We start from the raw sequence: 115343 nt of genomic DNA on the forward strand, positions 1-115343 counted from the left end.
CGAGCGGCCGCCATCGCAACCGGCGAGATACCGGGCGGAGATCGTCGTCTCCTCGCCGCTGTCGATGTTGCGGGCACTGATCTGCACGCCGTCGGCGGTCTCAGTGTGCGAGAGGTATTCGGTACGGTTCAGCACGGTAAGCCCCGGCATCGCCGCCGCGTGCTCGAACAGTATCGGTTCGAGGAACAGCTGGTTGATCCGGTGCGGTGGCTCGGCCGTCGGCCAGTCGGTATCAGGACCACCGGTTGCCGTGAAGCGATCGCGCCGGCAGGGGATGGGGATGCGGGTGATCGCCTTGCCGGTCATCGAGGTGCGGTAGGCGATGTCGTTGGCGTAGTCCTCGGGCAGGCCGGCATTGCGTGCGGCGCTGGCAACGCCCAGGCGCCGCAGGATCTCCATCGAGCGCGCCGAGACGTGATTGCATTTCACGTTCGGCGGCTCGCCATGATGGCGGGTCTCGAGGATCGTCACGGCCACGCCGCGCTGCGCCAGGATCATGCCCAGCGTCAGCCCGACCGGCCCCGCACCGACGATGAGGACGTCGGTCTCCACCGTTGCCGTCATGCTCGTGGGCCCCCGACGGTGACCACGACCTCGCCGTTGGTCACCTGCACCGGAATGGGGGTCAGGCCGACACTCGGGTCGATCGGGTGACGTCCCGTCAGCATGTCAAACTCGAAGCCGTGCCAGGGGCAGACGATATGCAGCTGCTCCTTGGAGAAGCCGAGGCCCAGGCTCTTGCCGTTGTCGGCGACCTGTTCCAGCGTGCGCGGCATGATCTTGCCCTGACACACCGGACCGCCCATGTGCGGGCAGATGTTGAGATAGGCACGAACCTCGTCGCCGACGAAGTAGATACCAATGCCGACACCGTCGACATCGATGACCATGCGCTGGCGCTTCTTGAGTTCGTCGTGACGGCCAAGCACGATCTGTTGCGACGCTGTCGTCGCCATTTCAGGGGCGCTCACGATGCCCTCCGGAACCACATGGCGAGGTCGAAGACATTGAGGTCGGCGGCGCGCAGCAATTCGCTGACCAGCACTGCCGTCTCGGTGGCGGTCAGCGCATCTTGGGCGACAGGCGGGAAGAGCTTGTCCGTCTTGTCGACCTTGGCCGAGTAAAGCCGTCCAAGGGCGGTGAGCGCGACGGCAATGTCTGCCTCTTTCACGTTGTCGAGGCACCTCGACGCCAGGGCCTCGTCTGCTGCCGCTGCGATCGCTGCTGCTGCCGCGCTGAAACCAGCGCCATGTTCTGATGTCGTCATGATCTGTGCCACTACGATGCGGTTTTCGGGCGACTGGAGAGCACGTCTTCGGCCAGCGGCTTGCGGCGTGTCGTGTCGAGCTTGAACAGTCTCGCGGCGTTGAGCCCGAGGATGTTGCGCTTGGCCTGCTCGGTGAGGAACGGCAGCGAGCTGATGGTCGCTGGCGAGTCCCAGTCCCAGTGCGGCCAATCCGAGGAGTAGAGCAGCTGGGTCTCGGCGTTCATGGCCTCCATTGTCGCTTCAAGAAGCTTCATGTTGGTGCGCTCGAGTGGCTGGCTGGTGTAGTACATCTCGCGCATGTACTCGCTCGGCAGCCGCTTCAGGCCCGGAGCCTCGCTCGGCCGCATCAGCACCTCGTGGTCGAGGCGCTGCATAAGGAACGGGATCCAGGCGAGGCCGCTTTCCACCCAAAGCATGTTCAGCTTGGGGAAGCGCTCGGGCATCGCGTTGACGATCCAGTTGGTGAGGTGGATCTGGTTGTAGTGCGTGAACGACAGCGCATGCATCGACAGGAAGCGGTTGAGCTGCGCGAATGACGGGTCGCCCCAATGATAGCCGGAGTGGAAGGCCAGCGGCTTGTCCAGTTCCTGGATCATCGAATAGAGGCGCATGTAGCAGTCATGGTGGACCGGCTTGTTGCGAGTCGAGCAGACAGTGAAGCCGATGATGCCTTCGGTGGCGCCATACTGAGCGACCAGTTCCTCGCACGCCTCGGGCGTGTTGAACGGCAGGTAGAGCAGGCCCTTCATGCGGGTATCGATCGGCAGGATGCGCTCGATCATCCAGCGGTTGAACGCCTTGGCCAGCGCCACCTCGATCTCGTCCTGCGGATGCATGCCGAGCAAGAGCATGGCGCTGGGAAACACCACCTGGTAGTCGAGGCCCATCGCATCCATGCTACGGCGCGCGGTCGAAATGAAGCGGTGAACGCTGTCGTCCGTCACCGGCTCGCGGCGGCCTTGGTGGCCGATGCGGCCACCGACGCTTTGCAGCGACAGGCCCGGCGAGATGTTGAGCAGGGCGTTCTGGCCGCCAAAGCCCTTGACCTGGTGCTGGCCGATCTGGCGCAGAACATCATTGTCGATGAGGTCGATGATCTCGGACCAGAAATGGTCTTCCGAAACGTGGGCGTCGACGTCGACGATGAGATAGTCGTCGAAATTCCTCGCTGCCTGGCGCGTCGCGTGCGCGAGTACGTCTCGGGAGTCGGTCGAGCCGGTTATTTCACCGATCTCGCGGAAGTTGGGAATGGAATTCTCGGTCATTACGCTACGCTTCAACCCTGTGTCACGAATTTGGTCACGAGATAGCTATCGAGGCCTTCCGACCCGCCTTCGGAGCCGTAGCCGCTTTCCTTGACGCCACCGAACGGGGTCTCGGGCGTCGTCAGCACCATGTTGTTGATGCCGACCATGCCGGACTCCAGCTCGTCCCCGATGCGCGTGGCAGTGGTCGTGTCCCTGGTGAAGGCATAGGCGGAGAGGCCGAAAGGCAGCCTGTTGGCTTCGGCAACGACCTCGTCGAAATCCTTAAACCGGCGCGTAACGGCAACCGGACCAAATGGCTCTTCATTCATGATGCGCGCCTCGTTGGGCACGTCGGTCAGTACAGTCGGCTGCCAGAAATAGCCGCGTTCGCCATGGCGTTCGCCGCCCAGCTCAATGCGCGCACCACAGCGCTGCGCATCCGAAACCAGGGTTTCCATGGCGCCGACACGGCGAGCATTGGCCAGCGGTCCCATTTGGGTCGTTGGGTCAAGACCGTCGCCCAGCTTGAGCGACGCGGCCACGTCGCGGAATTTTGCGACGAATCGGTCGTGAATGGATTCGTGGAGGTAAAAACGCGTCGGCGTGATGCAGATCTGACCCGCGTTGCGGTACTTCGACCGCGCCGTCATTTCCGCCGCCTTCTCAATGTCGGCGTCGGCAAAGACGATCGTCGGCGCATGGCCGCCGAGTTCGAGCGTTGCCGGTTTGACGCCCTCGGCTGCCAGCTTGGCGAGATGCTTGCCGACGCGTGTGGATCCGGTGAAGGAAATCTTCTTGATTACCGGCGAGGCGATCAAATGCGTGGAAATCTGGTCCGGCACGCCGAAGACGATGTTTAGAACGCCATGTGGAAGGCCGGCATCAGCGAGTGCTTGCGCTATCGCCAGCGTCGGAGTCGGAGTTTCCTCAGCCGGTTTGGCAATGCACGAGCATCCGGCGGCAAGTGCCGCGGCGATTTTGCGTGCCGGAATGGTAACGGGGAAATTCCACGGCGTGAACGCTGCAACCGGGCCGATCGGCTCGCGGAACACTAGGCTTCGGACACCTGACGTGCGCGAAGGGATGATACGTCCGTAGGCGCGGCGGCCTTCCTCGGCGTACCAGTCGAAGATGTCGGCCGCGCCGTTCACCTCGGCCATCGAGTCGCCGACCGGCTTACCCTGTTCCAGCGTCATGAAGTGCGCAATGCTGGCGGCACGCTCGCGCAGCAGGGCTGCCGCGCGGCGCAGGATGCCGTAGCGCTCGAAAGCCGAAACCTTGCGCCAGGACCGATAAGCCGTGCTTGCTGCGTCAAGTGCATTGTCAAGATCGGCGGCCGTAGCAACGGGGATTTCGCCGACTGTATCGCCACTGGCGGGATTGATAATGGGCAGGATCTCGCGATCGCCCGCTCTGACCCTCTCGGATCCGATCCGCATCAAGCGATCTATCTGACCTTCTATGATCATGTCCCACTCAACTTGTTGAAATTGTTGAATGCGGGAGCTCGTCACCGCAATTCTTAAAAGATATGATAGTTTAAAAAAAATGGTCGCGCAATCGCCATTTTTCGCTTGATATTCGACTCGAAATGCTCTTTTTTGTCCTAAATATCGTATCAAAGGGATGGGTATGCAAAAAGCGCCTGACGCTGAAGGTGGCGGTCTGACCCAGATGGTCGGGCCGGCCGAGCGCCTATGGTCCTCGGGTAAGCAGTCCACGCTTTCTGCGAACGTGATCGACCAGATTCGCACCGTCCTCTTTGCGGGCCGGCTCGCTCCTGGCGATCGACTTGGCTCGGAAGCGTCGCTGGCTTTGCAGTTCGGCGTCAGCCGCATGACCATGCGGGATGCCCTGCGCTCGCTTCAGGCGTCAGGCGTGATCGAGGTCAAGGTCGGCATCAAGGGCGGCATCTTTGTCGCGGAAGGCAATTCGGAGCGCCTGGCGGAGACCATTGCCATCCAGCTGAAGCTTATCGGCATCGGCACTGAAGAGTTGCTCGACACGCAGACCGCCATTGAGGTCATGGCTGCTGGGCTTGCGGCAACGAACGCCGACAGCGCCGATATCAAGGCGTTGCATGACGCGCTGGCCGAGGCCGAGCGCCTGATCGACGACGCCGAGGAGTTCACCTGGGCGGCGATCAACTTCCATGGCTGCGTCGTTGCGGCCTCTCACAATCGGGTGCTCTCGGCGCAATTCAGGGCGCTAAGCCATGTCCTGATGCCGCTATATGTTCGCGGGTCGTCGCCTGATGTGGCCCGTCGCGCGGTGGCGTTTCAGCGTGCGCTGATTGCCTGTATCGAAGCGCGCGAGCCCGATGCGGCCAGAAATCTCGTTTACGGACGTCTGCAGTTCGTCAAGTCGCGCCAGTTGGGCGACCTGGCGAAGGGAGAGCCTGGCGAATAACCACGGAGGAGCAGCAAGGCTCGTGCCTTGCTGCTTTGGTTCAAGCCGGGTGCAGAGGGGGAATGCCTGCCGAACGCCGCAAAAGGAGCTGGCGTTGCGGGTCAATTTGGAAAAATGGGAGTGAGGAAGATGTTTACGATTTCGCGCCGAAGCCTGCTCAAGATTTCAGCAGCCTCAGGCCTGATGGCGGTTCTGCCCGGCGGCGGCGCATGGGCGGCTGAGCCCAAGCGCGGCGGCCACCTTGTCGTGGCCAGCGGCGGCGCATCGACGGCGGACTCGCTTGACCCCAGGACGTTCGGCTCGCCTTACACGGCGGTCATGTCCGGGATCACCTACAACTCGCTAATCGAGGTGCACGGCCTCGACATGGAACTCCGTCCAGGTCTCGCCAAGAGCTGGGAGCCGTCCAATGGCGGCAAGACCTGGATCTTCGACCTTGTCGAAGGCGCTACCTTCCACAATGGCAAGGCCTTCACCAGCGAGGACGTCGTGTTCTCGCTCAAGCGCCATGCCGAGGAGGCGTCGCGTTCCAACATGCGCAGCATCATCAAGAGCGTCGCCGACATTCGCGCTGACGGCCCCAACCGCGTCATCATCGACCTGCCTGAAGCGAACTACATGTTCCCGGCCATGCTGACGGCGTTCTCGCTCGGAATCGTTCCGGCGGGCACGACGACCTTCGATGGCGTTGGAACCGGCCCTTACAAGCTGAAGCGGTTCTCGCCGGGCGAAGTGCTCGAAGCCGAACGCAACGAGAACTACTTCAAGTCGGATGCAGCTTTCGTCGACACCCTCGAATTCCTGGCCATCAACGATGCGTCGGCATTGGGTAGCGCATTCCAGAGCGGCCAGATCCATCTCACCACGCTGCTTGACGCGCGCACCGCGCCGCTTATGCGCCAGATGCCGAACCTCAAGATCTACAACACCGAGGGACGCGGCTTCATCTGCTTCAACATGCGCACCGACATGGCGCCGTTCGACAACCCCGACATGCGCATGGCACTCAAGCTTGCCGTCAACCGCCCCGATATGCTCGAACGCGTTTCGGTGGGCGTCGGCCGCATTGCCAATGACACACCGGTCGCACCCAGTGATCCGGTCTACGCTGCCGACCTGCCGCAGACGGAATACGATCCAGTGCGCGCCAAGGAACTGTTTGACAAGACAGGCTTCAAGGGCCCGATCGTTTTGCAGACGTCGGAAGCCATCTCGTCACGTGCCGTCGACATGGCTGTGATTTTCCAGGAGCACGCAGCCAAGGCCGGCATCCCGATCGAGGTCAAGCGCGAGCCGTCGGACGGTTACTGGGAGACCATCGTCGGCCAAACGCCGTTCCACGTCTCGGCCCGCTCGGACCGGCCGACCGCCGACGCGATCTTCTCGGTCGCCTTCCTCAGCACTTCGGGCAACAACGAGTGCAAATGGGTGAACAAGGACTTCGACGCTGCCGTGATCGCGGCCCGCGCCGAACCCGACCTCGAAAAGCGAAAGGCTTTCTACGCAACAGCGCAGAAAATCTGCCGCGAAGATGGCGGAACCATCATTCCGTTCTTCTCGAGCACGGTAGAAGGGACGACCAGCGACCTCGACGGTTTTGTTCCTTCGGCACTGCAGATGGCCGGCTACCGCGCCATCGAGCAGGTCTGGTTCGCCTGATACCAAGGACTGGACGGCATGGTTCTCTTCGCCAATTCCCCGGTGAAATCGTTCGTAGTAGCCAGGGTTGCGTCTGGACTCGTGTCGATCTTCTTCATCTCGTTCCTGGTTTTTGTGGGAACCTCGATGTTGCCGGGCGACGCTGCAAATGCGTTGCTCGGCCAGAATGCCACTCCTGAAACGGTCTTGGCCCTGCGCACGGAGCTCGGCCTCGACCAACCCTTGCCGGTGCGCTACTTCCATTGGCTTGGCAATGCGCTGCACGGCGATTTCGGAACCTCGCTTTCCAACTCCCAACCAGTGATCAACCTCCTGGTGCCGCGGCTGATCAATTCGTTGATCCTCGCCTTTTCTGCGGCGGCGATCGTCCTGCCGCTGGCCGTCGGCATCGGGCTGCTCGCCGCGATCAACCGTGGCAAGGCGATCGATACCGTCACCGGTTCGATCTCGGCGATCTTCCTGTCGATGCCGTCGTTCCTGATCGGCTACCTCCTGGTCTTCATCTTCGCGGTCAAGCTCGGGCTGTTTCCGCCGTTGTCGATGGTCCGTTCCAGTGCCAGCCTGCCGACCTGGATTTCGGCGCTGACATTGCCCGTGCTCACCTTGGTGCTTGTTGCGCAGGCCCATGTGATGAAGCTCACTCGGGCCGCCGTGCTCGGGGTGATGAGCTCCGACTACATACTGATGGCGGAGACCAAGGGCATTCCACGCAACAGGATCATTCTCAAGCACGCGCTGCCCAACGCGCTGTCGCCGATCGTCTCAATCTGCATGATCACCATGGCCTACCTGATCGTCGACGTGGTGGTGATCGAGGCGGTGTTCAACTATCCGGGAATGGGCAAGCTGATGGTCGATGCCGTCGCCTACCGCGACATACCGATGGTGCTCGCTTGCGGCGTGCTTTTTTCGACCATCTTCATCTCGCTCAATTTAGCCGCCGACCTTTTGGCCATGCTGGTCAATCCGCGCCAGCGGCTGCCCAGGAAGGGAAACTGAACCGTGTCAAACAAAGTGACGCTGGGCGTTTCCGTGGCAGTTCTCGCAACGATGGCTGCCGCCGCCATCTTTGCACCGGTGCTGGCGCCATTCCCACCGAACGAGATGGTTCACACCCCGTTCGACGCGCCCGGCGTGGGTGGCGTACTGGGCGCAGACGGCCTCGGCCGCGACATGCTATCCCGTATCCTCTACGCGACGCGATACACTTTCGTGGCTACGCTGATCGCAACCACATTGGCCTGCATGCTGGGCGTCTCGCTCGCCATCATCGCCGGCCTGAGCAAGGGCTGGATCGACATCGTCATAGGACGCGCTGTCGATATCCTGATGTCGATCCCGCAGATCATTTTAGCGCTGATCATCCTCGCCATCGCCGGCGTGTCGTTGACCACGCTGATCTTGACCATGGCGGTGCTGCAGTCGAGCACGTACTACCGCGTGACGCGGCCGATCGCCGGCGACCTGGCGGCGATGGAGTATGTCGAGGTCGGGCGCCTGCGCGGCGAAAGGCTGCACTGGTATTTGTTCAAGGAAATACTGCCCAACATGGTGCCGTCGCTTTTGGCGCAGTTCGGACTGGGGCTTTCCTCTGCGGCACTTTTCATCAGTTCGCTCAGTTTCCTCGGCATCGGCATTCAGCCGCCCGCGGCCGATCTGGGCGGCCTGGTCCGCGAGAATGCGCTTGCCCTTTCAACCGGCCGTCTGACGCCCCTGATACCGGCTTTCTGCATCGCGCTCTTCTGCCTGAGCGTGAACGGAATCGTCGATTGGCTCGTCGGCCGCTTTTCAGACAAACCGGACGTGAAATGAGCGGAAATCGTATCCTGAGCATCGACAATCTGCGCGTCGAAACACGGACAGGCGTCCTGCTCGACGACGTTTCGATCCATGTCGACCGCGGCGAGGTTCTTGGCATCATCGGTGAGTCGGGGGCTGGCAAGAGCACGTTGGCATTGAGTTCGATCATGCTGTTCAAGGCCGGATGCAGGCCGACGGCAGGATCGATCACGCTGGGTGGCCAGTCGCTGATGGGCCTCGGGACCGCCGAGCTTGAGACCATCCGGCGCACCAAGGCATCCTATGTCGCGCAGAGTGCGGCGGCGTCGTTCAATCCGTTCTACAGGCTTGAAGACCAGGTCACCGAAATTCCCGCCATGGCGCAGAAGCTGACTGCGACCCAGCGGCGGCGCATGGCGATCGAGCTGTTCGAAGAGCTCCAGCTTCCCGATCCCGAGAATTTCGGGCGACGCTATCCGCACCAGGTCTCGGGCGGCCAATTGCAACGGGCGATGATCGCCATGGCGCTGATCAACCAGCCCGACCTGATCATCTTCGACGAGCCGACGACGGCGCTCGACGTGACGACGCAGATCGAGGTGCTCAGGCTGATCAAGAAAGTGGCGAGCACGCACAATTGCGGCGCACTCTACATCTCGCATGATCTGGCCGTTGTTTCGCAGATGGCCGACCGCATCGTGGTGATGCGCAATGGCAAGATGGTGGAGCAGGGTCCAACCCGCCAGCTCGTGGACAATCCGCAGACCGACTATGCCAGGCGCCTCGTTGCCCATCAGGGCGACGGTAGCTACGCAACTGCCAATGGCAGCGACAAAACCTTGCTCGACGTGCGCAACGTTGACGTCGGCTATGGCGGCGTAGCGGCAGTCAAGGACGCGTCGATCAAGCTCGGCTCAGGCTCGGTGCTGGCGCTGGTCGGCGAATCCGGCAGCGGCAAGACCACGCTGGCACGCAGCATTGCCGGTCTGCAACCTGCCCGACAGGGCGAGATCCGCATGCGGGACAATCTGCTTACGCCCCTGGTCGAGCGCCGCAGCTTCGACCAGCGTCGGCTGGTCCAGTACATCCACCAGCTTCCCGACCTGGCGCTCAATCCGCGCCAGACCATCCGCGACGTCATCGGCCGGCCGCTCAGCTATTTTCACCGGCTGCGCGGGGCCAGCGCTGAACAGCGGTTGCGCGAACTGATGGAGGCGATCGAGCTTCCGGCGGCCTATCTCGACCGCTACCCGGCGTCGCTCTCCGGCGGGCAGAAGCAGCGTGTCTGCATCGCCCGCTCGCTGGCCGCGAAACCCGACATCCTGATCTGCGACGAGATCACCTCTGCGCTCGATCCGCTGGTCGAGGAAAGCATCATCAAGCTGCTCACCCGCCTGATCAAGGACGAGGGACTCAGCATCCTGTTCATCACCCACAATCTGGGGCTCGCGTTGCGCTTTTCGCACACAACGGCGGTGATGCAGGCGGGGAGGATCGTCGAGCATGGCGACACGCGCGCCGTGTTCGAACAGCCGCAATCCGACTACACGCGCAGCCTGATCCAGGCCGTACCGCAGCTGCGCGAGGGCTGGCTGGACGGCTTTTCCGCCAACGCCGCCTGAATGAAGAGAGCACGCGCCCATGCGCGCGGGCACGGCCGCCAGTCCAGGCGTTCAAATTCGAGGGAGACAACCATGACGCAGTCGCATGCGATGATCATCAATGGCGAAAGGGTCGAGGCCGCGGGCACGTTCGGCGTCATCGACCCGGCGCGGGCTGTAGTCTTCGCCCAGTGTCCAGCCGCCAGTCCCGAGCATCTCGACGCCGCGGTCGCGGCGGCGCGTCAGGCATTCCCCGCGTGGCGTGACACGTCGATCGAGGACAGGGCGCGACTGCTCAACGAGATTGCCAACGCGGTCGAGGCCAACAAGGAAGCCCTGGCCGTCATATTGTCGACGGAACAGGGAAAGCCGCGCGCCAGCGCCCATGGCGAGATCGGCGCGGCCATTCACTGGATGCGCGAAACGGCGAAGCTCACCCCACCGGTCGAAGTCATCCGCGACGACGAAAAGATCAGGATCGAGGTCCACCGCAAGCCGCTTGGTGTCGTAGGTTCGATAACGCCCTGGAACCATCCCGTGCTGATCGCTGCCTGGCATATCATGCCGGCGCTGATGGCTGGCAACTGCGTCGTGATCAAGCCCTCGTCCTACACGCCGCTGAGCACGCTTCGGCTGGTCGAACTTGCCAATGTGCATCTGCCGCGCGGCGTGCTCAATTCGGTCACCGGCGAAGGTGGCATCGGCCGCGCCATCGCCAGCCATCCCGGCATCGACAAGATCGTCTTCACCGGCTCGACTCCGACCGGCCGCAACATCATGTCGAATGCCGCCAACACACTGAAGCGACTGACGCTTGAGCTTGGCGGCAACGACGCGGCGATCGTTTTGGCCGACGCAGATGTCGATGCGATTGCGCCGGTGATCTTTGCAAAATCCTTCGGAAACAGCGGTCAGACCTGTGCCGCGCTCAAGCGCCTCTACGTGCATGAGAGCCTGCACGACGCCCTTGCGGAAAAGATCGCCGGCCTGGCGCGCGCCGCCAAGGTCGGTCCAGCGAGCGACCCCGCCAGCCAGTTCGGTCCGTTGCAGAACAAGGCGCAGTTCGACCTGGTGCGCGCGCTTGCCGACGATGCCAAGGCCAATGGTGGCCGCTTCCTGGCGGGCGGCGAAGCCTCGGGCGAGGCGGGTTACTTCTTCCCGCTCACCGTCGTCACCGAAGTAACTGACGGCATGCGCATCGTCGACGAGGAGCAATTCGGTCCGATACTGCCGATCGTGCGCTACAGCGATGTCGACGAAGCGATTGCACGCGCCAATGCCAGCGATAACGGCCTGGGTGGCTCGATCTGGTCGACCGACATCAAGAAGGCGGAAGCGCTGGCGCGTCGTCTCGAATGCGGAACCGCCTGGGTCAACGATCACAGCTCGATCTCGCCGGCGGCACCCTTTGGCGGTGCCAAGCAATCGGGCATCGGCGTGGAGTTCGGCCACTGGGGGCTGGAAGAGTACATGCAGATGCAGACGGTCCACGTTACGCGCTGAATGTGGAGCGGTGGGTTGAGCTGAACAGAAGCAGTCGTCCGGCTGGCGCCGGCAGACTCACGTCAGCATCGAGAGGGCGGCTCCAGGGCCGCCCTTTTTGCATTCCGAATATGGGGTTGGCTCAGTAGCCGGAGCCGAGTGTTCGCGGCTCGTCGCCACGGGCAGACTTGAACTTTGCCGCTAGCGTGCTCGTCGCCTGCGCCAGCAGGCCTACATCGTTGCCGACGGCCACGAAAGTGGCGCCGAGTTCAACGTAGCGCTGCGCCAGACCGGCGTCGGAGGTCAGGATGCCGGCAGCCTTGCCGGATTTGCCGATACGCTGGATCGCATCCTCCACGGCTGCCTGCACCTCCAGTGCGCCGGGCTTGCCGAGAAAGCCCATGTCGGCGGCAAGGTCAGCCGGCCCGATAAAGATGCCGTCGACGCCGTCGACGGCAGCAATGGCTTCCAGTTGGGCAAGGCCGGCCCGGCTCTCCAGCTGTACAAGCAGGCAGGTCTGGTCATTGGCCGTGGCCAGATAGTCGGGAATGCGGTTGAAGGCCGAGGCGCGGGCAAGTGCAGCACCCACGCCGCGCACGCCATGCGGCGGATAACGCATCGCCTTGACCAGTTCCTGTGCCTGGTCGGCAGTTTCGACCATTGGCACCAGGATCGTCTGGGCGCCGATGTCGAGCAGTTGCTTGATGATCCAGGTTTCGCCGATAGGCGGGCGCACGACGGCATGGGAGCCAGAGGCGGCGATCGCCTGCAACTGCGCCGTCATGCCGGGGATGTCGTTCGGCGCATGTTCGCCGTCGATGACCAGCCAGTCGAATCCGGCGCCGGCGCAGATCTCGGCTGTGTAGGCGTTGGCCAGGGCGAGCCAAAGGCCGATCTGCGCTTCGCCGTCCAGCAGCGCGGCTTTGAAGGTATTGCGTGGTGCGGGCATTGCGATGTCCTCAGGCGAAGTAGGCGCTGACCGTGCCGAAGGGACCGAAGTCGGCCATGATCGTATCGCCATGGCGTGCCTCGACAGGGCGGATGAATGAGCCTGCGAGCACGATGTCGCCGGCGGTGATCGAGCCGCCGAACATGGCAAGCCGGTTCGCCAGCCAGGCGATGCCGGCGGCAGGGTGGTTGAGCACGCCGGCACCGAGGCCGGTTTCCTCGACCTCGCCATTGCGCGAAACGATGGCGCCGATCCAGCGCATGTCGGCCTCGGTCGGGCGCATCGGTCGGCCGCCGGTGATGATGCCGGCATTGGCGGCATTGTCGGAGATGGTGTCGACTATGGTGCGGGTGCGGCCGGTGGCCGGGTCGCTGCGCATAATGCGCGTGTCCAGGATTTCGATGGCCGGCGCAATAAAATCGGTGGCGTTGAGCACGTCGAAAACGGTCGTGTTCGGCCCTTGCAGCGGTGCCTTCATGACAAAGGCGATCTCGGCCTCGATACGCGGCTGGATGAAGCGGCCGGCCGGGATTGTTGCCGCATCGGCAAACATCATGTCGTCGAGCAGAACGCCTGAATCGGGGATGTCGATGTTGAGCGCATATTGCATCGCCTTCGACGTCAGGCCGATCTTCCAGCCTATCCTGCGCCGCCCCTGCGCGAGCTTGCGCAGGACCCACGCGGCTTGCACTGCATAGGCGTCCTCCATGTCCATCTCAGGATGGTCGAGCGAAAGCAGGCCGATCTGCTTGCGTAGCTTTTCGGCCTGGTCGAGACTCTGCGCAGCCGCCACGTGCTGTTGTTGCGAAAGCTTCATGCCTGTTCGTCCATGACCGTGTTGCGCAAGGTGCCGATGCCCTCGGCTTCGACTTCAACGATATCGCCCGGGACCAGCCAGCGAGGCGGGTCGAAGCGCGCACCGGCCCCGGTTGGCGTGCCGGTGACGATCACGTCGCCAGGCACAAGCGTTGTGAAGGTCGAGATGTAACTGATCAGCTTGCGGAAGCCGAAGGTCATGCGGCTGGTCCGGTCGTCTTGCCGCAACTCGCCATTGACCTTGGTTGTCAGGCGAATGTCGGCAAGCTGGGCCTCGTCGGTATAGGGCACAAGCCAGGGGCCGATGGCTCCGGTGGCATCGAAATTCTTGCCCTGGGTTACGTTGAACTTGGCGTGCCGCACCCAGTCACGGATCGTGCCTTCGTTGCACAACGAGAGTGCGACAACATGGTCGAGCGCATCGCGCTCGGCGATGCGGCGTCCGCCCTTGCCGATGACGATGACGACTTCGCCCTCATAGTCGAGCTGCGGCGACTCTGGTGGCCGAACGATAGCCGCGCCATGGCCGACGAAGGAGCGTGGAAAACGGATGAACAGCGACGGATTGGCGGGCGCGGCCTGGCCGTCCTTGTATTCCTCGTTGCGGTCAGGGAAATTCACGCCGACACAGATCAGCTTTTCCGGCGCGGGGATCGGGATCTGATAAGCGATCTCGGCTTCCGCAATGTCGGCTGCGCGTTTGGCTGCCGCTTCGGCCAGCAGGTTGAAACCGTTGTCCGCGATGACCTCGCGCAGCGTCGGCCATTGCGGAAACAATGGCGCCAGGTCGATGACGCTATTGGCTTTCACCGCGCCGTAGCTCGTCTTGCCGGCGTGTGTGTAGGTAGCGAAACAAGGGCGCTCGGTCATGTCATAGCTCACGGTGCGATGATTGGCGACGCCGCGAGCGCCGATGGCCGCGGCTCCGTGCCGGCAAAGATGCTGCCTTCCTCGAACCACGAACGCGGGGCGGGGGCACCCCACAGCGTCTGGCGTTGCGGATCCTTGAGGTCCCATTTGATCGGCTCGAGGTCGGGATCGACCGTCTGGTAGTCGGAGCAGTAGATCTCGATGCGGTGGCCGTCGGGATCGCGGATGTAGAGGAAAAAGGCATTCGAAATGCCGTGGCGGCCGGGGCCGCGCTCGATGTTGGCGACATAGCCGGTCGTTGCCATCAGGTCGAGAAGATCGATGATGTTGAGCGGCGTCGGCACCCAGAAGGCAACGTGGTGCAGGCGCGGTCCGAGTCCATTGGTGAAGGCGATGTCGTGGACGCCGCCCTTGCGGTGCGTCCATGCCGCCCACAGGCGGCCGGTCTCGTTGTCCTCGGTGAACTCGGTAACGCGGAAGCCGAGCTCGTTGTAGAACGCCACCGATTGGTCGACGTCGGGCGAGAAGCAGTTGAAGTGATCGATGCGCAGCGGCTTCACGCCCTTGTAGAGCGCGTATTTCTGGTGGATCGGTGCCAGCCGGTCCATCTTTGAGTAGAACTCGAGCGGAATGCCATGTGGGTCGCGGGTGCGTAGCGTGCGCGACTGGTAGGGCCGCTCGACCCACTCGACCGGCAGTTCCTTTGCCTTGAAGAAGTGCTCGGCCTTGTCGAGGTCGTCTTCGGAAAAAACCTTGAAGCCGAGGTCACGGGCTTCGGCGCGGTCGCCCTGCTTCAGCACGATGCAATGATGGCCGCGCTCTTCCATGGCGCGCAGGTAGATAGTGTCCGCCGTCTCGTCGGTGACCTGCAGGCCGAGCGTGTCGACATAGAACGCGCGGGACTTCGCCAGGTCAGTCACGGCCAACTCGACATGGCTGAGCCGCACGATGTTGAAGGCGGGATAGAGGATGGGTGTGGGCAATGGCATGATGTCTGTCCCCGCTCAGCCGCCGAGCTTCTGGATGTTGTGGGCCGTCGTGGCGAAGGCGATGTTCTTGGTTTCCATGTAGAAATCGAAAGACCAGTCGCCTCCGTCGCGGCCGATGCCGGAATTCTTGACGCCACCGAATGGTGCCGGCAGATGGCGGACGTTTTCCGAATTGACCCAGATCATTCCCGCCGCGAGCGCTTCGGTGAAGCGCAGCGCGCGCGTCACGTCAGATGTCCACAGATATCCGGCCAGACCGTATTGGGTGTCGTTGGCGATCGAAAGCGCTTCGGCCTCGGTTTCGAACGGGATCGCGGTCAGCACCGGCCCGAATATCTCTTCCTGGGCAATGCGCATGTCGTTGCGCGCGCCGGTGAACAGCGTCGGTGCGACGTAGCAGCCGCCTCCCGGGCCGTCGACCTTGTTGCCGCCCACGGCAATCGTTGCACCTTCCGAACGCGCGAGTTCGATGTAGGACAGCACCTTCTTCTCATGTACCGGGTGGATCAGTGGGCCGACGACAGTCTTCGGGTCGAGCGGGTGGCCGACCTGGATGCGCTTGGCCTTTTCCGCCACCATGGCCACGAACTTGTCGTGGATCGAGGCTTCCACCAAAAGGCGCGACGACGACGTGCAGCGCTCGCCATTGAGCGAGTAGATCATGAACACTGCGGCATCCGCGGCGCGCTCAAGGTCGGCATCGGCAAACACGATCACCGGGTTCTTGCCGCCGAGTTCGAAATGCACGCGCTTCAGCGTGTCAGCGCCCTGGCGCATGATCATCGAACCAGTGCGGCTTTCGCCGACGAAGCCGATCGCCTTGATGTCGGGGTGTTCGGTCAGCGCCTTGCCGGCATCCTCGCCCAGGCCGTTGACCAGGTTCCACACACCCTTGGGCAGGCCTGCCTCTTCGGCGATCTCGACCAGCAGCCGCGCAGTCAGCGGTGAAAACTCGGCCGGCTTGTGGACGATGGTGCAGCCAGCGGCGAGCGCCGGCGCGATCTTCCAAGTCGACAGCATGAACGGCGTATTCCACGGCGTGATGACGCCGACCGGTCCGATCGGCACGCGCGTAGTGATGTTAAGCTGGCCCGGCGCCTGCAGCGTGCGACCGTCGCGCGCCTCGGGTGCCCTGTCAGCGTAGTAACGGAAGTTCTCGGCGCCGCGCAGGGCTGCCTTGGCCATGAACTTCAGCGACTGGCCGGTGTCCATGCATTCGACGAACGCGATTTCCTCGGCCCGCTTGACGATGGCATCAGCAATTGCGTGCAGCACCTTCTTGCGCGCGTCGCCCGACTGCGCCGCCCAGGCCGGATAGGCTGCCTTGGCCGCCCTGGCCGCCAAGTCGATATCAGCGGCCTTGCCGTGCGCCACCTTGGCGAGCGGCTTCAGGTCGACCGGCGAGATGGTCTCGAAGGTCGTGCCGTCGAGCGCCGGGAGCGCCTCGCCGTTGATGTGGTTGCTGACTCCGCCGGACTTGAAGCGTTCGAGATAGGCTTCGGCCTTGCGCAAGTTGTTTTCGAAGTCTGACATAAGTGTTTCCGTCACTTGTTCCGCAGGCGCGGGTGGATGGCGTTGTTTTTCCAGCTCAGCTCGGAGTCGATCTCGCGAATCTCGAGTGAAAGCGCGAAATGAGGCGTGGCCAAAAGTGGCGCGAGGAATGCGTTCGCGGCGGCGAAGATCGCCGTGCCGGCCTGCTTCTTGTCCTCGGCGGTGCGGCCTGAGCCGATCCTGAAGCTCATGTCGATGAAACCATTTTCCGGCAGGCGGTCGGCAACCGCATAGGCGTCGGCGCGCAGTGCCCGCACCCTGACGGCACCGCGTTCGAACAGACCGGTGTTGAGGATTGCCTGCGACAGCTCCCCGCACAGTGCCGACATGTCGACGCAACCGTCGAGATTGGCTGAATATTCGAGCGTGAGGTGAGGCAAGGCGTGTCTTCCCGCACATGTGGCGTTTCGATATTTAACATGTTAAATAATTTTGGCTACCGCTGTCAAGGACGCTCGTGTCCATCGGATTCGGCTGGTTGACGCGGCGTGGCGTTGATCGATCAGAGCGCGAGTATTATCGGGAGTGGATTGGAATGCCGGCCAAGCCGTCGCCTGCCATCAGGAGTTCGCCCTTGCTGCAAAGCACCCGACGCTCATTGCCAATGTCACTGCTGCGCGCGCGCGAAGTGGTGATGGCTCAGTTCCGTCCGATACTCGCACAGCACGGCGTCTCGGAGCAGCAATGGCGCGTCATCCGCGTTTTGGGCGAACAGAGTCCGCTCGACGCCACAGAGCTTGCAGAAAGAGCCTCGATCCTGGCGCCGAGCCTAACGCGGATCATCAAGGCTCTGGAAGAGCGCAAGCTCATCACGCGTGGCAAAGTTGAAGGCGATGGCCGGCGCGTGATGCTCTCCATCGCGCCGAAAGGGCAGGTGCTGATATCAAAAGTCTCGCCCGAGAGCAGCGCTATCTATGACGAAGTTCAAAGGCGCATCGGGCCCGAGCGCTACGAACAGCTGCTCGACCTTCTCGAGACGTTGATCGACCTGGAAAAATAACAAAAGCCGAGGCTGCGCCTTCTAAGCGAAGGGTTAGATGCAAAAAAAGCCGCGCAATGGTTGCGCGGCTTGGATGCTTCAATGTTGGCTTGCGGCGTCAGGCGTTCAGGGTGGACCTTTCGTCGCCATTTCCCGATACCTGGACGAATTCAACGCGATTGCGGCCGCGCGCCTTGGCCTCGGAAAGGCGGCCATCGGCCTTGCGGAACATTTCGTCGAATTCCAGCTGATCTTCGAATAGAACGGCTCCGACGCTGACCGTCAGCGGGCAGTTGCGCCCGCCCGGCTCGAGAATGGTATCCGAGATTGAGCCGCGGATACGTTCGGCGACCCGTTCGGCATTTTCCTTGCTGGCGCCCGGCAGGAACACACCGAATTCCTCACCGCCGATGCGGCCCACGAGATCGCCGGTACGTACGGAAGACTTGATGGCGCCTGCAACGATCTTTAGCACCTCGTCGCCCCAGGCATGGCCGAACCTGGCATTGATCGCCCGGAAATCGTCGATGTCGACGACCAGCAGAGCTCCCTGCCGGCGCGACGACCCAGCTGAGCTGCTGCGGAACGCATCGATCAAGCTCGCGAAGACACCGCCATTGAGAACCGAGGTCAGCGCATCGACCGAGGACAGACGGCTGATTTCGGATTTCAGCGCGCCAAACTTGCGCCGTTCATTGGCAATGAGTGCCAGCAGCGGCGCTGCCACCACGCCAGCAACAACGCCCGCGCCGATCACCGCGCGCCAGAATATGCCGTCGGCCTGGCCGTGAAACAGGATTGCCGCAGCTCCCGCCGCGACCGCCACGCAAGCGGTCGTCCCCAGGAGCGCATAGCGGGCGACCGGTGCCCAGCTACGTCCCGCATTTCCTGTGCCAAAATTATCCACGCCAGATCCCTCCGCTCTCGTAGTCGAACCGATCTACCTGTGGAGAATGAAACATTTCTTGTGCGAATTCGAACAGTTTGACGGATTCCAATGAAATTCTCTGGCTACCCCGATATTCTCACGATATCGGGCCTTTTGGCGAGCCCACAATTGCGCCTTCTCATCCCGGGGGCCCGAACACACCCATCTTGGCTTTCCGCGCGACCTCTTCGGCCCTTTCGTAACCGCCACCGGGTTTCGCATGCGCCCAGCCGTTGGAAACGAGCCATGCGCCGATATCCTGCTTGCCGAGCCTGCAGACGGCGGCCACGGGTTGCCTGTCGGCGGGCGGAAACACTTGGCATAGGGGCGCTCGGCCTCGTAGCCAGTATCTAAAGGCGAGCATCGCCCGCTCGCCGCATCGCCACATGATGCCTTCGAATTCGCATGAATGATGCAGGCCGATCGCCTCGGTGCCGGCTATGAGTACCTTATAGCCCATTGCTTCGAACGAAGCGGAGGATTTCACCGAAGGACGGTAGAGGAGCGTCCCCTCCCAATCGTCTGGTGCCATCGGCTTGGGTGGCGGGGCAAGCCCGAGGTTGCCGAGGGGCGGCCTTGCCTCGATGCGTTCCAGTGTCTGGGTGGCGGCTTCGGGGGGTACCACGACTTCGGGGGCAATCGCGCGCGCGGGGCCGATTACCGCTAGGTCTTCAGGGGCGGCATGAGGCTTGTTCGGTGAGGCCCAAGGTATCGTCCCTGACCGATCGGCCTCGAAATTGGGCTTTAGTGGTGTATGATGGTTGCCGTTGGCCATGACAGCCAGCGCTACCGCGCCAATCGCGGTGAGCGCAGCCATGTGAACAAGTATCGTACGTCGCGAGATCACGTCGCTTTTGCTCTCAACCAGCGCCGCACAACGTCCTGAAGCCGTACGGCATAGCATTTCACCATCGGACAGAAGGACATGGATCGCGCGGCAGTGCCAGCCTTGGAAGAGATGCCGTTGGAGCATCGAAAATTTGCATAAAATTTTCTGAAAAGTATATCTCGAAGATTATACTGTGGTTACCTTTGTTTGTTTGCGATAATTTGAGACGATGTTGTTAGCCTCCATCAAAATAGGTGGGCGCAATGAAAGCAACAGTGAGCAACGTTTCGAAATTTGGACTGAAGACCTTTGCGGCGGCGCTGACTCTCTTTGCGGTACTTGATGGAGCCACTGCAAGCGAGCGGATTGAGACGGCGGCCACCCATGCTTCGCAGGCTCCCGCACCCCAGTTGCTTGGCGGGCTGATGCTTGTCGAAGCGAAGACAGCCACCGCAGAACTGAAGCCATTCCAGTTCGGTGGGGACTTCGACGGCTACGCGCTTGCCTTGCGCAGCACTTCCGAAGACCTGGCCACAGCCACCCCCGGTATCGACACGATGAAAACGGCAGCCATCATTCCTGGCGTGTTCGGCTCGGTTGCCATTCCAATGCGCAACTTCCCGGTCGCGGGGCGCTGGGCCAAAGTCTATAGCCAGATCAGCGACTGCGCCGATGCTGACGCTTGCGGCAAGAATGGCGCGATCTTGTCAGGTCTGGCCGTGAGCAGCCGCGACGGCAAGTTCCTCGACAAACTCGTCTCCGTAAATCGCGCGGTCAACACCATGATCGCCTATCGCAAGGACGAGGTGGTCTACGGCAATCTCGATTACTGGGCCAAGCCGGCAGAAATACTTTCGCGGGGCGCCGGTGACTGCGAAGACTTTGCAATCCTCAAGATGGCCGCGCTGATCGAAGCCGGCGTGCCGGCCCAGAGCATGTCGCTTGTCGTGCTGCAGGACAGAAGTCGCGGCGTCTTCCATGCCGTTCTGTCGGTTGCCACCCAGAGTGGAACCTTCATTCTCGATAACTTGAGCAACGGCGTTCTGCGCGATGGTGACTTGAAGAGCTATATCCCGTTGTATTCCTTCAGCACCGATCGTGCCTGGATCCACGGCGCGAAGTCGGGTTCGGAGCAGATCGCCACCGCATCCGGTGGCTTCTCCGCGATCGCACCAGGCGAAGGCCCGCTGCCCCAATAAGCTCAACGCGAAGCGGCCCAATGTCTGCGGCAGGGGCGAAGAATCGGGTGATGCCACGGCCTGTCCGGCAATTGCAGGTTGACCCCGCAGCCTCTGTGCAAAACCTGGGTGTCGAGCGCATGACGCTCGCTTTAGTGGCCGGAAATGTAGCATTTTTGCATCAGTACTTTGGCCAAATAGCTTAATCCTGTCGGAATCAGTACTTGGACCATCAATTTGCTGTCGATTTTCCAGCAGGGCTAGATAATTGGTCCTAAGTGGATGTGGGATTGGGATTTCGGCTGCTGCGGGGCGCCGGGTGAAGGTGGGAGATTTATAATGCCGATGCGTCTCGGACGACTAGCGATGCCGCTTGGGGTGTTGCTGGCTGCAACCATGCTATCGGGCAACGGCGCCAGCGCGTTGACTCTGAGGGAGGCGATGGCGGTGGCCGTCGAATCCAACCCTGAGATCGGCCAGGCCATCGAAAATCGCGAAGCGATCGAATTTGAACTTCGGCAGGCGAAGGGCCTTTATCTCCCTAGCGTGGACTTCGAAGCTTCGACCGGCGCGCGCCGGCTCGACAATTCGTCGCGACGTGCGCTTTCGATCGAGGACGACGCTTTGTACCCTTCGGAAGCGGGTGTGGTCGTCACCCAGAAGCTGTTCGACAACGGTGCCCGCCGTGCCGAACTGACGCGCCAGGCCTCGCGCGTCGATGGCGCATCCTTCCGCGTGCTCGAGCGCTCGGAATTCATCGGGCTTTCAGTGGTCCAGGACTATCTCGAGTATCTTCTCCAGGCGCAGATCGTTGCCGACGCGAAGAAAAATCTTGGCTTCCATCAGTCGATCCTTGGCGACATCCGCGAAGGCATCCAGGGCGGTGCCTTGACCGATGCCGATCGACAGCAGGCCGAGGAGCGGCTCTACGCTGCGCAGGCTCGCCTGCAGGAAGCGACCGAAGAGCTGGAAACAGCAAAGATCAGATTCTACAAGACTGTCGGCAAGCCGCTGACAAGTCCGTCCAAGCCTGGCTCCGTGGCCAAATCGCTGCCCCGCTCGCTTGACGACGCGATCGGGCTTGCTCGCCGCAACAATCCACGTGTTCACATGGCCAACACCGATATTGATGCGGCTGCGTCGCTCGTCGATGCGGCAAGGGCGAAGTACGGACCCGAGGTTGTCGCCGAGGGCCGCGCCCGCGTCGGTACCGATATCGACGGCGACGCCGACGACACCAACGACCTGCAGGCACGGCTGGTGCTACGTTGGAACCTCTACCGTGGTGGCATCGACAAGGCCAACGAGCAAGAGCAGATCCGGCGCGTGAGCGAGTCGCGGCTGGCACTCAATCAGGTCCAGCGTGAGGTCGATGAGGCCGTGCGTGTATCCTGGGAGCGCCGCTTCCGTCAGGCGGAACTGGCCAAGACACTTCGCCTCCAGACAGCCACCAATGATCGGCTGGTCGTGTCTTACCGCGAACAATTTAAGGTCGGCCAGCGCTCGCTGCTCGACGTGCTCGATGCCCAGAATACGCGCTTCAACTCCGAGACACTTGCGAACACCGCGGCTTTTGCGTCATTGTTTGCGGAGTATCGCCTCCTGGCCGCGACCGGGCAGCTGTTGACGACGATGAACCTGACCCCGGCAAAACAGTCCACGGCCTATGCTCGCGACGAGTTCAATGTGCCAGCGACGGCCGACACTGACACCTATGCGCGGACGCCTTCGGAGCAGGTGAACAATGTGCCGTTCGATCTCCTGGCCCCGGTCAGAAAGAAATAGGGTGTCTGCCTGACGGCAGCCCCGCCCGTCATGAACCAGCAGATTCACATCCAGACTCCGGTCGAAGCGTTCAAGTCCTGCTTTTCAGCGGTGGCGGCTTATCTTGGCCGCCCCAGCGCTGAAACTGTGCTTTTTTCCGGCGTGCCGATCTCGGCAACGCGGATCGAGGTGCAGGAGATCAGGCATCTTGCCGAGCGCATCGGCCTTGAGACGACGGAATTCGAGCATCGCGATTTCGTTCGCGGCCGCTTTGACCTGCCGGCGATCATATTTCGACCCAACCGGTTGCCAATTGCCATCTTGGCGGAGCAGCGGGACGGTGCGGAATTCCTGACCGGACCGCAGGAAGACGGGCGCACGTCAATCTCGCGCGCCGAACTGATGGCAGCGCCGATTGCCGGAGGCGTCGGCTTCTCGATCACCTACGCCAATACCGCCGAGGACATGAATGTCGGCAATGCCGCCAAGATCGAGCGGCCCCATTGGCTGTACGGCACGCTGGGAGCCTTCTGGCGATCCTACTCACGCGTAGCTCTGGCGGCGATCTTTATCAATCTGCTGGCGATCGCCTCGCCTATCTTCACGATGAACGTCTACGACCGAATCCTGCCCAACAAGTCGATCTCGTCGCTTTGGGTTCTAGCAATCGGTGTGTCGACGGCGATCCTGTTCGACCTGCTACTCAAGACGGCGCGTGCGGCACTGATCGACCATGCCGGTCGCAAGGCTGATCTGCGCATCTCTTACATGCTGTTTGAGAAGGTGCTGAACACCTCGCTGAGCGCTCGCCCCGCGTCGACCGGCGAATATGCCAACCGCGTCTCGCAATATGAGTTCGTCCGCGAATTCTTCACTTCCAACACCGTCAGCACCTTCATCGACACGGCGTTCGTCTTTGTCTTCCTTCTGGTGATCTACGCGATCGCCGGCTGGCTGGTGATCGTTCCGGTGATCGCCTTCATTGCCGCCGTCATCATAGGACTCGTCGCACAGCACCGTATCGGCAAGCGCGTCGCTGCGTCGATGAACGAGGCCTCTCAACGACAGGCGCTGTTGGTCGAGTCGATTTCGACGGTCGAGACAATCAAGTCGCTGCGTGCCGAGGCCTACCTGCTGCGGAAATGGCGCGAGCATTCCAAGAATGCCGCCAATACCTCCGAGAAGATCAAGGAACTGTCGTCGGCTGCCGCGAACATGACGCAGTTCGTACAGCAGCTCGTGACTGTGGGGCTGGTGGTGGCAGGTGCCTATGCCTTCGACAACGGTGCGGTCTCGACCGGCGCCATTATCGCAGCGGTGATGCTTTCTGGGCGCGCGGTCGCGCCCCTTGGCCAGCTTGCGATGACCATTTCGCGCTTCCGGCAGGCGATGCTGTCGCTGAGGGTCATCAACTCCATCATGGAGCAGCCGGAGGATCGCCCCGACACTGTAGGCTTCGTCAATCGCCCGATCCGCGCTGGCGCGCTGACCTTCCGCAATGTTGGCTTCGCCTACCCGGGCACCGAAACCGAAGTGCTGACCGGCGTCAATTTGTCGATCAATCCAGGCGAGCGTGTCGGCATCATTGGCCGCATAGGCTCGGGTAAGACGACATTCGGACGGCTGGTCGGGCGGCTGTTTTTGCCAACCACCGGCGAGTTGCTGCTCGATGGCATCGATGTGCGTCAATATCACCCTTCGGAAGTTCGTGCCGCCGTCGGCATTGTTGCCCAGGCAGGCGACCTGTTTTCGGGCACGATCAAGGAAAACCTCCTGATGGCGCGGCCGGAGGCGACCGACGAAGAAATCATCGCCGCGGCGAAGGCGGCGGGCGTCGATGAGTTCGTTTCGCGTCATCCGCGCGGTTACGACATGAATGTCGGCGAACGAGGCACCAACCTCTCGGGCGGGCAAAGGCAGGCAGTGGCGATTGCCCGGCTGTTGATGACGAAACCCAAGGTCGTATTCCTCGACGAGCCGTCGGGTTCGATGGATCTGGCATCCGAGCGCCAGCTCATCAAGCAGCTGAGGACGGCCTTCGACGACAAGACTACGCTGATCATATCGACCCATCGCTACAGTATGCTCGAAATTGTCGATCGCCTTATAGTGGTCGAACAGGGGCGTATCGTTGCCGACGGGCCAAAGGAAAAAGTCATTCAGGCATTGCAGAAGCCAAACGGCTGAAAGCGGATGCGTGGCGGCATGATTATATTGAACTCGTTCAATATAATGGGGCACTTATGATAACCAGAGAAGACAGACCGCCATTTTTTGCGTCGGCCGCGGTGTGGATCATCGGCGGGCTGTTCGCGGCCTTCGTCGTTTGGGCATCGCTGGCCGAAGTCGATGAGATTGCGCGTGGCGAGGGCAAGGTCATCCCCGCATCCAAGACCCAGATCGTCCAGGCCAGCGAGGCCGGGATCGTCGAGGAGATCGCCGTCAAGATCGGCCAGGTGGTCAAGAAGAACGACCTCATCATCCGGCTGGATGATACGCTCAATGAATCGAGCCTGGGCGAACAGCAGGCCAAGGCACGCACGCTCAGCGCCCGCATCGCCCGGCTCAAGCAGGAACAGGAAGGCCGCATCGGGGAGCCGCTTGCATGTCCCGACGACCTTATGCGCACGGCGCCTGAGATCTGCGAAAACGAGCAGAAGCTGCTCGTGGCCCGGCGCCAGAACTTCGACACCAAGCTCAATGTTTTGAAGTCGCGGCTTGACCAGCGTGAGAAAGAACTGAACGAAGCAAAGGTCAATGTGCAGCGGCTGACGGAAAGCCTCGCGGTCAGCGACAAGGAGACTGAGCTCGTCACCTCCATGGTCAAGCGCAAGCTGATGGCCCAGACCGAGCAGATACGCGTCGATCGCGAACAGGCTGAACTCAGGGGTCAGCTTAATCTCGCGCAAGAGACCATCAAGCGGACCGAAGGCGCGATCGTCGAGGCCAGGCTCCAGGTCGACGAGTTCGGCCTGCAGCTCCAGCAGGAAGCGCTCGACGAATTGACCCAGGCGCTGGCCGAGCTTTCGGTGGTCGATGAGACCATCCGCGGCGCCAGCGACCGGGTCGCACGCACCGACATCCGCTCGCCCGTCGACGGCATCGTCAACACGCTCGACGTCAACACGCTGGGCGCTTTCGTGCAGCCGGGCGCGGTCGTCGCCGGCATTGTGCCGACCTCCGAGACGTTGCTTGTCGAGGCGCGGGTTTCGCCACGCGACGTTGCCTTCATCCGCCCCGATCAAAAAGCGCTGATCAAGGTTTCGGCCTATGATTTCTCGATCTTTGGCGGCCTCAACGGCAAGGTCGAGACAATCACCGCCGACAGCCTGGTCGACCAGAACACGGGTGAACCTTATTATCAGGTGCGCGTGTCGACAGACCGTTCGGCCCTGGAAAGGGATGGCAAGTCTTACTCTATCATTCCCGGCATGATCAGTACGGTGGAGATTATCACCGGGCGCAAGACGATCCTTGCCTATCTGCTCAAGCCCATCAACAAGGCGCGCAACGAGGCGCTTCGTGAGCGATAGCGCCACCGTTCCAGATGGCCTTGGGGTCAACGTCTTTTCGGTAGACGATCTGACGACCGATTTTCGCGTCGTGGTCCGTCAGGGTTCGCGACGCGGTATCAGGCTTGAACGCCTGTTCTGGACGACGCTGAAACAACTGGCCGAACACAACCGCCTGACCATTGGCGAAATGGTTGAGGAGATCGCGCGGGCTAACGGCGATACGAGCAATCTCGCATCGGCGATCCGCGTCGCGTGCCTGCGCTGGAAGGCCGACCAGAGTGCCGAGCTTGCCAAGCTGGCCTCATTGCGCACCATCAATGCCATCCTGGGCGCTTGTCCGGCGCCGGCTTTTGCATTGTCGTCGACAAAGAAGATCCTGTCGCTCAATTCGGCTTTCCAGATCCTGGTCAAGCGACAGCTGCCCGCCGGCTTCGGTGACGAGACAAATCGCGACCTCAGGCTTTCGCTGGATCTCAACGTCGCAGACATCTTTGCCAGACTCGATGCCAATGGCGGCGTGCCGATCGCCAGCGGCTTTGTCATTGGGGCCGGTGAACGGCGCTACCGCGGCCAGCTCAACGTCGTTCGTGCGCCGATCAGGACACCGGAACTACTGCTTTCGTTCGTGGTCAGCTGAAAGATCGAGGCCAGCAGACGCTGCCAGGCCTTTTCCTGATCTTCGCTCCACTTGGCTCAGAACACTCAACAGGCTCTCTCCGGAAGACCTGACTCATTAAGAATTTGCATCGGATTACTTGCAAAATGCATCTGCGATTTCTCTGGCAATTAACCAATCGAAAACTTTTCGAGGGAGTGACATATCGGGATATGCATTCCGGTTCTCGTCACGGTTGTGTTTGCCCGCTGGCCATTGTTTCAGTGCCGCTAAATTAAGATTTGGGGATGGGCTATGGCGACCTCTGTTGAGTTTGAAAATCTGTCTGCTTCCGCGGCTGAGAACGCAGCCCTGCCAGAGGGCGCGGCGCAACCCGCGGTTCAGGACCAGATTATGGCGCAGGCAGCCGACCCGGTTCCCGTCGATGCGGGTTCTGGCCAGCCGGTGCAAGCAGTACAACCCGCTGCTGTTGCGCCTTTGCAGGCCACGCCTTCGGAATTTGTCGCGGACGCTTCAAATGTCGTGCATCTGCCGGCCAACATCTCCATCGACAACATCAAGGTCGACGGCAACAACCTGGTGCTCGAGCAGGCCGACGGCACGCTCATCGTCATCAAGGACGCTGCTGCCAATGTACCGACCTTCCTGCTTGGCGATGTCGAGGTGCCGCGCGTTGCCCTGATCGCAGCCCTTGAAGCCGGCGGCATCAACGTCGCGTTCGGTGCCGACGGCTCCATCGCGGCCGGCGGTGGCTCTGCGCAAGGTTCTGGCGGTAATTTCGAGATCCAGGCGGGCGGCATCGGCAACGGGTTCGACCTGTCCGATCTGCTGCCGCCAACGGCACTGATGTTCCCTCAGTATGAGGGACGCGAGCTTGTTGCAGGTCTCAATGCCGATCCCGAATTCACGGGCTTTTCGATCCGCCTGTCCGAAGAGGGGCTGAGCGGAGGCAATCGCGACAATGGTCCGAATCCCTTCGACACCACCAATGAGCGCGTGTTCACCGGCAATTTCGGCGCGACCGACAGCAATGGCGATCCGCTTACCTATAGCCTTGGTCTGCCTGACCCTGTGGCCAATGCAGGCATTACATCGCATGGCGCTGCCGTCGTGTGGACTCTAGTCAGCCCCAACCTGCTCGAGGGCAGGGTGGGAGACGAGGTCGTGGTTCGCTTCACCATAGCCGACGCGAAGGCAGGCAGTTTCCAGGTCGAGATCCTGGGGCCGATCGACCACCCGAGTTCTGGTATCGAAGATGTCGTCGGGATTGTCGTACCGGTTACGGTCAAGGATCCGTTCGGCGGTTCGGCGACAGCGAATGTGACGCTTCAGGTTGAGGACGACAGCCCTGAAATTTCGGGCGTCCGTCTCGGCGCAACCGCTATTCTCGACGAAACGATCGCAGGAACCCCAAGCGGTTTCCCGATCAATGTCACCAGCGCCGGCTCGATTCTCTCTTTCAGTTCGACCTTCGGCGCCGACGGTGCAGCGGCTGGCGGCGGCGTTGTCTACGCCCTTACGCTTTCGGGCAATACCAATTCGGGCCTGAAGACGGCGATTGGCGACTTCCCCATCACGCTCGTGCAGACCAACTCGACCACGATCACCGGTACTTTTGAAAATGGTGGCACGCAAACCGCCTTTACCGTCAAGATCAACGCGGACGGGTCGTTGACTGTCACACAGAACGTTCCGCTCGAGCACAACACCGATGGTTCCACGCCAGCGTCGCACAATGACCAGTTGAATCTTGCCGGGCTCGTCAATGCATCGGTGACAATCACCGATTTCGACAATGACAGCGTCTCGGGCGGTGCACAGATTGGCGGCGCGATCATATTCGAGGATGACGGCCCGAAGGTTTCGGAAAACAAAGTCGTCCTTCTCGACGACGACGCCCTGGGCGGCAACGTCGGTGGCGTGAACGACGATGTCGACAACTCCAACGTCTCGGGCACGCTTGGTCACAATTTCGGCGCTGACGGCGGCTCGATCGCCTGGCTGACCAATGGTGCGCCGGCCGGTTTCGAATACAAGCCCGGCGCCAATGGCTCGCTGGAAGTCTTCCAGAACGGGACCAAGGTCCTCACCATCACGCTCGATAGCGCCACCGGCGCCTACACCGTGACGCAGAACGCGCCGATCATGCATGCGGCGGGTGACAACGAGAACAACCAGAACTTCACGCTGACCTACCAGGTCACCGACAATGACGGCGACACTGCCAACGGCACGTTGCAGATCAACGTCGACGACGACACCCCGACGATCGCAGGCAACGGCGAAGGCCCCACGCTGACGGTCGACGAGACTGTTCTCGGCACCAATGCCACGGCTTCCTTCGCCGGCAGCTTCATCAGTTCTGCAGGCGCAGACGGCCTGCAGTCCATCACCTATGCGCTGAGCGTCGTCGCCGGCAATGCCGGCCTCGTCGACACCGCGACCGGCCAGCAGGTCGTGCTCAGCATGAACGGCACCACCGTCGAGGGCAAGACCACCGGCGGGGTGCTCGTCTTCACTGTCAAGGTCGACGCCAACGGTGACGTCACGCTCGACCAGATCCGTGCCGTCAAGCACGCGGACGTCAACAATCACGATGAGTCCGTCAGCATCGCGCAGAGCCTCATCAAGCTGACCGCGACGATCACCGATAAGGACGGCGACAGCAATTCGGCGACGCTGAACATCGGCGACAACCTTGTATTCAAGGACGACGGTCCGTCGATCAAGGACGGCAACGCGGCCATCATGGTCGACGAGGACGACATCGCGAACCTGCAGTCGCAGGGGTCTTCGCCGAACGACGGCACCGGCGACGGTTCGAGCACGGATTCGATCTTCCTGGGCGGCGGCGCGTCGGCCACCGGTTCTCTTTCGGCAGTCGTCAATTTCGGCGCCGACGGCCCGGCGGCAAGCGGCGCCTATGGCTTCACGTCGACCGCGCTTACCGACATGGCTGCGATTGGCCTGCAGTCGAAGGGCGTTACCCTGAGCTACGCCTACTTCGGCGGCAACCTGATCGCCTACGCCGACAACGGCAACGGCAGCTACAATCCGCTTCAGGATCGGACGGTCTTCTCGCTGTCGGTCAACTCCAACAGCGGCAACTTCACTTTCAAGCTGTTCGACCAGCTCGACCACGTCGCGCCGCCCGCCGGCACCGCCGATGAAAACACCGCACTTAAGGCCGGCAACGGCTCGGTGCCTTCCATCGACTTCGGTTCGGTCATCAAGGCGACTGACGGCGATGGCGACAGCGTCGTCCTCGGCGGCAAGGTCAATGTCACCGTCACCGACGACATCCCGCAGATTTTCCTGACCTCGCTTGGCGGTTCGGTCGTCCACGATGAGACGGCTGGTCTCCAAGGCGATGACACCACCAGCCTGTTCGTCGCTGGCCAGTTTGGCTCGTTGGAAGGCAGTGAAGGCATTTCGGCGATGGGCTATGCCCGCGAAGGCCTCATGTTCGCCTACGGTACCGTTCCGCTCTCGCAGGGCGCAGACGAGCCTATCGTTCTGGACATCACGCTTCGCGTTGTCGGCGGCCAGGGCCAGGATTCCGGCCTCAAGACCACTGCTGGCGCCAGCATCTTCCTCTACGTCGAAGACGGTCTGATCGTTGGCCGCGTCGGCGGCGAAAACGGCGCAGTGGCATTCGCGGTCGCGGTTGACGACCTCGGCGGCGTTAGCATTGCCCAGTATATGTCGCTACAGCACCCGACGGCAGGCGACGGCTCGAACGGTTCGCACGACGAGCCGATCAACCTGAACAACCTCGTCGAGGTTGTGCTGACCGCCAAGGACAATGACGGCGACACGGTCGAAAAGTCGATCAATATCGGCAACAAGATCTCCTTCGAGGACGATGGTCCGAAGCTGACCGGCGGTACCGAGATCAAGATTGTCAACGAAGACGATATCGACAGCTCGTGGTCGCAGGGCACAAGCCCGCATGGCCAGGGCCAGGCCGATCCGGAGAACGACGGCGACAATTCCTATACGAACAACCAGCCTGGCCCGAACGATCCGGCCTACACCAGCGGTTCGCTGGCTGCCCTGGTCAACGCCGGCGCCGACAACCCGCTGACCTTCGAATTCAAGGCTGGCATGGTGGAGTACTTCACCCAGCTGGGCCTCTATTCCAAGGAATCGGCAAACGGCGATGGCCCGAACGGCCTCAAGCTGACCTACGCCACCTCCACGTCTGGCGATTGGGTCACGTTCAGGGCGACCGAGCCGGACTCGCCGAATTCCTTCGGTAACTCCTCCAATCCTGTGTTCGAGCTGCGCCTCAACACCAAGACCGGCCAGTACGAATTCCGTCTCTATGACGAACTGATCCACAAGGCCGGCGACGGTGAGAACTTCGACATCCGTACCGGCGATGGCACGACCAGCATCGACCATCTGCCGTTCGGCGACTGGATCATCGCCAAGGACGGCGATGGCGACTGGGTTTCGCTCGGTTCGAACTTCCAGATCAAGGTCCTGGACGACGTTCCGGAGCCCGAAATCCGTCTGAACAACGGCGAGTATGTCGTTCACGACGAAACCGCCGGCACGCAAAACAGCAATGGCGCCGACGATACCAATTCGCTCTTCCTGCCGTCCTCGGTGCGTGCGCTGTTTGCGGCGCTCGAGAATTCGGGCCAGACCGGCGACGATCCTGACGTCGATGGTGTCAGCGGTCTGAGCGGCAAGCCGGTCATCGGCTATGCCCGTGACGGTTCGCCCATCGTGTCGACGAATGGTTCGGAAGTCGGTGCGGATTCGCCTGCTGCCTCGGCCTCTTTGACGCTCAAGGTGACAGACGGCACGTCGTCCGGCCTGTTCACGACCGAAGGCCAGGAAATCCTGCTGTACAAGACCGCCAGCGGTCTGGTTGTCGGCCGCATCGGCGGTGCAAACGGCACCATTGCGTTCGCGATCGCCATCGAGCAGGGCGGCGAGATCAGCGTCGCGCAGTACCTGTCGATCAGGCACGATGACCGCGGCGACTCCAACGAGCACAACGACAACGGCCTGCCCGGCAACGACGCCAGCCCGACGGAAGGTGCTGCGCCGATCCAGGAATCGATTGCCACCGGCGCAATTAAGGCCGTTTATACGATTACCGATTCCGACGGTGACACCCGTTCGGCCGAAGTCGATATCGGCGGTCACATCCGCTTCCTCGACGACGGCCCGACCGTTGACGTGAAGGCCGACAGCCGCAACGACTACAGCGACATCCGCCTGACGCTCGACGAAACCACTCCCGGCGGCAACCCGGACGACAACACCGCCAACACCGAATGGTCGCTGACGACCAATCCGGCCGCCGCTGTCGGCATCGGCCAGGCATCGACCCCGACCTCGGCCGGCGGCACCTCCGTTGCCGAACTGTTCAACGTCAATGTCGACGCCGGCTCCGATGGCCTTCAGTCACTGACCAAGACCTTTGCGCTTGTTCTCAACGACAACAGGGGCAATCCGCTCGCCAATGGCTCTGCCACGGGCGTCGAGACGAACATGGTTGTTACCGCCGCTGGCGGAACGCCGCTTGGCTCCATGTCATCCGACAACCGCACGATCTGGCTCTACAAGGTCTCGGACACCGTCATCATCGGCAAGATCGGCCACGACACGCCGGGCACCGGCGACGACTATGTCGCGATCCGCATTGAGCTGACCGGTTCGGCTGCCGATCCGCAGTTCACCGTCACCCAGTACCTGCCCGTCAACCACACCGGCACCAGCGATCCGGACGACGTCCGCTCGATGCTGCTCGAAGATGACGACGCCAGCCTCGGCATCTCGCTGACGGTCACCGCGACCGACAAGGACGGCGACAGCCACACCGACACGCACACCGTCACCGTCGTCGACGACGGCAAGTCGATCGTCCGCGTCGAGGACGACGGCCCGCAGATCCTGTCGACCGCGTTCGGCGGCGGCGTCGTGCACGACGAAACGTCGGGCAATGACGGCGGCAACGACACCAATACCAACTACGCCAGCCTGTTTTCAGCGGTCACGTTCAAGGGCAACGATCCGGACGTCAACAATGCCTTCGATCCGGCGATCGGCTATGCCCGGTCGCAGGGCGCGATTGTCACGGCTGTTGTCGACTACGGAACCGACGGCAAGGCTGTGGCCAACGATCTGACCTACAAGATCCAGATCGGTTCGGCTCTCACCAACCTGCAGACGACGGACGGCCGCAACATCGAGCTGTTCCAGCAGGGCAACCTGATTGTCGGCCGCTACGAAGTCGGTGGCAACAACAACCCTGACGGCAGCGGTTCCGACGAACCGGCAGCCTTTGCGATCCACATCGATCCGGCGACCGGCGAAGTCACGCTGGTCCAGTATGTCTCGTTGAAGCACCCGACCGGCGGCTCGAGCCATGACGAGTCGATTTCGCTTTCGGCGGACAATATCCAGGTTGTCCTGACCGCCAAGGACGGCGACGGCGATACTGTCAGCGCCACGGTCAATGTCGGCAACCTGATCAAGTTCGAGGATGACGGCCCGACCTTGACCGTCACCTCGCCGCAGTCGGTGGCCAACGGTCTGTTCTTCTCCGGCTTCCAGGACAACAACGGCGCCTGGGGCACGGGCAGCGGCATCAACACCTCCGGCACCGCTGGCGCATGGAGCATTACCGCTTCGCCGGTTCAGGGCGCGGGTACCGTGGTTCTGGAGAAGGTAGGCGACGGCTATCGCGGTTCCGACAGCCCGACCAACTCGGTCATGGTCGACATGGAAGCGACGCCTGGAAATATCCAGCTGTCGCAAACGATTAGCGGCCTGACTGCTGGCGAAAGCTATGGCCTGTCCTTCGAGATCGGCGCGGCCAACGACGCTGCTGCTGGCAGCGCCAAGCTGGAAGTTATCTGGAACGGCCAGGTCGTCGGCACCTACACGCCGACGTCGGGCGTGATGCAGACCATCATGATCAACGTGCCTGCGCTCGGCGGCAACAACACTCTTGAATTCCGTGAAATCGGCGCAGCAGGCGACAACACCGGCACCTTCCTCGGCAACGTCAAGCTCAACGACGTCATCGTCATCGACGAGACCAAGGGCATAGATCCGGCTTCTAATGAAGTGGTGGCGGGCGGCGTGTCTAACCTGTTCAGCAGCGTCAATGGTGGCTCGGACGCGGATATGCCCCAGGTGCAGTTTGCCCAGGGTACCAGCTCGATCGTCGGCGCAGTTGCCGCTTTCGGCGCCGACGGCGCGGCAGCGACGAACTCGCTGGTCTATGCCCTCGAGCTCGCCAACGACAACGGCGTCGCTTCCGGCCTGAAGACCACCGAGGGCCAGAACATTGTCCTCTACAAGAATGCCGCCGGTCTGATCGTTGGCGTCTATGACGCGGACAACAACGGCATCAGCAAGGACGACAAGGTCGCCTTTGCCCTGCATGTCAACGCCGCCACTGGCATCCTCACGATCGCTCAGTATGTGTCGCTTTATCACCCCGATACGAACAGCCAAGATGAAGGCGTCACACTTGCCGCCAACACCATTTCGGTGAAGGTCACCGCGACCGATGGCGACGGCGACACTGCATCCGGCAGCGCCGATGTTTCCGGCCGCGTGCTGTTCGAGGACGACGGCCCGAAGGTGACGTCTGTCGTTCCGTCTGCTCCGACGCTCGGCAATGAACTGGTCGTCAACGGCAGCTTCGAGGACGGCCACGGGCTGACCGGCTCCAACTGGGAAATCTATTCGCAGATTTCCGGATGGACCATGGGCGCAAACAATGTTCCGTTTGAGATCCAGACCGGGGGTGCTGGCGGCCTTGGCGCCGACGGCCAGGGCAACGCATTGGTCGAGCTTGATGGCGACACCCAGAGCAACGGCAATGCCGAGGTCGTTCCCGTCCAGAATACCAACGCTACTGTTCAACAGACGATTGCAGGCACCGAAGCCGGCCAGACCTACCAACTGAGCTTTGCCTATTCGCCGCGTGGCGGTGAGGGTGCAGGCTCCAGCGGCATGCAGGTCTGGTTCGATGGCAAGCTCGTCTTCGAGATCCCCGCAAACAACAGCTATCCCGCCAACACCTGGCAGCATTTCACCATCAACGTCACGGCGAGCGGACCTGGCGCGGTGCTGCAGTTCGTTGGCACCGGTAGCCAAAACGAGCTTGGCGCCCTGCTCGACAGCGTCAGCCTCAAGGCTGTCTACAGCGCCAATCTTGACGACGAGGATGCGCTTGGCCAGGTTGTTGGCAACCAGGGCGGCCCCGGCGATGACGGCTCTGGCAGCGTCGCGAAGGGCAAGATATTCTTCGATGCTGGCAGCGATGGTCTCAAGTCGATCGACGCGACGGGTATTGCAGGCCTGAAGGCCATCTATGTCGACCCGACAACTCATGTCGGCACCCAGTATGCGGTTACCGGCCAGACATGGGTGGCCAATGGCGCAGGCGGAACGCTGACCGGCACTATCGACGTGCCTGGCGTTGGCTTGGTCAAGGTCTACACTTTGACCATTGATGCTTCCGGCAACTACACCTTGACCATGCTGCAGCCGTTGGTACACGAGGCGCCCGCACAGGGAACCTCGTTTGAAAACAACCTGTCGCTGAACTTCGGCTTCACCATCACCGATGGCGACGGCGACAAGGAGACGGGCGCGATCAACGTCAATGTCGATGATGATACGCCGGAGGCAGTCACCTCGGTGCCGGCCGCGACGGTCATGGAAGAGCCGGGGTCGGGTGCGGTTTCGGTTCAGGTACAGACCTATGGGTTCGGCCTCGCCGAGCTCAACCAAGCACCCAACATTCCCAATCTCACCACGAACGCCGGCACGATCGTCGTCATCGCAGGCAACGGATTCACTTTGCAGACAGCCGGGGCCGGCCAATCGATGATCTTCACGGCAGCTGCCGGCAAGACATTTACCATCGAAAGCGCTGCAATCGGTCTGGATGGCTCCAATGCCGGCCTGTCGCAGGTCACGTTGATTGGATTTGATGCGAATGGCAATGCGCTGGCCCCTGTCACTTTGACGGTTCAGTCCAACGCGACACCAGGCGTAACGCCAACGAGCGTGTTCGACGCAACCGGCACTGTCCTGGATGGCGTCATATTATCCAAGCTTGAGATCGTTCCGCCGAATCCGGCGGGCTTCCAGGGCCGTATCATTCTCGACAATCTGGAGCTGGGTCAGGTCAGTGTAACACCATCTCAGCTGACGACCGCCAATATCGACCTGTCGCCGCTGGTCAATTTCGGCGAGGATGGCGCGCATGCCGGTGGTGCTTTCCAGCTCAAGTCCTTCGCGGCTCAGGACTTCGGTTCGATCAACTCCGGTGGCAAGGAAGTCCAGATTAAGTCGGACGGCAGCAAGCTTACCGGCTACACCTCGGACAACGCCAAAGTCTTTGAACTGGAGATCGTCCACGGCAAGGCCGTGCTCACGCTCTTTGCACCGCTCGACCATGGCGGCGCGAGCCAGCTCAACCTCGATTTCAGCCAGTTCATCACCGCTCGCGATGGCGATGGCGACACCATCGGCCTTGCACAGAACGCGGTTGTCTTCGCGGTCAAGGAAAGCGATCTTGTTCCGACGGCAGGAACCGCTTTTGCTGCGGTCGATGACGATGGCTTGCTCGGCGCCAACTCCGCAGCCGGGACCGGCGACGTCGTTGTCTCGCCCGATACCGACAACAATGAAGCTACCTTTACCGGCACGCTGCCGGGTGGCGGCGGCAACGGTGCGTTGGCCTACAGCTTTGCCGGGATGGCCGGGCAGAGCGGCCAGGTTGGCTCGGAGACTGTCACCTATAGCTGGAATGCCGGCAGCAACACTCTCACGGCTAGGACCGTAGGCGGGAGCCGCCCGGGAACGGAGCTTTTCAACGTACAGATCACCAATCCGTCAACCGGCGCATACAAGGTAACGCTCGTCGACAACGTGCTGCACGCGGCCGCAGATAACACCGAAGCCAGTAACAGCGTCGTGCCGGGTCTCAACTACACGGTTGGCGACTCCGACGCAGACACATCTGCAGCCGATATAGCGACTGGTACGTTGAATATCGAGTTTAATGACGACGTTCCAACGGCGAATGCCAACACCAACTCGGTCATCGAAGGTGGCGTTGTCACTGGCAATGTGCTGACCGATGGCACGGCTGACGTGTTTGGCGCCGATGGTGCGGCGGCTGGCGGCGGTGTTGTTGGTGTTCGCGCCTCGGGTGGCGACACCACGACGGCGGTGACCTCAGGCATCAACACCACGATCACCGGCTCCTTCGGCACGCTGACGCTGCAGGCGAACGGCACCTATTCGTATGACGGCAATCCGAACGTGGTAGCACCTGCCGGTGCGACGGACGTGTTTGTCTACACGATCAAGGATGGCGACGGCGACCTGTCAACGACAACACTGACGATCAATCTGTCGGACAGCGGCATTGCAGCCCCGGCGGATTCGGATGTGACGGTCTATGAGAACGCGCTTGATCTGGGCAAGGACGGTTCGGATCTGGCTTCGGGCACGGTGACGGGTTCGTTGCCGGGTTCGACCAATGAGACCGACGCCACCAACCAGCTCAATGCAACGAGCACGGCTGGCGGCCTGGTCTACACGGCGCAGACGATCGTCGGCACCTACGGCACGATCAAGATCAATGCCGACGGCAGCTACATCTACACCCTGACGTCGCCGGTCACCGGCACAAACGCCAACAATGGTGCCAACACGGTCTCGGGCCTGGAGAACTTCACCTACACGGTGACGGATGCCAACGGTAATACCAAGACCGGGTCGATCACGGTCAGTGTTGTCGACGACGTTCCAACGGCGAATGCCAACACCAACTCGGTCATCGAAGGTGGCGTTGTCACTGGCAATGTGCTGACCGATGGCACGGCTGACGTGTTTGGCGCCGATGGTGCGGCGGCTGGCGGCGGTGTTGTTGGTGTTCGCGCCTCGGGTGGCGACACCACGACGGCGGTGACCTCAGGCATCAACACCACGATCACCGGCTCCTTCGGCACGCTGACGCTGCAGGCGAACGGCACCTATTCGTATGACGGCAATCCGAACGTGGTAGCACCTGCCGGTGCGACGGACGTGTTTGTCTACACGATCAAGGATGGCGACGGCGACCTGTCAACGACAACACTGACGATCAATCTGTCGGACAGCGGCATTGCAGCCCCGGCGGATTCGGATGTGACGGTCTATGAGAACGCGCTTGATCTGGGCAAGGACGGTTCGGATCTGGCTTCGGGCACGGTGACGGGTTCGTTGCCGGGTTCGACCAATGAGACCGACGCCACCAACCAGCTCAATGCAACGAGCACGGCTGGCGGCCTGGTCTACACGGCGCAGACGATCGTCGGCACCTACGGCACGATCAAGATCAATGCCGACGGCAGCTACATCTACACCCTGACGTCGCCGGTCACCGGCACAAACGCCAACAATGGTGCCAACACGGTCTCGGGCCTGGAGAACTTCACCTACACGGTGACGGATGCCAACGGTAATACCAAGACCGGGTCGATCACGGTCAGTGTTGTCGACGACGTTCCAACGGCGAATGCCGGCGCGGCGATGACCGTTCTTGAAACCGCAGGTTCAACGACAGGCGAGAATCTGTTGCTGAACGACGTCCGAGGTGCCGATGGTGCTTCTGTGACGCACGTTTCCTTCGATGGCGGTACAACGTGGCAGACCGTTGCCGCTGGTGGTTCAACATTCACGCCGCTTGGCGGACAAGGCACCTATTCGATCGCAGGCGACGGAGCTTGGTCATTCGACCCCAATATCAACGCCAGCAACTCGGATCAGAACGTTAGCTTCATCTATCGCATTACCGACGGCGATGGTGACATATCGGAAGCAACACAGACCATAACGGTCACCAACGTTGCTAGCCCGCTGTTGCTGGTTGGCTCGAACGACGGTGACAACACTGGTCAGCCTACAGACCACACCGTGCCGAGCCCGCAAGGTCCTGCGGATGGCGTACTCCAGGGCGGGTCTGCCGATGACACGATTATCGGCGATCCCGGTGCTGTGAACATCACCCAGGGGCAAAGCGCAAGCATTGCTTTAGTGCTCGACTCCTCGGGAAGTATGACGGACCAGATTGCCTTCGGTGGCAGCACCATTTCCCGCATGCAGGCTCTCAAGGATGGCACCAAGGCGCTCATCGACAATCTTGCGGCTTCGGGCGCGCAGAACATTCGCATTACAGTCATTGACTTCGACACCAATGCGACCAACCGCGGGACCTTCAACCTCGTCGTCAATGGCGTGGTGCAGACAGCAGCGGTCACAGCTGCCAAGGCAGCCGTTGATGCAATGACGGCTGGCGGCGGCACCAACTATGAAGCCGGCTTGCAGTCCGCCTACAACTGGATCGATGGCGGCAGCGGGCTAACCACTGCCGACCTCAAGAAGGTTGTATTCGTTTCCGATGGCAATCCTACTTATTGGTATGACTCAGATGGCGACCTTGACGGCGATGGTGGCGAGGGGGCCAGCAACGTTGCGGATGCCCAGAGCCAAGTTTTGGGCTCGGACGGAACCAATGAACCTCAGCGGATCATCTCGAAGGGCTACAGCATCGAGGCCATCGGTATCTCGGTCAACGGCACTCTGCTCGGGCGTCTGAGCGACATCGAGGATGGCAACGCAAGTGGCGGCACGGGCGCTGCAACCAATGCGACTTCCGCAGCACAACTTGCGGCTGCCCTCACTGTTCTCGGCGGTTCCACCGAACTCGCGGCAGCGGGCAATGACACGATCAATGGCGGTGACGGCAACGATCTGATCTTTGGCGATGTGCCGAACACTGACGGCTTGGCGATCCAGCTTGGTGTCAATCTTCCAGCAGGTTCCGGTTGGGCGGTGTTCCAGGCACTGGAGAACCGGTCGAACAACGAGACGCTCGACCCTGCTGGCAATGGAGCGGATTGGACCCGTGCCGACACGCTAGCTTACCTCGCAGCGAACCATGAAGCGCTGTCGAAAGAGAGCGGTCGGTCAGGTGGCAACGACACGATTACCGGTGGCAATGGGCTGGACATCATCTACGGCCAGGAAGGCAATGACGTTATTGACGGCGGTGCCGGCAACGACATCATCACCGGTGGAACCGGCAAGGACACCATGACAGGTGGCACCGGCGCCGATACGTTCCGCCTTGCCAATGGCGAGTTCGTTTCCGGCGAATCTATCGATGGCGGCGCCGACGGCGACACGATCGTCCTGACCAACGCGACCACGGTGGATTTCACCGCTGGCACGGTGACCAATGTCGAAGCGCTGACCGGCAGCAGCGGGGCCGATGTCGTTACGATGTCTGCGCTGCAATGGGCGGCGTTCCACAGTGTGGATCTCGCAGGTGGGACCGACACTCTGAACGTGCAGGTAAATGGGGCTGTCGACATTTCGGGAGCGACATCGACCAGCATTGCAGGCGTGGAAACTCGTAACATCGTTGGCACCGCTGGAGCAGACAGTCTTACTCTAACCGGCGCGCAACTGATGGCGCTGGTTGGCTCGGGCACCACCAAGTCGATGAATCTTGGCGGTGGCGCGGACACGATCACGGTCACGGATGCGACTGCGATCGACCTGACCGGCGTGACGATCAACGGCGTGGAAAACTTCAAGGCTGTCGGCAACAACGCCAACAGCGTTACGATGACTGCGCTGCAGTTCGCTGCGTTCTCAAGCATCGATCTTGGGGCTGGCACGGACACCCTGAACATTCAGGTAAGCGGTTCGGTGAATTTCGCCGCGATACCAACATTGGCCGGTGTGGAAACGATCAACTTCATCGGCACCAGCGGCAATGAAACGCTTACGTTGACCGGCGCGCAATTCAATACGCTGGTTGCAAGCGGGGCCACTAAAATTGACCTTGGTGCCGGTTCTGCGGACGTCCTGGTTCTGAGCTCGACCTCAACAGGGTTGAATAGCCTTGGAGATGGAGGGCTGATGGGTGTTGAGACGGTCTCGGCCGCTGGCGCGGCTGCGGGTGTTACAATCAACCTCGCAAATCAGTCCGAGGTTCTCAAGATCATCGGCTCGACGAATGCTGATACAATTACGGGCGGTTCTGCTGCCGATATCATTAGCGGCGGCGGCGGTGACGACACCTTGACCGGCGGTAGTGGAGCCGATCAGTTCCGCTTGGCGACCAATACCGGTAAAGATACGATCGCAGACTTTGCTGCTGGAACGGATAAGATTGGTTTCCTTGATACCGGGTCGACAGGCAGCGGGAGTGTCAATTTTGCTGGAACTTCCGGAAGTCAGGCCGGAAATGCGCTGAATGTCACTGATTTCCAGATACGTGCCGATATTTCCGGTATCCAAGGGGCAGACGACAATCACGTCATATTGCTGAATACGGCGCAGACGACTGCTCAAATAACTGCCGGCATTGGTGCCAATAATTCGCAGAACGCTTATGTCGTTGTGTTCAATTCGGACACCGGTAGAGGAGAAATCTGGTTCGATACGGACTGGGACAACGCGAGCAACCGCGTCCAAGTGGCAACGCTTAACAACATTACGTCGCTTGCGGGTCTGAACGCGCTTACGGCCTCTGACTTTGTCGTTTACTCCAGCGCTACCGACCCGATCATGCTCGACCTCGACAAGAACGGCATGTCGTTCTCCAATGTCGACGGTGGCATCCGCTTCGACATCAACGCCGACGGTGTTGCCGACCAGGTGGCCTGGAACACCAGCGGCGATGGTATCCTGGCTTATGATGTCAACGGCGATGGCAAGATCGACAGCGGTGCCGAGATCTTCACGCCGGACTTCGCCGGCGGCCATTTCGCCAGCGGTGCCGAGGCACTGGCTTCGCTCGACAGCAACGGCGATGGCATCGTCGACGTCAATGACGAGGCCTTTTCCAAGCTGATGATCTGGCAGGATGCCAATAGCGATGGTGTTGGCGAGATGGGTGAACTGACCCATCTCAGCGACCATGGCATCACCGGTCTCAGCACCACCACGACGGCGTCATCTGACTTCATCGATGGTCAGGCTGTGGTGGGCGAGGGCACGGTTCACTATGCCGATGGTTCGTCGGGAACCTATGTCGAGGTCATGCTCGACGGCGTGCTCGGCGAAGCGAACCAGGCTCAGCCGACCGGCGAGACCTTCGTCATCGACGGGCTGAATGTCACCGACATCATCCCCGATTATGACGGCGGCAAGGGTGACCAGCTCGATCTCAGCGCGCTGCTGAGCGGGCTTGCGCCTGACACCGACCTTGCCGCGCAAGGTTATGTCAGCGTTGTCCAGAACGGCGCCGATGCGGAAGTGAAGGTCGATGTCGATGGCGGCGGCGACAGCTTCCAGACCGTTGCCGTGCTCGAGAACTACACGGCGGTAAACGAAGCGGTGAAGGTGTTGTTCGAAGATAATTCAGGCACCAAGCACTCGGATAATGTATGAGTATTGGCAGACGGCGCCTGATTAAGGACAGACGGGATTTTCGATGACGGATGACAGGCCGGATGCAAGCAACGAAGGGGCCGGCGCTTTGGCGCTGGCCCCTGCCGTTAACATGAGTTCGTGGAGCTCAGAACCCGAGTTCGACCTGCCGATGCTTGCGCCTGGGCCGGTACCAATGGCCGACCAGGCGGCACTCGGCGAGATCCTCGCCGACGCTCTGTTCGGCGAGGTCATCGAGTTGTCGGACCTGATACCGCAGCTGCTGGCTCCTGACACCGAGACTGCCTATGGGGATGTGACGATGGCCGAGGTTACCTCGCATGACAGCGGGGCGGACGTGTTAGCTGCCATGGCTCCCCTAGCAATCCTCTTCGAGGAGGATGGATCGTCGGGGCAAGGCACATTGTGAGTTTTTGAAATGCACCCGAGGTTTTCCGGGTGAGGGCGTGAATGGGTGCATCTGGCAACGAGATGCTGGGGCAGGAGAGGGAATATCGAATGGCTTTGAACTGGAAGATGCGGTCGGCTCTTGCCGGCTTTTGCGTATTCGCCTTCGCCGGCCAGGCGGTGGCGGCCGATCTGATCGACATGCCGACAGCGAGCTACTGCAGAGTGGCGAGCACATCGGACCTGGCACTGAATGACAACCTCGGCGAAGTCAGAACCGAGGTCGTCCGGCTGATGGACGAGTCCGTTGCTGCCGCCAACAGTTCGCAGTGGATCGACTCGAAGCGCCCGGTCTTCGTCTGGGCTTCGGAGGCCAAGGTCGCCTGCGGCATCGCCTATGGCTACCTCAGGACCAACTATCGCGACGCGGACTCCATCAACAAATGCGAGTGCTTCCATAGCCGCATGGTGGAATACATGAACTAGCCGGGTGGAGGGCCGCGGTTCAGTAGCCCGCACGCCAGTCGCTCGATGGCTCCAGGGCACCGGGCGGTGAAGCAATTCCGGCCAAGATAAATCTCGCCTGGCTCGCTCATTAGCGACGGCCAGGCCGTTGCCGTTTCTGAACCGGGATGGCCGCAGGCTGGTCGCTTTCGGCGCAGATTTATGCTCTATGCCTGTCACTGGTTGCCTGCATGCTTGGCGATGAGACCAAAGACGATGCGCAAGCTCCCAGCAACGGAGGCATGATGACAGGATCTGGACAGCGCTTGTTGCGGCATGCCGCATTGCTGGCCGCCGTATTGGCGCTGCCGCTCGGTCTGACCGCTTGTCAGTCAGGCGCTGAAGGCCAGGACGTGCTTGGCACCGCCACCGAAAGCACAACCGCAACTGCCGGAACAGCGAGATCGGGCCCGACACGATCTGGCGAAACGCTCGGCAAGGGGCCGGTGAAAGTATCGATGCTGCTGCCTCTGTCGGCAGGCGGAACGGCAGGGGACCGCGGCCGCAAGATGCGTGATGCGGCCGCACTTGCGATGAGCGACATGGGCGATAATCTGCTGACTTTGACGGTAGAAGACACCGGTGGCGACGAAGGACGAGCGCGCAAGCTGACGACAGGCGCGCTGGCATCGGGCGCCAAGCTCGTCATCGGACCGTCGGAGCCCGGCGCGGTGCGCCAACTGGCAACGATCTCCGGCGCCAACCGGCCACTAGTCATGGCCTTGGCCGACAACTATGCCGGGGCGCCGGGCGTCTATTCTGTCAGGCTCAACGAAGCCGATAGCGCCGCGGCCGGTGCTGCGGCCATCGCTGCCAAGGGCGCGCGCAAGTTCGTGCTGTTCATGGCGGAAGGCGAGGCCGGCAAGACCATCGAAAAACGCGTTGCAAACAGCCTCAGCATCTACGGTGCAACGCTTGCGGTGGCGGTGCCATTCGGCCCATCCACCGGAGGGTCCGAGAAAGCGGTGGCCGACATGATGGCGCTGGTCAATGATCCGCAGGCGATCGTCATCGCCAGCGGCAGCGCCAATCCGGCACCCCTGGTCTCGGCCTTAAGGGCCAAGGGGATGCTCGGCAAGAACGTTGCGCTCGTCGGCTCGAACCGCTGGATCGAGCACGGCATCGATGATCCGGTCTTGCAAGGCGCCCACATTGCCACGCTCGACAGTGCCGAAATCGGGCCCATCGCCGATCGTTTCCGCAAAACCTATAGCTATGAACCCGACGTCAATGTAGCTTATGGCTACGATACGGTCGCTCTTGCCGCCGGCATCGCCAGCGCGCTAGGGCCAAAGGGCTTCACCAAACAGGTGATCGAGAACCCGACGGGCTTTCGTGGGTCGACCGGGGTCTTCCGCTTTCGGGACGACGGGGCTGGCGAACGTGCCATGCCGTTTTTTCGCATCGACAAGGGCAAACTCAAGCAAGTCGAAAAGTCGACGTCAGGGTTCTGACGTCTAAGTCACCGACGCGTGATGCCGGAGTTGGTTGGCAGGGGTAGATGAATCGATGTCGCCCGCCGCAGAGATGCGGTTCAAGGCAGCCAGCAAACAAGCAGCCAATTGACCACGAGTGCACAGGAGAGCCTGACGTCCGGGGCGCGCGTTCGTCCGCGCACATCAGCTTCAAATGAGCTGCGAATTCGTCCTCGCTACCTGCCTTTTGTAGCCGGGCACCGTCAATCGCCCAGTACCTGCCGGTCGTCGCCGTCTCGCCGTCGCACCAGCTCTTCCTTGATGCCACGGAGCGTTCTGGCGGCCTTGTTGCGGTCCGCATAGGCAACCAGGTTGGCCAGGATGTCGATCACTGCCAGATAGGCAAATCGCGTCGAGGTCGGCCGAAAGATGTTTTTCCCCTCTGGCAGGTCGATAGTGATCACTACGTCGGCTGCGGCGGCGACAGGCGAATTGCTTTGCGTGATGACAACGGTCGGAACGGCGCGCTTGCGCAAAAGCTCGAGGCTTTGAACCAGACCAGGGTCGCGGCCGCTGAAGGACGAACCAAACACAACGGTGCCAGGCTGGGCCGCAGCGGCGAGCATGATGTTCAGACTGTGATCGTTGGATGAATTGATGCGGCATCCCAGGCGAAACAGCCTGTTGTGCAATTCGTTGACGACCATCGAAGAGTTGCCGCTGGCACCGAAGGCATAGATGAAGTCGGCACCGCGCAGAAGACGGGCGGCCTTGTCCAGAGCCTGGAGATCGAGCTGGCGATGTAGCTGGAACAGGGCGTTTTGCGCCTTGGCGATGATGTCCTCGGCGACCTCCTCGGCGGTAGCGGTCTGGGCCTCGGGCATCAGGTAGCGCAGCCCAACATAGGGCATTTTCGCCAGCTGTACCTTGAAGTCCGCATAGCCCTGACAGCCCAGACGGCGGCAAAAACGCGTAACAGTGGGCGGCGACACCTCGGCCCTGGCGGCCAGTTCACCGATAGACGAGTTGACGACGAAATCGACATCCTCCAGCACGAGGCGGGCAAGCTTCTTTTCAAGGCCCGAAAGCTTGCCGTCCTCGTCGGACAGGGCATGGAAGATGTCCATCAAAGCTCTCCAATGCGAACGCGGGTACGCCGGTTCAACACGACTCAATCGTGAAAAGGAATTTCTTTCGACCCTGCTCATATAGCATAGGAGGCTTGCGCATCAACGCCACCCGATTTCGTCTGTGGCCGTCGGCGTGGCCATGCCGAAGAAAGCATCCAATTGAAATCAAAGTACAAAACGTTCAATCCCTATTGGGTTGGTCATTCCTTCTCGCCGTCGATCGGTAGTTGAGCGGTTCAAGGCGATGTTTCTCATTTACGTAAGTGAATTACATATTCTGGGAAAAATGGCCAGATTTTCGTTGACGCGGGCGCGAAAGTCGCCGTACTAAGAAAATTAATTACACTGCATGGCGGTGCAGGGAGGAAAAGCACCAAAATCGCACTCGCATGAGCGCAGGTGACATGCTGCAAGGCCGCGATGCCCCCAGTGGGTCGAGTGGCGCTGTGGCGTCCTGCGGCGGTGACGTGCGCGCAAAGATCAAACCATTCATGGCTGCCGGTATGGCCTCCCTGGGGAGCTGTCCGATATCGCCTCGTCGAAAGCACTCGGATCGTCGGTTAATGCGCATCTTCACAGCCTCGCTGGCAACGGAAACCAACACGTTTTCGCCCGTTCCGACGGACATCCACGCTTTCAAGGCGGCATTCTATGCCGAGCCAGGCGAGCATCCCGATACGCCGACACTCTGCTCCTCCGTCGTGCCAATCCTGCGTCGGCGCGGTCGCGAGGAGGGATTCGAAGTCGTCGAGGGAACATCTTGCTGGGCCGAACCGGCCGGCCTGATCCAGCGCCAGACCTACGAGATGCTGCGCGACCAGATCCTGGATGAGTTGAAGGCAGCCATGCCTGTCGATGCCGTGGTACTTGGCCTGCATGGTGCCATGGTCGCCCAGGGTTATGACGATCCCGAGGGCGATTTCTTGTTGCGGATACGCGCGCTTGTCGGGCCAGATGTTGTGGTCGCGGCCGAGTTCGACCCGCACAGCCATCTGACCGCGCTCCGTGTCGCCAATCTTGACCTGATGGCCGCTTTCCTCGAATTCCCGCACACCGATTTCGAGCAGCGCGGCGAGCATGTCGTCGAATTGGCGCTGCGAGCCCTGCGCGGCGAAATCAGGCCGGTGATCTCCACTTTCGACTGCCGCATGATCACCATCTATCCAACAAGCCGTGAGCCGATGCGCTCCTTCATCGACCGTCTGACGACGCTCGAGGGCAAGGGTGGTGTGCTGTCGATTTCGGTCATTCACGGGTTCATGGCCGGCGACGTACCCGACATGGGAACACGCATCGTGGTGGTGACCGACAATGACAGGGCACATGGCGACGCGCTGGCGAAGTCGCTCGGTCACGAGCTCTACGGCCTGCGCAAGCGCACGTCGATGCCGATGCTCGACACTGAGGCCGGTCTCGACCGGGCTATCCAGCTTCGCAAGAGCCATCCTGACCTGCCCGCAGTCATTGCCGATGTCTGGGACAATCCCGGCGGCGGCGTCGCCGGCGACGCGACCTACATCTTGCGTCAGATCCTGGCCCGCGGTCTCGAAGACGTCGCGGTTGCGACGATCTGGGATCCGATAGCCGTATCCTTCTGCCATGCCGCAGGCGAGGGCGCGGTCCTCGACCTGCGGATAGGCGGCAAGTCTGGTCCGCATGGCGGCGATCCGCTCGACCTTCGAGTCAAGGTCATGGCCATCGCCGAGGCCGGCTGGCAGAGTTTTCGCAACAGCCGGGTGACGCTTGGAAATGCGGCCGTGGTGCGCCCGCTTGGTACGACCATCGACATCCTATTGATCACCAGCCGCACGCAGACCTACGAGCCCGACATCTTCTCCAACCAGGGGATCGATTTCACCGGAAAGGCCTTCCTGCTGGTCAAGTCGACCAATCATTTCCACGCTGGCTTCCAGCCGATCGCCTCCGAGATCGTCTATGTCGCGGCACCCACGTCCTACCCGACAGATCCGGCAACGACGCCTTATCGCAAGGCGAGCCTGGACATCTGGCCGCGCGTAGCCGACCCGCTGGGACTCGATAAGGCCCAAGAATGCCCACAGCAACTCCCGGCCTTTTGACGGCCAGGGCAAAACGATCATTCGAAAACGAGACTGAGATGACTGCGCTTAGCAAACCGGGACATTCCCTTCTCTTCGAAACCTTTTGGACACCAGCAGGCGAGGGCAAGGCCCCCATCTACAAGCTACGCCTGACAAATCTGGGCCACGGGCCGCTTGCAGATTTCATCCTGTGCTTCAGCGGGCCGGCACGGCTCGAGGCAAATGCGGCGATAGAGAACGGCCGCCTGATCCGCCGTTTTTCCAACCACAGTGAAGTAGCCCCCCCTCCTGGTTTTGTGCTCGAACCGGGCGCGGTTTGGGAATGCACCGCCCAACAGCTGTCTTATCCGCTGCGCCACTGGAGCGACGGCGCGACCAGTGCCTATGTCGTGAAATCAGACGGCTCGATCGAGGTTGCCGCAACCTTGCGCACGGTTTCGACCGTCGTTGAGAATGCGCCGAAGCGTGGCAGTGCGATCCTAGCTGAAGCTGCGACGTCGCCGGTTCCCATCTCCGTCATCCCGTGGCCGGGCAGCGTTGAGGCGATTGCGTCGGGGCAGACGCCCGACGGCCTTGCGCTGATGGCAGAAACGCAGACGCAGCTCGCGGCCTGCCAGGCGTTCGCCGAACTGACCCAGCGGCTCTTCCCCGGTGAAGGGCTGGTGCGCGAGGCTCATCAGGGCGGCCGGCCGGTGCGCCTGGTCGAGCGCGCGGGCGCTGCCGAGGCCTACCGCATCGACTTCAGCGAGCGCGAGGTCGTTGTGGCCGCCGCCAGTGCCACAGGCTATCTCTACGGCCTGATCACGCTCGGCCAGATCCTGCGCGGCGCCAAGCGCCATCGCCAATCGTTTTGCTTTCCTGCATCCGGCAGCATCGAAGATGCGCCGCGTATGGGGTTCCGCGGCTGTCATCTCGATGTCGTGCGCCAGTTCTACGCGAGCGGCGAGGTCCAGCGTTTCCTGGCCATCATGGCATGGAACAAGCTCAACCGGTTCCATTGGCACCTCACCGACGATGAGGCATGGCGGATCGAAATCACCGCCTATCCGCAGCTGTGCGAGCGTGCCGCATGGCGTGGCCATGGGTTGCCAGTGCCGCCGATGCTCGGATCGGGGCCGCAGCCGACTGGTGGGTACTATACCCAGGCAGAGGTGCGCGAGATCGTCGCTCTCGCCGGCACCTATGGCATAGAGGTGATCCCGGAGATCGACATTCCCGGACATAGCTACGCGCTGCTCGAGGCGCTGCCCGAACTGCGCGATCCCGATGAAACCGGCGAATATGCTTCGGTGCAGGGCGTGCCCAACAATTGCATCAATCCTGCACAGCCGAATGCAGTGGCATTCATCAAGGAGGTGTTCCGCGAGCTCGCGGAGCTGTTCCCGTCCAAGGTGCTGCATATCGGCGCCGACGAGGTGCCGCTGGGCGCCTGGTCGGGCTCGCCGATGGCGCTCGACATGCTGCGCAAGCTTGCCGGCGACAATGCCGCGCGCTCGCATGCCGGCCTCACCAACACGCTGACCAACCATGACGGCGCCGACGACATCGAAGGCGCGACAACCTCGATCCTGCAGGGCGCGTTCGTGCGTGAGATCCACGAACTGATCAAGTCGCTTGGCTGCGAGACTGGCGGCTGGCAGGAGGCGGCGCATGGCGGGGCGCTCGACAAGGACGCATCCTATCTGGTCGGCTGGCGCGATGTACCGGTCTGCGGCCGCCTGGCCGGAGAGGGCTACGACATGGTCGTTTCTCCAGGGCAGGCCTACTACCTAGACATGGCCCAATCCGCCGACTGGAACGAGCCTGGTGCTGGCTGGGCGGGTTCGCCCTCGCCTCGTCACACCTACGATTTCAATCCCGTCGAGGGCTGGACGTCAAAACAGCTGCAGCACTTCAAGGGCATCCAGGGTTGCATCTGGAGCGAGTCGATGACCGACCGCGGCGTCTTCGACCGCCTGGTATTCCCCAGGCTGTCGGCAATCGCCGAGACGGCTTGGACGCCATGGGCGAGCAAATCATGGGAGAGGTTCGCGGCAGCCTCGAGCCTGATGCCCAATCTCTACGGGCATTGGGAATAGAGAGAGCCGGCTTTCGATCGCCGACATAGTCGGTGGTGGCGGGCCGAGATCAACAAGGGGAAGAACAAAGTGCCCGACCTGCTTGTCAGTCTCCATTCGGCAAAGTTCGAGGAGCTTCGTTCGCGTCGTCACGTGGCGGGCGTTTCGATACGCCCTGCGCTAGCTCCGGAAATGGCTCTCGTCGTCGATTGGGTACGCGAGCATTTCAGCGACAACTGGGCGAGCGAAGTGACGGTAGCGTTCTCGCGGCACCCAGTCGCCTGCATCGTCGCCGTCGAGAACGGCAAGCTACTGGGCTTTGCCTGCTACGACATCGTAGCGCGCGGATTTTTCGGACCGACCGGCGTCAGTCTCGACGCGCGGGGCAGGGGTGTTGGCGTTGCACTGCTGGCCGCAGCACTCGAGGCGCTAAAAGCCGATGGGTACGCCTACGCCATCATCGGCGATGCCGGTCCCGCCGATTTCTACGCCAATGCCGCAGGTGCCATCCCGGTACCGGCACCAGACAAGGGTATCTACCAAGGCATGCTTCGCCGTCCCAAACCGGCGTCGGATCACTAACGACAAACACGACTTGAAAGGGGAATTGACGTGAAATTGCATACTTTGACCGCCATCTCAGCGCTTCTTTTCGGCATCGCGCCTGCCGCAGCCGAAAACATCCTGACAGTCAATATTGAACCGGCGACGACCTGGGTCCGCAACTTCAACCCGTTCAACCAGGCTTCGGCACGCCAGAGCACGCTGGACTTCATCTACGAGCCGATGGTCGTCTTCAACCGCTTCGACAGCAACAAGCCGGTTTTCCGCCTGGCCGAGAGCTTCAAGCTGGCCGACGACCTCAAGAGCATCGACTTCAAGCTGCGTTCGGGCCTGAAGTGGTCGGACGGCCAGCCGCTGACATCGGAGGACGTCAAGTTCACCTATGACCTCCTCAAGAAGTTCCCCGCGCTCGACTTCGTCAGCATCTGGTCGCAGATCGGCAGCGTCGAAGCCGTCGATGGACAGACCGTGCGCTTCACCCTGAACAACCCGAGCTCGCTCGCGGCCGAAACGCTGTCGCAGATCCCGATCGTTCCGCAGCATGTCTGGAAGGACATCGCCGATCCGGTCACCTATGCCAACGAAAAGCCCGTCGGCAGCGGCCCGATGACTGAGGTGCCACGCTTCACCGGCCAGACCTACGACCAGTGCCGCAACCCGCATTACTGGGACGCCGAGACCCTCAAGGTCGACTGCATGCGCTTCCCGCAGCTGGCCGACAACAACCAGATCCTGACCGCGACCGTCAGCGGCACGCTGGACTGGGGCGTTTCCTTCATCCCCGACATAGAGAAGGTCTACGTCGCGAAAAACCCCGAGCACTTCAATTACTGGTACTCGCCCAGCAGCATGGTGGCCTTTATCTTCAACCAGGAGACGGCCAACGAGAACAACAAGAAAGCGTTCACCGACGTCAATTTCCGTCGCGCGGTCTCCATGGCGCTCGACCGCAAGGGCATGATCGACATCGCCGGCTACGGCTATCCGACGCTGAACGAGGATCCGGGCCTGATGGGCGAGCTCTACAAGAGCTGGTCGGATGCATCGATCAAGGCCGATTTCGGCAAGTATGCGACCTATGACGAGGCTGCGGCCAAGGCCATGCTCGACGAGGCCGGCTACGCCGACAAAGACGGCGACGGCATGCGCGAGAATCCCGATGGCACCAAGATCGCCTTCTCGATCATCGTGCCGGCGAGCTGGACCGACTGGATCGACACGGTCAACATCGCCGTCGACAACATGAAGGCCGTGGGCATCGACGCCAAGATCGAGACGCCGGAAGAGGCCGTGTGGACCCAGAGCCTGATCGAAGGCAAGTTCGACGGCGCCATCAACAGCCTGCCGGCGTCGGCCTCGCCCTATTACCCCTACAAGCGCGCCTTCACGGCCGCAGACAAGGGCAAGACCCGCTTCACGGCCCAGCGCTGGTTCAATCCTGAGGTCGAGAACCTGGTGAAGGAATTCACCCAGACGGCTGATCTGGAAAAGCAGAAGGAAGCCATGAACAAGGCGCAGCGCATCGTCGCCGAAAACATGCCGATGGCGCCAGTGTTCAACAATCCGAACTGGTATCAGTACAACACCACGCGCTTCACCGGCTGGTCGACGAAGGACAACGCCTTTGCCAATCCGTCGATCACCAGGAACAATCCTGCACGTCTGCTGAACCTTCTGGCTCTGCGGCCGGTGAACTGAGTTTTCTATAGGGAGTTGGCGGTGGCCGGAGACGGCCCCGCCAATGCGCGCCGATGCCTTTTCTTCTTCGCCGGACGTTGTTCTACCTTGCCGCATTCATTGCGGCGGCGACGATCAATTTCTTCTTGCCGCGCATGATGCCGGGCGATCCGGTGGCCTTGATGTTTTCCAGTGCTGCAAGCGAATTGCCACCAGAGAGCCTTGCGGCGCTGAAGCTTACCTTCGGCTTTGTCGATGGTCCCATCTGGAAGCAGTACCTGACCTACCTCGCCAGCATCTTCACAGGCGATCTGGGCATGTCGGTGAAATATTTCCCGCTGCCGGTGACCGAGCTTCTCGGCCGGGCGCTGGTCTGGACCGTGGGTTTGGTCGGCACTGCGACGATCATCAGCTTCTTCCTGGGCAGCTTCCTTGGCATGCTGGCGGCCTGGCGGCGCGGCACACGGCTCGATGTCATTATCTCCGTCTGTTCGATCTTCGCCACCTCGATCCCGGCCGTCGTCACGTCGCTGGTCGCGCTCTATTTTTTCGGCTTCACCTTTGGCTGGTTTCCGACCGGCTATGCGCACGATCCGGCGCTCGACCCCGCATTCAGCCTGCAATTCGTGGGTAGCGTTCTCCACCATGCGCTCCTGCCGATGATCACGCTGTGCTTCGTTTTGACCGGCGGTTTCACCGTGACGATGCGCAACAACATGATCAACCTTCTTGGCCAGGACTATGTCGTCATGGCGCGGGCGAAGGGCTTGTCCGATCGGCGTGTGATGGTGTTGTACGCCGCGCGCAACGCGCTGCTGCCGGCTGTCTCGAGCCTCGCCATCGCGTTGGGCACGGTACTCGGCGGTTCGCTGGTGACAGAAGTCGTCTTCAACTATCCGGGGCTGGGCAACACGCTCTATCAGGCGATCCTTGCCCGCGATTACCCCGTTATCCAGGGGCAATTGCTTGTCATGACGGCCGCGATGCTTGTCGCCAATTTCATCGTCGACGTGACCTACGTCCTGCTCGATCCACGCCTGAAGGGGAGTGGCTGACATGGTTCAACTTCTCACTGGCCTGAGGCACAACCGGAAAGCGCTGATAGGCCTGACGATCGTGCTGATTATCGTCCTGATCGCGATCTTTGCGCCGCTCCTGACTGAGTACAATCCGGCCGCCCGCACCGGCCGTCCGCACCAGCCGCCGTCGGCCGACCACATTCTCGGGACGACCCGCCTCGGACAGGACGTCTGGGCCAGGCTGATCTACGGTGCGCGCACCTCGTTGGCCGTGGGTTTCGCCGCCGGCTTGCTGATTACCGTCGTTGGCACCGCACTTGGCATCATCGCCGGCTATCGCGGCGGCAAGACCGACGAGGTCATCAGCTTCTTCACCAACATGGTCCTAGTGGTGCCCAACCTGCCCCTGCTACTGGTCATCGCCGCCTTCGTCGGCCAGGCCGGGCCGATGGTGATTGCCTTCATCCTCGGCATCACCTCGTGGGCCTGGGGCGCGCGTGTCACGCGGGCTGAAACACTTTCGGTCAAGCAGCGCGATTTCGTGAAGGCGGCCGAGATGATGGGCGAGCCGCAATGGCGCATCATGGCGTTCGAGATTTTCCCAAACGTTCTCTCCATCGTCGGCATCAACTTCATTGGCAGCGTGATCTTCGCCGTCATCACCGAGGCGACGCTTGAGTTCCTCGGTCTCGGCGACCCCAACGTCATTTCGTGGGGCACCATGCTCTACAATGCGCAGAAAGCGTCTGCACTGTCGGTCGGCGCTTGGTGGGACATCCTCGCGCCCTGTATCGCGCTTGCGCTGCTCGGCATCGGCCTGTCGCTACTCAATTTCGCCGTCGACGAAATCGCCAATCCGCGGTTGCGGACAGGCAGCAACCTCGGTCGCTGGGCAAGCCTCGTCAAGGCAGGGGAGGGACGGCTTTGAGCGATTCATTGCTCTCGGTGAAGGACCTTACGATCGACTACATCGGCGCGGAGAAGAACTTCCGCGCCGTCGACCAGGTGTCGTTCGACGTTGCCCCTGGCGAAGTGTTTGGACTGGCGGGTGAATCCGGCTGCGGCAAGAGCACGGTCGCATTCGCCGTCAGCCGCTTGCACATACCGCCCGCACTGATCCGCAAGGGCAGCGAGATCCGGCTGGCTGGCCGCGACGTTCTTGCCCTCGACAACAAGGCCCTGCGTGATTTCCGATGGCGCGAGGTGGCGATGGTGTTTCAGAGCGCCATGAATTCACTCAACCCGGTACTGCGCATCGAAGACCAGTTTCATGACGTGCTCGCCACCCACAATCGCTGTTCGCGCAAGGAAGCGCGCGAGCGCACCGCCGAGATGTTGAAGCTGGTGGACATCAAGCCGGAGCGTATGCGTGATTACCCGCATCAGTTCTCCGGCGGTATGCGTCAACGCATCGTCATTGCCATTTGCATGGCATTGAATCCGAAGCTGGTGATCATGGACGAGCCGACCACGGCACTCGACGTTGTGGTTCAGCGCGAGATCCTGCAGCGCATCGACGAGTTGCGGCGCCAGATGGGTTTCTCTGTCCTGTTCATTACCCATGATCTCGGCCTGATGGTGCAATTCTGCGACCGCATCGGCGTCATGCTCTCCGGCAAGCTTGTCGAGCAGGGCCGGTCGGACGAGATATTCCGCAGGCCGCAGCACGACTACACCAGGAAACTCTGGGCCTCGTTCCCATCGCTCAAGGGAGGCTTGTTGGGATGAGCGAACTGCTTCTGCGTTTTGACAATGTCAGCAAATCCTTTGGCAGCGGGACCTATGCCGTTCACGCCGCGCGATCGGTCAGTTTCTCGCTCGACAGCGGCCGGGCGCTGGCTATCGTCGGCGAGTCGGGTAGCGGCAAGACGACCTGTGCGCGCATGGCGATGCTGGAATATCTGCCGAGCGCCGGAAAGGTGCTGTTCAAGGGAGAACCGACGGAAGGGCGCCGCGGGCGCGACCTCGCCGCCTACCGGCGTGCGGTCCAGATGATCTTTCAGGACCCGTTCGCTTCGCTCAACCCCGTGCACACCATCGCCTACCATCTCAAGCGTACGCTCAGCCTGCATCGTCCTGACGTCACCGCCAAGGATCTCGATGCAGAGGTGGAAAAGCAACTGGCGACAGTGAAGCTCGATCCAGCACTCGTTGCGCCGAAATATCCCCACGAGCTTTCAGGCGGGCAGCGCCAGCGCGTCAATATCGCGCGTGCGCTATCGGCCCAGCCGCAGGTGCTGGTAGCCGACGAGCCGACATCGATGCTCGACGTCTCGGTGCGCCTCGGTGTCCTCAACCTGCTCAACGAGATGAAAACGACCCGCAATCTGGGCATGCTTTATATCACCCACGACATCGCAACCGCGCGATACGTGGCTGAGGACATCGCCGTCATGTATAGCGGCCAGATCGTCGAATGGGGCGATTGCGGTTCGGTGATCGACAACCCCCAGCATCCTTATACCAGGCTTTTGCTGTCTGCCGTGCCCGATCCGGAGCGCCGGTTCTCGGACGCATCCTCGCGGCTAGATCCAAAGGAGGCCGATGCCGTACGTCGTGCCGCCGCGATGGACGGGCGCAAGGTCTTAACGGTTGGCGAGAGGCACTTTGCCTTGGCAAGTGTGGGGTAGGGTCGTCGAACCTTCGATAGCCGGCTCCCCCCTTGCAAACGTCCGTTGACTGGAAATCATAGCCCGCACTGGGGCCGATCGTCCGCGGCGATTTCACAACCGACCAACCTCGATCGATTCAGCGCGTTGACACGCTGGATAGTTCAGGCCGCCTGCCCCACCGAGGCGCTTTGCGAAAAGGTCGCGAGCAGTTCCGCCTTGCGCTTTTCGAAACGCGCGATAGACGCAAGTTTCACATGGCCATAACCGCGAACTTCTTCTGGAAGGCGGGCGAGTTCAGAGGCGGCTGAGAGGTTGTCACGCGTAAGCTGGGCAACCAGCGCTTCGATGAGCCCGAAATAATCCACGATCAGGCGCCGCTCCATCTTGCGCTCGGCGGTGCGGCCGAACGGATCAAAACGCGTGCCGCGCAAGCCTTTGAGGCGCGCGAGCACGGCGAAGGCCGGCTCGATCCAACGGCTGGCGATCGCGATCTTGGCCGGATGGCCAGTTCGTGGATCGTTGCGGGTCAGCATCGGCGGGGCCAGATTGTACTGCAGCTTGAAGCCGCCTTCGAACTGCTCGGCGAGCTTCTGCCTGAACGCCGGATCGCGATGCAGCCGCGCCACCTCGTATTCATCCTTGTAGGCCATCAGTTTGAAAGCGGATTTGGCAACGGCACTAGCGAAGACCTCCTGGCCGGGCACGGCAGTCGCCTCGGCATGCCGCGCCTTGTCGACCAGCGCGCGATAGCGCTGGGCATAGGCAGGGTTCTGGTAGCCGGTGAGAAATGCTGCGCGTCGTGCAACGACCTCATCCAGCGTAGCCTCCGATGCCGGGGCAGGAACGACACCCGCCTGACGGCGCACATGATCCATATCCTCGGCGGAGCGCCGGCCCCAGGCGAAGGCGGCGCGGTTCATGGCGACACCAGCACCGTTAAGGTCTATGGCCTTTTCGATCGCCTCGCGGCTGATAGGCACAAGCCCCTTCTGCCAGGCATGGCCAAGCAGGAACATGTTGGCGGCTATCGCATCGCCAAAGAGCGCTGTTGCAAGCTTCATGGCTGGCAAGGTGGTGAGCGCGTCCTCGCCGCTGGCATTGCGCAACCGGCGCAAGGTGGCGCCTTCGCGGAAGTCGATGGTGGTGTCCTTGACGAAGGAAGCGGTCGGCGCGAAGTGGTCGTCAACCACCGCCTTGGTCCGGCCTTTGCCGAACGTGGCAATGGCGTTCTGGGATGCTGCGACCACAAGATCAAAGCCGAGCACCAGATCGGCTTCGCCGGGCCCGATGCGCGCGGCATTCAGCATCTCTGGTTGCCGGGCGAGCCGGATGTGCGAGACCACCGCGCCGTTTTTCTGGGCGAGGCCGGTCTGGTCGAGCGTCACCAGCGACAGGCCGTCGAGATGAGCTGCCTGTGACAGGATGGCGCTTACGGTGATGACACCTGTGCCGCCGATGCCGGTGAGCAGCACGCTGTAGGGCTCATTATCAAGGGCAGCGCGGTGGGGCTCGGCAAGGCCGGCATCGACGCCGCCGGCGGCCTTGGCGCGCGGCTTGCGCAGGCGTCCGCCTTCGATGGTAACGAAGCTCGGGCAAAAACCCTTGGTGCAGGACAGGTCGGTGTTGCAGCTCGACTGGTTGATGGCGCGCTTGCGGCCGAACTCGGTCTCGCGCGGCTCGATGGAGATGCAGTTCGACACCGCCGAGCAGTCGCCGCAGCCCTCGCACACCAGTTCGTTGATGAAGGCGCGCTTGGGCGAGACGGGGTAGGTGCCACGCTTTCGGCGGCGGCGCTTTTCGGCGGCGCAGACCTGGTCGTAGACGAGCACGGTAACGCCCTCGACCTCGCGCAGCTCACGCTGGACCTGGTCGAGCTCGTCGCGGTGACGCACATTGACCGAGCGCGGCAACTGGCCGGCCAAAAGCTGAGGGCGCTCGGAAACGACAACCACCTGCTTGGCACCTTCGGCCAGGACCTGGCCGACAATGGATGGCACCGACAGCTCGCCATCATGGCGCTGGCCGCCGGTCATGGCGACGGCGTCGTTGTAGAGGATCTTGTAGGTGGCGTTGACCTTGGCGGCGATGCCGGCGCGGATGGCAAGGAGGCCTGAATGGAAATAGGTGCCGTCGCCCATGTTGACGAAGATGTGCTTCTCGTCGGTGAAAGGCGACAGCCCGATCCAAGAGCCGCCTTCGCCGCCCATCTGGGTAAAGGTCGAGGTGTCGCGCTCCATGCCGATCACCATCATATGGCAGCCGATGCCGGTGGAGGCGCGGCTGCCCTTGGGCACGACGGTCGAAGTGGAGTGCGGGCAGCCCGAGCAGAAATAGGGTTCGCGACTGAGCAGGCCAGGCTCGGCGGGCGAAGGCAGCCCGACTGTTGGCAGCTGCGCTGCGCGCGCGGCGAGGCCTGCATCGTTCGTGCCGAGCCATTGCACAATGGCGCGGGCCACCGACAGCGCGCCGATCTCGCCGATCGAGGACAGGAGAGGCGCCCCGTCCGGTCCGGATTTGCCGAACACTAGCGGGCGGCGGTCTCCGGGCAGGTTGAACAGCTGAGATTTGATCTGCTCCTCGATGACGGGACGCTTTTCCTCGACGACGAGGATCTGATCCAAGCCGTCAGCGAATTCGCGCAGGCCTTGCGGCTCCAGCGGCCAGACCATGCCAACCTTGTAAAGCTTGATGCCGAGTTCGGCGGCGCGGGCCTCATCGATCCCGAGCAACGAGAGGGCGCCCTTGAGGTCGAGCCAGGACTTGCCGGTCGAGACGATGCCGAACCTGGCCTTGGAGGAGGACCAGAGCTGGCGGTCGAGACGGTTTGCCCGGGCGAAGGCCAGCACGGCGGCGAGCTTGGTTTCGAGACGGCGCTCCATCGCCTGTTGCCCATCAGGCCAACGCATCGAAAGACCATCTGCCGGAAGCGGCAGGTCAGGCGCGATGATTTCGAGCCGCGTCGGGTCGAGATCGACCGTCGCCGAGCATTCGACGATCTCAGTCTGGCACTTGAAGCCGACCCAGGCGCCGGAATATCGACTCATAGCCCAGCCGAGCAGGCCGTAGTCGATGTATTCGCCGACGCCGGCCGGCGACAGCAGCGGCACCATGGCCGAAATCAGATTGTGCTCGCTCTGGTGGGGAAGGGTGGAAGACACCGCGCCGTGATCGTCGCCGACGAGCAAAAGCACGCCCCCATGCTGGCTGGTGCCGACCGCATTGGCGTGGCGGATGACATCCATGGTGCGGTCGACGCCCGGACCCTTGCCATACCACATGGAAAAAACGCCGTCGTAACGCGCGCCGGGGAACATGCCGGTCTGCTGCGTACCCCACACGGCGGTCGCCGCCATGTCCTCGTTGAGGCCGGGCTGGAAGACGATGTGGCTGGCCTTCAGGTATTTTTTGGCACTGCCCATCTCGCGATCGAAGCCGGCTAAGGGTGAGCCGCGATAGCCCGAGACATAACCTGCCGTGTTGAGCCCGGCCGCAAAGTCGCGCTGGCGCTGCACCATCGGCAAGCGCACCAAAGCCTGCGTGCCCGAGACAAGGATCCGGCCGCGCTCGAGCGTGTAACGCTCGTCGAGCGCCGAGGGCATGTCGACCGGCCGGGCGCCATTTTCAAAGGACTTCGCTACGGTCATGCTGGTATCTCAGATGTTGAGCGGGGCAGGGGCATATCGAAAATGCGTCCCGGATTGAGGATGTTGTTGGGGTCGAGTGCTGCCTTGAGACGCCGCATCGCGGCCAGTTCGGCCGGGTCACGCGTCAGATGCAGATAGGCCTTCTTGTCGAGGCCGATGCCATGTTCGGCCGAGATCGAGCCGCCTGTTAGCGCAACGGAGCCGAACACCGCTTTTGCAACCTCGTTGGGCCGGTCGGTACGGACGACATAATGCAGATTGCCGTCGCCGAGATGGCCGAAGACATAGTCCCGAGCTGCTGGATCGGCGCGGCCTTGGGCGGCCTTTGCCAGATCGAGGAATTCGCCCATGCGCGGCAGCGGCAGGCTGACGTCGAGGCTGAGCATCGCGCCCTCGGCGAAGAGGAAACGGTTGCAGTCGTCGCGCAACATCCACAGCGCCTGGAACTCGCGCTCCGACTGCGACAGCACGACGTCCTCGACCAGCCCGTCCTCGATCGCCTGCGACAGCGCCACGGTGAAGGCTTCCTCGTCGGCGCCCGGCGTCATGCCCTGAATGTCAGTCAGCACATAGACGGGCGACGACAGTGCAACAGGAGCGGTGAGCCCGAGGGCCGCGACCATGTCGCCCATCAGTGGCGCCAGGATGACCTCGAAACCCGAAAGCAGATTGCCGAGCCGGCCACGCAGGAATTTTAGCAAGCCGAAAGCGGCATCGAGCGAGGGCAGCGAACAGAAGGCGGCGGACTGGGTGATCGGCTTGGGATGCAGCTTCAAGCAGGCGCGGGTGACGACGCCGAGCGTGCCTTCGCTGCCGATGAAAAGCTGACTAAGATCGTAGCCGGAATTGTCCTTGGCGAGGCCCTTGAGCGAGGAGAGCACGGTGCCGTCGGCAAGTACGGCTTCCAATCCCAGAACCTGGGCGCGAAAATTGCCGTAGCGCAGCACGCGGATGCCGCCGGCATTGGTGGCAATGTTGCCGCCGATGGTGGCGGTGCCGCGGGCGCCGATATCTACGCCGAAGACCAGCCCCGCGGCGTCGGCCTTTTCCTGAACGACCTGCAAGGGCACGCCAGCCTCGGCGATGATGGTACCGGCGGTCGGTTCGACGTCTTCCAATGCGGTCATGCGTTCGAGCGAAAGAACCGCCTCACCCGCAAGCACCCTCGCCCCGCCCGACAGGCCGGTGCGGCCGCCCTGGACGACCAAAGGCAAGCGGGCGGCGTTGCAGGCGTTGATGATCTCGGCGACTTCGCGGGTATTGCGCGGGCGCAGCACTAGTTCGGGCCGGGCGCCCGGTTCGCCGGAAAGGTCGTCGCTGTAGCGCGGATCGACGGCATCGCCTGCCAGAATCGCCGCCTTTTCGAGCCGCGCCTTGAGAATGGAGAGAACCTGATCGCTCGGTCGTGCCATGATGCCTGGATGGCCCGGAGGAAGCCATTTCCGGGCGCTGTCTCGGGTCAGCTTATTTCGCTTGCAATATTTGTCAAACCTATATTGTTTATTCGCATGTCGAGACGGGCGCGGCCGTTACAGGTGGCGCCGACGGAGGACGAATGCCGATCGAATATCAGGACGTGGTGCGCACAGGCGTTGCCCGGCAGGTCGCCGACAAGATCCGCGCGGCCATTCTCGACGGTCGCCTGCAGATCGACGAACGCCTGCCGACCGAAGAAGACCTGGCGAAGAGCTTTGGCATCTCCCGTCCCACAGTGCGCGAGGCGCTGAAGCGGCTCGCAGCCCAAAACCTCATTCGTTCGCAGCGTGGCCCGACCGGCGGCACCTTTGTCAGCCGCCCCGATCCAGAAGGGCTGTCGTCGGCGATTACGGGGGCGGCAACGCTCCTGGTCGGCGTCGGCGCCTTCGACATCGACGAGATCATCAGCGCGCGGCTGGAAACCGAGGCGATCTGCTGCCGGCTCGCCTGCGAACGCCGCAGCGACACAGACCTTGCTGCGATGCGCACCGAGATCGCGCTGCAGCGTTCAAAATCGCTCAGCGACGAAGATTTCTGTGCCTCCGACGTTCGTTTCCATCGCGCGGTGGTCAAAGCGGCGGGCAACGGCCCGCTCAGCCTGATGATGTACACCGTGGTCGAGGCCTTCATGCCGATCACCAACATGATCGTTTCGCATGTGCGCGAGCGCAGCACTGTGGCCAATTTCCACGAGCGGCTCGTGGCGGCACTGGAAGCGCGAGATGCCGCAACTGCGACCTCTGTGCTTTCCGAACTCCTGACCTATGTTCGCGACAGCTATGCGATCAGCCTGGCGCGGCGCGCCGAACGCGAAGCCATATCAGGCTGACGCGCAAGATTTACCCCAATGACTTCCTGGAGACTTTCATGAGCGAGACTTTCACAGCTTTGATGCTGGAAGATGTCGACGGCAAGCCGCGCGCCGGCTTCCGCGAGATCACCAAGGCCGACCTGCCGGACCATGACGTGCTCGTCGAGGTCGCCTATTCGAGCCTCAACTACAAGGATGGCCTCGCCGTTTCCGGCAAGGGCCGCATCGCGCGCCGCCTGCCAATGGTTGCCGGCATCGACATCGCCGGTACCGTGGTCGAGTCGCGCTCGCCGGCATGGAAGGTCGGCGACAAGGTCGTGGCCAATGGCTGGGGCATGTCGGAAACCGAGTGGGGCGGCTATACGCGTTTCCAGCGGCTGAAGCCCGAATGGCTGATCCGCCTGCCCGACACGTTTTCCATGGAACACGCCATGGCGATCGGCACGGCCGGCTACACGGCAGCCCTTTGCGTCGACGCGCTTGAGAATTGGGGCACTATCCAGCCCGGCAAAGGCGAGGTGCTGGTAACTGGTGCCGCCGGCGGCGTCGGCTCGACGGCGGTCAGCCTGCTGTCCTCAAAAGGCTACACGGTCGTTGCCTCGACCGGCCGCGCTGAGACGCACGACTATCTCAGTTCGCTGGGGGCCACCTCTTTCCTCGACCGTGCTGAACTCGCCGGTGAGGTCAAGCCGCTGCAGAGGGAACGCTGGAGCGGCGCCGTGGATTCAGTCGGTTCGACAACGCTCGCCAATGCGTTGGCCCAGACCGTCTATGGCGGTGCCGTCGCAGCCTGCGGTCTAGCGGGCGGCCACAACCTGCCTGGAACCGTGATGCCGCACATCCTGCGCAGCGTGACGCTGATCGGCGTCGATTCGGTCTACGCGCCGCTGCCCAAGCGCCAGAAGGCCTGGCAGACGCTGGCCGATCATCTCGACCGCGCCAAGCTTTCGGCGATGACCGAAACCCACAAGATGTCCGAGCTGCCCGAGCTCGCCAACCGCATCCTGGCGGGTGCCGTGCGCGGCCGCGTCGTCATCGAAATCGCGTAAGGGGAGGCGAGACCATGACCAGCGAAGTCGTACTTTGGCAAAAGGACGCCGAGGACGCGTTCGTCACCTTGACGCTCAACCGTCCCGACAAGATGAACGCCATGAACCAGGAGCTTGGTGACGCCCTCGAGGCGGCCATCGCCCGCGCGGTCAAGGATCCTGAAATCCGCGCGGTGATCATCACCGGTGCGGGCCGGGCGTTCACCGCGGGCTTCGACCTCGGCGGCGAAGACTTCGAGATGGATACCGAGGCCTGGCGCGAGGACATTGGCGCCAACATGCGCCGCATGAAGTTCATCCGCGAAGCGCCGATCCCGATCATCGCCGCAGTCAATGGTTATGCCTTGGCCGGCGGATTGGAGCTGATGATGTGCTGCGACATGACGATCGCCGCCGAAGACGCCATGCTTGGCGAGCCCGAAGTGCGCCACGTTTCGGCGCCTCCGACGCTGATGCTGCCCTGGACGGTGCCGATGATCCACGCGCGCCACCTGATGTACACCGGCGACCTGATCGACGGCCGCGAGGCCGCGCGCATCCACCTCGTCAACAAGGCGGTGCCGCGCGACCAGCTGAAGGCCGAAGCCGAGAAACTGGCGCGCAAATGCGCCCGCATGCCCGGTGCGGCGATCAAGTTCGCTAAGGCAGCGCTGAACCACCAGCAGCAAACCGCCGGCCTGGAAAGCTCTTGGACCTACAATCGCGAGACCACCGCGATCCTGCACGGCTCCGAAGAGGGGCGCTATTGGATGCGTCTGCTCAAGGAGTATTCGCTGAAGGAATTCCTCGACATCCGCGAAAAGCCGTTCCGCGATCTGGATTAATTTTGCGACGCGTCAGGCGCTCTTGGGCGCCTGACCTCCACCCGCCTGCAGGGCATCAAACAGTTCGGCATGGTTGCGCAGGTAACGCGACTGCACGATCTGCCCCTTGTCGGAAAGTTCGCCCTTGGCGCGGCAGGCGGGTGTCATCGCGAGATCGAAACGGGCAATCGTGGTCGAGCCGCCGGGGTTAACGGCGTTCCAGCCAGCGATGCGCGCGCCGAGCTCATCGACAAGGGTCTTGCCCGCAGCCGAGGGAAACACCAGCGCCACGAGGCGATCGCGGTTCTCGCCTGAAATGACGATGTCGTCGGCAAGCGGCGCGCACTGCGCCATCAGGCCGGCGCGCAGCGGACCGGTGCGCACCTTGACCCCGCTCGACAGCTTGAAGTCTTCGGCAAGCCGGCCATCGAAACCGAACACTGGAATGCCGTCCGACCGCTCGCGCAGCACGGCCGCATCGCCGGTGGGGTAGAAGCCATGCTCGTCCATGGGCAGCTCGACCCTGCGGCCTTCGATGAGGTAGCAGGGCGCAATGTTGGGGCCAGACACACGCAGCTCGGCACGGCCGTCGATGTCGAACAAAGCGATGCGATGGCCGGGCAGGGGATGGCCAAGCTCGCCCGGCCGCTCCAGCGGTGCCGGCGACAAGGTGATTGTCGAGGCGGCTTCCGTCGCGCCGTAGCCCGACAGGATCTGAAAATCGCCATGGCTGTCGCGGAAAGTGACGAGCCTCCGCCAGAGCTCGGCGTCGATGCCCGCACCGGCGAAGAAGATGGCCCGCAGCTTGCTGGTGAAGGCGCGCGCGGCAGGCTCATCACCTTCCAGCCAGTCGAGCAGTAGCTTCAAACCAAGCGGCACAGCGATATGCATGGTGGGAGAAACCTCCGCCATGATCCGAATGCTCGCCTCGATGGTCGATGGGCTGGGGGCTGCATCGACATGCATCCCGCCGCCGTTCCAGATCACTTTGAAGATGTTGTCGAGCCCGCCGAAGACATGGTGCCAGGGCAGCCAGTCAACAAGCACGGGCGGCGTTTCCGCCACGAACGGCCATATCGCGGCGATGGCGCCCTGGTTGGACGAGATCATGCCGCGTGTGATCGGTACGCCCTTCGGTGCGCCGGTGCTGCCCGAGGTGAAGAAGATCGCCGCCCAGTCGTCTGGCGAGGCGTGCTCGTCCAGCGCCGGTACGGCTTTTCCCGTGCTTTCGCGCACCAGCTCGCCAAGCGAAACAGCATTCATACCTTCGATGGCCGGATGGCCCGCGGGCGCGACAATCAGCTTGGGTTTGGCGGCGTCAAGAAATGGCCTTGTCGCTTCATTTTCGACACCGCCGCGGAAAGGGAAGGGGGGAAGTGCCGTATGGACGAAACCACCGGAAAGGCAGGCGAGCTTGAGCACCAGCGCATCGATGCCCGCCGGGGCAAGGGTCGCCACGCAATCGCCCTTGCGAAGACCGTAGCCTCTGGCAAGCACCTGCCGCATACCGCGGGCACGGAAAAGTGCTGCGCCATAGCTGATGGAAACCCTGGTGCTCTCACCGGGTTCGGTCAGCAGGGTTCTGCCGGGCTGCTCAGCCGCCCATTTGACAAGTCGCTCAAAAATATCCGGCAAGTCGCCGGGCAGGGGTGTCGAACTGCGATAAAAGAGGCGCCCGTCCGGGAGCTGCTCTTCAACCAGCTCCTGGCCCGGGGCCACCAGAAAACTCATCGGGCTTCTTGCCTCTCGGCAGCATCGGCCTGCCGTGCCGACAGCGCCTTTTCGTAGACGCTCGACTGATAGGCGATGAGTTCCTCGAAGGCGGATGTGGCGGCCGAGGCGTCGCGGTCGCGCAGCGCTTCCAGGATATCGGCATGCAGCGACACCACGCGGCCGCGCTCGCGGAAGCGGAAGGAGATCATGTTGGTCGCCGGGATCAGCGAGTCGTTGACCACCAGCATGATGAAACGCAATTCGTTGTTGCCGGTGGCCTGGGCGATGGCGTGATGGAAGGCAACATCGAGCCGGCAAAATTCCTCGTCGGAAATTCCGTCGCGTTCAAAGGCTTCCAGGGTGGCTTCGATTGAGGTCAGGTCTTCGGCGGTGGCGCGTTCGGCGGCGAGCTGGACGCAGGTGCGGCCAAGCAGCAGGCGCGCCTCGACGATCTCGTTGAGTCCGAAGACGCCGAGCCCGACAAACCAGGTCGTCATCTCCTGCAGCATCTGGCTGGCCGCGGTGAGCGAGGGTGCGTTGACGAAGACGCCGCCATTGGGCCCGCGCTTGGACCGCACCAGCTTCTTCGCCGCCAATATCTTGAGCGCTTCACGCACGGTCGGCTGCGAGACGCCGAAACGCTGTGCGATCTCGGCTTCCGACGGCAGCCGCGCCTCGACGCTGAGCGCGCCTTGCACGATCTCCTGCTGGAGCGCCGTCGCGATCTGATGTGCCAGGCTCTTGGTCACCTGGACTGCCTGCTTAGCGTCCTCCATACGCGTATTCTCTCCCTCGTTGGCCGCTTCTTATTATTTCAATATTACAATATCTAAATTGTTGACCGCCTGATCAGAAAATGCAAGCCTTCGATCCAACAGGGCTGCGCTATCTATCCTGCGACGCAGTCACAATAAGAACTTCAGTGGGAACATGGGAGATAATTTCCGATGAAGCTGACTAGGCGTGAATTCGCCGTCGGTATGACGACGGCTATTGCCTCGATGACCCTGCCACGGCTTGCCTCCGCGCAATCGTCGCTGGTCGTTCCGACCTATGGCGGGCTGTGGGCCAAGTTCTGGGAAGAGAAACTCTTGCCCGGCCTCACATCGGCGACCGGCATCCAGCCGCAGCTCGATGTTGGGCTCGGCAAGGATTTCGTCGCCAAAATCCGCGCTGGCGGCGACCGTTCACCCTACAGCATCTTCATGGGAAACGAGAACATTGCCGCCGTGCTGCGCGCCGAAGGCTTCTTCGAGCCCTTCGACCTCACCAAGGTGCCGAATGCCCAAAAGACGTTCCCGCAGTTCGTCAACAAGGACGCCAAGGGCATCCGCGCCGTCGTTTCGCCGATCGGGCTGGCCTACCGCATCGACCTGGTGAAGACCGCGCCGACCTCTTGGCACGACCTTTGGGAAAACCCCGAGTTCAAGGGCAAGACCGGCCTCTACCAGATCGGCAACACCGGCGCTGTGTTGTTCCTGCGCCTGGTGGCCGAACTGTTCGGCAGCGGGCCAGACGATTTCGACACCGCCTTTACCAAGATCAAGGAACTGCTGCCGTTCACGCAAGCCTCGTGGAGCGGTGAGGTGGCAACGGCCCTGATCCGCGGCGACGCGATCATAGCTCCTGTCGACTGGACCGAGATCATGACGCTGCAGGACAAGGGCGCGCCGGTTGCGATCGTTGCCCCCAAGGAGGGCGTGCTCGCTTTCGAGCAGTCGTTCAACCTGGTCGCCACCGGCACCGAAAAGGACGCCGCGCACGCCTATCTGAACTACATCCTCGACGCCAATGTTCAGCAAGACATGGCCAAGGCCTTCTACACCTCGCCCAGCAACAGCTCATCCGTCGTGGACGAAAAGATGTCGGTACGCACGCCGATCGTTGGTCCGCGGATGGCCGAGATCAAGAGCTACGACTGGAACAGCTACGTCGACAAGGCGGCGGAGATCGCTGATCGCTGGAACCGGGAAATGGCGTAGAGCCACGACCGGCATCAAAGTAGTGGCCGGGAGGGCCCCCACCTCCCGGTCGGCAACCGCGCGAGGACATCGGATGACCGCACTGACCATTGACCGTATCAACAAGCGGTATGGCAACTTGCACATCCTCAAGGACATCTCGATACCGATTGCCAAGGGCGAGTTCGTCTCGCTGCTCGGCCCCAGCGGCTGCGGCAAGACGACGACGCTGCGATGCATCGCCGGCTTCGAGCGGCCCGACGACGGCAGCATCCTGTTTGGCAACCGCGACGTGACGCGCACACTGCCCGAGCAGCGCGACATCGGCATGGTGTTCCAGTCCTACGCGCTGTTTCCGCATATGACGGTGGCCGAAAACCTGAGCTTCGGCCTCGAAGTGCGCAAGGTTTCCGTGCCCGACCGACAAAAGCGCATCGCTGACGTTCTCGCCATGGTGCGCCTCGAAGGCTACGACAAGCGGTTTCCGCGCGAACTCTCGGGCGGCCAGCAGCAGCGCGTGGCACTGGCCCGTGCGCTGGTCATCGAACCGTCGGTGCTTTTGCTCGACGAGCCGCTGGCCAATCTCGACGCCACCTTGCGCGACGAGATGCGCTTTTTCATCCGCGACCTGCAGCAGCGTGTCGGCATCACCAGCATCTACGTCACTCACGACCAGGCCGAAGCGATGGTCATGTCGGACAAGATCGTGGTGATGAGTGCCGGCACGATCTCGCAGTTCGGCTCGCCACGCGAAATCTACGAACGTCCCGCCTCGCAGTCAGTAGCCGGCTTCATCGGCCGATCCAACACGATATCAGGCAAGATCGCCGAAGCGCTTGGCCAGGACAGCTACAAGGTCGACACGCCTTGCGGCAGCATAGGCACGACGGGCCCGGCGGGCCTTGCCAAGGGGGCTGAGGTCAAGATCATGATCCGGCCGGAGAACATCCACACCCGAAAACAATGTGTTGGAGCAGGCCAAAAGCAAGAGGCTGGCTCGGGGGAGGCGGGCAAGGACGAAAACGTGCTCGCGGGTGCCGTGGTCAACTCAGTCTACCAGGGGAGCGCCAACCAGCTCGCCGTCAAGCTCGCCAGCGGCGACCGCGTGACGGTCGATGTCAACGGCCGCAACCCGCTCGACGTCGGCGAACAGGTCGCCTTGCGTTTTGCCGCCAGCGACACTTGGCTTTTGGCATCATGAGCGCGCTCGAGGCAGTTCCACGCATCGAAAGCCGAAGCAATCGCGGCAGCGCCACCTGGATGGTGGTTCCAGCACTGGTGCTGCTCATCGGTTTTTTTGCGCTGCCTTATCTCACGATCATCACCATGAGCTTGCGCGAGGCTTCCACCCGCGCCGTCTACGGCGAAGGCCTCACGCTTTCGCACTATACGACCGCACTTGGCGACTTCTACATCTGGGGCATCCTCGGCCGCACCTTGCTTATAGGCGCTACCGTCACGGTGCTTTCACTGCTGCTCGGTTATCCCGTTGCCTATCATCTCGCCAAGTCTCGATCGCGCTGGACAAGCTTGCTCTACATCTTCGTGCTGTCGCCGCTGCTCGTCGGGCTGGTGGTGCGGACCTTTGCGTGGATGATTATCCTGTCCAACAACGGCGTCGCCAACCAGGCGCTCAAGGCCATCGGCCTGATCACTTTCCCCCTTCAACTGATGAACAACTCGCTCGGCGTTACGATCGCGCTGACGCATGTCTTCTTGCCCTTCATCATCCTGCCGCTGCTCGGCAATCTGCAGGCGATCAGCCCCGACCTCGCCATGGCCTCGCGCTCGCTCGGCGCCTCGCGGATGCGGACATTCTGGAAAGTGACGTTGCCGCTCAGCATGCCCGGCATCCAGGCCGGCACCATCCTGGTATTCGTGCTGTCGATCAGTGCCTATGTCACGCCAGCCATGCTTGGCGGCACCGGCGGGCGCACCATGTCGGTGCTGGTGGTGCAATATCTCGTAGACAATTTCCGCTGGCCGGCAGGGGCAGCACTCGCCATCATAATGGCGGCGGTGGCTGTCATGTTCGTCGGGCTCTATCTCAAGCTTACGGCGCGCGCGATGCGGAGGCTGCCATGACAGGTGCATCGTGCGGTGTCGAAAAGACCATCTGGGACAGGCTGTTCACCTCCCTTGTCGCGGCGATCTACATATTCCTGATGTTTCCGATCGTGCTGGTGGTGCTGCTGTCGTTCAATTCGGGCGAGTTCCTGGCCTTCCCGCTAGAAGGCTTTTCGCTGCGCTGGTTCGAGGCACTGTTTTCAAACAAGCGCTTCCTCGACGCCACGCTCTATTCGATTCAGATCGCCGCGGTCTCGACAATCGTCAATGGCGTGATCGGCACGCTGGCTGCGATCTATGTCGCCCGCTATGCCAAGGTTGCCCGCGACTTCATGCGCCTTATCATGACGGCACCTCTCCTGGTGCCCGAGATCCTGACGGCGATAGCGCTGCTGTTTTACTTCTACGAAATCCGGATTGGCACTGACTATTCGATCGGCATCCAGATCGGCCATATCGTCGTCACATTCCCCTATGTGTTCCTCAATGTTTCCTCGGCGCTGTTCAATTTCGACCGCTCGCAGGAGGAAGCCGCGCGCAGCTTGGGTGCGAGCGGCTGGATGACGTTCCGGCGCGTGACGCTGCCGGCGATCAAGCCCGGCATCATCACCGGCTGCCTCTTTGCCTTCGTCATCTCCTTTGACATCTTCAACATCTCGCTGCTGCTGAAGTCGCTCGGAAAAAACACGTTGCCGCTGGAACTGTTCGACTATCTGCGCTTCAACTTCGACCCGACGGCAGCGGCGATTGCCTCGCTCAGCATCTTTATGACCTTCACCGCGATCCTCATCATCGACCGAACGGTCGGACTGAGGTCGCTACGGTTCTGACGATGATCAGAGAAAACGAGAAGTGATGGGAAAACTGCCAAGGTGTGGCGCGATTTATGCGGTCGGGCGGAAGCCGCTCGCTTGACAAGCTATCGGCCATAAAAATACATTTCAATATCAGAATAGAGTTCTGACGTGACGGAAGCCAGACAACAAGAGCGCTCCGCGCCGTTCGAGGGGAACGCCGGCACGAGGACGAAGCCAGGGGCAGCCGCCACCGGTCATCCCAGCACAATGAGGAGGGTTAAAGTGCATCATCATTCGCTTCTGCGCGGCGCACAATTCGCCGCAATGGCCATCACGGCCCTGATCGCTGGCGCCGGCACGCTCGCAGCCGCCGAACTGCCCAAGTCGCCTGAGGTCAAAGAGACCGGCAAGCTGATCATGGCCAACACGCTCGAGTATGCACCGTTCGAGTTTATCGCCGAAGACGGCAAGCAGGTCGGCATCAACATCGAGCTCGCCCAGGAAGCGGCCAAGCTGCTCGGCGCCGAGCTTGAGGTCACCCGTATTCCCTTTCCCTCGATGGTGCCTGGCCTAGCTGCCGGCCGCTTCAAGGTAGCCTGGGAGACATTCGCGGCGACCGACGACCGCCTGAAGCAGGTAGACTTCGTCATGTTCATCAAGTCGGGCATCGTGGCTTCGACCACGCCCGACAAGGCGCCGTCCTTCCAGGGCGAGAACAATCTTTGCGGCAAGCGTGTTGGTGTTATCGGCGGAGCGGTTTCGGACTTTATCGCCGACCGCCTGAATGAAGAATGCAAAGCCAAGGGCAAGCCTGAGCTCGTCAAGAGCATCTTCCCGGAGGGCAAGGACATAATCCAGGCCGTGCTCTCCGACCGTCTTGATGCGCGCCTGGACGACGCCACTGCCTCTGGCTATTTCGAAGTGACAAGCAAGGGCCAGTTGGTGGTGGTGCCCGGTCTCTACGACGTCGCGCCGCTTGGTATCGCGATCCCCAAGGGCGACAAAGAAACCGCCGAGATGCTGAGCGCTGCGCTCAACGAGCTGATCAAGAACGGCACCTACAAGACGATCATGGCCAAGTACGGCATGACCAGTGCGATGATCGAGGAAGCCTACGTCGTCGATGCGGCCGACAAGATCCGCAAGTAAGCGATCCGGCTCGGGGAGAGGATTTTCAACCTCTTGCCGAGCCATTTCATTGTCTATCGGGAGGGCGGTTGAATGAACCGGGCCGAAACGCAAACGCCGCCACCGGAGGCGCTTACCGTCGTTCCGCTGCGCCACTATGGCCTTTGGGTCGGAACAGTGATCACGCTGGTCATCCTCGGCCTGGTACTCAAGGCGCTCGCCACCAACCCGGCTTTCGACTGGCCGACCGTCGGCAAATACCTCTTCCATCCATCGATCATGCGTGGCCTTGGGCAGACGCTGCTCCTGACGGTCACCATCATGGTGCTGGCTATCATCATCGGCACCATCGTTGCCATCATGCGCCTGTCGCCGAGCCGGATCCTCAATGCCTTTGCCAGCGCCTACATCTGGTTCTTCCGCGGCGCGCCGGCGCTGATCCAGCTGATCTTCTGGTTCAACCTGTCGCTGATCGTGCGCGAATTCTCGCTGACGCTGCCGTTCGTTGGCACGTTGTTCACTGTCAAGACCAACGACTTCATGACGCCTTTCGTGGCCGCCGTGATCGCCTTGTCGCTGCACGAAGCCGGCTACATGGCCGAGATCGTGCGCGCCGGCATAAATTCGGTGGCGAGCGGACAGACCGAAGCTGCCGGCAGCCTGGGCATGAACCACCGGCTGATCCTGCGCCGCATCACGCTGCCCCAGGCGATGCGCTTTATCGTGCCGCCTACCGGCAACGAAACGATCAATCTCCTCAAAACGACGTCGCTGGTGACCATCATCGCCGTCAACGACCTGCTTTATGCCGCGCAGAGCATCTATGCCCGAACCTTCGAGACCATTCCGCTGCTGATAGTAGTGGCGTTCTGGTACCTGTTCGTCGTTACCATCCTGTCGATTTGCCAGCACTACATCGAGCAATATTACGGCAAGAGCGACCAGCAGCAGGGCGTGTCGATGGGCGGCATGCTGAAACGCGCCTTCAGGTTCGGACGGGTGGCACAGCCAGCATGACTTCGAAAGCAGAAAACCAGGCCCGCTTCGGCGTTCCCCAAAACTCCATGGTGTTCGCACGCGGCGTACGCAAATCCTTCGGTGCCGTCGAGGTGCTGAAAGGCATCGACCTCAACGTGCCCACAGGGTCTGTCGCCTGCGTCATCGGCCCGTCAGGCTCGGGCAAGAGCACCTTCCTGCGTTGCATCAACCATCTTGAAGAGGTCAGTGGTGGAGTGCTCCTGGTCGACGGCGAGTTCGTCGGCTACGACCTGCGCCACGGCAAGCTCCACGAGGTCAACAACAAGCTGTTGTGCCAGCGCCGCGCCGACATCGGCATGGTATTCCAGTCGTTCAACCTGTTCTCGCACATGACTGCGCTCGAAAACCTGATAGAGGCGCCGATCATGGTGAAGGGCATGTCCAAGGCGGAAGCCAAGGACAAGGCCTACGCGTTGCTTGAACGCGTCGGGCTTTCCGCCAAGGCTGACTCTTATCCACGCCAGCTATCGGGCGGACAGCAACAACGCGTGGCCATTGCCCGCGCGCTTGCGATGAACCCGAAGGTACTTCTGTTCGACGAGCCGACGTCGGCCCTCGATCCCGAACTTGTCGGTGAAGTTCTGGTCGTCATGCGCGACCTTGCCGAAAGCGGCATGACGATGGTGGTCGTCACTCATGAGATCGGATTTGCCCGCGAGGTCGGCGACCAACTGATCTTCATGGATCGCGGCGTGGTCGAAGAACGCGGCGAACCCAGGGAAATGATCGCCAATCCGCAATCGCCGCGCACGCGGGAATTCCTGTCGCACGTTTTGTGATACCCGTGTTGGACAAGGGTGAAGAGGGCGCTCACAGGGCCCGCGCGGCAGGTCTTGCCGCCTCTATGGCTCCGCTGCCAACTGCGAGCGGGACCACGACCGGCTTTGCTGCAACGCCTTAGTTGAGACGCACAGAGGAACGGCGCACTGCCGATCAGGCGGCGCCGATTCGTGCTGCAGGACAGCCGATACCCAGCCACTCAGAACGGGTAGTGACGGTGGCCGCTTTGGATCGTGATCCAGCGCAGCTCGGTGAACTCGGCAATCGCCGCCTTGCCTCCGAAACGGCCGTAGCCCGATGCCTTGACGCCGCCGAAGGGCATCTGCGCCTCGTCATGAACCGTTGGACCGTTGATGTGGCAGATGCCGCTTTCGACGCGCGCGGCGACTTCCATCGCACGGCCTATGTCGCGGCCGAAGACCGCCGCCGACAGTCCGTATTCGCTGTCGTTGGCGACGCGCACCGCCTCGTCGACGCCGCTGACGCGGATCACCGAGACGATCGGGCCGAACGACTCGTCGCTGTAGACGCGCATGGCCGAGGTGACGTTGTCGATGACTGTTGCCTGCATCACCGTCTCGCTGGAATCGCCGCCGGCGACCACGGTCGCGCCCTTGGAGGTGGCATCGGCCACCAGTTCGTGGATGCGCTTGACCGCCTCGATGTTGACCACGGAGCCGAGGATGGTGCCCGGTATGCGCGGATCGCCGGCCTTGAGCGTCTTCGCCTTGGCCGCGAGCTTGGCCACGAACGCGTCGGCCACCGCGTCGTCGACGATCAGGCGCTCGGTGGACATGCAGATCTGGCCCTGGTTCATGAAGGCGCCGAAGGCGGCGGCGTTGACCGCCTCGTCGATGTCGGCGTCGTCGAGCACCAGCAACGGCGCCTTGCCGCCGAGCTCCAGCAACGCCGGCTTGAGGTGGCGTGCGGCGGTCTCGGCGACGATGCGGCCGACGCGGGTCGAACCGGTGAAATTGACCCGGCGCACGGCCGGATGCGCGATCAGCGCGTTGACGATCTCAGGCGCGTCGTCCGGCGCGTTGGTGATGAAGGAGACCACGCCGGCCGGCAGTCCGGCATCCTTCAGCACCTCGGCAATGAGCTGGTGCGTCGCCGGGCAGAGTTCCGAAGCCTTGAGCACCACGGTGTTGCCGCAGGCCAGCGGCATGGCGATGGAGCGCACTCCAAGGATGACGGGTGCGTTCCACGGCGCGATGGCGAGGATGACGCCGACCGGCTGGCGGATGCCCATGGCGAAGCTGCCGGGGATGTCGGAAGGGATGACCTCGCCGGAAATCTGGGTGGTCATCGAGCCCGCCTCGCGCAGCATGTTGGCGGCGAGGTGGGCGTTGAAGCCGGCCCAGCCGGGCGTGGCACCGGTTTCGGCTCCCATGCGGGCGATGAAGTCGGGCGTGCGCGCCTCGAGCAGGTCGGCCGCCTTGAGCAGGTACTTGCGGCGTTCGCCGGGACCGGTCTTCGACCAGGCCGGGAAGGCGGCTGCCGCCGCGGCCACGGCCGCGCGCGCATCCGCCAACGAGGCCGCGGCCGCGGTCGTGGCATCGCCCTTGGTCAGCGGGTCCTTGCGGCTGAACACCCGGCCGTCGCTAGCGTCGCGATACTGATTGTCGATCATCAGCTGGACATTGAACATGGAGCTTTCCTTCCTTCAGATTTCGTTCTGATTGGCGGTGTTTAGTCCGAGATAGGCGCGCTGGACGGCGGGATCGGCGCGCAGGTCTGCCGCCGTGCCCCCACCGACCACGCGACCGTTCTCGATGAGATAGCCGCGGTCGGCGATCTTCAGGCTGGCTCGCGTGTTCTGTTCGACGAGCAATATGCCGATGCCCTCGTCGGCGACGCGGCGCAGCGTCGCGAAAAGCTGCTGCGTCACGACCGGTGCCAGCCCCAGCGACGGCTCGTCGAGCAGCACGAAGTCGGGCGAAGACATCAGCGCACGTCCGATGGCGAGCATCTGCTGCTCGCCGCCGCTCATGGTGCGGGCGACCTGCGAGCGGCGTTCGGCGAGACGGGGGAACATCGCAAGCACCTTGGCGAGGCGATCTGCCTCGCCGGCGCGGGCGCGGCGGGCGAAGGCGCCGAGTTCCAGGTTCTCGGCGACGGTGAGGTCGCCGAACAGGCCGCGCCCCTCGGGCACCAGTGAGAGCCCCGCCTCGACGATCTCGTGCGGCCTCAGCGTCGAAAGCTCGGCTCCGGCGAGCGTCACCCGCGCGCCCTTAGCCGTGGCGACCAGCCCCGCCAGCGCCTTGAGCAGGCTTGACTTGCCGGCGCCGTTGGAGCCCAGCACGGCGACGATCTCGCCGCGATGCGCGTCGATGGCGATGTCGCGCAGCGCCTGGTGGCGGCCGTAGGCGACCGAAAGCGACCTGACGGAGAGAGCGGTCCGCTCAGTCATCTTCCTCTCCCAGATAGGCTGCGATCACCGCCGGATCGGACATGACGGCCGTCGTCTCGCCTTCGGCGACGATGGCGCCGGCATTCATCACCACGCAGCGTTCGCAGAGCTGGCGGATGGCCGACATGACATGCTCGACCATCAGCACCGTGACGCCCTCCTGCGAGAGCGAGCGGATCAGGGCGATGCCGCCGTCGAGTTCGCTGGCGTTGAGGCCCGCGAGCCATTCGTCGAGCAGCAGGAGCCGCGGCGACAGGGCGAGCGCGCGGGCGAGTTCGAGCCGCTTCTGGTCGACATAGGTGAGTTCGGCGGCCTGCGCCTCGGCGCGTCCGCCAAGGCCGACGCGCTCGAGCAGGCGGTCGGCTTCGTTCGCGGCTGCCTGTCCCCAGAGCGGCCGGTCGCGGAAGGCAAGGCCGGCGACCACGTTCTCCCGAGCGGTCATGTCGTTGATGACGCGAACCAGTTGGAAGGTGCGGGCGATGCCGCCGCGGGCGATCAGGTGCGGCCGCCGACCGGTGATGTCCTTGCCGACCAGCCGGACGGTGCCTGCGTCGGGTTTGAGGTTGCCGGAAATCAGGTTCATCATCGTCGTCTTGCCGGAGCCGTTCGGCCCCAGCAGGCCCGTCACCTCGCCGGCGGCGACAGTGAAGCCGGCTTCGCGCACCGCCGTCAGGCCGCCGAAGCGCTTGGTGAGGCCAGAGACTTGCAGCAGCGTGGTCATGGCCGCGCCTCCGCCGAATGTGCCTTTCGGTCGGTTTCGGGCTCGGGTTTCGTGCGGGATCGGCTTAGCTTGCCGATGGCGCCGGCCACGCCCTGCGGCAGGAGATAGACGATCAGCATGAACACGATGCCCAGGATCAGCAGGTAGTGGTTGGGAAAGTTGGCGTTGAGCCAGTCGAACAGCAGCGTCAGCGGGATGACGCCGAGCAGCGGGCCCCACAGCCGCTGGACGCCGCCGAGCAGCGCCATGATGACGGTCTGGAAGGAAATCTGCGGATTGAAGGCGATCGCCGGGTCGATATAGGTCCAGCGCGGCGCCATGATCGCGCCGGTGAGCGTCATGAACAGCGCGCTCAGCACGAACAGCATCAGCTTGGCGCGGGTGGTGTCGATGCCGACATGGCGCGCCACCGTCTCGTCGCCGCCGATGACGCGGAGCGCAAAGCCGAGCCGCGACCGGCCGATCAGGTAGCCGGTCAGGTAGAGAATGGCGGCGAGGCCAAGCAGTTGCCAGTAGATCATCGACTGGTCGGTATCGAGGAAGACGTAGCGGCCCACCGTGTTGGTCACCTTCACCTCGTACCAGGTCACGACCTGGCGGATGAGTTCGGTCAGCCCGAAGGAGAAGATGACGAAATAGATGCCGGCGAGCCTGAGCGTGGAAAGGCCGACCACGAATGCAAGCAGCGTGCCGTTGACGGCGGCGGCAAGAACGACGATCGGCCATGGCAGCACTTCGCCCAGCACCGCGACCGTATAGGCGCCGACGCCGAAGAAGGCGACGGTTGCAAGCGAGATATAGCGGGTAGGGCCGGAGAACAGCGCCCAGGCGGTGGCGAGGATCGCGTAGTTGGCGATGGCGATGGCCAGCGACATGCCGTAGCCGTCGGCGACGAAGGGCACCAGCGCGAGCGCGGCGAAGACAGCCGCGCCGGCGGCGATGACGAGAGCGGGACGGGCGGTCATCGGGCGCGCGCTCCAAACAGGCCGTTCGGCCTGAGAAGCAGCACCGCGAGGAAAATCGCATAGGTGACGGCAATCGTCAGGCCGGGATCGACATAGGTTGCGACAAAGGATTCGGCGAGGCCCAGGATCAGGCCGGCCGCCAGCGCGCCGGCGATGTTGCCCACCCCGCCCATGATGACGACGATCAGCGCCTTCATCGTGAAGACCACGCCGATATTGGCGTTGAAGGTGAGGAACATCGAGACGAGCACGCCACCGGTCGCGGCGATGGCGCCGCCGAGGGCGAAGGCCGCGGCCGCTGCCCAGCGCACGTCGATCGCCACGAGACCCGCGGCTACCGGATCGACGGCGACTGCGCGCATGGCCGTCCCGCTTCGGGTGTGCATCAGGAAGCTCCATGCCGCCAGTGCAACTGCCAGCGCCACAGCAAGCACGATCAGCCTATTTGCGGCGATGGTGGTGCCGAGCAGTTCGACCGGCGTGTTGAAGTAGGAATAGCTCGAATAGTCGCCGCCGAAGAGCGCCAGCATGATGCCCTGGACGATGAACAGCATGCCGAAAGTGGCGAGGATGCTGTCGACTTCGAGTGCGCCACGATTGGGTGCGCGGCGGACGAGCGGCGTGAGCAGGATGCGGTAGATCAGCCACGACACCGCGAAGCCGGCGGGCGCGACGACCAGCAGCGCGAGCAGCGGCGAGATCCCCATGGACGTGAACAGGATCAGCGCGGCAAAGCAGGCGGCGATGACGAACTCGCCATAGGCGAGGTTCATGATCCGCGACACGCCGTATTGCAGCGTCAGCCCCATGGCGACGAGCGCGTAGGTGCCGCCCATCGTCAGGCCGGAAAGGAAGGCGTTTGTGAACATCGGTTCTTCAGCTTGTTTCGCGCGGGGGTCGTGCCGGAACAGTCCCGGCACGACGTGGCGCTATCAGGACGGCTTACTGCGCAGGCCAGGCCGGCTTCGGGAAGACGAGCTGGCTGGCGCCGTGATGTTCGTGCGGGACGAGGCCCACGAACTCGCCGTTCTGCCACTGGCCGACGGTGAAGATGTTCGGCACCTGGCGGCTCTCGTTGTCGAAGGAGATCTGGCCCAGCACGGTGTCGAAAGTCCCGGTGCGCAGCACCTCGTTGACCTTGGCCTTGTCGAGCGTGCCGGCCTTTTCGATCGCCTGCTGCAGCGCCTGCAGGCCGGCATAGGTCATGAAGCTCGCCCAGCGGTCGGGTTCCTTGCCGACGGCGGCAGTGTGCCGGGCGATGTAGTCCTTGACCTTGGGGTCGCTTGGGTCGATGCCGCCGAGGCTGACCACGCCTTCGGCCGCGGCGCCGAACTTGGCCTTGTAGAGCGGGAAGGCAGTGGCGACACCGGTGTAGAAGACCTTCGGATTGAAGCCCAGCACGCGTGCCTGGTCGGTCAGGCCGAGCGTGTCCGGCGGATAGGAGAAGGCCACGAATACGTCGGGATTGAGCGCCTTCACCTCGTTGACGATGGGGGCCAGGTCCTGGGTACCGAGCGGGTAGGTCTTGTCGTAGACGAGCTTGAACTTGTTGGCCTCCAGCGCCGCCCGACCGGCCTTTGCCAGTTCGATGCCGAAACCGTCGGCGATCGATGCCATGGCAACGTCGTCGCCGATCTTGCCTTCGCTGCGCAGCTTGACGAGCAGTTCGACCAGCCCTTCGGCGTAGGAACCGCCGGTTCCGAGCAGCCAGTAGGAATTCGGCCAGCGCGCCGCGAGCTTCGGGGCCATGTCCGTCACCGAGGTGCCGGCGATCTGCGGATAGCCGTACTTGTCGAAGATCGGACCGACGGCGAGGTTGTTGGCCGTGCCCCATGGCGTCAGGATGAAATCGACTTTGTCCTGGGTGGCAAGGCGCTCGACGGAGCGCACGGCCTCTTCGGAGATGGAGCGGTCGTCATATTCCACGACCTCGATCTTGAGCTGCTTGTTGCCGACCTTGATGCCGCCGGCTTCGTTCACTTCCTTCACCCAGAGCTCGTAATTGGGGATGGTCGTGGTCGTCGCGCCGCCGGCGTTCGGGCCGGTCTTGGAGACGGCGTAGCCGATGCGGATGCTCTCTTGCGCCGCTGCGGGCGCGATTGCTGCAATCCCGAGCGTCGCGGCGCACAGCGCCGGCCCGAGATGCCGTTTTAGAATATGTCTCATTGCTTCCTCCCAATAAGGTACCGCAAGACGCGATACATCGTTGCCGCACGCACCTGGGGCGCGAGCCGGCTTGGCTGCGATGTCTTAGGTAACTCCTCCACCCTGGAAGCGTGCAGGCCTCGCCTGCTCGATCGCCTCGGCGACCCGCGCAGCGAAATCTGCGCACTTCCATGACTAGACGCTAACGCCGCATACACATGTAGTAAAGTTGCTCGAATTACCGTTTATGGATATTTTCTTGTCAATTTCGGTGAAGCGGAGCGATTCTACGCCGTGTTCCAGTCGACGCCACTTTCGCTGCTCGCACATGCCGACAAGTTGAAGCCGACGATTGCCGCAACCGACTGGCGGCTCGACACACCGCGACATGGGGGCCAGAGCCATGCCCTTGTGATGGCGGAGGGGAGCGCCACTTTGTTGCTCGCCACCGGCCAGCTTCGCGCGGCCGCTCCCGCCCTGGTCTGGATGCCCCCTGGTGCCGCGCACCGGATCAGCCTGGCGTCGGGCAGTTCGGGCACGGTGCTTTCGCTTTCCGAAAACCTGGTGTCGTTGGCGATAGGCCGTGGCGGGCAGGCGTCGTCGCTGCGCGCGACCGCCGACCGCCTTGTCCTCGCCGAGCGTCTTAAGGATGGCGACGTGCAGCTGGACGCTCTGGCAACGGCCGCCGAGACCATCCATCACGAGGTTCGAAACCCTCGAGAGGGCGGTGTCGAGTTGGTCGCGGCCTGCACGTCCATCATCCTGGTGACGGCGCTCAGGCTATCGCCCCAGCCGCCGATGGCGCGTGCGACGGACTGGTCGCCGCCGCAGCTGTTGCAGCGCTTCATGCAGATGGTCGAGGTCCATTTTCGCGAGCAATATGCCATCCGCCGCTATGCCGACGAACTCGGCGTCACCGAGCGCCGCCTGCACGATACGGTGGTCAAGGCCACGGGCCGCAGCCCGCTCGCCCTTGTCCATTCCCGCATGGTCGAGGAAGCCCAGGAGCGCCTGAGCAAGTCGTCCTTGCCCATTGCCCAGATCGGCTATGGGCTGGGTTTTCGCGATCCCGCCCACTTCACCCGGTTCTTCGTTCGCACGGTAGGCACGTCGCCGCGGCGTTATCGCGCCGACCTACGCAGCGCCCGCCTGCCCGAAACCTTCGCTGCCTGGCCCTGAGGCGAGCGCTGTCGGCGTATGGCGCGCCCACCTTGTTATCATGCTGTAAAACTTGTCGCCCTGCCGACGGTGTTTGCTCCCGTCAATTGACAGGATAATGTGTATACAGTATTGGATTGACACGAGAGCAGACTTGCGCTGCCTTGTCAGTTCCGTTCTGGCCGTGCCTGGGCGGACATCCGCGCCCAGGAGATCCAGATGGCCAATCCGGCAGTTTCGCTCGACGACAAGTATCTGCTGGACGATGGCCGCATCTTCGTGACCGGCACGCAAGCGCTGGTGCGCCTGCCGATGGTGCAGCACAGGCTCGACCGTGCCGCTGGTCTCGACACGGCGGGCTTCGTCACCGGCTATCGCGGTTCGCCCTTGGGCGGCATCGACCAGGCATTCGCTCAGGCGCGCAAGTTTGCCGAAGCCAATGAAATCCGTTTCCAGACCGGGCTCAACGAAGACATCGCCGCGACCGCGATCCTCGGCACCCAGCAGATCAACCTAATGGAAAAAGCCAACAAGCAGGGCGTCTTTGCCATGTGGTACGGCAAGGGGCCTGGCGTCGACCGTTCGGGCGACGCCTTTCGGCATGGCAATCTTGCCGGTTCGGCCCCGCATGGCGGCGTGCTCCTGCTTGCCGGCGACGATCACACCTGCAAGTCTTCGACCACCTCGCACCAGAGCGAATTTGCGCTGATGGACGCGATGATCCCGGTGCTCAATCCGGCAGGCGTGCAGGAAATCCTGGACTTCGGGCTCGCCGGCTGGGCGCTGTCGCGCTATTCCGGCTGCTGGAGCGCGCTCAAGCTGATTGCAGAGACGGTTGACTCCTCCGCTTCGATCGTCGTCGCCAGCGACCGCATCGCTTTCAACGCGCCCGTGGACTTTGAGATGCCGGCTGGCGGGCTTGGCATCCGTTGGCCTGACAGCCCGCAGGAACAGGAGCGGCGGCTACACAATTTCAAGCTGCCGGCGGCGCTCGCTTTTGCCCGCGCCAACCGCTTCGACCGGGTTGCGCTTGGCGGCCCACGCCGCCGTCTCGGCATCGTGACTACTGGCAAGTCCTATCTCGACGTGCGTCAGGCGCTTGACGAACTCGGCATCACCGAAAAGCGCGCCATCGAGCTTGGCCTGTCGATCTACAAGGTCGGCATGGTTTGGCCGCTGGAGCCCGAGGGCATCGCAGCCTTTGCTTCGGGACTCGAAGAGCTTTTGATCGTGGAGGAAAAGCGTCCGTTGATCGAGGGCCAGGTCAAGGACATCCTCTACAACATGCCGGCCGAGCGGCGGCCGCGCATCTTCGGCAAGCGCGACGGCGAAAACCGCATCGTCTTGCCAGCGCATGACGACCTCACCGCGATCCAGATCGCCCGGGCGATTGCCGCGCGCATCCTGCCCTTCGTCGAAGACCGGGACCTGATCGAGCGCATCGGCAAGCTGTCCGACGTCGATGCCGCCAAGCTCGCCAGCCTCGCGCCAGTGCAGCGCACGCCGTATTTCTGCTCGGGCTGCCCGCACAACACCTCGACGCGTGTGCCCGAGGGCAGCCGCGCGCTGGCCGGCATCGGCTGCCACTGGATGTCACAGGCGATGGACCGCAACACCGCGACCTATACGCATATGGGCGGGGAGGGGGCCAACTGGATCGGCCAGGCGCCATATGTGCCGACGCGCCATATCTTCCAGAACCTCGGCGACGGCACCTATTTCCACTCGGGCCTGCTCGCCATCCGCGCGGCGGTCGCAGCCAAGGTCAACATCACCTACAAGATCCTCTTCAACGACGCGACGGCGATGACCGGCGGCCAGCGCCATGACGGCACGCTCAATCCGCAGCGCATCACGCACCAGCTTCGTTCGGAAGGCGTCGAGCGCATAGCTGTGGTTTCCGACGACATCGAGAAATACCATGGGCAGGAGCCGTTCGCGGCCAATGTTTCGATCCACCACCGCGATGAGTTGGATGCCGTGCAGCGCGAATTGCGCGAGGTCGAAGGCGTGTCTGGCATCGTCTACGACCAGACCTGTGCCGCCGAGAAGCGCCGCCGCCGCAAGCGCGATCCCAAGCCGCGCGTCGAGCGCCGCGTCATCATCAACGAACTGGTCTGCGAAGGCTGCGGCGACTGCTCGAAGAAGTCGAACTGCCTGTCGGTGACCCCTGTCGACACCGAATTCGGACGCAAGCGCCGCATCGACCAGTCGTCCTGCAACGAGGATTTTTCCTGCGTCAAAGGCTTCTGCCCGTCCTTCGTGACGGTGGAAGGCGTGAAGCCGCGCCGGCCAAGGAACGTCGACCCCAAGGCGATCGCCGCGCGGCCTATCGCCGAGCCAACGCCATTCGAACTCACAGCGCCGTGGAACGTGCTGGTCACCGGCGTAGGCGGCACCGGCGTCATCACCATCGGCGCGATCCTGGCCATGGCCGCGCATCTCGAAGGCAAGGGCTGCTCGACGCTCGACATGGCCGGCATGGCGCAAAAGGGCGGTCCGGTGACGACCCATCTGCGTTTTGCGCCGACGCCCGACGACCTCCATGCGGTGCGCATCTCATCGCGTTCGGCCGATGTCGTGCTTGGCTGCGACCTTGTCGTTGCCGCCGGCAAGGAAGCGCTCGGCGCCATCGCCAACGGCAAGACCCGCGTAGTGCTGAACTCGGAGGAAACGATCACCGGCGCCTTCATCCGCGACCCCAACTTCCGCGTCCAGGGTATTGGGCTCGCCGGCGTGGTCAGGGATGTCGCCGGCGCGGATCAGGTCGAAACCATTGCCGCCACGCAGATCGCCACACAGCTTCTGGGCGACTCGATTGGAACCAATCTGTTCATGGTCGGCTATGCCTGGCAGCGCGGACTGATCCCACTATCGTCGGCAAGCATCGACAGGGCACTTGAGCTCAACGGTGCGGCGGTGGCGATGAACCGCACCGCCTTCCGCCTCGGCCGCCTTGCGGCTGCGGACCGCGCTGCGGTCGATGCATTGTTGCCCAAGACGCAAGCAAGCTCACCACTGGGGCATCGTGTCGCCTCGCAGACGCTGGACGAGGCCGTGTCGCGGCGCGTAGCTTTCCTCACCGCCTATCAAAGTGTGGCTTACGCTGGCGAATACCGAACCTTCGTCGACAAGGTGCGTGCCCGCGAAAAGTCCGTGGCGGGCACCGAAGGCAAGCTCTCCGACGCTGTCGCGCGTTATCTGTTCAAGCTAATGGCCTACAAGGACGAATATGAGGTGGCCCGGCTTTATTCCGATGGCACCTTCCGCAAGCAGCTGGCCGAAACCTTCGATGGCAAGGGCAAGCTGACTTTCCACCTTTCGCCACCGCTTTTGGCGAAGAAGGACCCCAATACAGGCGAACCCGCCAAGATGACCTTCGGTCCCTGGATGCTGAGCGCCTTTGGCCTGCTGGCAAAGTTCAAGCACCTGCGCGGCACCGCACTCGATCCTTTCGGCTACAGCGCAGAACGCCGTACTGAACGCGCACTGATCGTGGAGTATCGTGCCCGCGTTGAGCGCCTGCTCGTACAGCTGACGCCCGACAAGCTGACGACCGCCGTCGCGATTGCGGAAGTGCCAGAGGAAATCCGTGGTTACGGTCACGTCAAGGCGCGCAACCTCAAGCTGGCGCGCACGAAATGGGCATCGCTTGAACAGGCCCTCGACCAGCGCCCGCTGACGATCGCCGCCGAATAGTTTCGGCCGCGGTCCGATAGCGGCCAAGCAGGCTTCTATTCACCCTCCAGTTGCGCCCCATTCCGCGTCCGAACTGGGGTGCGGAGGCTGCTTGCGCGCTTGTGCATTGCAGCACGAAAGCTCCATGAAAAGCCCGCTAAACCGGGCTTTTCAGCTGCCGCGCAGACAAAATGCAAAGTGCATCATTATGTGTATTCACTTATAAAAAATTCTGTGTCTACATGTCATCAATAAAGAGGGGACCGGGCGCCACGTAGCGGCCCGGCCGACAACGAAACAAATGGAGATGAATATGCATAAAGCCCTATTGGCTGCCGCTTGTCTTGCGTTGAGCAGCCTGCCTGCCTTGGCCCAGGAAGTCGTCCTTGGCGCCGTGGTGCCGCTGTCCGGCGCGAGCGCGACGCTCGGCGACGACCAGCGCCGCGGCATCGAGCTCGCTGTCGACAAGATCAACGAACAGGGCGGTGTGCTCGGTGGCAAGAAGCTGCGTGTCATCGTTGAGGATTCCGGTGGCCGTGCGCCGTCGGCGCTTGATGCCGCAAAGAAACTCGTCACCGTCGACAATGTGCCGGTGGTGATCGGCGAGTACTCCTCCGGCATCACCATTCCGGTCGGTCAGTATCTGGTTCAGGAAGGCCGCGTGCATCTCAACATCGGCTCGTCGAGCGGCAAGATCCGTGGCCTCGGCGACGGCTCGTTTTCGCTGATCGGCCTGGATAACGTCTCCTCCGGCTTCGCCGCCCAGGACGTTGTCGACAATAAATGGAAGAAGGCGGCGGTGATTGTTCCGAACAACGCCTATGGCCAAGGCGTCGCCGAACAGTTCCAAAAGGCCTTTTCGGCACTTGGCGGTGAAGTTGTTACTACCGTCATGTACACCGAGGGCCAGACCACTTACCGCCGCGAGCTGCAGCAGATGGAGCGCAGCGAGCCCGACGTCTATGTCTACTCGGCCTATGGCAAGGAAGCCGCGACCATCAATCGCGAATCTTTCGAGCTCGGCATCAACTCGACGCCTTGGTATGCCATCTACCTGTCGATGTGCACCTCCGATGCCGACCCGAAGTTCGTCCAAGGCCAATATGGCCTCGACCTGAACTACATCGGCCCCGATGGCGCCGCTTATGAGGCTGCCTACAAGGCCAAGTACAACGAGCCCTTCAAGACCAGCTTCAACGGCTACGGCTACGACGCTGTCATGATGGCCGCTGCCGCAATCGAAAAGGCTGGATCGGCCGCGCCCAAGGCGATCAGTGCCGCGCTGAAGGAAATCGGCAACGGCTACAAGGGCGCCACGGGCGACATCACCTTCGATGCCGACCGCCAGCGGTCCAAGCAGCCTTATCTGAAGCTGAAGATCGAAGACGGCGTCCAGCAGCGCTGACGTCACGTCGCCCGGGCAGGCCGGCACCTGGCGCCAGGCCTGCCCCTTTTGCGCACTCGCCTTTCAGGCTGCGCCGAATTCCCCTTACGAGAAAAGAGTATGGTCCAGTTTGTCGTCGACGTTCTGATCCGCGCGGTCGACCTGGCGCTGATCGCCATCGGGTTGAGCAGCGTCTATTCGCTGATCCGCTTTCCCAATGTCGCACTTGTGCAATATGCGACGACCGGCGCACTTCTGGCGCTTGGCTTGCAGATGGCTGGCCTGCCCCTGGTGGTTGCCGCAATCGCTGCCTGCGCACTTGTCGGCATCATCGCGGTCGTGCTCAACGTCGTCGTTTTCGAGCGGTTGCTGCGTGCAGGCTCGGCCATTGCCATGGTCGGCTCGCTGGCACTTTCCATGGTGTTTTCGGCGATCTTCCTGGTCACGGCCGGACCCCGCCCCAAACGCTTCGAGCTGGAGATCAACCCGCCCCTGCGTTTCCTTGGCGCGCGGCTGACCGAGCACCAGCTGATCTCAGTCGGCATCAGCGCGCTCGCCATTGGCGTCTTTGCACTGATCCTCTTCCGCACCGACCTCGGTCGCTGCATGCGCGCCACCGCGACCAATTCCGTGCTTGCCAGCGCAACTGGCATCGACACACGCAAGGTCACCAACACCGTTGTCTTCCTGTCCGGCGTGATGGCGGCGCTTGGCGGCATCGGCCTGTCGGTCAAGGGCGAGATGAGTGCCCAGCTCGGCCTCGACATGCTGCTGCCGGTGTTTGCCGCAGCCATCCTCGGCGGCCTCGGCAACGCGCTTGGAGCCGCCGTCGGTGCCGTCGTCATCGCCGCGGCAGAGACGATGGTCACCAATGTCAATTTCGGGCCGCTCTTCGGTGAGTCGGTGTTGTTCATTCCCGCCGCATACGCAACCGCGGCATCCTTCCTGCTCCTCGTCGTGGTGCTGCTGATCAAGCCCTACGGCCTGTTTGTCTCGGAGGTGAAGCGTGTTTGAGTTCCTCATCCATGTCGCGATCATGGCCTGCCTTTATGGGCTGCTGTCGCTCAGCCTCAATCTGCAGGTCGGCTTTGGCGGGCTGGTCAACTTTGGCCAGGTAATCCTGTTTGGCTGTGGCACCTATGGTGCGGCCATCGCCTTCTCCCACCAGCTCGGCCCGGTCGCCGGCATCGCGCTTGGCATCGTCTTCGCCGTTGTTGTTGCGGCGGCCTTCGCCCGCCTCGGCCGCAATCTCGGCGCCGACTATTGGGGCATCGCCACGCTTGCTGTCGCGGAGGTACTGCGCATCCTCGCCAACAACGAGGCCTGGCTGACTGGCGGCGCGCAAGGCATAAGCGGTATCCCGCTGTTGTTTGGCGACATGCCGCGCCCCATGGGGCCGCTGATGACGCTCGGTCTGTGCCTGGTCTTGCTGCTCGCCGCCTGGTGGCTGTGCCAGCGCCTGACGACCAGCCGCTACGGGCTTGCCCTCAAGCTGATGCGCGAAGAACCGCAGCTTGCCGCCTCGCTCGGCTATGACCTCGCTGCACTCAAGACGCAGACCTTGATGGTCGCCGCCGTCCTGGCCGCCGCCTCGGGCTTCGTCTTCGCCCATTACATCACCTTCGTCGGTCCCGACCAGCTGGTCAGCTCCGAGACTTTCCTGATCTGGGCGATGGTCATCATCGGCGGCTCGGGCAACCATCTCGGCGCCATTGTCGGCGCGATCCTGATGCAGTTCCTGTTCGCCTTCGTGCCATTCGTGAAGGACGCGCTTGGCCTGCCGTCGGAATATGTCGCGGCCATGCGCCTGACGCTCGTCGGTGGCGGCCTGCTCGCCTTCCTGATGTGGCGCACCCAGGGCCTGATCCCCGAACGTATCGGAGGCAAACAAAATGGCTGAGGCTGTCCTGACCGCCGAGCGCGTCGCCAAGGCTTTCGGCGCCCACAAGGTGCTGAGTGACGTGCGTTTCCGTATCGGTGCCGACGAAATCGTCGGCCTGCTCGGGCCGAACGGCTCGGGCAAGTCGACCCTGCTCAACATCGTCTCCGGCTTTTCGCGCCCTGATGCCGGCGAAATCCTCTTCCTCGGCAAAAGCGTCGCCGGTATGCCTTCGCACAAGATTGCGCGACAAGGTCTGGTCCGCACCTTCCAGCTGCCGTCGATGCCGCACCGCATGAGCGTGCGCGAGGTACTGCGCGCCGGATCGCGCGACGGCGCAGGGCTGCTCCAGGCCTTCACGGGCAAAGGCAGCGACGATGCCGAGGCCGAAGAGCTGATCGAACAGTTCGCGCTCGCACCACTTGCCCACCAGCCGGCGAGCTCGCTATCGGGCGGCCAGAAGAAGCTGCTCTCCATTGCGGTCGCCTTGCGCAGCCGGCCGAAGCTGCTTTGCCTCGACGAGCCGACGGCGGGCGTTCATCCGCAGCTGCGCGGCCGCATGGTCGAGTTGCTCAAGGCGTTTAACAAGCGCGGCGTCGCCATGCTGGTAGTCGAACACGACATGCATTTCATCCGTGAACTTTGCGGCCGCTGTATCGTTCTCGATCGGGGCGAGATCATCGCCGACTGCGCCCCACGCGAGCTCACCGAAAACGAACGCGTCGTCGAGGCCTATCTCGGCAAGTCGGTCGCCAAGCAGAAGGTGTCGGCATGATCCGCGTCAACAAAGTGCGCGCCGGCTATGGCGATGGCCCCGACATCCTGCAGGGCATCGACCTTACGGCTTCAGGCGGTGAGATCGTCACCATTCTAGGGCCCAATGGCTGTGGCAAGTCCACGCTGCTCAAATGCATCGCCGGTTTCGTCAGGCCGCGCGGCGGCGCGGTCGAGATGGAAGGCCGTGACGTCAGCGCCGTTCCGGTGCACGAGAAGGTCAAGAACCACCGCATGGGCTTCGTGCCGCAGACCGACAATGTGTTTTCAACACTGACCGTTGCCGACAACATCCTGCTTGGTGCCCGCCATCTGCCGGTGGCCGAACGCAACGAGCGCTATGCCGAGTTGATGGCGCAATATCCTTCACTGGCCTCCAAGCAGGAGCGCAAGGCATCCGCTCTGTCAGGCGGCGAACGCCAGATCCTGTCGCTCGCCCGCGCCCTGATTTCCAACCCCAAAGTGCTGCTGCTCGACGAACCCTCGGCGGGTCTTTCGCCCTTGATGATGCATGAGGTTTTTGCCGCGATCGCCGAGATACGCGACCGCACCGGCATGTGCATCGTCATGGTCGAGCAGAATGCCTTCGAGGCTCTCGGCGTTGCCGACAGGGCCTATGTGCTGTCTCTTGGCAAGGTGGCGATCGAGGGCAGGGCAGCAGACCTGCTGGCCGATCCAGCGATGCGCCATCTCTACCTCGGCGGTGAGCCCCCGGCCGCCGAGGGAAAACCCCGGTTCGCTGCAGTCTGATGCAGCACCTCCCAGCATAGAAGGGCAGATCATGACCATCGCCGCACATCAGGCCGGCAAAGCCGGTCTTGTCTCCAACATCGAAAACATTCCGTTTGATACCGACAACGGTATTGGCCAGTCGGCCAACCTTGGCCTCCTGGTGCTGCGCACCGACCAGACGATCGAGGACGAGTTCCGTTTCGCCTTGCCCGAAGGCGTGGCGCTCTACGAAGCGCGCCTGCATTCACCGGTCGAGATCACGCCCGACAATCTGCGCAAGATGGAGGCCGATATCCCGGGCACCGTCGGCCTCTTGCCGGATGTGCGCTTCGACGTCATCGGTTTCGGTTGCACATCAGGCTCGTTGGTGATCGGCGAGGCCCAGATTGCCAGGCGGGTCAGGGAAGTCATGCCTGGGGTGGAAGTCACCGATCCGGTGACCGCCGCTCTCGCGGCCTTCAAGGCGATGGGCGCCAAGAAGATCGCGCTGCTGACGCCTTACATCGCCACCATCAACCACGCCTTGCGCGAAGCCTTCATGGCGCGCGGGCTCGAGATCCCTGTCATGGGCTCCTTCAACGAGCCGGACGACAATCTCGTCGCCCGCATCACCACCGAGGCGATCGAAAAGGCGATCCTCGACGTCGGCGCGTCGGAAGAGTGCGAGGCTGTGTTCGTCTCCTGCACCAGCCTGCGCGTCGCCCGCATCGCCGAACGGGTCGAGGTCAAGCTCGGCAAGCCGGTGACCTCGAGCAACCATGCCATGGCCTGGCATATGCTGCGCCTCGGTGGCTACGACAAGCCGATCGAAGGACTTGGCACGCTCTATCGCACGAAGCTGGCCGGCTGACTTTCCAACCTGCAAATCCGAGAGCCGCGGCGTCACCGCCGCGGCTCATCGTTTTCAGTTGCGTTGGGCGGTCAGTTGATCGTGGCGATGTTGCCCAGGCGCAGGAACAGTGTCTCGCCGGAGGAGTCGTCGACACCGTCATTGTCGGTGACGACGAAAGCCTCTCCAGCGGCATCAACAGCAAAGCCCTCGACCTTGTCGACGACATAGCCATTGGTCGCCGACTTGAGGTCTGGCAGCAGGTCACGCACAAGCGTCTTTTCTACCAGAGGTAGTTCGCCACCAAGCTTGGACGGCTTGAAGCCGTCGAGCGCCACCGCATAGACGCGCTTGTTCCTGGCTTCCTGGGCGATCAGATTGTCACGCTCGATGATGTACAGCTTGCCGTCCTGGGCTGATATCTCCGACAGGCCGACCCAGCCTTTTTCGGCAGCGTCGAGCGGGTAGCGCACCGCGGACCATTCCTTGTCCTTGGGCTTGTAGGCCAAAAGCTTGACCTGGCCCTTGGGATCGTCGGCCCATTCGCGCTGGATCGCCATGACGAGCGTCAAGTCGTCGCCTTCGCCAAGGGTGGTGATGCCTTCCAGACCGTAGCGGGTCTCATGAGTCAGGAGCTCGGCCGGGAAAGCAATCTCTTCCTTGATCTCACCCTTGGCGTTGACGTTGTAGATGGCGTGCGGGACGAGCTTGTCAGAGCGGCCTTCCGATGCCAGCCAGAAGCCGCCCTTGCCATCGGCGACGATACCTTCGAGATCGAGCTTCTGGGCAGGCTGGCCATCACGGGTGACGATGATCTTTTCCGTGATCAGGGCAGGGGTCTTGGTCGCGTCGATGGTGAAGATCGCCGGAGCCGAGCGGTAGACGGAGTCAGAAACGGCATAGAGCTTGCCGGCTTCCTTGGGATCGGCGACGAGACCCGAGAGCGCGCCCCAGCCGAGCGGCGTGCCGTCGTCCTTGAAGCTGGAGGTGATCTGCGGGTAGGCGGCTTGACCTTCGCCGAGTTCGTAGACCATGACATGCGAACGCGCGAGGCCGTCCTCCACGAGGTCGGTTTCGTTGGCGGTGACCAGAAGGTTGCGCTGGGGAATGGCGACAAGGCCTTCCGGGCCGATGCCCGAGGGCAGCAACTGGAGAAATTCAGGCTCGGCGCCGGTATCCTTGTAGACTCCGATCAGCGAGGCGCGCTCAGCCGCAACAAAGATCAGTTTCTGGTCGCCGAAGGATGCGAATTCGAGGCCTTCCGGCTCGACGCCCTTCTTGTTGCGGGCGTCGGAATAGTGGCCGGCGGCTGCTGCCTGGTATTCGAAGGACGGACCTGATTCATAGAGTTCCTCGCCAGCCTTGGAGAAGATGGTGAGGCCGCGCGCGCCGCCCTTGTAGTCGCCTTCATTGGCAACGACGAGACGGTCGTTGTCGAGCCACTTCACAGCATCGGGCTCGCGCGGAGCATTTTCGATCTTGCCGGTGAACGACAGCGCGCCGTCCTTCTTGGTATCGACGTTTTCGAGCGTTACGTCGCCGGCGGAGAAGTGCGAAACGATCTTGGCGGTTGCCGCATCAACGATGGCGACATGGTTGTTTTCTTGCAGCGTGACGGCGATCTGGCCAGCTTCGTTGAAGGCCACGAACTCCGGCTCGGGATCCTCCGGTGCGACAGTGGCGATTCCGGTCAGGTCGACGGTCTTGATCGAGGCGCAGTCTGGCACGCCGTCCGTCAGCGCCACGATCTTGAGGTTGCCGGCTGGCATCTGCGGCAGGGCACCATCGTTCAGCTCTTCGTCGCGCTCATTTTCGATAGCGATTGCCAGGAACATGCCGTCTGCGCTCAGCGTTACCGAGTCGGGCTGTCCGCCGAGGTCGCATGAGGCCTCGATCGCCTTGGAGGCGAGGTCGATGACGGTCAGGTTGCCCGACGGCTCCTGCTTGCTCTTGGAGGTGTTGATGCCGGTCAGGACTTTCTTGTTCGCGACGGCCACCGAGGTCGGCTCGCCGTCGATCTTGACGATGCCACCAGCCTTTGGTGCCTTCGGATCGGTGATGTCGATGAAACCAACCGCACCCAACGGGCTGTCGGAATAGACCAGCGTCATGCCGTCTTCGGTGGTCGCGATGATTTCCGACGAGGTCGGGGTCGCCGCATCGACATCAGCCGGCAAATTGGTGGCGACGGGGAAAATGGCAATGCGATTGAACACTTGGCCGGCATTTGCGGGGAAAGCAGCTGACGCGGCGAGCGCGGTCGTCAAAAGCAGGAGCTTGCGGGACATGGAAAACCTCTTTGCCTGAACGGAATTGCGAGCTTCGTTTGGGGCAACGAGATTTCAACGCGATGACAGCTTGATGATGGTTTCGTGACAGCTGTGGATAGCTTGGCCCTGCCAGGCGCTGCGCTTATTCGCAATCAAACGATAGAATCCACTAGGATGAAACTTAAATTCATGATATGAATATGTCGAACTCGGATTTTGGCCGCTCGTAGGGTCAGCATCCACGCACTCCGCAGGAAACAACCGAAACATGTGCTGGAGCCGCGCAAGCTTCAGGCAGGTGGCTTTTGACCGGCGATGACCATGAAAACTGCACCGAACCTACTCCATTTTCTTGCTCTAGCCGCCTGCCTGGCGGCGCGCTTGCTTTGTGCCGGCGATCTGCAGATGCCCGGCGTGCGCCGCGCCATGCAGACCATGGCGGGTGCAGGCCGTTCAGTCATCAGCGAGGACCTTGGCCAGCCAATTCAAGCATAGGTCCCCAAGGCTATCTCAACGTTGAGGCACCGCCGCGTGAGTTTGCGCCGTGATAAAGCGACATCCTCTATCGCTTTAGTTGCGCTTCAGGTTTAGTTGGTCGATGACCTACGATCTGACCGATTTGCCCCTCACCAGCCTCATCGGCCCAGCGATGCGGGCGAGCGAAGCGCTGGTGCGCCTCGACGAGCGTATCGCGCGTTCGCCGGTGGGACAGGGTTTTGTCGAGCGCGGTCATTTCACCGATGCCGTTTCGTCGCTGTGGCTCGATGGCGAACTGGTTCATATCGAAGACCTGGTTTTGCATGACGCTCATATGGACCTGCGCGCGCCGACGCACGAGCTTACGCGGGCGCATGAGATCCTGCGGCTCAGGCGGCAGATTTTTGCCAACAGGCCAAGCTGGGCGCTGGGTCGCGAGGGTCTTGCCACATTGTGCGGACGTGGCGCCGCACAAGTGGCGCCAAGGCCGCAATATCAAGAGGTGGCGCTGGGGGGCGAGGAAGATGAAGACGATGGCGACGATACGCTCAAGGCCGAAATGGCCGCGCTCGACGCGGCCCTCGACCGTGCCCAGGCGGTGCTCGAACGGACGCCCAGAGATGCAAAGCAGCCGGCCACGCGCGCCGTCATGACCGTGCGCCGGGGTGCGGATGACAAGAATCCGCTGATCTATGACGCCGACTGGGACGAGCCCGAGCGACTTGCGGCCTGGCAACGAGCGCTTTCCGAAAGCGAAGGCCTGCCGCCGCTACTGCGCGCTGCTGTCGCCTTCGATGCCTGGAGCGTGATTGCGCCGCTGCAGCATGCGCCCTGGCTCGGGCGCCTGCTCGTCGAAGCACTGCTGCGCGAAACCGCAACGACGACGGCGCACCTTGCGGCACTTTATTTCGGGGCGCGCATCATCCCGCGCGAGATCAGGCATTCGCGGGACCGCGCGATGCGGCTGGTGGCCTTTCTCGACGGCGTTTACGAAACCGCGAAGGCCGGAGCAAAGGAACACGACCGGCTGATCCTGGCCAAGACGCAGATGGACAGGCGGCTCAAAGGCCGGCGCTCGACATCGAAATTGCCTCAGTTGATAGACCTCGTGCTGTCGCGGCCACTGGTCTCCAGCGGCATGGTCGAAAAGGAACTTGGCGTGACGACGGCCGGCGCGCTCAACCTGATCGGCGAACTCGACCTGCGCGAGATCACCGGCAGGGGCAGGTACCGTGCCTGGGGTATCATGTGAGTGGCTTGCAGCCAGCCTGCGGCGGTGGGACGCGGGTCGCTTAAATCGCTGGCGCTGGCGTCCAAATGAACCGATGCTTTCATCGGCCGCTTGAGATGCGGCCCGGCGATCTTTCCGGCAACGGCCCACGCAGCCGACATGCCCGCAAGGTGGCTGCCGCGAAAGCTTCCGGGGAGGATGACCTTGAACGAAAGCCTGCAGCCGAAGGGGCGCTCACTTTACCTTGAAATCGGCGGCGAAGAAGCGATCCGCCGCCTTGTGGAAATATTCTACGACATCGTCGAGCAGGACGAGGATGCGGCACCGCTGCATGTCCTGCACCTGCGCGGCCACGGGGTTGCCCATTCCCGCGAGGAGCAGTTCAACTATCTCTGCGGCTTCTTCGGTGGCCCGAGCTACTACGTCCAGAAGCACGGGCATTCCAGGCTCAAAGAAATACACGAGCATGTCGAGATCGGCCCGGAATTGCGCGACCTCTGGCTGAAATGCATGCAACGCGCGGTCGAAAAGGCGGGCATTGCCGATCGTTTCCGGCCGCTCCTCATGCGCCATTTTGGTTTTGCCGCCGAAACGACGCGCAACCGGGACTAGTTCCGCGCCGTTTCGTCCAGGGCCCAAAGTCATGCAGCAAAACCGATGACGCCCTCGAAGCGGCCGTCCTCGAAGCCGGTTTTGTAGGTCCGCCGAGACCAGTCTCGCCGCCGTGCCGGTATATTTGCCGGTCGTGGCCGGCGTCGCCGATTGCTGCGGAACTGCCGCGCAAAGAGCGATGGGGGGCGCTGTGTCCAGCCCGCGACAGATGATCACTTTACCGGTCGGAGTGGCCCGCGGGAAGGAACTGTTAACCACTCGCTTCCTATTGCTCAACAGACGTTTCATCGGCGAGTCTTGAGTATGCAGTCCATGCGTTTTCCTCGAACCAATCTTCCGAATACCGCTTCGCAGGATGACGCAGCGGACCGTCCCGACAACAAGCGCGGCGACAGGGCCGCAGGGCAGCTGCCTTCGGCGGCCGAAGGCCCCGGCTGGCAGGACTATTTCTTCCTTGCGCCCAATGTGCGCTTCACCCGCACGCCCGATTACGATGCTATGAAGCGCCAAGCGGATGGCGAGGCCGCTTCCGTTCATGGCGAAATACAGGCTGAGGCTTCCACCGTGGAACCGGCAATTCCGGCAGCACCGGTCCTGGTGACGCCTCCCGCGCCACGCGTGCCCTCCGCAACCATGATCCGCCGCCCGCAGGTCGTGGAAGCCTTGCAGGCTCAAATTGCCAGCAGAATCGCTGCGCAGCCCGTGCCCGCTATTCAAGCAGCATCACCGATGCAGCAGGCCCCCGCGGCTCCCCAGCCGGTGACCCCTGCGGCGCCCGCGGCCCGGGTACCGGAAGCCAAAACCTCCGCCAGCGTCGGCATCGCCGGACAGCCCAAGAAGGCACGCTGGTCCTATCTTTCCGACCATGCCTTCTTCGAACTAATGGCGCCGAGCATGTCGGACGGTCCGTCTCCTGTGCCAGCGATCGTTGCGGCGCGGCAGGCGCCAGCCCCAACTCCGGCACCTGTGTCGATTGCGCCGGTTCCCGCCGTGGCCACGCGCGCCGACGTCCCGGCTGTGGAAATCACCGCGCTTTACCGGGTCATCGACTGCATCCCGGCAGTCGAGACCGCGACGGCGATCGTGGCACCGGCCAATTCGAACGATGCCAAATCGGAAGCGGCTGGAGTCGCCGAAAGCCCGCAAGGGGCAAGTGCTGTGAGCGCCGAAGCCAGCCAGCCAAGCGTCGAGATCGCGGCGCCCGTCGCGCGCGAGGCGTTGCCGCCGATCGACAGGATCGTGCCGGCGACCACGGGCGATGCATATGAGCTTCCCTCCGAGGAGCTGTTGCAGATGCCACCCGAAGGGCAGGGCTTCTACATGTCGCAGGAGCGGCTGGAGCAGAACGCGGACCTTCTGGAAAGCGTGCTTGAAGATTTCGGCGTGCGCGGCGAAATCATCCATGTCCGCCCCGGCCCCGTGGTCACACTCTACGAATTCGAGCCCGCACCCGGCGTCAAATCCTCGCGTGTCATTGGCCTTGCCGACGACATCGCGCGGTCCATGTCGGCGATTTCGGCGCGCGTCGCGGTCGTGCCCGGCCGCAACGTCATCGGCATCGAGCTGCCGAACGAGATGCGCGAGACGGTGTATTTCCGCGAACTGATCGAGTCGGATGGCTTCCGCAACACCAGTTGCAAGCTGGCGCTGTGCCTTGGAAAGACGATCGGCGGCGAGCCTGTCATCGCCGAACTAGCCAAGATGCCGCATTTGCTGGTCGCCGGCACCACCGGCTCGGGCAAGTCGGTGGCTATCAACACCATGATCCTGTCGCTGCTCTACCGGCTGAAGCCGGAAGAGTGCCGGCTGATCATGGTCGATCCCAAGATGCTCGAACTGTCGATCTATGACGGCATCCCGCACCTTTTGACGCCCGTCGTCACCGACCCCAAGAAGGCGGTCACCGCGCTCAAATGGGCAGTACGCGAGATGGAAGATCGCTATCGCAAGATGGCGCGGCTCGGTGTGCGCAACATCGACGGCTACAACGAACGTGCCGCCGTCGCTCGTGAGAAGGGCGAGATCGTCGTCATGACGGTGCAGACCGGCTTCGAAAAAGGGACCGGCGAGCCGCTGTTCGAGGAGCAGGAAATCGATCTCGCGCCGATGCCTTACATCGTCGTCATCGTCGACGAGATGGCCGACTTGATGATGGTCGCCGGCAAGGAAATCGAAGGCGCCATCCAGCGCCTGGCCCAGATGGCCCGCGCCGCCGGCATCCATCTGATCATGGCGACGCAGCGACCTTCAGTCGATGTCATCACCGGAACGATCAAGGCCAATTTCCCGACGCGTATCTCGTTCCAGGTAACGTCCAAGATCGACAGCCGCACCATCCTGGGCGAGCAAGGCGCGGAGCAGCTGCTCGGCCAGGGCGACATGCTGCACATGGCGGGCGGCGGGCGCATTTCGCGTGTCCACGGCCCCTTCGTGTCCGATGTCGAGGTCGAGCATGTGGTCTCGCATCTCAAGGCACAGGGACGCCCCGAATATCTCGAAACGGTGACCGCCGACGAAGAGGACGAGGAGCCTGACCAGGGTGCCGTCTTCGACAAGGGTGCAGTGGCAGCCGAGGACGGCGACTCCATCTATGACGAAGCGGTGAAGGTGGTGCAGCGCGACAAGAAGTGCTCGACCTCCTATATCCAGCGCCGCCTTGGCATCGGCTACAACCGTGCCGCTTCGCTGGTCGAACGCATGGAGAAGGAGGGCCTTGTCGGCGCCCCCAATCACGTCGGCAAGCGCGAGATCATGTCGGGCAGGCGCGACCTGGCGAACGGGGCCGACATGGAATGACCGATGCGCCGCCCCTTTGGCGGCGTATGGCCTAGCGCCGCTTCTTGTGGGCGCGGCGCTCGAGATAGGCCGTTGTCTGCAGCGCGGCGAGGATGACGAGCGCACCGATGACGATGCGCTGGTCGGGCACTTCGTCGAAGAAGATATAGCCGGCGGCCGTCGTCACGACGATCGAGAGGTAGCCGATGGGAGCGAGGACGCTTGCGTCGGCGAGGCGATAGGCGCGCAAGAAGCAATATTGCCCGGCCTGCGCTAGAAGCCCGATGCCGAGCAGGGGCACCCAGTCGAACGTCTTGACCGGCTGCCAAACGAAGATGGCTGGCACGGCCGTGATTATCGCGAGACCGACGGTGTAGAACACCATCATTACGGTGGTGTTTTCGTCGCGCAGCATGCGCGTCTGGATGATGGCGAGCGAGCCGAAGACGACAGTGCCAAACACCGCGAGCAGGCCGAGGTTCCATTCGACACCGCCGGGAGCCAGCATCATCAGCACGCCGGCAAAGGCCAAGGCAGCGCCGACCCAGCGCAGCCGCGATACCGTCTCGCCGAGGAAGGCGACCGCCATGGCCATGGTGACGAGCGGCCTGGAAAAACTCAGCGCGTTGACCACAGCCAGCGGCAACAGCGTGTAGGCCATGAACTGGCTGGTCAGCGCAATGGCGTTGCAGCTGATGCGCGAAATGTTCTGCCAGGGATGCTTGGTATGGCGGATGTGGCGGCGGTGACGCCAGATCAAAGGCAGGATGAACAGCAGGCCGATCATCGCGCGGATGAAGACGAGCTGGAACGCTGGATAGACGAGCCCTTGCGCCTTGACGAGCGCCGTCATGCCGCCGGAGACCAGCAGCATGTCGGCGAGCACCCAGATCACACCCTCGCGGTTGGCTTTGTGACGCTCGTCCCCCGCCTCGGGCGTCACCGTGCTGTCAGGCTGGCTGGACAAGATTTGCCATCAGGCGGAATGCCCCAGGTACAAGCTTGTCCATCTGGTGATGCAGGACGAGGCTTGTATGGGTGTGACGGCCTTTGCCGATCTGAGCCGAAACCAGCGCGCCCAGCAGCGGCTGTTCGTTGGCATCGTGCATGGCCAGCAGAGGCTGATAGGCCTCGTCCCAGCGCGCGGCGAAATAAAGCCCGCGCTCCTTGTTCCAGCCGGACCAGTCCTGCGGGCCGATAATGTTCGGTCCATTGAGGAGGACGTGGTCCGGCACCAGCACCGTGACCTCGGCGGTCGGATCCGTTACGCGCCAGCGTAAAGACGGCGAGCCAATCTCGAGTTTCCTCGGCGGCGTCGCTAGTGGATCCCAACCGTCGGTCGGGCGGTGGTAAAGAGTGACAAGGTGGCCGCCATTTTCGACAAAGCGGTGCAGCTTTTCGGTTGCGGCGGCCAGATCCTTGCGGATGCCGAAGGCAAAGATGCCAACGACAATGGTGGTGTATTGCGACAGGTCGCCGGCGAGCGCCTTGGCGTCGAGTTCGGTAACATCGAGCCCGTTACGCGACAGCCACAGGCCGACCCGATCAGCGCCTGCGCCGACATAACCGACGCGCGCGCCTTGCGGCAGTTTGAGGTCGAGCGTGAGCACACGCAGCGCTTCGGGCTGGCGATGGGTGACGCGGCCGATATGCGGATAGGCAATCGGGGTCAGCCTGAGCGCCGGCCTGCCGCCGATAAGCGGGGTGATGGTGGAGAGTCCCGCGACACGTGTTTCGGGCGCGCGGATGACCTGGCTGCCTTCTGTCTGCGTCAGCGACCAGCCGCCATCCATGTTGAGCGAGACGGGCGCATCCTTGCCGGCGACGGCAGGCTTGATCGGCCATTCCCGCCTTGTGCCGTCGAGCGGTACGATTATCGCTTCGGGCTCCATGACAACCGAGCTTGCCGGCAGCACGGCAAAAGCTTCTTCGAAATCATAGGTGGCGCGGGCGGTGTGATCGCCGAATTTGACCGAGATGACGACATGGGTATCGCCATTGCCGCCAAGCGCCGACCATGACGGCGGATAGAGCTTTGTGTACGCGGCGTTTGCCGCGGCCGAAATGGCCAGGCTGCGCCGGCGTCCTGCGCTGGTCTCTGCTTTTGCTGTGATCGCCTCGGGCAGGATCGCCTCGACCTCGACCGAACGGCTGTCGCTGCCAGGGGCGAGATCAACGGTGAGTTCAGCTGTTTCGCCAGGCGACAATGTCGAGGGCGATAGCGTCGCGCGGAAGAAGATGCCGACGGCTTCGATTAGGGCGGCATCGATCTCGCGTGCCTTGCGTTCCACGCGGTGGCGGTGAAGCTCGAGGAAAGCCGGCGACGCGTTGGCACGCGCGGTGGCGAGCTGGAGGGCCGCTTCGAGAAGATTGCCAATGATCGCGTCGCGGTTCGGGAAGGCGGCGATCGCCTTATCTACGGCTGCTGCGGCAGCGGCCAGGGCAGCAGCAGCTTCGCTCGACAGGTCCTTCGACTGGGCCAGCGCGGCAAGTGTTGCCGGAAGTCCGTCGAGCACCGATGCCTCGGCCTTCCCGCCACTAGCGGCGAGCAGAAGGTGTAGCGGCCAGGAATCTTTCACCTGGTCGCGCCAGTAACCCATGCCTTGCGAGGCGTGGTAATAGCGCGACCATTCGCCGATGCGGTCATACTCCACACCAGTCGCCGGCTCGCGGCCGGGCGCGTCCACAACGACGGTGGCATCAGGTGGGGGTACTTCGTCGTCATAGGTGTCGCCGCCGCCGGACCACGCCGGCAGATAATATTTCGCCACCTGCCAGGGGCTCATGCCTTCCTTGAAGTGCTCCGGGAAAGCTTCGGGGTCGGCGGCAAGCCTGATCGCCTTTTCGGCAGCACGTGTCATGGCACGGTGATGGCCATGCTGGCCGGGAACGTCGAGGAAGGTCGGGATGACGATGTCGGGCCGCTCGCTGCGATAGGCGCGCACCAGCCGCTCGACCGTGCGCATCTCGCCCCAGCGGGTAAAGGTCTGGTCGCCGTCCTTGGAGAAGCCGAAGTCATGCACTTCGTCGTCGGGGCCATGGCCGAGCCAGACGACGTCGGCATCGAGTTCGCGCGCGGCCTCTTCCATTTCGCGCGTGCGCATCATGCCGAGCACGCCGAGGCGCTCTGGTCCAAGCGAGTTCTGCCCACCTTCGCCGCGCGTCGAGCAGGCGACGATGACGCGCATGCCAAGGCCGAGGCGGAACCAGGCCAGTAACCCGCTCTGCTCGTCGTCGGGATGCGCTCCTGTATTCATCATGGTGACTGTGGAGTTCAGACGGCTAAGTGCCCGGTGAAGCCTGAGCAGCGAAGGATTGGCCTTCTGTCTTTCGATACGTTCGCGGGCACTTAGCATTCAGGTCCTCCGGTATTTCAGTGTGCTATTCGGTATGCGAGGTGGCGGCCGTTTCGAGCTTGGGCGTGACCACCTCGAAAAGCGGCAGCGCGGCGGCACCGAGTGCCGCTGTGTATTGCCCCGTCTGGCCGCGCATCACGCGGGGCAGGGCGCGAGCTCTCCGACTGGCAACCGATATCGGCAGCGGCCCCATCTTCTCGATCAACTCGTCGATGATCGCGTCTGGCAACACGCCGCCGAGGATGACCGTTTCGGGATCGAGGATGTTTTCGATCATCGCAATCATCGGCGCGAGATAGGTCACAGTTTCGTCCATCCACTCCAAAAGCACCGGATGGCGCTTGGCGTGGAGGTCGGCGAAGTCGGCGAAATCGCAGTCCGGGATGCCGGCATCGCAAAGCTTCTCGCGCAAAGCATGCACCGAAGCATAGCGTTCGAGACAACCGTGCTGCCCGCAAGGGCAGACCCTGCCGCGTGGAACGACGACGACATGGCCGATTTCGCCGGCGTTGCCGAAAGCGCCACGGAACGGCACGCCGTCCTGGATCATGCCGAGGCCGAGGCCGGCACCGAAATAGACCATGGCAAAGCTTGAGATCGTGTGTCCGGCACCGAAGAAACGTTCGCCGACGGCGGCGGCGTTGGCGTCATTCTCCACCGTCACCGGCTCGCCGCATGCCTCGCTCAGCAGGCTCGCCGCATCGATATTGGCCCAGCCTGGCAGCGTCGTCGGGCCCACCGAGGTCATGCCCTCGATCTCGAACGGGCCGGGCATGACCACGCCAATGCCGAGCAGCCGCGACTTGAACGTCGACCTGACCGAGTCGAGCTCAGTTCGCAAATGCGCGATCACCTGACTCGGGCTGGTGTCGCTGACGGGCGTGATCCGCCTGGAGCGCGGCTGGCCCGACAGGTCGAGCACCGTTGCCACCATGTGGTCGGAGGCCATCTCGATGCCCATCGTCATGGCGCCATCGGGGTTGACGGCGAACTGAATCGGCGGCTGGCCACGGCCCGAACGGAGCCGTCCGGTCTCCATCAACAGGTTTTCGCTGACAAGTTCGTCGACGATGTTGGCGATGGCCTGCGCGGTCAGGTGCGTCAGCCGGGCAATGTGCATACGTCCCAGAGCGCCGTTTCGGCGCACGACATCAAGCACCACGCGACGGTTATGGTCGCGGCTGCGCTCGGGATTGTTGCCCAAAGTGACCTGATGCGTGCTGCCCGGCTGAAACGCCATTTCGCTCATCCTGACCTCAGTTGCAAAATTGATAACGCGGAAGCCCCGAACCCCGCAACAGATTAATTCAAGTAAATTATCTTATTGACAAAAGCCGTGCGGCAGGAAAGCGTATAGGAAGTGTGCGGGGAGGATCCGCAGCTTTGCTGGTGTCCGTATTTTGTTGAGCGTGATCCGCTCGCGTCCGACGGCATCGGAGTTACGAGACGGCCCGGGCCTCGTCTGCATGCGAGGCCACGGTCCAAGGGGATAATCACCGCCCGTAGCCCGGATTTTCCGGCGGGCGCAGTTGGAGGTTTACATGCGCAGAGCAACCCTGTTTGCCGGATTGATCGCTGGTTTCAGCACGCTGGCACTCAACGCGGCCCAGGCCGTCGAGATCGAATATTGGCAGTATGTCTTCGACTCGCGCGTCAAGGCGATGGACCAGCTGATCGAGAATTTCGAAAAGGCCAATCCAGACATCACGGTCAAGCAGACCACTTTCCCCTACGCCGACTACCAGACGCGCGTCATCGCTGCGAAGATGGGCGGGCAGGGTCCTGATGTGATGCAGCTGTTCTATGGCTGGCTCGACAAGTTCGTTGCCGGCGGACTGCTGCAGCCGCTGCCGACCGATACGTTCCCGCACGACAAGATCGAAAGCGAATTCTTCCCGATCGTCAGCGCCATGAAGCGCGGCGAAGACTATTACGGCCTGCCGACCGCAGTGCGCTCGCTGGCCCTGTTCTACAACAAGAAGCTGTTCACCGAAGCTGGCCTCGACCCGGCTAACCCGCCCAAGACGCTTGAGGAGTTCGTCGCAGCCGCCGAGAAGCTGACCAAGCGCGATGGCAGCGGTAACCTGATCGTTGCCGGCTCGACCCTCGACATGGGCGGACAGGATCACCAGTGGTGGCGTGAAGTGCTGATTCGCCAGTTCGGCGGCGAGCCCTACACCGATGGCGACCGCAAGGTGGCCTACAACACCGAAGCCGGTGAAAAGGCGCTGAAGTTCTATACCGACCTGCAGATGGTACAGAAGGTGGGCCAGGCTGGCTTCATGGACGAAGGCCAGGCGGCATTCCGCGCCGGCATGGCCGGGATGACCATCGACGGCACCTTCCGTCTCGGCGCGTTCAAGTCGATCGAAGGCTTCGAATGGGGCGTGACCGAACTGCCGGCCAATGCCGAGGGCAAGCGCTCGAACTACGCCAGCTACTTTGCCAACGGCATCTCGGCGACGACGAGCGGCGAGAAGCTCGAAGCTTCCAAGAAGTTCCTCGCCTACATCTCCTCGCCCGAGGCGATGGATGTCTGGCTGAAGACGGTCGGCGAGCTGCCGGCACGCCGTTCGGCGGCAATGACGGACGCCAACCTTGCGGATCCGGTCTACGGCCCGTTCCTCAAGGGTCTCGAATACGCCCGCACCACCATGTTCGTTGATGAGGCGGCCCAGCGCCAGACCACCATCGACATGGCCAACCGCGTGCTGCTCGAAGGCCAGTCGGTGAAGGATTCGCTCGCACAGGCCGCAGCGGCCGAGCAGGCGATCATCGACGCAGCAGCCCCCAAGTAAGGCGAAGGCTTGATGTCTGTGACAGCGGATCAACAGGGGGCGGCGGTGAGCCGCCCCGGCGGGACCTTCTGGGACCGCCGTTCCATGCGGACGAAGCGACTGGTGTGGGTGTGGAGTTTCCTCGCTCTGCCGATCCTGTTCTATTCGGTGATCCGCTTTTACCCGACAATCGAGGCCTTTTGGCTTTCGCTGACAAATTGGGACCTTTTGAAGCCGCCGCAGTTCATCGGCCTGGCCAATTACGAAAAACTGTTCGCAGACCCGCAGTTCTGGAAGGTGTTCAAGAACACCTTCGCCTATCTGCTCATCGGCACGCCGATCTCGCTTTTGCTGTCTTTCGTCATCGCCTATCACCTCGACCGCGTACGTTTCATGCACGGGTTGATCCGCGGCCTGTATTTCCTGCCTTACCTGACCACGGCTGCCGCCATGGCCTGGGTTTGGCGCTGGTTCTATCAACCGGCACCGATCGGCGTGATCAACAATGCGCTCGGCACACTCGGCATCCCCCAGCAGCCGTTCATCCGCTCGGTCGATCAGGCTTTGCCGTCGATAATGTTTACGGCGATCTGGGCCGGCCTCGGCTTCCAGATCATCATCTTCATGGCCGGCCTGCGCTCAATCCCCAACACTTTCTACGAGGCGGCGCGCATCGACGGCCTCGGCGAATGGGCAATCCTGCGCAAGATCACGCTGCCGCTTCTCAAGCCCACGACCGTGTTCCTCGTCGTGTTCTCGTCGATCGGCTTCCTGCGCATCTTCGATCAAGTCTACAACATGACCACCAATGATCCGGGCGGTCCGCTCGGTTCGACAAAGCCGCTGGTGTTGATGATCTACCAGACGGCGTTCTCGTCCTACGCGATGGGATATGCGGCGGCACAGACGGTCGTGCTGTTCACCATCCTTTTGTTCGTGTCGCTGTTGCAGCTCTGGATCCTGAGGGAAAAGAAATGAGTGCCGTCACCCAAACGCCGGCGCTTTCCCACGCCAATCTTCGGCCCGGTCGCATTCTCACCTGGACGCTGCTGTTCATCGGCGGCCTGATCATGGTGACGCCGCTGGCCTTCATGTTCTCGACGTCGTTCAAGACGGCGGGCCAGGTCTATGACCTCAGGCTCATCCCGGCGGCGCCGACACTCGCCAACTACATCGCCATCCTGGCCGACGGGCGCTTCATGCGCTGGTTCTTCAACTCGATGTTCGTGGCCGTCATGGTGACGTTGTCGAACGTCTTCTTCGACAGCCTTGTCGGCTACACGCTGGCCAAGTTCGAATTCCGCGGCCGCTATTTCATCTTCCTCGCCATCTTGTCGACGCTGATGATCCCGACCGAGATGTTGGTCATCCCGTGGTATCTGATGTCCAGCAAGCTCGGCTGGCTGGACAGCTACTGGGGCATCATGTTCCCCGGCATGATGACGGCCTTCGGCACCTTCTTGATGAAGCAGTTTTTCGAAGGCGTGCCCAACGACTTCCTCGAAGCGGCGCGCGTCGATGGCCTGAACGAGTTCCAGATCTTCTGGAAGGTGGCGATGCCACTGGTGACGCCTGCGCTCTCCGCGCTCGCCATCTTCACTTTCCTCGGCAACTGGACCGCGTTCTTCTGGCCGCTGATCGTCACCACCAGCCGCGAGCTCTACACGCTGCCGGTGGGCCTATCGAGCTTCGCGGTGGAACAGTCCATCCAGTGGGAAATGATCATGACCGGTGCGGCGATCGCCACGCTGCCGACCCTGATCGTCTTCATCGTCCTGCAGCGCTACATCGTCCGCGGCGTCATGCTCGCCGGGCTCAAGGGATAAGACATGCCTGAACTGAACCCCAAGCTCGCCGACAAGAGCGTTTTCCCCGATCCTGTCTACAAGGAAACGGTGCTGAAGCCGCTGTTCGACGGCGCCAAGACCCACCATGTCGACGGCTTCCGCGCCATCGACCGCGCGCATCTGGTGATGCTGACCGAGACCGGTATCCTCGACGCCAAGCAAGCGTCGGCCATTGCCGGTGCGCTCGAAGCCATCGACCGCGAAGTCGATCCGTCGACGCTGGTCTATACCGGTGAGGTCGAGGACTTCTTCTTCCTCATCGAAAAGGAATTGAAGGCCCGCCTTGGCGCAGACGTCGCCGGACGCCTGCACACCTCGCGTTCGCGCAACGACATAGACCACACCCTGTTCAAGCTCGGCCTCAAGCAGCGCATCGACGCCCTGATGGTCAAGGCGCGGCATTTGCTGGGCGCCATGATCGACGCGGCCGAGCGGGAAAAGGCAACGCTGATCGTTGCTTATACCCATGGTCAACCGGCACAGCCTTCGACTTTCGGGCACTACCTGTCGGCTGCTATCGAGGTGCTGATCCGCGACATCGAGCGTTTTGAAGAAGCGCGGAAAATTGTCGACCTGTCGCCGATGGGCGCTGCTGCCATCACGACTTCGGGCTTCCCGATCGACCGTCAACGTGTCGCCGATCTGCTCGGTTTTGCGGCCCCATTGCGCAATTCCTACAGCTGCATCGCGGCATCGGACTACATCACCTCGACCTATTCGGCGATCGAACTGATGTTCCTGCATCTCGGCCGCCTGATCCAGGACTTCCAGTTCTGGACGAGCTTCGAGGTCGGTCAGGTCTATGTGCCGAACGCCTTCGTGCAGATCTCCTCGATCATGCCGCAGAAGCGCAACCCGGTGCCGATCGAGCATATGCGTTTGCTCGCCAGCCAGACCATGGGCCGCGCCCGCACCGTGCTGGGTGTCATCCACAACACGCCGTTCACCGACATGAACGACAGCGAGGGTGAAACCCAGTCGATGGGCTATGAGGCGTTCACCGCCGCGTCCCGCGTGCTCGACCTGCTCGCGGCTTTCGTCGGGGCAATCCGCATCGACCCGGAGCGCGTGGCCGAAAGCATCCGCCGCTCCTGCATCACCATCACCGAGCTGGCCGACTCGCTGGTCCGCATCGAAGGCCTGTCCTTCCGCGAGGCGCACGAGATTGCTGCGACCGTCGCAAAGGCTGTGGTCGCGGCTGGCGGCGGCCTCGCCAAGGACGGCTACGGCCCGTTCCTCGACGCCTTCAGGCATTCGACCGGCCGCGAGCCGAGCTTCGGCCGTGACAAGTTCGAAGAGATCGTTTCGCCGGAACATTTCGTCGCGGTGCGCGACCGCTTTGGCGGTCCGGCACCCGCACCGATGGCCGAGGCGATTGGCGTCTACAGGGACAAGGCTGCGGCGTTTGAAGCCGTGGCAAACGAACATGCCGGGCACGAGGCGAAAGCCGCGAGAGAACTCGGCGAGAAATTCAAGGCACTGGTAGGGGCGCTCTGATGGCGACGATCGAACTTGAAAAGCTGGTCAAGCGCTACGGCAAGGTAGACGTCGTCCAGGGCATCGACCTTGAAATCGCCGACGGCGAGTTCGTTGTCTTTGTCGGGCCCTCGGGCTGCGGCAAGTCGACGACGCTGCGCATGATTGCCGGCCTCGAAGACATTTCCGGCGGCACGCTGAAGATCGGCGGCGAAGTGGTTAACGAGCGCGATCCCAAGCAGCGCAACATCGCCATGGTGTTCCAGAACTACGCCATCTATCCGCACCTGACCGTACGCCAGAACATCGGCTTTGGCCTCTACACCTCGAAACTGGCAAAGGCTGAGAAGGACCAGCGGATCGAAGAGGCCGGCCGCATCCTTGGCCTCGAAAAGTATCTCGACCGGCGTCCTGCGGCCTTGTCGGGCGGCCAGCGCCAGCGCGTCGCCATCGGCCGTGCCATGGTGCGCAACCCATCGGCGTTCCTTTTCGATGAGCCCTTGTCCAATCTCGACGCCCAGTTGCGCGCCCAGATGCGCATCGAAATCAAGCGTCTGCACCAGAAGCTCAAGACGACCACCGTCTACGTCACCCACGACCAGGTCGAGGCGATGACCATGGCCGACCGCATCGTTGTCATGAAGGATGGTCACATCCTGCAGGTGGGCACGCCGACCGATCTGTACGAAAATCCGGTCGATGTCTTCACCGCGCGCTTCATCGGCAGCCCGTCGATGAACCTCGTACCGGGCCGTAAGAACGGTAAGGGCATCGAACCTGCAGCCGGCGGCGACATCCTGATCGGCGTGCGCCCGCATGAGTTGACGGCAGCCGTCGAGAAGGCCGAAGGCGGACTGGAGCTTACCGGCACGGTGACGGCGGTCGAGCCGCTCGGACCCGAGACGCTGGTGCATCTCGACGTCGACGGCAGTGCCGTCATTGCCACCGCACCGAGCAAGTTCATCCCGGCGACTGGCAGCTTGCTGACCTGCCGCGCCGCACCCGGCAGCCTCTACCTCTTCGACACGAAGACCGAGAAGAGCCTGGGCCGGCAATGACTTCGGGAAATGCCAAGCGTCCGGCGGTGCTCAGCATCGGGCGGATTTACTGCGACCTCATTTTCACCGGCCTGGCATCCCTGCCTGAGCCAGGACGCGAGGTGTTTGCGCAAGACATGAAGATGGCCGCCGGTGGCGGCGCGTTCATCGCCGCTGCCCACATGGCCCATGCCGGCCGCCAGGTGGCGCTGGTGGCGCGCCTCGGCACCGACCCCTTGTCGACCGGGATCGAGCCAGAACTCAGCGCCAGCAACGTCGATCTTCGTTTCGTTGAGCATTCGGCCGCTGCTGGACCGCAGGTCACCGTGGCCAGTGTGATCGGCAACGACCGCGCGTTCCTGTCGCGGCGCGCCGGAACGGCGCTGCCGACAACACTTGCGGCGGCGCTCGACTGGAGCGAGGCGGGTCATCTGCACATCGCCGAATACGCCACGCTGCACGAGATTCCCGATTTGGTGACGCGTGCCAAGGCGAAGGGGCTGACCGTCTCGCTCGATCCAAGCTGGGACGAGACGCTGATCTATGAGTCCGAACTGCTTGAGCACTGTGTCGGAGTCGATATCTTCCTGCCCAACATGGAAGAGGCCACCGCGATCACGCGTGAGAGCGATCCGATCGCAGCGATCGAGATCCTGTCCAAGGCTTTCCCTGTGGTTGCCCTGAAGGCGGGCGGCGAGGGCGCATGGCTGAAGGCCAACGGCCAGTTGCTTCACCGACGGGCGGAAGAAGTTCCGGTCATAGACACGACAGGTGCAGGCGACGCCTTCAATGCCGGGTTCATCGACGCCTGGCTCAGCGGACAGTCTGAGGAAGCCTGCCTTGCCGCCGGCATCACCTATGGCAGCCTTGCCGTACAGGCCGCAGGCGGCTCGGCGATCCTGCGCCAGCCGCTACGCCGCGCCGCAGGCTGACAACGTCAAGGCGGCCGTAGCGAGATATGGTTTCGCTACGGCCGGCTAATCAGCAGCGAGATGCCCTGGCCGACGCCGATGCACATGGTGGCAAGCGCGCGTTTCGAGTTTTGCAGGTCGAGCTCCAACGCGGCCGTCAGTGCGAGACGCGCACCCGACATGCCGAGCGGATGTCCGAGTGCGATGGCGCCTCCGTTCACGTTGACGTGGGCTGCATCGTCGGCGAGGCCAAGCTCGCGCATGCAGGCCAGCGACTGGGCGGCAAAGGCCTCATTGAGTTCGATCAAGTCGATGTCTGCGATGGTCAGGCCAGCACGATCCAGAAGCTTGCGCGTTGATGCCACCGGACCGATGCCCATGATGCGGGGGGCGACACCCGAGGTGGCCATGCCGTCGACCTTGGCGAGCGGCTTGAGACCGTAGCGCTCTGCCGCGCGCGCGGACGCGAGGATCACGGCCGCAGCCCCGTCGTTGACGCCTGAGGCGTTGCCAGCTGTCACCGTGCCGCCGGTGCGGAATGGTGCTGGCAAGCTGGCGAGTTTTTCGATTGTCGTTTCGCGCGGGTGCTCGTCATGCTCGACGACAGTCGCCTCGCCCTTGCGCCCCTTGATGGTGACAGGGGCGATCTCGCGAGCGAACCGGCCGCTCTTCAGAGCGACGGCGGCGCGCGCCTGGCTGCGCAAGGCGAATTGGTCCTGATCGTTCCGCGAGATGGAAAACTCCGCCGCGACGTTTTCGGCTGTCTCCGGCATGGAATCGATGCCGTATTGCTTTTCCATCAGCGGATTGACGAAACGCCAGCCGATGGTGGTGTCGAATATCTCGGCGCTGCGCTGGAAGGCGCTTGTCGCCTTCGGCATGACGAAGGGCGCGCGCGACATGCTTTCGACCCCGCCCGCAATGATGATCTCGGCCTCACCCAGCTTGATGGCGCGCGCGGCATAACCCACCGCGTCGAGACCAGAGCCACAGAGCCGGTTGATGGTCGTCCCAGCCGCCGTCTCCGGCAGACCTGCAAGCAATGCGGCCATGCGAGCGACATTGCGGTTGTCTTCGCCAGCCTGGTTGGCGCAGCCGAGCACGACCTCGTCAATCTGTTCGATGGGAATGGCGGGGAAGCGCGCCAGCGCCTCGCGGATGGCATGGGCGGCGAGATCGTCGGGGCGAACGGATGCAAGTGCACCGCCATAACGGCCGATCGGGGTGCGGACGCCGCCGACAATGTAGGCGTCGCTCATGGTTTCGCGTCCTTTTGCGTTTCGGCGACGAACATCGGCCCGCCCTTGTGCGCAGGGAAGCCGTAGCCGTTGATCATCACCAGATCGATGTCGCTCGAACGCGCGGCGATACCTTCGGCGAGCAAGGCGGCACCTTCGTCGGCCATCGCCTTGAGCAGCCTTTCGACGATCTCCTCAGGAGTGAAGCTGCGCGGCTCGATGTTCTTCGCTGCACGCACGGCTTCGATCAGCGCTGTCACCTCGGGATCGGCGGCACGTTCGCCGCTGGAATAGTCATACCAGCCGCGTCCGGACTTGCGGCCGAAGCGACCCGTTTCGCACAGCCTGTCGGCGATCTCGACATAACGTGCCTTGGGATCGCGGGTCGCGGCCTGGCGTTTGCGCCTTGCCCAGGCGATTTCGAGGCCCGCCATGTCGTAGACAGCGAAAATGCCCATCGGAAAGCCGTAGGCTTCGAGCGCGGCGTCGATCTCGTGCGGCGCGGCACCGTCCTCGACCATGAACTCGGCCTCGCGGCGGTAGGCCGAAAAGATGCGGTTACCGATAAAACCTTCGGTGACGCCGCAGACCACCGGCAGCTTGCCAAGCTTCTTGGCAAAGGCCAGTACGCTGGCGAGGACGTCAGGTGCGGTCACCTTGCAGGCGACGACCTCGACGAGGCGCATGATGTTGGCCGGCGAGAAGAAATGCAGCCCGACCACGCGCTCGGGATGCGCGGTGGCGGCGGCGATGTCGTCAGGGTTCAGATAGCTGGTGTTGGTAGCGAGGATCGCGTCCGACCTGACGATGCCGTCGAGCCGCTGGAACAATTCAGTCTTGACAGGGAGGTCGTCGAAGACCGCCTCGATCACAAGATCGGCGGCGGCCAGCTCCCCGGCGTCGGCGGTCACCGCAAGCCGGGCGAGGCATTCGTCGCGAACTGTCGCGGCAAGACGCCCCGCCTGTACCGACTTGTCGAGAATGCCCGCAATGCGCTCGCGGCCTTTTTTGGCGGCTTCGGCCGTCTGCTCGACGCCGATGACGCGATGACCCGATGTGAGTGCGGCAACGGCGATGCCCGCGCCCATGAGGCCGGTACCGACGATGCCGACGATCTCGATCTTGCGCGGCGTGACATTGTCGAGCTTTTCGACCTTGCCGGCCAAGCGTTCAGCGAAGAACACATGGCGCAGAGCCGCGGACTCCACGGAATCGCGCAACCGCACGAAGGTCGCGCGTTCGTCGGCGAGTCCCTGCTTCAGTTCGACATGTGCGGCCGCCTTGACCAGGCGGACGGCCTCGGCGGGTGCGGTTTGGCCGCGCGCCCTCGACAGGACTTTCTTCGACGCGGCATCGACGTCAGCTGGTTCGGAAACGGGAACTTCCAGCATGCCGGTGCGGCGCAGCGGCTCGCCGGCGAGATCGTGGACGAGGCTGAGCGCCGCGTCGAGATGATCGGACTCAACGCTATCGACGAGGCCAAGCGCGATCGCTTCTGTTGCCTTGACAGTGCGCCCGCTGCCGATCAGGTCGATCGCGGCGGCGATACCGATCAGGCGTGGCAGGCGCTGCGTACCACCTGCACCGGGCACGATGCCAAGCTTGACCTCGGGCATGCCGAAGTTCCCCTTGTCGCTGGCGACGCGGCCATGGCAGGCCAGCGCGATCTCGCTGCCGCCGCCCAACGCGGCACCGTTGGCCGCCGCGACCACCGGCTTGCCATAGCTTTCGATACGCTCGATCACCTCGGGCAGCGTCGGCTCGACCGGGGGCTTGCCGAACTCCTTGATGTCGGCGCCGCCAACAAAGGTTCGCCCGGCACCGGTGATCACGACCCCGACGACCATGCCGAGCGCGGCGGCATGGTCGAGTGCTTCAACCAGCCCCTGGCGGACATGCGCAGAGATTGCGTTGACGGGCGGGTTGTCGATGGTGACGACAAGCACGCCGTCGAGGATTGTGCCCGTGACGCTCTCCGAAAACCGCATCGCGCTCATTGGGGCCTACTCGGGAATGACGGCTGTGGCCTGGATCTCGATCTTGGCGCGGTCCTCGACCAGCGCCACGACCTGCATGGCGGCCATGGCCGGGAAATGCCGGCCGATGACCTCGCGATAGGCCTGACCGAGGCCGCGCAGGTTTTCGGTGTATTCCTTTTTGTCGGTGAAATACCAGGTCATCGAGGTGATGTGGTGCGGCTCCGCACCACCGGCGCGCAGCACGGCAACAACGTTTTCCAGTGTCTGGCGCACCTGGCCAACGAAGTCGTCGGTCTCGAATTCGCAATTGCCGTTCCAGCCGATCTGACCGCCGACGAAGACGGTGCGGCCTTTGGCTGCGACGCCATTTGAGTAGCCGATCGGCTTCGCCCATCCCTCGGGCTGCAGGATCTCATGCATCTTGTGTCTCCAGGCATTTTTCGAGCGCGGCACGGATGTCGTCCGGCCAGGCAAGCGATTTGTGAGTGTCGAGCGAGGTCGCAACGACGCTATGGCAGGCGCTCCAAAGCAGGGTGCCCGCCGCCGAAACTGTGTGCTCCAGGTCGAGCGAGGAGCGGCCGATCCGGCGCACCGAAAGCTCGAAATCGAGCGTGTCGCCGTGGAAGCCGGGATGGACGAAGGTGAGATCGAGCCTGACAGTCGGCGTGCCGATGCGCCGCTCGGTGATCAGCTCTTTCCACGGCGCGCCGACCGAACCGAAAAACTCCTCCAGTACCCCCACCAGGATGTTCAGGTAGGAGGGGAAATAGGCGATCCCCGAGGGATCGCAGTCGCCGAACCGCAGCGGCCGGCTGGTGCGGAAGGTCACGGCAGCGTCCTCTATTTCGCGGCCTTCATCAGCTCGCGGCCGATGATCAGCTTTTGCACTTCGGTGGCACCCTCATAGATGCGCAGCGCGCGGATCTCACGGTAGAGCCGCTCGGTGATCTCGCCGACGCGCACGCCGCGCCCACCAAACATCTGCAGCGCCTGGTCGATCACCCACTGGGCATTTTCCGTCGCCGTCATCTTGGCCATGGCGGCCTCGCGCGTTATCGGCAGCTTTTGTACGTCTCGGCGCCAGGCGGTGCGCACGGTGAGCAGTGAGGCGGCGTCGATGGCAGTTGCCATCTCGCCCAACGTGCTCTGCGCGGTCGGCAGGTCGGCGAGTGTCGCGCCGAACATCTTTCGCGACTTGGCGTGTGCGACTGCCTCATCAAGCGCACGGCGGGCAAAGCCAAGCGCGGCAGCGGCTACCGACGGGCGGAAGATGTCGAGCGTGCGCATGGCGATCTTGAAGCCTTCGCCGGGCGTTCCCAAAAGCTGCGATGCCGGGATGCGGCAATTGTCGAAACGGACGCGGGCAAGCGGGTGCGGCGCGATGGTTTCGATGCGCTCTGCGATGGAAAAGCCGGGCGTATTGGCAAAGACGACAAAAGCCGAGATGCCGCGCGTGCCAGGCGCTTCGCCGGTGCGGGCAAAGACAGTGTAGACGTCGGCGATGCCGCCGTTGGAAATGAAGATTTTCTCGCCGTCGAGGACATAGTGGTCGCCGTCGCGGCGAGCGCTGGTGCTCATCGCGGCGACGTCCGATCCTGCGTCCGGCTCGGTCAGCGCGAAAGCAGAGATCAGCTCGCCCTTGGCGATTTTCGGCAGGATGTGTTCTTTCAACTCGGCCGAACCGGACAGGCTGATCGCGCCGGTGCCGAGGCCCTGCATGGCGAATGCGAAGTCGGCGAGGCCGTCGGAATAGGCCAGCGTTTCGCGGATCAGGCAGAGCGAGCGGCTGTCGATTTCCTCGGACACACCGCCGAATGCCGCCGGCACGCAATGCCTAAGAATGCCCGCCGCGCCAAGTGCTGCGACCAGCTTCTTGCAGGCCGCATCAGCGTCGGCATGATCGATCTCGCCGAGCCCGCCATTGGCGACGAAGCCATCGAGTTCGGCGGCGAGCGCACGATGGCTGTCGGCGAAGAACGGCCAGTCGAGATGGTCGCGGGCCGGTGCGCCGGCAGGCATCAGGTGCGCGGCCATGGCTTAGTTCCCCTTGAATTCGGGCTTGGTCTTTGCGGCGAAGGCCTCGAAGGCACGGCGGAAATCGCCTGTCGCCATGCAGATCGCCTGCGCCTGCGCTTCGGACTCGATCAGCTGGTCGATGCCCATCGCCCATTCCTGGTCGAGCATCTTCTTGGTCATCGCATGCGCGAACCACGGGCCGTCAGCCAGGTTGCGCGCGAATTTCTGTGCCTCAACGAGCAAGCTGGAGCGCTCGTGCAGCGCGTTGTAGAACCCCCAGGCATGGCCCTCGGCAGCGGTCATCACGCGACCGGTGAACAAAAGCTCGGCGGCGCGGCCCTGGCCGATGATGCGCGGAAGGATGCCGCAGGCGCCCATGTCCGCACCGGCCAGGCCAACGCGAGCGAACAAGAACGCGGTCTTGGCCTCGGGTGTGGCGACACGGAAGTCGGACGCCATGGCAAGGATCGCGCCGGCACCGGCACAGATGCCGTCGACAGCCGCTATGACCGGCTGCGGGCAGGCGCGGATCTGGCGCACCAGGTCGCCGGTCATGCGGGTGAAGTCGAGCAGGTCGGGCATCGACATATGCGTCAGCGGTTCGATGATGTCGAAGACATCGCCGCCGGAGGAGAAGTTGTTGTCTGCTCCGCTCAGCACCACGGCGCGAACGTCGCTGGCGCGTGCCAGCGATCTGAACAGGTCGGTGAGCTCCTCGTAGCTTTCGAAGGTCAGCGGGTTCTTCTTCTCGGGACGGTTGAGCGTGATGGTGGCGACGCGACCGTCAGCATCCGTCTCGAACAGGAAGTGCTTGGCCTTGTGGCCCTTGAACGGGCGCTTCTTGTCCTGCATCGGGTTTGTCACGGATCGCTCCTTGTCACGTCGCTATATTTTCTTGCTTCAGTCGTTCGCCGACGGTGGAAGAAAATCCACTTCATGCGCGGCAGAAATCTTCACGACTTCTTCCGGGTCGCCGAGGTTGTCGAGCTTGCTGAACAACTCCTCGAGCATGCCTGCCGGCGAAACCCAAAAGAGCGCCCGGGTCGGCTTGTCGGACTTGTTGAAATAGCCATGCGGAACACCGCGCGGCATCCGCACAAGATCTCCAGCCTTGGCCTTGAACCATTGCCCGTCGAGCTTCAGATCGAGTTCGCCTTCCTGCACCAGGATAAATTCATCCTGCGTTGGATGGATATGCACGGGGACGAACTGCCCCGGCGCGCTGTTTGTCTCAAAGGCGAATGTCGCGTCGCAAACCGCTTTCGGAAAATAGACCTGACCAAGAATGTTCCACTGCTTGCCCTCGAAGCCGTGACCGTCGCGCGTAATTCCCTTTTCGAGATTTCCTGCCATGTCTACCTCCCCGTTGATTAGCTTTGCCTCGGTATCAATTCCTGTTTGCCGTACCTGCAACGTCGCCAGCGGGCTAAGCCCTATTTCCCGTTTGAAGCCTGCTCATCCTCCCAGAACTTCGCCACCGGCAACCGGGATAGCCTGGCCTGTGATCGCGGTTGCCCTTTCAGAGGCGAGCCAGAGCACTGTGTCGGCAACCTCCCGCGGGGTGACCAGCCGTCCTTGCGGGTTTGCACGGGCAAGGCTGGCGCGCGCCTCATCAACCGTGCGGCCTGTCTTGCCACTGATCGTTTCGACGGCACCATCAAGCAGCGGCGTGTCGGTAAAGCCGGGGCAAACCGCGTTGACGGTAACGTCGGTGCGCGCGAGTTCGAGCGCCAGCGCGCGGGTCATGCCGATCACGCCATGCTTTGAAGCACAGTAGGCGGAGACATAAGCATAACCAGTCAGGCCGGCGGTGCTTGCTACGTTGACGATGCGACCGTTGCCGGCGCGCTTGACCGAGGCAAGTGCTGCCTGTGTGACCAGGAAAGTGCCGGTGAGGTTGATGCCTATCACCCGGTTCCACATGGCAAGATCGGTCTTGTCGAACGGTGCCGAGGGTGCTTCGCCGGCACAGTTGACCAAAACGGCGATGTCGCCTGCCTGGGTGATCGCCTTGGCGATGCCTGCCTCAACCGACCGCGCGTCGGTGACGTCGAAGCCATCGAGTACAAAGGCCTCGCCACCGCCGGCGGCGATCTCAGCGC

Annotated in this window: 88 protein-coding genes (2 of these 88 cut by a window edge); 52 read left to right on the forward strand and 36 right to left on the reverse strand. The window is 62.5% G+C overall.

The genetic code is table 11. From position 1 onward, the window contains the following. The 5 genes in view from C8K44_RS00300 to C8K44_RS00320 are tightly spaced (at most 11 nt apart) and all read right to left on the reverse strand, a layout consistent with a single transcriptional unit that may run on beyond the window. Positions 1-564, reverse strand: partial view of an FAD-dependent oxidoreductase gene (locus C8K44_RS00300; RefSeq protein ID WP_109573761.1) — the 5' end (the start) only. The gene continues 1098 nt to the left of window position 1, outside the view; only the first 564 of its 1662 coding nucleotides appear in the window; it begins with the start codon at positions 562-564; the stop codon falls past the left edge of the window. After that, positions 561-971 (reverse strand): Rieske 2Fe-2S domain-containing protein, encoded by a 411-nt coding sequence (locus C8K44_RS00305; RefSeq protein WP_199226975.1) that lies wholly within the window; start codon positions 969-971, stop codon positions 561-563. The genes C8K44_RS00300 and C8K44_RS00305 overlap by 4 nt, the downstream gene beginning before the upstream one ends. Continuing rightward, complete coding sequence (locus tag C8K44_RS00310; RefSeq protein ID WP_146203889.1) at positions 968-1267, reverse strand: hypothetical protein; 300 nt, start codon at positions 1265-1267, stop codon at positions 968-970. Before C8K44_RS00310 ends, C8K44_RS00305 begins: the two co-directional genes overlap by 4 nt. A gap of 11 nt (positions 1268-1278) precedes the next feature. Beyond that, the gene (locus C8K44_RS00315) at positions 1279-2532 is read right to left on the reverse strand and encodes an amidohydrolase family protein (RefSeq protein WP_109573764.1); all 1254 of its coding nucleotides are present in this window, start codon (positions 2530-2532) and stop codon (positions 1279-1281) included. 11 nt (positions 2533-2543) lie between these two features. Next, positions 2544-3953 (reverse strand): NAD-dependent succinate-semialdehyde dehydrogenase, encoded by a 1410-nt coding sequence (locus tag C8K44_RS00320; RefSeq protein ID WP_109574037.1) that lies wholly within the window; start codon positions 3951-3953, stop codon positions 2544-2546. Positions 3954-4146: 193 nt separating this feature from the next. Between C8K44_RS00320 and C8K44_RS00325 the strand changes: the two genes are divergently transcribed. From C8K44_RS00325 to C8K44_RS00350, 6 genes are all read left to right on the forward strand, one after another. Beyond that, positions 4147-4923: an FCD domain-containing protein gene (locus C8K44_RS00325; RefSeq protein ID WP_158282685.1), complete on the forward strand. Its 777-nt coding sequence runs from the start codon at positions 4147-4149 to the stop codon at positions 4921-4923. A 129-nt stretch (positions 4924-5052) separates the two neighbouring features. Further along, positions 5053-6582, forward strand: a complete 1530-nt coding sequence (locus tag C8K44_RS00330) for an ABC transporter substrate-binding protein (RefSeq protein ID WP_158282686.1) — start codon at positions 5053-5055, stop codon at positions 6580-6582. An 18-nt stretch (positions 6583-6600) separates the two neighbouring features. Continuing rightward, positions 6601-7581: an ABC transporter permease gene (locus C8K44_RS00335; RefSeq protein ID WP_109573766.1), complete on the forward strand. Its 981-nt coding sequence runs from the start codon at positions 6601-6603 to the stop codon at positions 7579-7581. Positions 7582-7584: 3 nt separating this feature from the next. Further along, positions 7585-8394, forward strand: coding sequence for an ABC transporter permease (locus C8K44_RS00340; RefSeq protein WP_245417299.1), 810 nt, complete (start codon positions 7585-7587; stop codon positions 8392-8394). Continuing rightward, positions 8391-9983, forward strand: coding sequence for an ABC transporter ATP-binding protein (locus C8K44_RS00345; protein ID WP_109573768.1), 1593 nt, complete (start codon positions 8391-8393; stop codon positions 9981-9983). Before C8K44_RS00340 ends, C8K44_RS00345 begins: the two co-directional genes overlap by 4 nt. 72 nt (positions 9984-10055) lie before the next feature. After that, on the forward strand, positions 10056-11465 hold the full coding sequence (locus C8K44_RS00350; protein WP_109573769.1) for an aldehyde dehydrogenase family protein: 1410 nt from the start codon (positions 10056-10058) through the stop codon (positions 11463-11465). 121 nt (positions 11466-11586) lie between these two features. Here C8K44_RS00350 and hpaI read toward each other — a convergent pair whose 3' ends face one another. From hpaI to C8K44_RS00380, 6 genes are read right to left on the reverse strand one after another with little or no spacing between them, the layout of a single operon-like run. Further along, positions 11587-12393, reverse strand: coding sequence for a 4-hydroxy-2-oxoheptanedioate aldolase (gene hpaI / locus C8K44_RS00355; RefSeq protein ID WP_109573770.1), 807 nt, complete (start codon positions 12391-12393; stop codon positions 11587-11589). Positions 12394-12403: 10 nt separating this feature from the next. Beyond that, positions 12404-13210 (reverse strand): 2-oxo-hept-4-ene-1,7-dioate hydratase, encoded by an 807-nt coding sequence (gene hpaH / locus C8K44_RS00360; RefSeq protein ID WP_109573771.1) that lies wholly within the window; start codon positions 13208-13210, stop codon positions 12404-12406. Further along, entirely contained in the window at positions 13207-14079 is an 873-nt protein-coding gene (locus tag C8K44_RS00365) for a fumarylacetoacetate hydrolase family protein (RefSeq protein ID WP_109574039.1), read from the reverse strand. The genes hpaH and C8K44_RS00365 overlap by 4 nt, the downstream gene beginning before the upstream one ends. 8 nt (positions 14080-14087) lie before the next feature. Beyond that, complete coding sequence (gene hpaD / locus C8K44_RS00370) at positions 14088-15068, reverse strand: 3,4-dihydroxyphenylacetate 2,3-dioxygenase (RefSeq protein ID WP_109573772.1); 981 nt, start codon at positions 15066-15068, stop codon at positions 14088-14090. A gap of 15 nt (positions 15069-15083) precedes the next feature. After that, complete coding sequence (gene hpaE / locus C8K44_RS00375) at positions 15084-16601, reverse strand: 5-carboxymethyl-2-hydroxymuconate semialdehyde dehydrogenase (RefSeq protein ID WP_109574040.1); 1518 nt, start codon at positions 16599-16601, stop codon at positions 15084-15086. 11 nt (positions 16602-16612) lie between these two features. Continuing rightward, positions 16613-16999 carry a 5-carboxymethyl-2-hydroxymuconate Delta-isomerase gene (locus C8K44_RS00380; protein WP_109573773.1) on the reverse strand — a complete coding sequence of 129 codons (387 nt, stop codon included), beginning with the start codon at positions 16997-16999 and terminating at the stop codon, positions 16613-16615. A 155-nt stretch (positions 17000-17154) separates the two neighbouring features. On the opposite strand from C8K44_RS00380, the gene hpaR reads away from it, so the two are divergent. Continuing rightward, a complete protein-coding gene (gene hpaR, locus C8K44_RS00385) occupies positions 17155-17619 on the forward strand; it encodes a homoprotocatechuate degradation operon regulator HpaR (protein WP_109573774.1) in 465 nt (154 codons plus the stop codon). Between the two features lie 97 nt (positions 17620-17716). Here the strand turns inward: hpaR and C8K44_RS00390 are convergent, their stop codons facing one another. Both C8K44_RS00390 and C8K44_RS00395 read right to left on the reverse strand, forming a co-directional pair. Continuing rightward, positions 17717-18505 carry a GGDEF domain-containing protein gene (locus tag C8K44_RS00390; protein WP_158282687.1) on the reverse strand — a complete coding sequence of 263 codons (789 nt, stop codon included), beginning with the start codon at positions 18503-18505 and terminating at the stop codon, positions 17717-17719. A gap of 160 nt (positions 18506-18665) precedes the next feature. Next, a complete protein-coding gene (locus C8K44_RS00395) occupies positions 18666-19499 on the reverse strand; it encodes a thermonuclease family protein (RefSeq protein ID WP_245417300.1) in 834 nt (277 codons plus the stop codon). A 119-nt stretch (positions 19500-19618) separates the two neighbouring features. Here C8K44_RS00395 and C8K44_RS00400 point away from each other — a divergent pair, with 119 nt between their 5' ends. The 9 genes from C8K44_RS00400 (at position 19619) to C8K44_RS00440 (ending at position 44214) form a co-directional block, all read left to right on the forward strand. Beyond that, positions 19619-20554: a transglutaminase-like cysteine peptidase gene (locus C8K44_RS00400; protein ID WP_109573776.1), complete on the forward strand. Its 936-nt coding sequence runs from the start codon at positions 19619-19621 to the stop codon at positions 20552-20554. A 324-nt stretch (positions 20555-20878) separates the two neighbouring features. Beyond that, positions 20879-22318 (forward strand): TolC family outer membrane protein, encoded by a 1440-nt coding sequence (locus C8K44_RS00405; protein ID WP_199226984.1) that lies wholly within the window; start codon positions 20879-20881, stop codon positions 22316-22318. Positions 22319-22348: 30 nt separating this feature from the next. Next, positions 22349-24484 carry a type I secretion system permease/ATPase gene (locus C8K44_RS00410; RefSeq protein ID WP_109573778.1) on the forward strand — a complete coding sequence of 712 codons (2136 nt, stop codon included), beginning with the start codon at positions 22349-22351 and terminating at the stop codon, positions 24482-24484. 56 nt (positions 24485-24540) lie between these two features. Beyond that, positions 24541-25830 (forward strand): HlyD family type I secretion periplasmic adaptor subunit, encoded by a 1290-nt coding sequence (locus C8K44_RS00415; RefSeq protein WP_109573779.1) that lies wholly within the window; start codon positions 24541-24543, stop codon positions 25828-25830. After that, the gene (locus C8K44_RS00420; RefSeq protein WP_109573780.1) at positions 25820-26449 is read left to right on the forward strand and encodes a ribbon-helix-helix domain-containing protein; all 630 of its coding nucleotides are present in this window, start codon (positions 25820-25822) and stop codon (positions 26447-26449) included. Before C8K44_RS00415 ends, C8K44_RS00420 begins: the two co-directional genes overlap by 11 nt. A gap of 273 nt (positions 26450-26722) precedes the next feature. Continuing rightward, the gene (locus C8K44_RS00425) at positions 26723-41869 is read left to right on the forward strand and encodes a DUF5801 repeats-in-toxin domain-containing protein (RefSeq protein WP_109573781.1); all 15147 of its coding nucleotides are present in this window, start codon (positions 26723-26725) and stop codon (positions 41867-41869) included. Positions 41870-41912: 43 nt separating this feature from the next. Beyond that, positions 41913-42278 carry a hypothetical protein gene (locus C8K44_RS00430; RefSeq protein WP_109573782.1) on the forward strand — a complete coding sequence of 122 codons (366 nt, stop codon included), beginning with the start codon at positions 41913-41915 and terminating at the stop codon, positions 42276-42278. 89 nt (positions 42279-42367) lie between these two features. Continuing rightward, complete coding sequence (locus C8K44_RS00435; RefSeq protein WP_109574042.1) at positions 42368-42742, forward strand: hypothetical protein; 375 nt, start codon at positions 42368-42370, stop codon at positions 42740-42742. Between the two features lie 263 nt (positions 42743-43005). Then, positions 43006-44214, forward strand: a complete 1209-nt coding sequence (locus C8K44_RS00440; RefSeq protein WP_245417301.1) for a penicillin-binding protein activator — start codon at positions 43006-43008, stop codon at positions 44212-44214. 224 nt (positions 44215-44438) lie between these two features. On the opposite strand, the gene C8K44_RS00445 is transcribed toward C8K44_RS00440, so the two are convergent. Then, positions 44439-45302 carry a MurR/RpiR family transcriptional regulator gene (locus C8K44_RS00445; RefSeq protein ID WP_109573783.1) on the reverse strand — a complete coding sequence of 288 codons (864 nt, stop codon included), beginning with the start codon at positions 45300-45302 and terminating at the stop codon, positions 44439-44441. A gap of 566 nt (positions 45303-45868) precedes the next feature. Here C8K44_RS00445 and C8K44_RS00450 point away from each other — a divergent pair. The 8 genes from C8K44_RS00450 to C8K44_RS00485 all read left to right on the forward strand — a co-directional run bounded on the left by C8K44_RS00450 (position 45869) and on the right by C8K44_RS00485 (position 55312). Next, the gene (locus C8K44_RS00450; protein WP_109573784.1) at positions 45869-47383 is read left to right on the forward strand and encodes a M81 family metallopeptidase; all 1515 of its coding nucleotides are present in this window, start codon (positions 45869-45871) and stop codon (positions 47381-47383) included. A 38-nt stretch (positions 47384-47421) separates the two neighbouring features. Next, positions 47422-49443, forward strand: coding sequence for a family 20 glycosylhydrolase (locus C8K44_RS00455; RefSeq protein WP_109573785.1), 2022 nt, complete (start codon positions 47422-47424; stop codon positions 49441-49443). Between the two features lie 69 nt (positions 49444-49512). Further along, entirely contained in the window at positions 49513-50004 is a 492-nt protein-coding gene (locus tag C8K44_RS00460) for a GNAT family N-acetyltransferase (RefSeq protein ID WP_109573786.1), read from the forward strand. A 36-nt stretch (positions 50005-50040) separates the two neighbouring features. Then, positions 50041-51684 (forward strand): ABC transporter substrate-binding protein, encoded by a 1644-nt coding sequence (locus C8K44_RS00465; RefSeq protein WP_109574044.1) that lies wholly within the window; start codon positions 50041-50043, stop codon positions 51682-51684. A gap of 53 nt (positions 51685-51737) precedes the next feature. Further along, a complete protein-coding gene (locus C8K44_RS00470; protein WP_109573787.1) occupies positions 51738-52718 on the forward strand; it encodes an ABC transporter permease in 981 nt (326 codons plus the stop codon). 1 nt (position 52719) lies between these two features. Beyond that, positions 52720-53610 carry an ABC transporter permease gene (locus C8K44_RS00475; RefSeq protein WP_109573788.1) on the forward strand — a complete coding sequence of 297 codons (891 nt, stop codon included), beginning with the start codon at positions 52720-52722 and terminating at the stop codon, positions 53608-53610. Continuing rightward, the gene (locus C8K44_RS00480; RefSeq protein WP_109573789.1) at positions 53607-54410 is read left to right on the forward strand and encodes an ABC transporter ATP-binding protein; all 804 of its coding nucleotides are present in this window, start codon (positions 53607-53609) and stop codon (positions 54408-54410) included. The genes C8K44_RS00475 and C8K44_RS00480 overlap by 4 nt, the downstream gene beginning before the upstream one ends. Continuing rightward, a complete protein-coding gene (locus C8K44_RS00485; RefSeq protein ID WP_109573790.1) occupies positions 54407-55312 on the forward strand; it encodes an ABC transporter ATP-binding protein in 906 nt (301 codons plus the stop codon). The genes C8K44_RS00480 and C8K44_RS00485 overlap by 4 nt, the downstream gene beginning before the upstream one ends. Before the next feature lie 143 nt (positions 55313-55455). Here the strand turns inward: C8K44_RS00485 and C8K44_RS00490 are convergent, their stop codons facing one another. Continuing rightward, on the reverse strand, positions 55456-58938 hold the full coding sequence (locus C8K44_RS00490) for an indolepyruvate ferredoxin oxidoreductase family protein (RefSeq protein WP_109573791.1): 3483 nt from the start codon (positions 58936-58938) through the stop codon (positions 55456-55458). Beyond that, on the reverse strand, positions 58935-60350 hold the full coding sequence (locus C8K44_RS00495) for an FAD-binding oxidoreductase (RefSeq protein ID WP_109573792.1): 1416 nt from the start codon (positions 60348-60350) through the stop codon (positions 58935-58937). Before C8K44_RS00495 ends, C8K44_RS00490 begins: the two co-directional genes overlap by 4 nt. Positions 60351-60493: 143 nt before the next feature. Here C8K44_RS00495 and C8K44_RS00500 point away from each other — a divergent pair, with 143 nt between their 5' ends. Genes C8K44_RS00500 through C8K44_RS00510 form a run of 3 tightly spaced genes read left to right on the forward strand, consistent with a single transcriptional unit; the run spans position 60494 to position 63098 of the window. Further along, on the forward strand, positions 60494-61243 hold the full coding sequence (locus C8K44_RS00500) for a FadR/GntR family transcriptional regulator (RefSeq protein WP_109573793.1): 750 nt from the start codon (positions 60494-60496) through the stop codon (positions 61241-61243). Positions 61244-61281: 38 nt separating this feature from the next. After that, positions 61282-62274 (forward strand): MDR family oxidoreductase, encoded by a 993-nt coding sequence (locus C8K44_RS00505; RefSeq protein ID WP_109573794.1) that lies wholly within the window; start codon positions 61282-61284, stop codon positions 62272-62274. A 14-nt stretch (positions 62275-62288) separates the two neighbouring features. Continuing rightward, on the forward strand, positions 62289-63098 hold the full coding sequence (locus tag C8K44_RS00510) for an enoyl-CoA hydratase/isomerase family protein (protein WP_109573795.1): 810 nt from the start codon (positions 62289-62291) through the stop codon (positions 63096-63098). 12 nt (positions 63099-63110) lie between these two features. Here C8K44_RS00510 and C8K44_RS00515 read toward each other — a convergent pair whose 3' ends face one another. Together C8K44_RS00515 and C8K44_RS00520 are read right to left on the reverse strand one after the other, a co-directional pair. Then, entirely contained in the window at positions 63111-64808 is a 1698-nt protein-coding gene (locus tag C8K44_RS00515) for an AMP-binding protein (RefSeq protein WP_109573796.1), read from the reverse strand. Next, positions 64805-65566, reverse strand: coding sequence for a FadR/GntR family transcriptional regulator (locus tag C8K44_RS00520; protein ID WP_109573797.1), 762 nt, complete (start codon positions 65564-65566; stop codon positions 64805-64807). Before C8K44_RS00520 ends, C8K44_RS00515 begins: the two co-directional genes overlap by 4 nt. A gap of 171 nt (positions 65567-65737) precedes the next feature. Here C8K44_RS00520 and C8K44_RS00525 point away from each other — a divergent pair, with 171 nt between their 5' ends. The 7 genes from C8K44_RS00525 to C8K44_RS00555 all read left to right on the forward strand — a co-directional run bounded on the left by C8K44_RS00525 (position 65738) and on the right by C8K44_RS00555 (position 72560). Continuing rightward, positions 65738-66772 (forward strand): extracellular solute-binding protein, encoded by a 1035-nt coding sequence (locus C8K44_RS00525; RefSeq protein WP_109573798.1) that lies wholly within the window; start codon positions 65738-65740, stop codon positions 66770-66772. A 73-nt stretch (positions 66773-66845) separates the two neighbouring features. After that, positions 66846-67952, forward strand: coding sequence for an ABC transporter ATP-binding protein (locus C8K44_RS00530; RefSeq protein ID WP_109573799.1), 1107 nt, complete (start codon positions 66846-66848; stop codon positions 67950-67952). Next, the gene (locus C8K44_RS00535) at positions 67949-68836 is read left to right on the forward strand and encodes an ABC transporter permease (protein WP_109573800.1); all 888 of its coding nucleotides are present in this window, start codon (positions 67949-67951) and stop codon (positions 68834-68836) included. The genes C8K44_RS00530 and C8K44_RS00535 overlap by 4 nt, the downstream gene beginning before the upstream one ends. After that, positions 68833-69648 (forward strand): ABC transporter permease, encoded by an 816-nt coding sequence (locus tag C8K44_RS00540; RefSeq protein ID WP_109573801.1) that lies wholly within the window; start codon positions 68833-68835, stop codon positions 69646-69648. The genes C8K44_RS00535 and C8K44_RS00540 overlap by 4 nt, the downstream gene beginning before the upstream one ends. A 291-nt stretch (positions 69649-69939) precedes the next feature. Continuing rightward, a complete protein-coding gene (locus C8K44_RS00545) occupies positions 69940-70764 on the forward strand; it encodes an ABC transporter substrate-binding protein (RefSeq protein WP_109574045.1) in 825 nt (274 codons plus the stop codon). Between the two features lie 72 nt (positions 70765-70836). After that, positions 70837-71760: an amino acid ABC transporter permease gene (locus C8K44_RS00550; protein ID WP_109573802.1), complete on the forward strand. Its 924-nt coding sequence runs from the start codon at positions 70837-70839 to the stop codon at positions 71758-71760. Positions 71761-71807: 47 nt separating this feature from the next. Continuing rightward, positions 71808-72560, forward strand: coding sequence for an amino acid ABC transporter ATP-binding protein (locus C8K44_RS00555; RefSeq protein ID WP_199226986.1), 753 nt, complete (start codon positions 71808-71810; stop codon positions 72558-72560). 200 nt (positions 72561-72760) lie between these two features. On the opposite strand, the gene C8K44_RS00560 is transcribed toward C8K44_RS00555, so the two are convergent. The 6 genes from C8K44_RS00560 to C8K44_RS00585 all read right to left on the reverse strand — a co-directional run bounded on the left by C8K44_RS00560 (position 72761) and on the right by C8K44_RS00585 (position 78826). After that, entirely contained in the window at positions 72761-74212 is a 1452-nt protein-coding gene (locus C8K44_RS00560; RefSeq protein ID WP_109573804.1) for an aldehyde dehydrogenase, read from the reverse strand. Positions 74213-74227: 15 nt separating this feature from the next. Next, a complete protein-coding gene (locus C8K44_RS00565) occupies positions 74228-74974 on the reverse strand; it encodes an ABC transporter ATP-binding protein (RefSeq protein ID WP_109573805.1) in 747 nt (248 codons plus the stop codon). Further along, a complete protein-coding gene (locus tag C8K44_RS00570; RefSeq protein ID WP_109573806.1) occupies positions 74967-75695 on the reverse strand; it encodes an ABC transporter ATP-binding protein in 729 nt (242 codons plus the stop codon). The genes C8K44_RS00565 and C8K44_RS00570 overlap by 8 nt, the downstream gene beginning before the upstream one ends. Continuing rightward, positions 75692-76660, reverse strand: coding sequence for a branched-chain amino acid ABC transporter permease (locus C8K44_RS00575; RefSeq protein ID WP_109573807.1), 969 nt, complete (start codon positions 76658-76660; stop codon positions 75692-75694). Before C8K44_RS00575 ends, C8K44_RS00570 begins: the two co-directional genes overlap by 4 nt. Beyond that, positions 76657-77529: a branched-chain amino acid ABC transporter permease gene (locus C8K44_RS00580; RefSeq protein ID WP_109573808.1), complete on the reverse strand. Its 873-nt coding sequence runs from the start codon at positions 77527-77529 to the stop codon at positions 76657-76659. The genes C8K44_RS00575 and C8K44_RS00580 overlap by 4 nt, the downstream gene beginning before the upstream one ends. A 73-nt stretch (positions 77530-77602) precedes the next feature. After that, positions 77603-78826: an amino acid ABC transporter substrate-binding protein gene (locus C8K44_RS00585; RefSeq protein WP_109573809.1), complete on the reverse strand. Its 1224-nt coding sequence runs from the start codon at positions 78824-78826 to the stop codon at positions 77603-77605. A 273-nt stretch (positions 78827-79099) separates the two neighbouring features. Between C8K44_RS00585 and C8K44_RS00590 the strand changes: the two genes are divergently transcribed. The 8 genes from C8K44_RS00590 to C8K44_RS00625 all read left to right on the forward strand — a co-directional run bounded on the left by C8K44_RS00590 (position 79100) and on the right by C8K44_RS00625 (position 89260). Then, positions 79100-79984 (forward strand): helix-turn-helix domain-containing protein, encoded by an 885-nt coding sequence (locus tag C8K44_RS00590; protein WP_109573810.1) that lies wholly within the window; start codon positions 79100-79102, stop codon positions 79982-79984. A 198-nt stretch (positions 79985-80182) separates the two neighbouring features. Further along, positions 80183-83662, forward strand: coding sequence for an indolepyruvate ferredoxin oxidoreductase family protein (locus tag C8K44_RS00595; RefSeq protein WP_109573811.1), 3480 nt, complete (start codon positions 80183-80185; stop codon positions 83660-83662). Positions 83663-83954: 292 nt separating this feature from the next. Next, positions 83955-85046 (forward strand): ABC transporter substrate-binding protein, encoded by a 1092-nt coding sequence (locus tag C8K44_RS00600; RefSeq protein ID WP_109574046.1) that lies wholly within the window; start codon positions 83955-83957, stop codon positions 85044-85046. A gap of 99 nt (positions 85047-85145) precedes the next feature. Next, positions 85146-86039 carry a branched-chain amino acid ABC transporter permease gene (locus C8K44_RS00605; RefSeq protein WP_109573812.1) on the forward strand — a complete coding sequence of 298 codons (894 nt, stop codon included), beginning with the start codon at positions 85146-85148 and terminating at the stop codon, positions 86037-86039. Continuing rightward, positions 86032-86925: a branched-chain amino acid ABC transporter permease gene (locus C8K44_RS00610; protein ID WP_109573813.1), complete on the forward strand. Its 894-nt coding sequence runs from the start codon at positions 86032-86034 to the stop codon at positions 86923-86925. Before C8K44_RS00605 ends, C8K44_RS00610 begins: the two co-directional genes overlap by 8 nt. After that, on the forward strand, positions 86918-87679 hold the full coding sequence (locus C8K44_RS00615) for an ABC transporter ATP-binding protein (protein WP_109573814.1): 762 nt from the start codon (positions 86918-86920) through the stop codon (positions 87677-87679). The genes C8K44_RS00610 and C8K44_RS00615 overlap by 8 nt, the downstream gene beginning before the upstream one ends. After that, positions 87676-88428, forward strand: coding sequence for an ABC transporter ATP-binding protein (locus tag C8K44_RS00620; RefSeq protein ID WP_109573815.1), 753 nt, complete (start codon positions 87676-87678; stop codon positions 88426-88428). The genes C8K44_RS00615 and C8K44_RS00620 overlap by 4 nt, the downstream gene beginning before the upstream one ends. A gap of 31 nt (positions 88429-88459) precedes the next feature. Then, on the forward strand, positions 88460-89260 hold the full coding sequence (locus tag C8K44_RS00625) for an aspartate/glutamate racemase family protein (protein WP_109573816.1): 801 nt from the start codon (positions 88460-88462) through the stop codon (positions 89258-89260). A gap of 71 nt (positions 89261-89331) precedes the next feature. On the opposite strand, the gene C8K44_RS00630 is transcribed toward C8K44_RS00625, so the two are convergent. Continuing rightward, the gene (locus C8K44_RS00630) at positions 89332-91527 is read right to left on the reverse strand and encodes an esterase-like activity of phytase family protein (RefSeq protein WP_109573817.1); all 2196 of its coding nucleotides are present in this window, start codon (positions 91525-91527) and stop codon (positions 89332-89334) included. Between the two features lie 303 nt (positions 91528-91830). On the opposite strand from C8K44_RS00630, the gene C8K44_RS27650 reads away from it, so the two are divergent. From C8K44_RS27650 to C8K44_RS00650, 4 genes are all read left to right on the forward strand, one after another. Continuing rightward, entirely contained in the window at positions 91831-92004 is a 174-nt protein-coding gene (locus C8K44_RS27650) for a hypothetical protein (RefSeq protein WP_199226976.1), read from the forward strand. A 103-nt stretch (positions 92005-92107) separates the two neighbouring features. Continuing rightward, positions 92108-93238 carry an RHE_PE00001 family protein gene (locus C8K44_RS00640; RefSeq protein ID WP_109573819.1) on the forward strand — a complete coding sequence of 377 codons (1131 nt, stop codon included), beginning with the start codon at positions 92108-92110 and terminating at the stop codon, positions 93236-93238. Positions 93239-93415: 177 nt separating this feature from the next. Beyond that, positions 93416-93829 carry a group II truncated hemoglobin gene (locus C8K44_RS00645; RefSeq protein WP_109573820.1) on the forward strand — a complete coding sequence of 138 codons (414 nt, stop codon included), beginning with the start codon at positions 93416-93418 and terminating at the stop codon, positions 93827-93829. Between the two features lie 303 nt (positions 93830-94132). Next, a complete protein-coding gene (locus C8K44_RS00650) occupies positions 94133-96625 on the forward strand; it encodes a DNA translocase FtsK (protein WP_109573821.1) in 2493 nt (830 codons plus the stop codon). A gap of 31 nt (positions 96626-96656) precedes the next feature. On the opposite strand, the gene C8K44_RS00655 is transcribed toward C8K44_RS00650, so the two are convergent. From C8K44_RS00655 to C8K44_RS00665, 3 genes are read right to left on the reverse strand one after another with little or no spacing between them, the layout of a single operon-like run. Continuing rightward, on the reverse strand, positions 96657-97547 hold the full coding sequence (locus C8K44_RS00655) for a DMT family transporter (protein ID WP_281062979.1): 891 nt from the start codon (positions 97545-97547) through the stop codon (positions 96657-96659). A 7-nt stretch (positions 97548-97554) separates the two neighbouring features. Continuing rightward, a complete protein-coding gene (locus C8K44_RS00660; protein WP_109573823.1) occupies positions 97555-99960 on the reverse strand; it encodes a PIG-L family deacetylase in 2406 nt (801 codons plus the stop codon). 25 nt (positions 99961-99985) lie between these two features. Beyond that, on the reverse strand, positions 99986-101209 hold the full coding sequence (locus tag C8K44_RS00665) for an ROK family protein (protein ID WP_109573824.1): 1224 nt from the start codon (positions 101207-101209) through the stop codon (positions 99986-99988). A gap of 292 nt (positions 101210-101501) precedes the next feature. On the opposite strand from C8K44_RS00665, the gene C8K44_RS00670 reads away from it, so the two are divergent. Genes C8K44_RS00670 through C8K44_RS00695 form a run of 6 tightly spaced genes read left to right on the forward strand, consistent with a single transcriptional unit; the run spans position 101502 to position 108029 of the window. Beyond that, positions 101502-102758: an extracellular solute-binding protein gene (locus C8K44_RS00670; protein WP_199226978.1), complete on the forward strand. Its 1257-nt coding sequence runs from the start codon at positions 101502-101504 to the stop codon at positions 102756-102758. 18 nt (positions 102759-102776) lie between these two features. After that, complete coding sequence (locus C8K44_RS00675) at positions 102777-103715, forward strand: sugar ABC transporter permease (RefSeq protein ID WP_109574047.1); 939 nt, start codon at positions 102777-102779, stop codon at positions 103713-103715. Further along, entirely contained in the window at positions 103712-104563 is an 852-nt protein-coding gene (locus C8K44_RS00680) for a carbohydrate ABC transporter permease (protein WP_109573826.1), read from the forward strand. The genes C8K44_RS00675 and C8K44_RS00680 overlap by 4 nt, the downstream gene beginning before the upstream one ends. A 3-nt stretch (positions 104564-104566) precedes the next feature. Continuing rightward, positions 104567-106081: an argininosuccinate lyase gene (argH, locus tag C8K44_RS00685; protein ID WP_109573827.1), complete on the forward strand. Its 1515-nt coding sequence runs from the start codon at positions 104567-104569 to the stop codon at positions 106079-106081. Then, positions 106081-107118 carry a sn-glycerol-3-phosphate ABC transporter ATP-binding protein UgpC gene (gene ugpC, locus C8K44_RS00690; protein ID WP_109573828.1) on the forward strand — a complete coding sequence of 346 codons (1038 nt, stop codon included), beginning with the start codon at positions 106081-106083 and terminating at the stop codon, positions 107116-107118. Before argH ends, ugpC begins: the two co-directional genes overlap by 1 nt. Next, positions 107115-108029: a PfkB family carbohydrate kinase gene (locus C8K44_RS00695; RefSeq protein ID WP_109573829.1), complete on the forward strand. Its 915-nt coding sequence runs from the start codon at positions 107115-107117 to the stop codon at positions 108027-108029. Before ugpC ends, C8K44_RS00695 begins: the two co-directional genes overlap by 4 nt. Before the next feature lie 35 nt (positions 108030-108064). Here the strand turns inward: C8K44_RS00695 and pcaF are convergent, their stop codons facing one another. The 8 genes from pcaF to C8K44_RS00735 all read right to left on the reverse strand — a co-directional run. Continuing rightward, positions 108065-109267: a 3-oxoadipyl-CoA thiolase gene (gene pcaF, locus C8K44_RS00700; protein ID WP_109573830.1), complete on the reverse strand. Its 1203-nt coding sequence runs from the start codon at positions 109265-109267 to the stop codon at positions 108065-108067. Next, on the reverse strand, positions 109264-111243 hold the full coding sequence (locus tag C8K44_RS00705) for a 3-hydroxyacyl-CoA dehydrogenase NAD-binding domain-containing protein (protein ID WP_109573831.1): 1980 nt from the start codon (positions 111241-111243) through the stop codon (positions 109264-109266). Before C8K44_RS00705 ends, pcaF begins: the two co-directional genes overlap by 4 nt. A 6-nt stretch (positions 111244-111249) precedes the next feature. Next, complete coding sequence (locus C8K44_RS00710; RefSeq protein ID WP_109573832.1) at positions 111250-111645, reverse strand: RidA family protein; 396 nt, start codon at positions 111643-111645, stop codon at positions 111250-111252. After that, positions 111638-112054 carry a thioesterase family protein gene (locus C8K44_RS00715; protein WP_109573833.1) on the reverse strand — a complete coding sequence of 139 codons (417 nt, stop codon included), beginning with the start codon at positions 112052-112054 and terminating at the stop codon, positions 111638-111640. Before C8K44_RS00715 ends, C8K44_RS00710 begins: the two co-directional genes overlap by 8 nt. A gap of 11 nt (positions 112055-112065) precedes the next feature. Beyond that, positions 112066-113259: an acyl-CoA dehydrogenase family protein gene (locus tag C8K44_RS00720; protein ID WP_109573834.1), complete on the reverse strand. Its 1194-nt coding sequence runs from the start codon at positions 113257-113259 to the stop codon at positions 112066-112068. A 3-nt stretch (positions 113260-113262) separates the two neighbouring features. Next, a complete protein-coding gene (locus C8K44_RS00725) occupies positions 113263-114093 on the reverse strand; it encodes an enoyl-CoA hydratase family protein (RefSeq protein ID WP_109573835.1) in 831 nt (276 codons plus the stop codon). Between the two features lie 48 nt (positions 114094-114141). Beyond that, entirely contained in the window at positions 114142-114594 is a 453-nt protein-coding gene (locus C8K44_RS00730; protein WP_109573836.1) for a cupin domain-containing protein, read from the reverse strand. A 102-nt stretch (positions 114595-114696) separates the two neighbouring features. Then, positions 114697-115343, reverse strand: partial view of an SDR family NAD(P)-dependent oxidoreductase gene (locus C8K44_RS00735; protein WP_109573837.1) — the 3' portion only. The gene runs 145 nt beyond the window's last position; the window shows 647 of its 792 coding nt (coding positions 146-792); its start codon lies beyond the right edge, outside the window; the stop codon is at positions 114697-114699.

The organism is Aminobacter sp. AP02, assembly GCF_003148805.1.
In the GTDB taxonomy this organism is placed as follows: domain Bacteria; phylum Pseudomonadota; class Alphaproteobacteria; order Rhizobiales; family Rhizobiaceae; genus Aminobacter.

Bases quoted from the DNA above. Each gene is read 5' to 3' on its own strand.
- C8K44_RS00725 (WP_109573835.1), bottom strand. From the start codon at position 114,093: ATGCAGGACAAGAAGCGCCCGTTCAAGGGCCACAAGGCCAAGCACTTC.
- C8K44_RS00625 (WP_109573816.1), top strand. From the start codon at position 88,460: ATGACCATCGCCGCACATCAGGCCGGCAAAGCCGGTCTTGTCTCCAAC.
- C8K44_RS00525 (WP_109573798.1), top strand. From the start codon at position 65,738: ATGAAGCTGACTAGGCGTGAATTCGCCGTCGGTATGACGACGGCTATT.
- C8K44_RS00320 (WP_109574037.1), bottom strand. From the start codon at position 3,953: ATGCGGATCGGATCCGAGAGGGTCAGAGCGGGCGATCGCGAGATCCTG.
- C8K44_RS00440 (WP_245417301.1), top strand. From the start codon at position 43,006: ATGACAGGATCTGGACAGCGCTTGTTGCGGCATGCCGCATTGCTGGCC.
- C8K44_RS00475 (WP_109573788.1), top strand. From the start codon at position 52,720: ATGGTTCAACTTCTCACTGGCCTGAGGCACAACCGGAAAGCGCTGATA.
- pcaF (WP_109573830.1), bottom strand. From the start codon at position 109,267: ATGAGCGACGCCTACATTGTCGGCGGCGTCCGCACCCCGATCGGCCGT.
- C8K44_RS00530 (WP_109573799.1), top strand. From the start codon at position 66,846: ATGACCGCACTGACCATTGACCGTATCAACAAGCGGTATGGCAACTTG.
- C8K44_RS00585 (WP_109573809.1), bottom strand. From the start codon at position 78,826: ATGAGACATATTCTAAAACGGCATCTCGGGCCGGCGCTGTGCGCCGCG.
- C8K44_RS00515 (WP_109573796.1), bottom strand. From the start codon at position 64,808: ATGAGTTTTCTGGTGGCCCCGGGCCAGGAGCTGGTTGAAGAGCAGCTC.
- C8K44_RS00660 (WP_109573823.1), bottom strand. From the start codon at position 99,960: ATGCTAAGTGCCCGCGAACGTATCGAAAGACAGAAGGCCAATCCTTCG.
- C8K44_RS00500 (WP_109573793.1), top strand. From the start codon at position 60,494: ATGCCGATCGAATATCAGGACGTGGTGCGCACAGGCGTTGCCCGGCAG.
- C8K44_RS00665 (WP_109573824.1), bottom strand. From the start codon at position 101,209: ATGAGCGAAATGGCGTTTCAGCCGGGCAGCACGCATCAGGTCACTTTG.
- hpaR (WP_109573774.1), top strand. From the start codon at position 17,155: ATGCCGGCCAAGCCGTCGCCTGCCATCAGGAGTTCGCCCTTGCTGCAA.
- C8K44_RS00490 (WP_109573791.1), bottom strand. From the start codon at position 58,938: ATGACCGTAGCGAAGTCCTTTGAAAATGGCGCCCGGCCGGTCGACATG.
- C8K44_RS00400 (WP_109573776.1), top strand. From the start codon at position 19,619: ATGAAAGCAACAGTGAGCAACGTTTCGAAATTTGGACTGAAGACCTTT.
- C8K44_RS00710 (WP_109573832.1), bottom strand. From the start codon at position 111,645: ATGCATGAGATCCTGCAGCCCGAGGGATGGGCGAAGCCGATCGGCTAC.
- C8K44_RS00520 (WP_109573797.1), bottom strand. From the start codon at position 65,566: ATGGAGGACGCTAAGCAGGCAGTCCAGGTGACCAAGAGCCTGGCACAT.
- C8K44_RS00555 (WP_199226986.1), top strand. From the start codon at position 71,808: ATGGTGTTCGCACGCGGCGTACGCAAATCCTTCGGTGCCGTCGAGGTG.
- C8K44_RS00535 (WP_109573800.1), top strand. From the start codon at position 67,949: ATGAGCGCGCTCGAGGCAGTTCCACGCATCGAAAGCCGAAGCAATCGC.
- argH (WP_109573827.1), top strand. From the start codon at position 104,567: ATGCCTGAACTGAACCCCAAGCTCGCCGACAAGAGCGTTTTCCCCGAT.
- C8K44_RS00720 (WP_109573834.1), bottom strand. From the start codon at position 113,259: ATGGCCGCGCACCTGATGCCTGCCGGCGCACCGGCCCGCGACCATCTC.
- C8K44_RS00545 (WP_109574045.1), top strand. From the start codon at position 69,940: ATGGCCATCACGGCCCTGATCGCTGGCGCCGGCACGCTCGCAGCCGCC.
- C8K44_RS00615 (WP_109573814.1), top strand. From the start codon at position 86,918: ATGGCTGAGGCTGTCCTGACCGCCGAGCGCGTCGCCAAGGCTTTCGGC.
- C8K44_RS27650 (WP_199226976.1), top strand. From the start codon at position 91,831: ATGAAAACTGCACCGAACCTACTCCATTTTCTTGCTCTAGCCGCCTGC.
- C8K44_RS00470 (WP_109573787.1), top strand. From the start codon at position 51,738: ATGCCTTTTCTTCTTCGCCGGACGTTGTTCTACCTTGCCGCATTCATT.
- hpaH (WP_109573771.1), bottom strand. From the start codon at position 13,210: ATGAAGCTTTCGCAACAACAGCACGTGGCGGCTGCGCAGAGTCTCGAC.
- C8K44_RS00620 (WP_109573815.1), top strand. From the start codon at position 87,676: ATGATCCGCGTCAACAAAGTGCGCGCCGGCTATGGCGATGGCCCCGAC.
- C8K44_RS00410 (WP_109573778.1), top strand. From the start codon at position 22,349: ATGAACCAGCAGATTCACATCCAGACTCCGGTCGAAGCGTTCAAGTCC.
- C8K44_RS00580 (WP_109573808.1), bottom strand. From the start codon at position 77,529: ATGTTCACAAACGCCTTCCTTTCCGGCCTGACGATGGGCGGCACCTAC.
- C8K44_RS00450 (WP_109573784.1), top strand. From the start codon at position 45,869: ATGCGCATCTTCACAGCCTCGCTGGCAACGGAAACCAACACGTTTTCG.
- C8K44_RS00430 (WP_109573782.1), top strand. From the start codon at position 41,913: ATGACGGATGACAGGCCGGATGCAAGCAACGAAGGGGCCGGCGCTTTG.
- hpaD (WP_109573772.1), bottom strand. From the start codon at position 15,068: ATGCCATTGCCCACACCCATCCTCTATCCCGCCTTCAACATCGTGCGG.
- hpaE (WP_109574040.1), bottom strand. From the start codon at position 16,601: ATGTCAGACTTCGAAAACAACTTGCGCAAGGCCGAAGCCTATCTCGAA.
- C8K44_RS00425 (WP_109573781.1), top strand. From the start codon at position 26,723: ATGGCGACCTCTGTTGAGTTTGAAAATCTGTCTGCTTCCGCGGCTGAG.
- C8K44_RS00445 (WP_109573783.1), bottom strand. From the start codon at position 45,302: ATGGACATCTTCCATGCCCTGTCCGACGAGGACGGCAAGCTTTCGGGC.
- C8K44_RS00415 (WP_109573779.1), top strand. From the start codon at position 24,541: ATGATAACCAGAGAAGACAGACCGCCATTTTTTGCGTCGGCCGCGGTG.
- C8K44_RS00550 (WP_109573802.1), top strand. From the start codon at position 70,837: ATGAACCGGGCCGAAACGCAAACGCCGCCACCGGAGGCGCTTACCGTC.
- C8K44_RS00640 (WP_109573819.1), top strand. From the start codon at position 92,108: ATGACCTACGATCTGACCGATTTGCCCCTCACCAGCCTCATCGGCCCA.
- C8K44_RS00505 (WP_109573794.1), top strand. From the start codon at position 61,282: ATGAGCGAGACTTTCACAGCTTTGATGCTGGAAGATGTCGACGGCAAG.
- C8K44_RS00605 (WP_109573812.1), top strand. From the start codon at position 85,146: ATGGTCCAGTTTGTCGTCGACGTTCTGATCCGCGCGGTCGACCTGGCG.
- C8K44_RS00705 (WP_109573831.1), bottom strand. From the start codon at position 111,243: ATGAGCGCGATGCGGTTTTCGGAGAGCGTCACGGGCACAATCCTCGAC.
- C8K44_RS00575 (WP_109573807.1), bottom strand. From the start codon at position 76,660: ATGACCGCCCGTCCCGCTCTCGTCATCGCCGCCGGCGCGGCTGTCTTC.
- C8K44_RS00350 (WP_109573769.1), top strand. From the start codon at position 10,056: ATGACGCAGTCGCATGCGATGATCATCAATGGCGAAAGGGTCGAGGCC.
- C8K44_RS00695 (WP_109573829.1), top strand. From the start codon at position 107,115: ATGACTTCGGGAAATGCCAAGCGTCCGGCGGTGCTCAGCATCGGGCGG.
- C8K44_RS00365 (WP_109574039.1), bottom strand. From the start codon at position 14,079: ATGACCGAGCGCCCTTGTTTCGCTACCTACACACACGCCGGCAAGACG.
- C8K44_RS00730 (WP_109573836.1), bottom strand. From the start codon at position 114,594: ATGGCAGGAAATCTCGAAAAGGGAATTACGCGCGACGGTCACGGCTTC.
- ugpC (WP_109573828.1), top strand. From the start codon at position 106,081: ATGGCGACGATCGAACTTGAAAAGCTGGTCAAGCGCTACGGCAAGGTA.
- C8K44_RS00325 (WP_158282685.1), top strand. From the start codon at position 4,147: ATGCAAAAAGCGCCTGACGCTGAAGGTGGCGGTCTGACCCAGATGGTC.
- C8K44_RS00565 (WP_109573805.1), bottom strand. From the start codon at position 74,974: ATGACTGAGCGGACCGCTCTCTCCGTCAGGTCGCTTTCGGTCGCCTAC.
- hpaI (WP_109573770.1), bottom strand. From the start codon at position 12,393: ATGCCCGCACCACGCAATACCTTCAAAGCCGCGCTGCTGGACGGCGAA.
- C8K44_RS00335 (WP_109573766.1), top strand. From the start codon at position 6,601: ATGGTTCTCTTCGCCAATTCCCCGGTGAAATCGTTCGTAGTAGCCAGG.
- C8K44_RS00670 (WP_199226978.1), top strand. From the start codon at position 101,502: ATGCGCAGAGCAACCCTGTTTGCCGGATTGATCGCTGGTTTCAGCACG.
- C8K44_RS00330 (WP_158282686.1), top strand. From the start codon at position 5,053: ATGTTTACGATTTCGCGCCGAAGCCTGCTCAAGATTTCAGCAGCCTCA.
- C8K44_RS00345 (WP_109573768.1), top strand. From the start codon at position 8,391: ATGAGCGGAAATCGTATCCTGAGCATCGACAATCTGCGCGTCGAAACA.
- C8K44_RS00315 (WP_109573764.1), bottom strand. From the start codon at position 2,532: ATGACCGAGAATTCCATTCCCAACTTCCGCGAGATCGGTGAAATAACC.
- C8K44_RS00395 (WP_245417300.1), bottom strand. From the start codon at position 19,499: ATGCTCCAACGGCATCTCTTCCAAGGCTGGCACTGCCGCGCGATCCAT.
- C8K44_RS00455 (WP_109573785.1), top strand. From the start codon at position 47,422: ATGACTGCGCTTAGCAAACCGGGACATTCCCTTCTCTTCGAAACCTTT.
- C8K44_RS00645 (WP_109573820.1), top strand. From the start codon at position 93,416: ATGACCTTGAACGAAAGCCTGCAGCCGAAGGGGCGCTCACTTTACCTT.
- C8K44_RS00540 (WP_109573801.1), top strand. From the start codon at position 68,833: ATGACAGGTGCATCGTGCGGTGTCGAAAAGACCATCTGGGACAGGCTG.
- C8K44_RS00630 (WP_109573817.1), bottom strand. From the start codon at position 91,527: ATGTCCCGCAAGCTCCTGCTTTTGACGACCGCGCTCGCCGCGTCAGCT.
- C8K44_RS00650 (WP_109573821.1), top strand. From the start codon at position 94,133: ATGCAGTCCATGCGTTTTCCTCGAACCAATCTTCCGAATACCGCTTCG.
- C8K44_RS00600 (WP_109574046.1), top strand. From the start codon at position 83,955: ATGCATAAAGCCCTATTGGCTGCCGCTTGTCTTGCGTTGAGCAGCCTG.
- C8K44_RS00310 (WP_146203889.1), bottom strand. From the start codon at position 1,267: ATGACGACATCAGAACATGGCGCTGGTTTCAGCGCGGCAGCAGCAGCG.
- C8K44_RS00510 (WP_109573795.1), top strand. From the start codon at position 62,289: ATGACCAGCGAAGTCGTACTTTGGCAAAAGGACGCCGAGGACGCGTTC.
- C8K44_RS00495 (WP_109573792.1), bottom strand. From the start codon at position 60,350: ATGGCACGACCGAGCGATCAGGTTCTCTCCATTCTCAAGGCGCGGCTC.
- C8K44_RS00435 (WP_109574042.1), top strand. From the start codon at position 42,368: ATGGCTTTGAACTGGAAGATGCGGTCGGCTCTTGCCGGCTTTTGCGTA.
- C8K44_RS00485 (WP_109573790.1), top strand. From the start codon at position 54,407: ATGAGCGAACTGCTTCTGCGTTTTGACAATGTCAGCAAATCCTTTGGC.
- C8K44_RS00560 (WP_109573804.1), bottom strand. From the start codon at position 74,212: ATGTTCAATGTCCAGCTGATGATCGACAATCAGTATCGCGACGCTAGC.
- C8K44_RS00595 (WP_109573811.1), top strand. From the start codon at position 80,183: ATGGCCAATCCGGCAGTTTCGCTCGACGACAAGTATCTGCTGGACGAT.
- C8K44_RS00405 (WP_199226984.1), top strand. From the start codon at position 20,879: ATGCGTCTCGGACGACTAGCGATGCCGCTTGGGGTGTTGCTGGCTGCA.
- C8K44_RS00570 (WP_109573806.1), bottom strand. From the start codon at position 75,695: ATGACCACGCTGCTGCAAGTCTCTGGCCTCACCAAGCGCTTCGGCGGC.
- C8K44_RS00680 (WP_109573826.1), top strand. From the start codon at position 103,712: ATGAGTGCCGTCACCCAAACGCCGGCGCTTTCCCACGCCAATCTTCGG.